We start from the raw sequence: 96415 nt of genomic DNA on the forward strand, positions 1-96415 counted from the left end.
GGGGTGTTTTGCGTGGCCGGGTAATTCTCTATAACCTGGTGTACGCCCCACCGGGGGGCGGGGGGGGGGGGGGGGGGGGGCCCCCCCCCCCCCCCCCCCCCCGGGGGGGTGCGGTGCTCTTCAGGGACACCAGCTCTGGGGAGATGAAGCGCACGACGAACGGCTCGTTGCGCGCCGCCGGGGATTCCACGCGGCGCACGAGCTGTCGCACCGCCATGGAACCGAGGCGGTCGGGCGCGCTCTCGATGAAGGAATAGGGCAGGGAGAAGGTCGCGGCGAACTCGGCCGAGTAGCGCCCGATGACCGACAGGTCTTCGGGCACACGCAGCCCGCGCTGGTAGGTGACCGAAGGCAGCGCGGCCGCGACCGCCTCGTTGTTGATCAGCAGGCCCGTCGCGGAGGGGTGAGCGTCGAGCACCCCGTTGAGCAGGCGCCCGACGGCGGGCTGGCGCGACTCGCCGTACACGGCGTGCAGGGTGACGCCGAGAAGCCGGGCCCGTTCGAGCGCGGCGTCGCGCAGCCGCCACACGTACGCGCCGCCGCGCTCGACCACGTGGTCGGGTTGCGAGATGAGGACCAGCTCGCGGTGGCCGAGCCGGTGCAGGTGGTCCACCATGACCCGGCCGGCCTCCTCGAAGTCGAGGTCGAACACGTCGAGCCCGGAGCAGTCGCCCGGCAGGCCGACCAGGGCACCCGGCTGCGGAGCGGCCCGCAGGATGGGCAGTCTCGGGTCCTCCTGTGCGATGTTCATGAGCACGACGCCGTCCACCATCCGCGAGTCGGTGATGCGCCGCAGCGCCCGCGCCCCGTCGGCCTCGGTGACCAGCAGCGTGTCATAGCCCAGGTCGCGTGCCGTGTCGGTGACGCCCAGGATGTACTGGAGCATCGCGGGCGCGAACTCGTCCTCGTGGAATTGCGCGAGCAGGCCGAGAACCATGGTCTCGGATGTGGCCAGCGCCCGGGCGCCCGCGTTCGGCGTGTACGCCAGCGCTTCGGCCGCCGCCAGAACGCGCCGGCGGACCTCATCTGAGATGGGCCGCTTGCCCGACAACGCGTATGACGCCGTGCTCCGGCTCACCCCTGCCTCCCGGGCCACGTCTCCGATCGTCGACACTCTCAGCTCCAATCATCGAACCGGTTCGATACATTGCCGCGAATTTTTACATAGCTGTTTTCAGGGGGGCACGTTGAACAGCCTCTATTCGGCCGCGGCTCGGCGCCGTCGCGGAATGGTGTCTTGGAAGAAGAGGCGAACCGGTTCAACGAAGTTGCTCGACTTTGGCCCGAGCGGGAGGTGCGTGTCAAGACGGAAAGTTACCGGCGATACCGAATCGTAACCTGCCGGAAAAGGGGCGTTGACGGGACGTGCGCGGCTACGTAACCTACGCGGAACTCACACCGCGGTGCGGGGTGACCCCGAAGCGTTGCCCGCGTTCACATGTATGAAGCGGGACCGGCGCCGCCCTCTCCAGCCCCCGAGGTGGCCGGGCATCGACGCTCCTTGCCGTCCACGATTCGCCGTGCCCTTCACCGATCGCTTCAGGATGGCTCCTGGGACGACGGACTGCTGGTCGGCGTCCCGCCGACGCCCTGGCGACGCCTCTGCCCTCCGGGCGGGGCGCCGTCGCTTCAGCGGTGTTGCCGTTTCCAGGAGCGGACGACCAGACCGGCCGCGGCGAGAAGCAGGAAGACCAGCAGGATGTCCAAGGGGTTCACCATGCGGGCCTCCCTGCCCCACGGTCGAGGGACTATCCGTCCCGGCGCGCAGATATCCGCTCACGGCGAGGAACGCCGTCCGGATCCGGCCGGCCGGGGTTGGGCCGCCCTTCGGGTTCGGCGCACGGCTCCCATCAGGTGGAGCCCGTCCCTTCGAGCGGGTGACGCGAGGACGGCCGACGTGACAGGCAAGTCAGTGCTTGCCTCTTGATAGGCAAGTCTTCACTTGCCTATGCTTGGGGTGTGGCGGAGGACGTCTTCAAGGCGCTGTCCGATCCCACCCGCCGGCGCATCCTCGATGAGCTGGTGGACCGGGACGGCCAGACCCTGTTCGAGATTTGCGCGCGGCTGGTGGCCAAGCACGGCCTGGGGCTGTCCCGCCAGGCGGTCAGTCAGCATCTGGCCGTCCTGGAATCCGCGGGTCTGGTCCGTTCGCGGCGCCAGGGCCGCTACAAGTTCCACGACCTGAACACCGAACCGCTTGAGCACATCGTGACCCGGTGGCTCAGGCCAGAAAAACCAGAGGGCACCCCATGAAGATCCACCTGTCCAGCGTCTTCGTCGATGATCAGGACAAGGCCCTGCGCTTCTACACCGACGTGCTGGGATTCGTGAAGAAGACCGAGGTCCCGCTGGGCGAGCACCGGTGGCTGACCGTCGTCTCGCCGGACGACCCCGACGGGACCGAGCTGCTGCTGGAGCCCGACGAGCATCCGGCGGTGAAGCCGTACAAGACGGCACTGGTGGAGGACGGCATCCCGGCCACCGCCTTCGCCGTGGACGACGTGCACGCGGAGTTCGGGCGGCTGCGCGAGCTCGGGGTGCGCTTCACCCAGGAGCCGCTGGAGATGGGCCCGGTCACCACCGCGGTCCTGGACGACACCTGCGGCAACCTGATCCAGATCGTGCACCACGGATAGGACCCGCTTCCGCGGCGCCCGCCGGACGGCGCCGGCGCCGTCCGGCGGGCGCCGCGGTCCGGCCGGGCCGGGGGAGGCGCATCTCGGTCGTGCTCGAACCGGGTGAGGTCCGCCGGTGCTCTCGGCCGGATTCGAACCGGCGCCCGCCGCCTCGAAAGGCGTGTGTCCTCGGCCGCTGGACGACGAGAGCGGTGCAGGGGGACGGAGTCGAACCGCCACAGCCGAAGCGCCCGGGTTACAACCGAGTGAGCTCACCATGTGCTCAGCCCCTGCGTGTCGAGATGAGACTACCGAGGGAGCCCCGGCGGTCTCACCTCGTTTTCGCGCGCGGGCCCGGTCCCGGAAGGCGAGCCTCATCCGCGCCGCCCATGAGATTTGTCATCGGCCGGCGAGGAGGGACACACCCGAGCCGGTGAGGACCGGCACTACTGCACGGCCGGGCGGCGCCGGAGGCTGGGATCATGACGATGCCCGATCGACTCTCCCCGATCCTCCGGCCCCGACCGGCCGACGCGGCTCCACGACCGGCCGATGCGGCTTCATGCCGGGGCGATGCGGATCCACGACCGGCCGACGCGGCTTCATACCGGGGCGATGCGGATCCACGACCGGCCGACGCGGCTTCATACCGGGGCGATGCGGATCCCCGGCAGGCCGGCTCGTCCCGGCGAGGAGTCGCGACGCTCCGCCGCGCCGCGCTGGCGTCGGCGCTGGGGGTGGCGCTCGTGGCCGGTCCCGCGTTCGCCGGCCCCGGCGTCACCCGCCCCGCACTCGCTGGAACGACGTCGGCCGGGGCCGGCCCCGGCCCCGGCCCCGGCGCCGGTCAGGTGGCACCCGTCCGGCTCACGCTGCCGCGGCCCACCGGCCCGCTGCGGGTCGGGACCGTGTCGCTCCACCTGGTCGACCGCTCACGGCCCGACCCGTGGGTGCCCGCCATGCGGTCCCGGGAGCTCATGGTCCAGCTGTGGTACCCGGCACGGAAGGCGGCGGCGTACCCCCGGGCGCCCTGGCTCACGCCCAGGCTCGCGGAGGCCGTCCTGGCGGGTGTTCCTGCGGGAACCGTACGCCTGCCGGTCACGCACGGGCGAGTGGGGGCGCCGGTGTACCGAGGGCGGGGGCCGCTGCCGGTGGTGCTCTTCTCGCACGGCTTCGGCGCCGACCGTGCCTCCGGCACCGCCCTGGTGGAGGATCTCGCCAGCCACGGTTACGTGGTCGCCGCCATCGACCACACCTACGACGCCGGAGCGGTGGAATTCCCGGACGGGCAGGTGAGGATCCACGCGGCGAGCTCACCGCCGCCGAACTTCGACGACCACGACGATCCCGTCGCCACCAAGGCGGTGGCCGCCCGCCTCGCCGACACCCGTTTCGTCGTGGACCGGTTGACCGCGCTCAATCGCGGGCGTGCCGTCGACGCCGAGCGCCGGTCCGTGCCCGAGGGGCTGCGCGGCGTGCTTGATCTGTCCCGTGTCGGGATGTTCGGGCATTCGCTGGGTGGCGCCACCGCCGCCGCGACCATGCACGCGGACTCGCGGGTCAGGGCCGGCGTCAACCTGGACGGCGCGATGTTCGGGCCGGTCCTGCGGGAAGGGCTGGATCGGCCGTTCATGCAGGTCGGAAGCTCGGAGCACGGCCGGGGCAACGACCCGAGCTGGGCGGCGCTGTGGGCCCGCCTGCGAGGCTGGCGGCTGGAGCTACGGCTGGACGGTACGGGCCACACCTCGTTCACCGACCTTCAGGTGCTGCTCCGGCAGCACCCGCTGGGACTGCCGCCGGACCAGGTCACCGGGATGATCGGCGAAATCGACGGCCCTCGTTCGGTGCTGATCCAGCGGGTCTACATTCGCGCGTTCTTCGACCGCCATCTGCTGGGGCGGCCCGGCGCGTTGCTCGCCGGTCCGTCCAGGCGCTGGCCGGAGATGCGGTTCGCGCCGTAGCGGGCCGTAGGAGCGTCCCGCGAGAACGGGTGCGATCATGAGGGGGTGGGTGGGATGGGAAGCGGACTCACGGAGCGGTCGCGGCGGTGGCGCCGGCGTGGCCAGGCGGAACGCTGGGACCTGTGGACCCGCGTTTCGCTCTCCGGGGCGTACGTCCTCGAACCGCTGTGGGCCTCCATCATGATCGGCCCGACGGTGGGGCCGGTCGCGCGGTGGGTGATGGCGGCCTGCATCGCCCTGCACGCCGTCATCTGCGCGCTGCTCGTTCACGCGGGCCTGGACCACTATCTGGGGCGTCGGTCCCGGCCGGTGCGGCTGATCGCCCTCGCCGCCGGGCTCACGGTCGCGGGCGTGGTGGCCGGGGCCGTGGCCTACCCCGACGCGCAGCCCGGTCACCCCGACGGCCCGGCCTCGGGCCTGGTGGTCGTCCTCGCGATCGCGTTCGTCGTCGCCGTGTCGTCGGCGGTGCCGCTCCCCGTCACCGCCGGCGTGCTGGCGGCGGCCGTGGCGACGAAGTTCGCGGTGTCCCGGATGGAGGGCGCTCCCGTGTCGGTCGCCGTCCCGGCCGCGCTCGGCCTGGGCAGCCTGGTGCTCGCCTGGCTGCTCACCTACCGCGTCTCGATGTGGGGGCTGAAGGGCGTCTGGGAGCTGGACCACTCCAGGAAGGCGCACGCTCGGCTGGCGGTGGCCGAGGAGCGGCTGCGCTTCGCCCGCGACCTGCACGACGTGATCGGCCGCAACCTGTCGGTGGTGGCACTCAAGAGTGAACTCGCGGCACGGCTGGTCGAGCGTGGCCGGTCCGGGGCGATGGACGAGATGCGCGAGGTGAGCAGGATCGCGCACGAATCGCTGGCCGAGATGCGCGCGGTGGTGCGCGGATACCGTACCGCCGACCTGGACACGGAACTGGCCGGTGCCAGGTCGGTGCTCGCCTCGGCCGGGGTGCGCTGCCAGGTGATCGGCGACGGGCGCGGCCTGTCCGCCGAGGTGCAGAGCACGCTCGGCTGGGTGGTGCGGGAAGGGACGACGAACGTGCTGCGGCACAGCGAGGCGCGGATGTGCACGGTCTCCCTGCGCCGGTCGACGACCGGCGGCACCGATCGGCTCACGCTGAGCATGGAGAACGACGGGGTGACGGGTCCGGAGTCTCCCGACGGCCGGCGGCCGATCGGCAACGGGTTTCCCGGCGTGGCGGAACGTCTCGCGGCGCTCGGCGGAAGTGTCGTCACCACGCGGGAGCCGCCCGACCGGTTCCGTCTCACCGCCGAGCTGCCCTTGCCCGTGGCCGTCCAGGAGGAGACCCCGTGACCACTGTGGCGCCGCCGCGCATGACCGCCGGGCGGTTCCCGGCTCGGTGGAAGGACGTCCGGTGAGCGGCGCGCCGATCCGGATCCTGCTCGCCGAGGACGAGCACCTCATCCGGGGTGCCCTGGTGGCACTGCTCGCCCTCGAGGAGGACCTGAGCGTGGTGGCCCAGGCGGCCACCGGCGCCGAGACGCTCGCCATGGCCCGCGTCTTCCGGCCGGACGTGGCGATGCTCGACCTGCAACTGCCCGACCTGGACGGCGTGACCGTGGCACGCATGATCCATGAGGAGGTGCCCGGGTGCCACACCATGATCGTTACAAGCCATGGCCGCCCCGGGCACCTGAAGCGGGCGCTCTCCGCCGGGGTACGGGGTTTCCTGCCGAAGACCGTCTCCGCCGCCGTGCTGGTCGACGTCGTGCGCACGATCCACGGCGGCGGCCGCTACGTCGATCCGCAACTCGCCGCCGAGGCGATCGGCGCGGGCGACAGCCCCCTCACCCCACGCGAGGCCGACGTGCTGGAACTGGCCGCCGAGGGAGCGCCGGTGGACGAGATAGCCCGCAGGGCGGCGCTGTCGCCCGGCACCGTACGGAACTATCTTTCCTCCGCGGCCGGGAAGATCGGTGCCGCGAACCGTCACGAGGCCGCGCGCATCGCCCGCCAGTACGGCTGGATCTGAGCACGGCCCCGGATGCTCGAGGCGGCCGCCGGCGCGGCAGGGCCTGCCGCGAGCAGGGGGCCGCGGCCGGAGCGGGCCGCGCGGCCGGGGCTCAGGGGCTCGTGCACCGGTAGCCGGACGGTGTCTGGGTGTCGCCGTTCGGACGGCTCGCCTGGAAGCCGAAGGTGGTGCTCTGGCCGGGGCCGAGCGCGCCGTTGTGCCCGGAGTTCCGCGCCGTGACGGTCTGCCCGCTGACGGCGAGCGTGGCGTTCCACGAGCCGGTGACGGCGTGGCCGCCCGGCAGCGTGAAGGTCACCGTCCAGCCGCTGGTCGCGGACGTGCCGGTGTTGGTGACCGTGACCGGCTGGGTCACGTACCCGGTTCCCCACTGCGTCTGGACGGTCGCCGTCACGGAGCATCCTCCGGTGCCACCGCCGCCCGGCAGGGTGGTGACCGTCGCCGTGTCCGACACCGGCGAGAGGTTGCCCGCCGCGTCGCGGGCCCGGACCTGGTAGCGGTACGTGGTGCTCGCGGTGAGCCCGGTCTCGGCGAAGGAGGTGGTGGCCGAGGTTCCCACCTGGGTGAAGGCGCCGCCGGACGCGCCCGGCGCGCGCAGGACGTCATAGCCGCTCACGCCCACGTCGTCGGTGGAGGCGGTCCAGGCCAGGGTGGTGCCGGTGGAGGTCGTCCCCGACGCGGCGAGGCCGGCCGGCGCGGTCGGCGGGGTGGTGTCGTCCCCGGTGGCGGCCGGCGGGACGCGGACGATGCGGTCGTCCTGCGCCACCGGGGTGCCGCGGCCGTCCCGGTTGCTGGTCGCCACCCAGAGCCAGCCGTCCGGCCCGACCGCGACCGTGCGGAGCCGCCCGTAGGCGGACTGGAACTCGGCCAGCGGCGTGCCGGGCGTGCCGGCGCCGGTCAGCGGCACCGTCCAGAGCCGCTGGCCGCGCAGCGCGGCGACGAAGAGCGTGTCGTTGGCCCAGGCCAGCCCGCTCGGCGACGCCTCGGCGGTGGTCCACGTGACGATCGGGTTGCGGAAGGAGGGGTTGGTGCAGGTGCCCTCGCACGTCGGCCAGCCGTAGTTGGCGCCCGCGACGATCTGGTTGATCTCGTCCCGGGTGTTCTGCCCCAGTTCGGCGGCGTACATCCTGCCCTGGGAGTCCCAGGCCAGGCCCTGGACGTTGCGGTGGCCGTAGGTCCAGACGCGGGAGCCCGCGATCGGATTGTCGGCGGGCACGCCGCCGGTGGGCGTCATGCGCAGGATCTTCCCGGCGAGGCTGTTGAGGTTCTGCGCGTTGGCGGTGTTGCCGGCGTCGCCGGTCGCCACGTAGAGCATGCCGTCCGGTCCGAAGGCGATGCGGCCGCCGTCGTGGAAGGTGTTGCCCGGCACCCCGGAGAAGATCACCGTCTGCGTCTGAGGTGCGGTCAGTTGCAGCCTGACCAGGCGGTTGTCCCCGGCGGTGCTGGTGAAGTACGCGTACACCCAGCCGTCCTGGGCGTAGGAGGGCGACACGGCGATGCCGAGCAGGCCGCTCTCACCCGAGGCGCTCACCCCGCTGACGGTGGCGACCGCGGTGGGCGTCTGGCCCGGCCGCACCCGCAGGATGCGTGCGGTGTTGCGTTCGGACACCAGCGCGCTGCCGTCCGGCAGGAACGCCAGGCCCCAGGGCACCTGAAGGCCCGTGACGGAGACCTGCGCCCGGGAGAAGTCGAAGCCGCCCACCACCTGGGCGCGGGCCTCGGGAGCGGTGACGACCAGCGCGAGCAGCGCCAGAATCAGGGCCGGGACGACGCGGGCGCGCATGCTGGACTCCTCGGGACTCCATGGCCGGATCACTGTGCGGGTGCCAGCACCGTAGGCACGCGGGCCGCGCAACCTCAAACACCGCGGTCGGCCCGTCCTGACGATCTGGGAGGACGACACCGCGAGGGTGAAACTTTCATGTCCAGGGCGAAAGTTGCGGATGGATTCCGCGGGACCGCAGGGGGCCGGGGCGCCCGCGGGTCAGCGGTGGACGGCGCCGGAGGTGTCCTCCTCGAGGAGGGCGGCGCCGGAGGTGTCCTCCTCGAGGAGGAAGCCGCCGGACTGGTGGTGCCACAGACGGGCGTACGGCCCCTGGGCCCGCAGGAGTTCGTGGTGATCGCCCTGTTCCACGACGCGGCCCTGGTCGAGCACCACCAGGTTGTCCATGCGGACGACGGTGCTCAGCCGGTGCGCGACCACGAGGGCGGTGCGGTCGCGCATCAGGCCCCACAGGGCCTCCTGGACGAGGGTCTCGCTTTCGGAGTCCAGCGCGCTCGTGGCCTCGTCCAGCAGCAGGATCGGCGCGTCGCGCAGGATCGCGCGGGCGAGGGCGACGCGCTGCCGCTGGCCGCCGGAGAGCTTGACGCCGCGCTCCCCGACGAGCGTGTCGAAGCCGTCCGGCAGGACCTCGGCGAACTCCGTGACGTGCGCCGCCCGCGCGACCCGGTGGATCTCGGCGTCGGTGGCACCCGGCCGGGCGAAGGCGATGTTGTCGCGCAACGACCGATGGAACAGGGCGGGCTCCTGGGGGACGTAGGCGATCAGGCTGCGCAGGTCCGCCTGGCGGAGCCTGGCGATGTCCTGGCCGCCGATCAGGATCCGGCCGCCCTCGATGTCCATGAGGCGCAGCAGCAGCCGGGTGAGGGTGGTCTTGCCGCCGCCGGACCGGCCGACCAGGCCCAGCTTGGTGCCGGTGGGGATGTGCAGGTCCAAGCCGTCGAACAGGGGTGGAGCGCCGGCGTGCGCGAACGTCACCCGCTCGAACCGCACGCCGGCGTCGGCGGGGCGCAGCGGTTGGGGGTCGTCCGGGTCGGTCACTCCCGGCGGCGTGAGGAGAAGCTCGGTGAACTGGGCGGACTCGGTGAGCACGCTCTCCATGCGGCGGTAGATCTGGTTGAACTCGAACATGATGCCGATCGAGGTCGAGTAGTAGCTGAACGTCACCACGATCGCCTCCACGCCCAGGCCGCCGCGGAGGGTGACGGCGAGCAGCAGGCCGACGGTGCTGGTGAGGATCGACAGCGGTGCGATGACGGTGTCCACCCGGAGGTTGCCGTAGTCCCAGGAGCGGAGCGTCAGCCTGCGCTGCTCGGCGACCTGGGCCCGGTGCTGCGCGGCCTCGCGGCCCTCGGCGGCGAACGCGCGGACCGTCTCCATGTTGGCCAGCACGTCGGCGACGTGCCCGGACACCCGTACCTTGGCGGCCTCACGCCGGTCCACCAGCCTCTGGCGGCGGCGGATGAGCGGGGCGACGAGGAAACAGGTGACGACGATGAGGCCCACGAGCACGAAGACCAGCAGCGGGTGGTATCGCCACAGCACCACCGAGGCGAACGCCAGCGGCACCAGCTTGGCGATGATCGAGAACGTGAGCGTGTCCACGAAGCTCTCGAACCCGCCGGAGAAGCTCAGCACCCGTTTGGTCAGCGAACCGGCGAAGTTGTCGTGAAAGAACGCGGCGTCCTTGGCGAGCAACTCGTCCATGCCCTTCACACCGAGATGCTCGATGCCCCGGGCGTCCGTACGGTTCAGGAAGTGGATGCCCACCCGCCACAGGATCTCGCCCGCGAGCAGCACCGCCCCGAAGCCGAGCACGTACGGCATGAGCGCGGCGACGGTGGCGTCCCCGCCGCCGGCCAGCCGCCCCACGATCGCGCCCACCGCCAGCGGCGCGAGATAGAACAGGCAGGTGTTGCCCAGCGCCGGCAGGATCAGCGCGGGCGCGGCGATCCGCCACTGAACCAGCAGCTCCTCGTTGTAATAGCGCAGCGCCAGCAGAACGGCCGACCTGCGGGGGGACGGTTTGTCTCCGGGGGAATCGAGTGATTCCGGCATGGTCATCCGCCCCTCTGAGCAACCGTGATTACGGCAATGGTCGCGCAGGGCGGGTGGAGGAGGCGAATGATTTTCCCGGGAGCGGGACGGGTGAGGCGCGCGGTTCCCGGGCTGGACACGGGGGAAATTCCCCGCCGGGTCACGCCGGGTATATCGCGGGTGGCCGATCGGCATTATCGCCAGGCCTGACGTCCCCCGAAGGGGGCATTTCATGTCATATCTGCATTTCCAGGTCTGACGTCACTCGAATAGCATGCGTTTCCCGTCATGCCGCCTCATGCGTACCTGGTGACGCGCTCCTCAGCGGCAGGCCGGGGCCTCGAGGTGGGGTGAGCGCGGCGTCCTCGTGAAGCGGGAGGCGGAGCACGAAACGCGCGCCGCGGGGGCTGTCCTCGACCCGCAGGGTGCCTCCGCTCGTCTCGGCGATCTGCCGGGCGATCGGCAGGCCCAGCCCGGTGCCTCCGGCGTCCCTGTTGCGGGCGGTGTCCAGCCGGGCGAACCGCTGGAAGACCAGCTCCCGCTTGTCCGGATCGATGCCCGGCCCGTCGTCGATCACCTCCAGCACCGCGATGCCGTGCGGAAATCGCCGGTCGTCGCCCGGCGCCCGCCGCACATTGATGACGATCTTGCTGTCGGCGTGCCGTTCGGCGTTGTCGATGAGGTTGGTGAGGAGGCGGCCCATCCGCAGCCGGTCACCGATCACCACCACGCCGGGCTCCAGGGAGAACTCACAGCTGTTTCTCATGTGGTGGCGCATCCGGCACTCCGCGGCGACGAGTTCGGCCAGGTCGATCTCGTCGTGGGCGCCCGGGCCCCCCGCGTCCAGCCGCGCGATGGTCAGCAGGTCGTGCACGATCGCCTGCAGCCGCTCCATGCTGCCCAGAACGGTGCGCCCGAGCTTGGTCACACTGGTCTCCTGGGGCGCGCGCAGGGCGTCCTCCACCTCGGCGCGGATGGCGGCGATGGGGCTGCGCAGGTCGTGGGAGGCGTCCGAGGCGAACTGGCGCTGCTGCTCCACCGCGGTTTGCAGGCGGTTCAGCGTGTGGTTGATGCTGACGGCCAGGTCATGGATCTCGTCGTCGCTGGGCGGCACGGGCGCCCGGCGGCTGAGGGAGGTCTCGTTGATCTCGTCGAGTTCCGCCCGGATGGCGGTCACCGGCTTGAGGGACGCGGCGGCGATCCGGCGGCCGAGGTAGGTGATGGCCGCGGTGAGCACCACCGCGGCCCCGCCGACCAGCCCGGCCAGCCGCGGATCGACCCACAGGGGAAGCGTGGGGGTGGCGCAGTAGACGATCCAGTTCCCGCCCTCCCGGTAGGCCCACTGCGCGACCACGATGTCGCATTCGCCAGGAGGAAAGGCCCCGCCGCACACGACGGAGCTGGCGGCGGCCCTGTTGCCGGGGGTGAACGTCGCCATGCGCGGCTTGCCGCGCATGTTCGGGGTCGAGACGACGACCCGGTTCTGCGAGTCGACGACCTGGATGTGGCGGAACGGGTTCCGGGCAAGGGGGTAGGCTACCTTGCCGCTCTCCACCTGCATGGCCACCCGGCCGCCATCCGCGACGATCTCCGCGGTGAGCGACTCCGTACTGAAACGATGGATGGCGATCATGAGCACTGTGGCCACCAGCGTGCACAGCAGGGCCGCCGTTGCAGCGGTGAACAGGGTGATACGCGTTATAAGTGAAATGGAGTGTTTGACGCTCATTTTTCACTCCCTGAAACGGGGAGCACTTGATTGATGAGCGCTCAGTGTCGCGGGTCCTGACGGCCCCGGGCCGTTTCTCGGGCGATCGCCGGGCCGGTACCGGCGCGGTCGCGCCGGCGGGCGGTGTCCGGCCGGATGAAACGTCCGAAACGGATGGACGGTCGTGAGAGGTCGGCATCGGGAGTACAGCGTCATCACCTCTGTCCACGGCAAGACCGGCATGTTGCCCAGGTAAATCGGCATCCTTGGTGAGCGCCAATAAGGGTCATCTTAAGTCGATCATCTGAAGAAACGGAAAAGTCATGACAATGTGGAGTGCGGGTTGGTGCAAAACCTTCAATGAATCTCCCTGTGGCCTACCGCTTTCAGGCGATCCGATTACTTCCCCCAGGCGGACCGGACCGGGAACGCCGGCTGGGCCACCGCGAGGCGGGCAGGATCTTCGTCCTGGTGGCCGCCGGTGGACTTCCCGCCCGGGCGGGCGATCCGTCATCCGGCCGGCCGGGCCCTCCGGGCGGCCTTCCGCGAGCGTGACACCGTGTTCGGGGCGAACGACGTTCTCGCGGCGGCCGAACCCGTCCGCCACGATCCGGGTGCCCGCGGCATGCCGGAGCCGATCGCCGCCCGGTTCCCGGACCTGATCACGCACCGGTTCGCCCGGCACGGGCCGAGCTGGAAGATCATGGTCGCCCGGCCTCGCCGGGCGCCCTCGCCCGCGGCCGCCGCCCTGCTGAGGCACATCATCTGACGTCAGCCAAAGGACGCGTCGCCCACAGTGGACCGTGCCACGGCGCGGGGCGACGAGGCCCGGGCCGTCCGCGTGTCCGCTCTCGGCGGGGGGAGATCAGGACGGAGTCAGGCCGGGGTCAGCGGCGTAGGGAAATATGAGGGCAAAGCGCACCAAAAGCAATCAGTAGGGGGTTGGTCACGGCACCAGGTCCGCTCACGGCGAACATCCATGTGGGGAACCGGGGTGTGGCCCTTTGTCTGGGGGAAGCGATGCGGTTTCACATGCTAGGCCCGTTGGAGGCCGTCGACGGCGATCAGCGGCTCGTGTTGGGGGGCATCAAGCAACGAGCGACTCTGGCGTTCCTGCTGTTTCACGCGAACAGGGCCGTGCCCGTCAGCCAGCTGATGGAGGCGCTGTGGTCGCTGGAGCCTCCGGCGACGGCGCGGAAGATCCTGCAGAACGCGGTGTGGAGCCTGCGCGGAGCACTCTGTTCGCGCGCCTACGCCGACGAGTCCGTGGAGTTGCTGACCCAGCCACCCGGATACATGCTCCGCGTGAACACCGACGAGATCGACCTCTACCTGTTCAACCGGTGGGTGTCGGAGGGGCGGGCCGAACTGGCCGCCGGCTCGGCCGCCGCGGCGGCCGTACGGCTGCGCGAGGCCCTCTCGCTGTGGCAGGGGTCCGTGCTGGCCGACCTGGTCGAGGCGGGCATCACCTGGCCCGAGATCACCGCCGCGCAGAACGCCAGGCTGGACGCGACGGAGGACTGCTTCGAGGCGGAGCTCGCCTGCGGCCGTCACCAGTCCGTGCTGGGCGCGTTGACGGCGATGGTCCGGACGGAGCCCCTGCGCGAGCGCCTGTGCGGCCAGCTCATGCTGGCCCTGTACCGGTGCGGTCGCCAGGCCGACGCGCTGAACGTCTACAGCCGCGTGCGCTCCGCCCTCGTCGAGGATCTCGGGCTCGAGCCCTGCCGGGAGCTGCAGGTGCTGCAGCAGGCCATCCTCGCCCAGGACGCCGGACTGGATCTTCCCGACACGCAACCGCAGGCGGAGCCGATCACGCTGACCACGGTGGACACCTCGCCCCCGGCTCCGCCCCCACCCCCGCCCGCGGGGCCGGCGACTGAGTGCCGCCAGGTGAGCGTCCTGCTGGTCCGCGCCCAGCCCGAGCTCGGTGACAGGCACCGGGTGCGCGAGGGCCTCACCGGCTTGATCAAGGACGTCGTCGCCTCGATGGACGGGACCACGGTCGCCTCCATCGGATCGGTGACGCTGGCGCTGTTCGGAGCCACCGGGGACCGTGCGGTGGACGTCCGGCACGCGGTGCGCGCCGCCGCGGCGATCCGCGGCGGTCTCGACGCGGTTTCCGGTGCGGACGACGGGAACGGCCCGTCCACGCCACGGGTCACCGTCCAGGCGGCGGTGACCACGGGGGAGGCGATCGTCCGCTACGACCCGAACGGAACCGGTGCCCTGCTCTCGGCCGACGGGCCCCTGCTGGACGAGTGCGACTCCCTGCTGTCCCTCGTCCCGCCCGGTGAGATCTGGGCGTGTGACGAGACCAGACGGGCCACCGCCGCGACGATGACCTACACGGCGGTCGGCGAGTCGCCCGCGCGATGGCGGCTCGAGGCGGCGGATCCGCGCCCCGTGGCGCCCATGACGCCCATGACGTCCGTCGCCGATCACGAGCTCGAGCTGAGCGTCCTGCTCGGCCTGCTCGAACGGGTACGGCACCGCCGGGCGCCGCACGTCGTGACGTTGCTGGGCGAGGCCAACATCGGCAAGAGCCACCTGATCATGGAGTTCGAGCGCCGGGTCATGGGGCAGCCGGAGCGGACGCAGTTCCTGATCGGCCACGCGCCGCTTTTCGCCAGGGACAACGTGCTGGCCATCCAGGAGGCGATACTGGCCTCGGTCGGCGGTCTCATGCGGGGAGATCCGGCGAGGACGGCGGGAGACAGGGTCGCCAGGGCGCCGTGGCACCTCACGGCGGGCGAGCAGAAGTCCAACAGGCTGCTTTCCCTGCTGGGCCCGCTCGTGGCGGCGGAGACGGAGCGGGAGCCACCCTGCGCCGTCGGCGAGTCACGGGCCGCCGCGCTGCGGTTCTTCGGGGAGATCGCCCGGAACTGCCCCCTGGTGATGATCGTGGAGGATCTGCACCGGGCCGACGACGTCGTGCTCGACTTCGTTCACGACCTCGCCGACCACATGGAGCCGGTGTCCCTGCTGGTGATAGCCACCGCCCGCCCCGACCTGTTCACCCGCCGCCCCGGATGGGGCGGCGGCAAGCGACGATTCACCACGATCACCATGGACCCCGCCGTGGAGACCGCCTCGTCGCGGGCGGAGGAGTTCCTGCAGTTCGCGACACGGAACGACGCGGTCGATTCGCGGAGCTGGCTGCGCGGCAGCCTGCTGCGCAGCGCGCCGTACAGCTGAAGCGCGACCCGCGCCCGGGGAGCGCCGCCCCCGCCCCGTGTCCGGAACGGCCCGGTCCCGATCACGGTCCTCGGCGACCGGTGGGACGGCCGGCCGATTCCGAATTCGATGCTGTTGACAATCGCGACCAACCTGGCCTCCACTTACCAAGGAGTGAACAAGGCGGGAAAGGCCGGGGTCCAGGGTAGTAGGGGAGTCGAATGAAGATCGCTGTGCTCGGCACGCTTTCGGCATGTGAGGCGGGGATATCCTTCATTCCGACGGCGGCAAAACCGCGCCAGGTTCTCGCCATGCTCGCCACGCGCGCCGATCGTGTCATTCCGGCCGCGACCCTGGTGAAAGAACTGTGGGGGGATGCGCCTCCGCCGAGCTTTCAGACAACGCTGCAGACGTATATCGCCCACATCCGCAGCCATGTCAGGGCCGCGCTGTTGCAGTCCGGCCAGCTTCACCGTCGCAGTCCCAAGGATGTGCTGATCACCCGGCCCGGGGGTTACCTGCTGGCCCCCGCGGGCGGGTCGGTGGACATGTGGGAGTTCGAGCGCCAGGCCTTCGCCGGTTACCGGGCCATGGACTCCGGGGACCACGTGGTGGCCTCGCGGAAGCTGCGGTCGGCGCTCGCCCTGTGGAGGGGGCCGGCGCTCGCCGACATCTGCGTCGGTTCGATCCTGCGACTGGAGATCGAGCGGCTGGAGGAGGCCAGGCTCTGCGCCCTGGTGCGGCGCATCGAGGCGGACCTGCATCTGGGCCGGCACCAGGAGGTGCTCAGCGAGCTCACCGTCCTCGTCCGGCAGCACCCGGACAACGAGAGCCTCTGCAGGCACTTCATGATCGCTTTGTACCGCTCGGGACGCTGCGGCGACGCGCTGGCGGCCTACCGCCGGCTGCGGACCACGCTCGTCCGCGAGCTCGGCATCGAGCCCTCCGCCACGGTACGCGAGCTGCACCAGGCGATGCTCGCCGGCCTGCCCGAGCTTGACGTCACGGAGGTCAGGGCCGCGAGGCCCGGACTGGCCCACACCGGCTGACGCCGGCGGCGTCCGCCGGAAGGCGGGGCGACACGGGAACACCCGGCCTGGCTCGCTCGCGGTTCGCCGGCGTCCCCGGATCGCGCGGGAGAGCCGGTGATCGCCACGTGGGGCCCCGCCGCCACAGGGTCCGGACCCTGACCGACCACCTCTGCGCGTGGTCCCGTCTTCGCCGGGCGTTCCCCGCCGGTGCGCGCGGTGACTCCCGCCGCCCCGTCTCGACGGAAGAACCTCGTGGACCGCGAGGTCACCGGCCCGAGTTGACGGGCGATGAATGGCCCGTGAATCACAAATGAGTGCCAGGTTATTGGCGGCCGATATTTTCGGAATCATCCACACAGGTGGAACTCGGATCCAATCCATAGGAGAAGCGGAAAATGGATCTGCGACTTTCCGGAAAAACGGCGGCGACCGGCGGGACCGGTCTCCGGGTCGCCGGCAACCCGATCGCCGAAGGCGGCGCCTTCCTCGGCGCCGACCCGGAGGTCGGCCACGCACCGGGGGAGAGCGGGCGATGAGCCGGGCGGCAGGCGCTCGCGAGCACGTCATCTCCTGGGAGGACCCCGGCGTCCTCGCCCGCGAAGGGCTCTCGATGAGCGGTCTGGACTGCATGAACGCGCTGATCGAGGGGAAACTGCCGCCGCCGCCCGCGTGCTCGTTGATGAACTTCCGCCTCACGGAGGTGGCGGAGGGGCACGCGATCGGCGTCATGAAACCCGCCGAGTACCACTACAACCCGTTCGGCGGCGTGCACGGGGGCGTGCTCGTCACGTTGATGGACACGGTCATGGGCTGCGCGGTCCACACGATGCTGGCGGCCGGAGTGCTCTACTCGACGCTCGAGGTCAAGAGCAACTTCGTCCGCCAGGTGAGCGTGCACTCCGGGACGCTCCGATGCCTCGCCTCGGTCATCCATCTGGGCGGCAGGACGGCCACCGCCGAATGCAGGGTCACCGACGCCTCCGGTGACCTGTGCGCGCACGCCACGACCACCTGCCTGATTCTGCGACCGCCGAACAGCGGCAACCAACGGTGAGAACCAACCAGGGGAGTTGAGTCACGATGAAGGGTCGCGCGGCGAAATCGGCCGGGCTTTTCCCCGGACAGGGCGCCTTCGACGGCAGGGCACTGCTCGCCGCCGCGGAGCGCTATCCGGCCATCGGTGCCGTCTTCGCGGAGATCGACACGGTGACCGCCCCGGAGGGCGGTCGCAAACTGTCGGAGATTGTCCTCGGCAGTGAACCGGCGACCATGGCGGGGCTGCTGGCCGATGACCACTGGGTCTCGCAACTGGCGGTCTACGGCGTGGACGTGGCGGTCTTCCGCGCCCTCTCCGAGCTGGGCTGGCGGCCCGACACGCTGGCCGGCCACAGCCTGGGCGAGATCGCGGCGCTGGCGTGCGCGGACGTCTACACGGTCGCCGACGGCGCCCGGGTGATCTGGCAGCGGGTGCGGGCGGTGGAGAGCCTCGACCTGCGCGGGGGTTACATGGCGGCGCTGTCCGCGGACCCCGCCCGCGCGCGGCTGCTCATCGACCTCATCGCCGACGGGTCGCTGGCGGTGGCGGCCGAGAACCATCCGGCGCAGAGCGTGGTGTCCGGGTCGGAGACGGCGATGGACCTCCTCCGGCAGGTCGCCGGGTCGCTGAACGTCTCGTTCGGCAGGCTGGACTCCGCGGTGCCGTTCCACTCCCCGCTCCTGCGGGGGGCGGTCGCTCCCTTCGCCGCCGCGGTCAGGAGGATCCCGGCGCGCGCACCGAGCCTGCCGGTCTACTCGGCGATCTCCGGACGCTACTACGGGCGGGACGAGGACCTGGGCGGCGTGCTGGCCGCCCACCTCGTGGAGCCGGTGCGTTTCGCCGACGCGGTGCGCGCCCTGCACGCCGACGGGGTGCGCACGTTCGTGGAGTGCGGCGCGCTCGGCGTACTCGGCAAGCTCGTCAGGCGCAACCTCGCCGAAACGGACCCCGTCGTGGTGCCCGGTGTGGGCGACGCGGACCAGTCGGTCGACAGCGCCGCCGCGCGGCTGCGCGGTCTGGGCCTGCTGGGCGCGGCTCCGGTCATGCCCGGCGGCCTGCTGCCCGACGCGGACCCCGAGCGGCTCACCGCGTTCTGGGCGGAGCGGGGCGGCGCCATCCTCGACCGGATCCGCCAGGAGTTCGCCCAGTACGGCCCGGCCGATCCCGCCCCGGAGTCGGACTCGACGGCCGACCTCGGCGACGAGCTCCGCGAGCTGTACGCCGAGGCCCTCGAATACCCGGTGGAGGTGTTCACCGACGACGTCCTTCTCGAGGCAGAGCTCGGCATCGACTCCGTCAAGCAGGTGGAGCTCCTCGCCCGGGTCTCGGAAAGGTACGGACTGCCCGCCAGGCCGGGAAACTTCCGGCTGGACGAGGTCGCCACCATGGGCAAGGTCATCGGCTACGTGCGCTCCATGCTGGACGAGCACGCCACGGCCGGGCGTTGAGCGGCCATGTCCATGGGAGAGCTGAACGGCAAGGTGGCGCTGGTCACCGGGGGCGCCAGGAACGTCGGCAAGGCCATCGTGACCGAGCTGGCCAGGCGTGGCGCGCACGTGATCGTGAACTACTTCCACGCCCGGGAGCAGGCCGAGGCGACGAGGGCGGAACTGACCGCCGCCGGGTACCCGGTTGACCTGGTCAGAGCCTCCGTGGCCAGGCCCGAGCAGGTCGAGCGCATGTTCGCCACGATCGGGGAACGTCACGGCGGCCTCGACATCCTGGTGAACAACGCGGCCTCCGGAGCACTGCTGCCGCTCGCCGAGGTGACGGCGGAGCACCTCGACAGGGGCTGGGACACCAACGTCAAGGGGGCGCTGGAGTGCGCCCGCCACGCGCTGCCGCTGATGGAACGGCGGGGCCGCGGGTCGATCGTGAACGTCTCGGCCCTCGGCGGTGCCCAGTTCGTCATGGCCAACTACTTCGCCTGCGCGCCGGCCAAGGCGGCGATGGAGGCGCTGACCCGGTATCTGGCGGCGGAGTACGCCCCGCGCAACATCCGCGTGAACACCGCCTCGGCCGCCATGCTGGTCAGCGAGGTGGCCGATCGGTTCCCCGACGCGGCACGGATGCAGGAGGCCGTCAGGCGCGCGACGCCGATGGGCCGCCTCGGCACGCCCGAGGAGTTCGCCGAGGTCGTGGCCTTCCTGGCGGGTGAGCAGTCCCGCTGGATGACCGGTCAGGTCGTCCTGGCCGACGGCGGTCTGTCCCTCGGGACGAGCATGCTCGCCGCGCCGCCGGTGGAACCGGTCGCGGAAGGCGAGCCGGGCGGTGCCGTGCGGGATGAGCTGGACGGTGCCGTGGGGGATGAGCTGGACGGTGCCGTGGGGGATGAGCTGGACGGTGCCGTGGGGGATGAGCCGGGCGGCGTCGTGCGGGACGAGCCGGACGGCGTCGCCATCGTCGGCATGGGCCTGGCGGTGGCGGGCGCCAACAGCCCCGAGGAGTACTGGCGGCTCCGGCTCGACGGTGAGGAGCTGTTCGTACCGGTGCCGGCCGACCGCTGGGCCAGTGAGGAGTTCCACTCCGACGACCTCGCGGCCGAGGACAAGTCGTACCAGGACCGCTGTGTCTTCATCACCGGCTTCCAGCCCGGCCCCGGCACCTTCGACGAGACCGGCGGCGCCGAGGAGCACGAGCTCACCACGGCGTGGCTGCGCCACTCGATGGTGCAGGCGATGCGGGAGGTCACCACCCGGCCGGGCGACCGGTTCTCGTGCAGCATCGGCTACACCCCCGACGGCAACCAGCACCTGGAGGAGGCGGGAGTCCTGGCCGCGGTGGCCGCCAGGGCCGAGCGGCTGCTCGCGGGCCTGGACCTGGCGGACGCGGAGCGCGAGAGCCTGCTCGAGGAGCTCGACGGCACGCTCGCCGGACGCTACCGCCGGGGCGCCGGAGCGGATCCGTCGCGCTTCCTGCCGTACCAGGTGGGGCGGCTGGCCGTGGAAGGGGTGCTCCCGCCGGAGACCAGGCTGCAGATGGTGGACACGGCCTGCTCCTCCTCCCTCTACGCGGTGGACATCGAGGCCAAGACGCTGCTCGCCGGCGACGCCGACGTGGCGGTGTGCGGGGGAGCCTTCGCGCTGGGGCCTCGCGGCACCGTTCTCTTCTCCAAGCTGCAGGGCCTTTCCAAGCGGGGAGAGGTGCGCGCGCTGGACGCCGACGCGGACGGCGTCATCTTCGCCGACGGCGCCGCCGTGGTCGTGCTGAAGCGCCTCAGCCGGGCCCGCGCGGACGGCGACCGGATTCACGGGATCATCAGGACGATCGGCACCTCCTCCGACGGCAAGGGCAAGGCGGTCTACGCGCCCAACCCCGACGGCCAGGCCCTGGCCATGGAGCGGGCGCGACCGGACGGCGTGGACTGGATCATCGCGCACGCGACCGGCACCCCGGCCGGGGATCTGGCCGAGTTCACCACGCTGCGCGGCTACCACGGCGACAGGACCTGCGCGGTCACCTCCAACAAGTCCCTGGTCGGGCACACGGGGTGGGCGGCCGGTCTGGTGTCGGTGATCGAGGGCGCGCTGGGCATGCGCCACGAGACGATCGCGCCGCAGTTCCGCTTCACCGCGCCCCCCGAGGACTTCAGGATCGAGGAGTCCGGCCTGTACATCCCCACCGAGGCGCGGCGCTGGCCCGCGCGCCCCGGCCGCAGGCGCGCGCTGGCGGTCTCCGGATTCGGTTTCGGCGGCACCAACGCCCACCTGGTCGTCGACGAGCCGCCCCCCGCCGCCGCGAGGACGGTTCCCGCCCCGCGCGCGGACCGCGATCGTCTCGCGATCGTGGGCTGGGCGGCACACCTGCCGGGACTGCCCGGCCGGGACGCGGTGACAGCCTGGCTGCGCGGTGACGGCGCGGGTCCCGACGCGAGCTTCGGCGACGTCTACCCCGTGCCGGGATTCGAGAAGGTGCGCCTGCCCCCGCGCACGGTGCGGACCATCGACCGCTGCCAGCTCATGGTCCTCGAATGCGGCCACCAGCTCCAGGCGCAGCTGGGCGGAGCCTGGACGGACCTGTCCGAGCGCACCGCGGTGTTCGTCGGGCACCTCGGGCCCACCCGCGCGGGCATGCTCTACGCCAACCGGTGCTATCTCGACAGCATCGGCCGCACCCTGTCGGCCAACCCCCGCCTGGTCTCCTCCGCGTTGCTCCCGGCGCTGGTCGACGGCCTGCGCGAGGACATGGGCCGGCTCATCCCGCCCGCCAACGAGGACTCCTTCCCGGGCATGATGCCCAACATCGTCTCCGCGCGCGTGGCGAACTACTTCGGCTTCCACGGCCCCAACCTGGTGATCGACTCCGGCCTGGCCTCCGCGCTGTCCTCCTTCGACGTCGCCTGCCGCTACCTGCGCACCGGGGACGTCGACCTGGCGCTGGTCGGCGGCATCAACGGCAACAACCTCCCGGAGCTGCTGCCCCTGCTGGCCCGCGAGTTCGCGGGCGCGGGGGAGCCGGTGGCCGCGGAAGGGGCCTTCCTGTTCGCGATCACCCGTGAGCGGGTGGCGGCCGAGGCGGGCCTGCCGGTCCTCGGCTGGATCGACACCTCGACCGGCGGCCCTGCCGAGGACCGGGCGGGCGCCGCGGCCGGCGGATCCGTGGACGGCCGGGCAGACGCCTCGGCCGGCGGGTCCGTCGACGGCCGGGCAGACGCCCGCACCGATGTGGACTGCGGTGCGGGCGCGCCGGACAACGCCCGCTACCTCGGCGCCTCCGGGGGCATGGCGATCCTGCGCGCGCTGCACTCCGCCGACGCCGCCGCCGTGCGCATCGCCTGCTCCGGCGAGCCGGGGGCACCCGCCGTCCACCTGACGCCCGCCGTACGGGACGCGGAACCTGTGCTCGCCGTACGGGACGCGGAGCCCGTGCTCGCCGCCGGGTTCTCCGACCCGGAGCGGTACGCCCCCGGCGCCGCCGTGGAGGTGCGACGGCACGTGCCGGAACTGGTGGCGGCGCCCGCGTCCGTGACGGGGGAGTGCGAGCCCTTCCTTCCCGACGGAGTCCTGGTGCTCGTCGACCGGCCGGAACTCGCCGAGAGCCTCTCCTTCCTGCCCGCCGGCGCGCGCGTGGTGTCCTGCGCCCCCCTCACGGCGCCCCGGCCGGGGTGGCACCATCTCGCCGAGGTCACCGCCGAGGCCGTCGACGCCGTCCTGGGCGAGCGGATCCCCTCGCACGTGCGGGTGCTGGCCGATCTGACGGCCTCCGCGCCGCCCGCCGAATGCGTCGCCGCCGGCGCGCCCGGCCTGGAGGCGCTCCACGAGCTCACCTTCCTGGTGTTGCGCCGCTGCCCGGCGGCCTCCGTCACGACGGTGCTGCTCGGCGCGGTGCCCGGCGGCGTGCCGCACCCCTACACCGGCCTGTTCTCCGGGCTGACGAAGGTCGCCCATCTGGAGTCGCCGGACTCGGCCCGCTTCATGCTCGCCACCGGCACCCGGGACGTCCGTACGGCGGTGCGGGCGGCGGAGCGAGAGTCGGGCACGGGGCGCGCGCTGCCCGTGGTCTTCGACGTCGACGGGGAACGCCGCGTGTTCACCCTGGTCGAGCGGCCGGCCGAGGTGGGCGACGGGACCGCCGTCCGGCTCACCGAGGATTCGGTCGTCCTGGCCGTCGGCGGCGCCAAGGGGATCACCGCCGAGCTGATGAAGGCGCTCGCCGAGCGGTTCAGGCCGAGGCTCTACCTGGTGGGGAGCAACCCGATCGACGACTACCCGCCCGAGGTGTTCGAGGCGAGCGAGGAGGAGTTCGCCGCGGGACGGAAGGCCTACCTGCGTGCCCAGCTCGGCGCCCGCCCCGGCACGCCCGTCGGGGTGCTCAGCCGGGAGTACGACCGGATGGCCGACGCCCGGGCCGCGCGCGGCAACCTCGACGTCATGATCGAGCACTGCGGGCCGGACCGGGTGCGCTACCTGACCTGCGACGTGACCGACCCGGACGCGGTCCGCGCGGCCGTCGGCACCGTCCTGGCGGACGGCGGGGACATCGACCTGCTCGTCAACGCCGCCGGGCGCAACGGGTCGGCGCTGATGCCCGACAAGGACTTCGGCACCTTCAAAGCCGTTCGTGACCTGAAGCTGGTCTCGCACCGCAACCTCAAGCGCGCCCTCGCCGGGCGGCCGCCCGGCCTGTGGTGCAGCTTCGGCTCGCTCCTGGGCTTCTTCGGCCAGCGCGGCGAGGCCGACTACGCCTCGGGGAACGACCACCTGGCCGCCGCGTCCGCCTACGCGGCGGCCGCCGAGGGCGCCGCCGAGGTCACGCTTGCCTGGACGCTGTGGGGCGGCGTCGGCATGGGCGCCTCACCCCTGGTCAGCGACTACTACGAGCGGCGCGGCTTCTACACGCCCATGACGGCGGCCGAGGGCGTCCACCACTTCGTCCGCGAGCTGCACACCGGCACGCCGGAGGCGCACGTCGTCTACCTGGGCGAGGCGGAGCGGCGCACGGTCGGGGAGTTCTACCCCGCGTTCTTCGCCGGGCCGGAGAGCTCCTCTCCCTTCTACCTGCGCCGGCTCGTGGCGCGGGAGAGCGACGCGGTGACCTACGAGTGCCGGTTCGACCTGTCGAGCGACGGCTATCTGCGGCACCACGCCGTCAACGGGCACCCCACCCTGCCCGGCACGTTCATCACCGAGATCGCCGCGGAGGCCGCGCGGTCCCTGCGGCCCGGCCTGCAGGTCATCGGCTTCACCGACCTCCGCTTCGAGAGGTTCCTGCGGATCTTCGAGAACGTGGACCCCGTCCCCAAACGGATCCACGCCCGTGTCGCGCACGCGACCGGGGACCTCGTCACGGTCGACGTGCGGCTGGTCACCGACGTCGTCGCCCCGGGCGGGGTCGTCCTGAGCACCGGCAGCGTCCACTTCAGCGCGCGCGTCCTGCTGGCGGCGACCTTCGGCGTGACGCCGCGGATCACCCCGTGGGCGCCCGACGCCGCGGAGGTGGCCGTTCCCGACCCGTACCACGTGCCGAACGCCCCCGTCCTGCTCACCGGGCCGTTCGTCACCACCGCCGGCACCCGGCTGCACCCGAGGGGCAAGCGCGCCAGGTTCGCGCCGTCCCTCCGGCGGGACGACCCGGTGTGGTCCCGCTTCGCGATGCCGAGCCTGCTCCTGGACGGCATGGCCCGCATGGGCGTGCTGAACCTGATCGGCGGGCACCTGGTGCCGGTGGCCGCTCCCCTGTCCATCCGCCGCATCGACCTCTACCAGCAGGCCAACGACCTGTCGCTGGCCGGCTCGGGGCCGATCGAGCTCTACGCGACGCCGGCCGGGTTCGCCCTGGAGACGGACGGCCCGGTGGAGAACCGCTTCGTGGCCGCCAGACCCGACGGGAGGGTGGTGGCGCAGATCAAGGACATCACCGCCACCGTCCTCGGCTACCTGAGCGTGGACACCGGAGAGTTCCACACCCCCGACTCGGCCCTCGCGGCCATTGCAGGAGATGGACGATGACCGCACCTCCCGCGCCAGGGCCGGAAGGTCGCCACCTGATGGGCGCGCTCAGCAGCTTCAAGCGCGACTCGCTGAGCCTGATCACCGAACTGCAGGGGTACGGGGGCATCGCCCGCGTGCGGCTCGGCCCGTACCTGGTCCACCAGCTGACCGGGCCGGAGTTCATCAAGCACGTCCTGCAGGACAACACGGACAACTACCGGCGTGGCCGCTTCTACCAGGGCTTCAACCTCTTCATGGGCCGCGGCATGCTGACCACGGACGGCGCCGAGTGGAGGGCGCGCCGCGACGTCAGCCAGCCGTTCTTCCAGCGGGCCTGGCTGCACGGCGCGTCGGGCGTGATCACCTCGTGCGCGGAGGAGCTGATCGCCCGCTGGGAGGGACCGGCCGAGCGCGGGGAGGAGATCGAACTCGTCGACGAGATGATGTGGCTGGCGATGGGCGTGCTCAGCCGGATGCTCTTCGGCGTCGACCTGCGTGACAGGTACGCCGAGCTGGCACCGGCGGTCCGCTTCTCGCTCAAGGCCATGATCCTCACCGGTGAGGTCAGCCAGATGCTGCCGCGGTGGGTGCCGACGAGGTACCGCCGTGACCTGAGGCGCCACCAGGCCGTGCTCAACGGGGTGATGGACGACGTGATCGCCCTGCACCGCGCCGGCGGCGGCGATCCGGACGACCTGGTCAGCGCGCTGCTCAAGGCCACCGACGCGGAGACGGGGCGGCCGTGGCCGGACCGGCAGATCAGGGCCGAGCTCAAGACCCTGTTCATGGCCGGGCACGAGACGACGGGCTGCGCCCTGGCGTGGACCCTCTACTCTGTCGCCCAGCACACCGACGTGCGCCGCAAGCTCGAGGCCGAGCTCGACTCGGTGCTCGGAGACCGGGCACCGACGCCCGGCGACCTGCCCGGCCTGCCGTACCTGCGCCAGGTGGTCGACGAGTCGCTGCGGCTGCACCCGCCGATCTGGGTGTTCCCGCGCGACGTGGTCGAGGACGACGTCATCGGCGGCCACCACATCCCCGCGGGGACGACCCTGCTCATCCCGCCCTACGCCGCCCACCGCGACCCCGGCGCCTGGGAGAACCCCGAGGCGTTCGACCCCGAGCGGTTCTGCCCGGCCGGCCGCGGCCCGGCCCGGTACACCTACCTTCCCTTCGGCGGCGGGGCGCGGCGCTGCGTCGGCTACTACATGGCGCTGCTGGAGATCCAGTTCACCGTCGCGATGCTCGTCCGCCGCTACCACCTGAGCCTCGTCCCCGCCCAGCAGGTGACGCCGGTCGGCCTGGTGTCCCTGAGACCGGCGCGCGGCATCCGCATACGGCTCGTCAAGAGGGAGGCGTGAGGCTCGTGACGCGGACCACGCCCGTCCACCGCTACGTCTGGGAACCGGCCCCCGCCCCGCCGCTTCCGCCGTGCGGGCCGCGGCACCTGGCGGGCCGCCGGATCGCGGTCGTCGGCGGCCTGGACGGCACGGCCGAGCGGGTCGCGGCCGGGCTCGCCGGGCTCGGCGCGATCCCCTGGCAGCCGGGCGACCCCGGCGTGCCGGACGCCGTCGTGGACCTGACGCTGGCCGGCCCGTTCGACCCCACCGACGCGGCGAGCTGGGAGAAACCGCTCACCCGCACGCTGGCGGTGCTCCGGCACTGCTACGACGACTGGGCCGCGGAGAGCGACAGCCACCGCCTGGGCTATCTGGCCGTGACCTACCAGGGCGGTCACATGGGGTACGGCGAGACGGCCGCCCACCAGCCGCTGGGCGGGATCTGGGCGGGCCTGGCCAAGACGCTCCACCGGGAGATCCCCAACGTCAACGCGCGGGTCGTCGACGTCGCCGACCCGAGGCAGTCCGACCTTCCGGACATCGTGGCCCGGGAGCTGTACCGGTGGGGGCTCTGCGAGGTCGGCTACGTCGACGGCGTGCGCCACACGCTCGCGCCGCGCGTCCGCGAGGCGCCGCCCGCCACCGCGGCACCGGGCCCGCGGGACGTCGTCCTGGTCTGCGGAGGCGGGGTCGGCATCGGCTACGCGCTGGCCACCGAGCTCGCCAGGCGGCACGGCTGCGAGGTCGTGGTCACCGGGCGCCGCGCCGCGCCCGAGGGAACGGAGGAGTGGCTGCGCCTCGATCCCGAGGGCTTCGAAGAGCACCGTCACGACCTGATGCGCCGGGCCGCGCGCGACGGCACGCTCCGCGAGACCAGGAAGCGGCTGTCCCGGCTGGCCCGGCTGCGGGAGCTGGCGCGGAACCTGCGGGCGGCCGCCGAGGAGGGACTGCGCGTCAGGTACGAGCCCTGCGACCTCGGCGACCCCGCCGCGGTGTCCGCCCTGGTGGACTCGCTGGGCCCGCGGCTGACGGGCGTGGTGTACATCGCGGGCGTGGACCGCCCCGCCAGGCTGCCGGCCAAGACCGACACGGACTTCCTCGCGGGAGTCTCGGTGAAGATCACCGGGTTCCTCCGCGTGTTCGACGCCGTCCGCGACCGTGACCTCGCCTTCTTCTGCAACGCCGGATCCCTCACGGGCCGGCTGGGCGGCATGGTGGGCGAGCTGGACTACGCGGCGGGCAACGAGGCGCTGGCGCGCCTGGGCCTGTGGGCCCGGCGGGCCGGCGGGTTCCGGGTGCTCACCACGTGCTGGCCCCTGTGGCAGGAACTGAGCGCCTCGACGAACGTGGACGCCGCGCTGCGGTACATGACGGCGCTGGATCCCGCCCAGGGCCTGGACCTGTGGTGCCGCGAGCTGCTGTCCTCCTCCGGCGAGGTGACGTTCCTGGGGCGGCTCGGCAGGGAGCTGCGCCCCGTCCAGGCCGGCCAGTTCATGATCGAGCAACCGCTCCCGGGGTTCGACCTCGCCTACGGGAGGATCTTCCATCTCGGGCGGCCGGTCGACTACCGCCCGCCCGCGCGGCTGGTCGCGCGGCTGCGGCTGGACGGCGAAGCGGTGCCCGCCCTCGGCGACTTCCTGGTCGACGGCAGGCCGGCGCTCCCGGTGAGCCTGCTGATGGAGAACGCGCTGCGCTCGGCGGAGTGGACGGTGCCCGAGCAGGGACCGGTGCTCGTCCCGTGCGAGCTGCGCGACGTCCGGATCGACCTGCGGGGCCTGGCGACGGACGGCGGCGAGCTGGTCCTGGACCGGGAGTGCGCCGGCGCGGAGACCGGGGGCCGCTGGAGCACCTCGGTGGTCTTCCGCAGGCCGGGGGACGGCGCGGTGGTGGCGCGGATGGCCGTGGGATACGACCCGGCGGGGTACGACACGCAAAGCGTGCCCGCCGTGCCCGTGACCGACGACGCGCAAAGCGTGCCCGTGACCGGCGACGCGACGGCCGCGACGGCGGGGCCCGTGCGGGGCGCGCGCCCGCAGGGCCTGGACTGGCGGGGCACGCTCATCGCGGCGGGCGGGTGGCGGCGCGACCGCGACGGCACGCTGAGCGCGGAGGTACCGCCCTGCCCGCCGGCCGACCTGTGGATCGCCGACCTGGTGCCGGGAAACCGGCTGCCCGTCGCCGCGGTGGAGAACATCGTCCGGGCCGTCGCGACGGGCCCGGGCCGGCGGCTGCGGATCGGCCGCGTCGCCCTGCACGCCGACGCCTCGTCGGCCGGCCTCGTCGTCGGCCTGCCCGGCGGGCGCGAGTGGCACGCCGTCGACAGCGGCACGGCACGGGTGGTTCTGACACTGCGCGAACCGGAACTCGGCGCCTGACGGGGAGAGAGGGCACGATCCCGATGAAGATCACGATGGCGGACATCTACCGCCAGGAGCACATAGACGACCCGTATCCGCTGTACCGGCGGGTGCGCGAGGCCGACCCGGTCTACTGGGACGACAAGATGGGCGACGACGGGGCCTGGATGGTCACCGGCTACGCCGCCGCCCAGACCGCGCTCATGGACCCCAGGCTGTCGGCCAGACGGCCGCACTGGGGCCCGGACCGGCTCCCCGCGGACCCGGAGCTCGCCTCGGCGCAGCGCGCGATCGACCAGCAGATCGTCGTCAGCGACGCGCCGGAGCACACCCGCCTGAGACAGCACCTCACCCGGCCCTTCCTGCGGCGCCGCGTCGACGAGATGCGCGAGGACGTGGTCAGGCTCACCCACCACCTGCTGAAGGCGGCCGTGGCCGGTGAGTCGGGCGAGCTGGACGCGATGGACCGCTTCGCCTTCGCGCTCCCGGCCGTCAGCCTCGCCGGCGTGCTGGGCATCCCCGCCTTCGACGAGCGCTACCTGTCCTGGATGCTGAGCCTGGGGCTGCTCATCGACGACGGGCCGCTGAGCCGTACGCACCACGAGAAACTGCTCGGCGGGGTCGTCGAATACCTCCGCTTCTTCGCCGGGCACGTCGCGGAACGGCCGGGAAAGGGGGCGGCGGGCAGGCGCCAGGACCTGCTGCAGACCCTGGCCGACCACTACACCGGCGGCGGATTCGCCGACGCGGAGGAGCTGAACGGCAACCTCGCCTTCCTGCTCACCGCAGGCCAGATCAGCACGGCGCACCAGATCGGCAACACCCTGCTCCACCTGCTGCGCCACCCCGACGTGTACGACCGGCTGCGGGCGGACCCCGGCGCGGTGCCCGCGGCCACCGCCGAGTTCATGCGCTACGACGCCTCCATCCAGCTCACCAAGCGGCGGGTGCGCGAACCCTTCGAGCTCGGCGGCCACGAGATGGGCCCGGGGCAGGAGATCTACGTCTGGATCGGCGCGGCCCACCGCGATCCTGAGCAGTTCGCCGACCCCGACCGGCTGGACCTGGACCGGGCGGGGGTCAGGCACATCGCCTTCGGTCACGGCGCCCACTACTGCCTCGGGGCGCGCCTGGGACAGCTCGTCCACGACGTGGCCGTCCAGGCGTTCGTCGAGCGCGTTCCCGCGCCCCGCCTGCGGACCGACAAGATCGAACGATCGGTCATGCCGACCTTCCGCGGGCCGTACAAGCTTCCTGTCGGTTTCGGCCGGTAGGCGCCTGCCCCAACCGCTCACCAGAAGGAGGACCCGGTATGTGTGGCATAACCGGATGGGTGGATTTCGACCGTGACCTCACGAGGGAACGAGACCTGCTGCGCGCGATGACCGAGACCATGGCCTGCCGGGGGCCGGACGACGCGGGCGTGTGGGCCGGCACCCACGCGGGCATCGGGCACCGCCGGCTCGCGGTCATCGACATCGAGGGCGGCGCCCAGCCCATGAAGGCCGAGCGGGACGGCCGCGTGGTGGCCGTCCTGACCTACTCGGGCGAGGTCTACAACTACCGCGAGCTGCGCGAGGAACTGAAGGCCAGAGGGCACCGCTTCCACACGGCGAGCGACACCGAGGTGGTGCTCGCCGCCTACCTGGAGTGGGGTGAGAACTGCGCCGACCGTCTCAACGGCATGTTCGCCTTCGGCGTGTGGGACGTGGAGCGCCAGGAACTGGTGCTCGTCCGCGACCGCCTGGGCGTCAAGCCGCTGTACTACTGTCCCACCCCGGCGGGCGTGCTCTTCGGCTCGGAGCCCAAGGCCCTGCTGGCCAACCCGCTCGTCCGGCGCGGCATGGACATCGACGGGCTGCGCGAGGTGCTGACCTTCACCAGGATCCCCGGCCGGACGGTCTACCAGGGCATGCTCGAGGTGCTCCCCGGCCAGGTGGTCAAGGTCGGCAGGAACGGCCTGACCTCCAGGCGCTACTGGAGGCTGGAGGCGCGCCCGCACACCGACGACCTCGAGACCACCGTGGAGACCGTACGAGGGCTGCTGGAGGACATCGTCGAACGCCAGCTCGTCTCCGACGTCCCGCTGTGCGTCCTGCTGTCGGGCGGTCTGGACTCCAGCGTGCTGACCGCCCTGGCGGCCAGGAAGCTCGGCGCCCGGGGGGAACTCGTACGCTCCTTCGCGGTCGACTTCGTCGGCCAGGGGGAGGACTTCACGGCGGACGACATGCGCGGCACGCTCGACGCGCCGTTCGTGGCCGAGGTCGCCCGCCACGTCGGCTCCGAGCACACCGACATCGAGCTGGACGCCGCGCGGCTCGCCGACCCGTCGGTACGGCGGGCCGTGCTGAACTCGCGCGACGTGCCGATCGGCCTGAGCGACATGGACGCCTCGCTGTACCTGCTGTTCAAGGCGATCAGCGCGCACTCCACGGTCGCGATCTCCGGGGAGTCGGCCGACGAGCTGTTCGGCGGATACATCTGGTTCCACGACCCGAACGTGATCAACGCCCCCGTCTTCCCGTGGGCCGCGTACGGGTCCATGGACCACACCGCGCTGTTCGACCTGGGGCTGCTCCAGAAGCTCGACCTGCAGAACTACCTCGCCGAGCGCTACCACGAGGCCCTCGCCGAGGTGCCCCGCCTGGAGGGTGAGACCGGCCTGGAGCGCCGGATGCGCGAGGTCAGCCACCTTCACCTGTCCCGCTTCCTCCAGCTCATGCTGGACCGCAAGGACCGCACCAGCATGGCCTGCGGCCTGGAGGTGCGCGTCCCGTTCTGCGACCACCGCCTCGTCGAGTACGTCTTCAACGTCCCCTGGGCGATGAAGACGCACGACGGGCGGGAGAAGAGCCTGCTGCGGGCCGCCACCGCGGACCTGCTGCCGCGGTCGGTCCTCGACCGCCGCAAGAGCCCGTACCCCTCCACCCAGAACCCCGCCTACGACCAGGCCGCCAACGAGGAGCTGGGCCGGGTGCTCGCCGACCCGAACTCGCCGCTGTATCCCCTGCTGAACCAGGAGAAGGCGCGGCTCAGGGCGGACGGCAGGGGCCCCGGCGGGCGCATGGAGCGCAACCTGCTGGACAACACGCTGCAGATGAACACCTGGCTCGACTCCTACGGCATCACCCTGGACGTGTAGGCCGGCGGGCCGATGCCGGTGTCGCCGGACGGCGTCCGCGAACGGCCGTCCCCGTCGACGAGTTTCCCGGTCCTTGTCAGGTGCGCGCGTTACGCGGGGAGCGTCCTGTGGAAAGGGAATCGCCCGGGTCCTCCGGTCCCTTCCGGGGCCGGCGGATCGCGATCGACGCCGGATCGACCCGGCGCGGGCCGTGAAAGACGGGGCGACCCGATTACTCCGGCCGCATAACGATCGCCTGACAGGTGAAGGTGGATTCTTGTCACCGAACACGTCGCAACCCCTGATCCGTCGCTCGTGGCGGGACCGCGCGAACTCGGGACGGGTCTGGGACTCGCCGGAGCCCCGCACGCCGGCACCCGGTCCGGCCCGGATGCCCCCAGGCCGAGGCCGAGTTTCCCGGAAACGCTCATGGCCGGCCTTTCCCGGTGATGGCAAGCGGTCATTCCTTCACGTATCTGAATCATTCACCGATGTGCGGAACGGAGAAAGGAGAATGTGCGAACAGTGATTTCCCGGGGCAAGTGGTCGTCTCAGAGTCCGGTATTGTCGTCGGCCTTCGGTAACGCCTTCCAGGGAATCGTTCTTACGGGCTGTCAAATCACGAGTAAGTTTTCTGCGGGTGAGGTGGCGCGCGCGCTCGTCTCATCGGGTGAGCGGGCGGCGGCACGGGCCCGCCGAACGTGAGCAGGCGTCGGAGATCGCGGTATCCGTCCAGCTCACGCCGATTTACCTGGAGCGAGGCTGGAGGAATGGTCATCGATCGAAGTCTCGGCGTGCAATTCAGGGCGGTGGTGACTACCGTCGTCACTGCAAGGAACGACGAAGAATCCTTCGTGCCGACCGGCGCGAAAACCAACGGGGAACGTCCGAACTCTTTCAGAGAGTGGCAAGAGATGCAGTTTCGCATTTTAGGCCCGGTAGAGATCTGTGACGACAAACGACATCGCCGCTTCGTTCCGCCGGGGCGGAAGCAGCGCGCATTGCTGGCGACGCTGGTCATCAGGGCGGGGCAGGTTCTGCCGGTGGACCGGCTCATCAACGAACTGTGGGGCGCGAACCCGCCGGCCACCGCGGTCAACTCGCTCCAGGCCACGATCGCCCGGCTCCGCCGCCTCATGGACATGCCGAAAACGGGGGACGACACCGACTGGGTGATCCTCACCCAGGATTCCGGATACGTGATGCGGCCGGGGCGGCAGGCCACCGACGCGGACCGGTTCGCCGAGCTCGCCGACGAGGGCAGGGCCGTCGTCGCGATGAACCCTCACCGCGCCGTGGCCCTGCTGCGCCAGTCACTGGCCCTGTGGCGCGGTCCCGCGCTCGAGGACGCCATCTGCGGCGACATCTGCGCCACCTTCGCGATCCAGCTCGAGGAGAAGCGGCTGGCCGTACTGGAGGCCCTGTACGACGCGGGCCTGCGCACCGCCCGGCACGCCGAGATCATCGGTGAGCTGGAGGCGCTCGTCGGGGAGCACCCCTTCCGGGAGCGGTTCCACGACCTGCTGATGGTCGCGCTGTACCGCAGCGGCCGGCAGCCGGAGGCTCTGGCGGTCTACGAGAGGCTGCGCGCGCGGCTGTCGCGTGAGCTCGGCCTGGAGCCCAGCCCGGCCCTCCAGCAGCGGGTGCAGGAGGTGCTGAACCGGGCGGCGGAACTCGACGGTGCCGCGCGCCCCGGCCGGCGGGCGACGCCGCACGGCACGCCGGAGACGGACCTGATCGTTTCCGGGCTCTTCCGGGAGGTCGGACATCTCCGGCACCGGCTGGAGCTGCTCACCCGCGAGTACAACGCGCTCCACGACCGGTTCGACGCCCTGGTCGCGCCACTCGCCAGGCCCAAGGCGGTGGGAGAGTGAAAGCCCTGCCCAGGCCCCGTGGCTACAAGTGGCTCGACCGGCACATCGACCGGCTGGACCCGGAGACCGACTACCACGAGATCGTGCGGCTGACGGCGGTCTTCCGGCTCAACGAGTTCCTGCTCAACATCGGGTACGTGGTCAACTTCATGGACGTGACCATGCCGACCCACGGTGGTGACGCGCTCATCTTCGGCGGCAAGGTCGTCCACCAGCCGCAGCGGCGCTTCGAGGACAGCGCGTACTTCCTGTGGACGTGGTACCTGTACCCGCCGGACAGCGAGCCGGTGAAACGGTCGATGGACCTGCTCAACCGGATCCACGGGGCGGTCGCGAAAGGGATACCGGGCGCGTTCGCCCACAACGAGGACTACGTGCAGGGCCTGTGCCTGCTGGCCGTCCTGCCCCATCGCCTGCAGCAGCTGTGCGGGCTGCCCGGATACCCCGAGCGCGTTCAGGTCGCCTACCACAACTGGGCCCGAGCCCTGTCCGAGCACGTCACGGTCGAGGGCGGCGCCGCGGTCAAGGACTTTCCCGAGGACTTCTACCAGATGGTGAACTTCGCCGACGAGTACGACGCCCGCCAGTGGCCCAGGACCAGGAACGGCCACACGGCGAGCGACGCCTTCATCCGGCAGTTCTGCGAGCGCTGGTTCCCCCGCCCCCTGCGGGGCGTGGGCCGCACCCTCATGCTCACCGTCATCCCCGAGAACATGCGCAGGGTGCAGCAGCTGGAGGACCCCCACCCGCTGGGGCAGCTGCTGGTCAAGCTCGGGATGCGCGCCATGTTCACCCTCCAGGGGCTGCTGCCCGACCCCCGCACCCCCGTCTACCGCCGCAAGGTCAGCAGGTCCGACAGCCCGAGCATGCGGCAGCTCAAGGAGACGGGGGAGATGCCCAGCGGACCGCCGAAGCGGCGGCCGGCGGCGACGGGAGGTCCCTAGCGCTCGGGACGGGCGAGGGGACCGGTTCCTGCCGTGCGGACCCGTGCGGACCCGTGCGGACCCGTGCGGACCCGTGCGGACCATCGGAGGGGACCGACTCCGGTGCCGTGCGGGCCACCGGGGGACCGGCGGCGGTCGAGGCGGGCCCGCACCCCGTCCCGATCCCTCAGCCGGAGCCCTTGGCCCGGGCCTGGCGGTAGCGGGCGGGGGAGAGGCCGAACTCGGTGACGAACGACTGCCGAAGGCTCTCGGTGGAGCCGAACCCGCAGCGGGTCGCGATGTCCGCCACCGAGAGCGACGACGAGACGAGGAGCCGCTCGGCCGCCTGCGTGCGCGCGTGCCTGACGAAACGGCCGGGCGTCCTGCCCAGGTACTCCAGGCTGAGCCGGGTCAGGTGGCGCTCGCTCACGTTCAGCTTGGCGGCCAGCGTCGCGGGGCTCAGATCACCGTCGAGGTTGCCGACGACGTGGTCGACCACCTGCCGGATCAGCGGATGCTCCGGCGGCGGCGCGCCCACGAACATGCTGATCTGAGCCTGGTCGCCCGGCCGCTGCAGGTAGGTCACCAGGGCGCGCGCCACGATGCGGGCCAGGCGGGGGCCGTGGTCCTCCTCGACGAAGGCGAGCGTCAGATCCAGGGCGCTGGTGACGCCTGCCGCGGTCGACACGTGCCCCTCGCGGATGTAGAGCGGGCCCGGGTCGACGGTGACGTTGGGGTGGTGGGCGGCGAGCGTTCCCGCGTACCTCCAGTGCGTGGTGGCGCGCCGCCCGTCCAGCAGCCCGGCGGCGGCCAGCAGGGTCGCGCCCGTGCACACCGACGCCACCCGCCGGCTGACCGCGGCCAGCCGGCGTATGTGCGCCAGGAGCACGGGATTGCCCGCGGCGGCCTCGTGGCCGACCCCGCCGGAGACGACCAGGGTGTCGAGCGGGCCGGTGACGCGTTCGAGGGCCACCTGGCTCTCCAGCGTCAGGCCCGAGTCGCAGGGCAACGGCCTGCCGCCCGAGGTGGCGAGACGTGTCCGGTAGGGGGGAGCCGCCCCCAGCTGGTTGGCCATGTGGAGCGGCGTGGTCACCGAGGCGATGTCCAGCAACTCCGACTGCGGATACCCGATCACGACGGTCAGCCGCTCGTTCATGGTGCCCATCCCGTCGGAGAGCCGACACGGACCCCAAGTTTACCGGCCGGGCCGCGACCGGCCATGACCGGCGCCCGGCGCCCGCCGTCACTCCACGGGAGGAGTCTCCACGGGAACGGGAAGAGTCTCCACGGGAGGAGTAAAGGGTCGATTTCTCGGTAGGTTCACGCCGTTGCGAACGTCACGGTTCACGCCGTTGCGAACGTCACGGTTCACGCCGTTGCGAACGTCACGGTTCACGCCGTGGCGTACGTCACGGGGTGATGATCGTCGAGCGCTACCGGGGAGACCGAGGCGATGTTCGAAGGTTTCGAGGCAGGACCGATCGAGGTCGAGGACGCGTCCATCTTCGTCCGCCGCGGAGGGGAGGGGCCGCCGGTGCTGTTGCTGCACGGCCATCCCCGTACCTCCGCGACATGGCATCGCGTCGCGCCGCGGCTGGTCGAGCGCGGGTTCACGGTCGTCTGCCCCGACCTGCGGGGATACGGCCGCTCGCGCGGCCCGGCGCCCACCGCCGACCACTCCGGGCACTCCAAGCGCGCCGTCGCGAACGACATGGTGGCGGTGATGCGCTCCTTGGGGCACGCCCGGTTCGCTCTCGCCGGACACGACCGGGGAGGCGCCGTGGCGTTCCGCCTCGCCCTGGATCACCCCGGCGCGGTGTCCCGGGCGGCGTTCGTCGACTGCCTGCCCATCAGCGAGCACCTGTCCCGCATCACCGCGAAGTTCGCGACGCAGTGGTGGCACTGGTTCTTCTTCGCGCAGCCGGACATCCCGGAGCGCGTCATCAACGCCGACCCCGGCAGCTGGTACCGCGGCGACCCGGAGAGCATGGGCCGGGAGAACCACGACGAGTTCCGTGCGGCCACCGGGAATCCCGACGTGGTGCGGGCCATGCTGGAGGACTACCGGGCCGGTCTCACCGTCGACCTGCGCCACGAGGAGGCCGACCGGGCCGCCGGCGTGCGGCTGCGGTGCCCCGTGCTGGCCCTGTGGTCCCTGCGCGACGACCTCGAGGATCTGTACGGTGACCCGCTGAGAATCTGGCGGAACTGGGCCGGCGACCTGCGCGGCCACGGGATCGACTCCGGCCACCACGTGGCAGAGGAGGCCCCGGACGCGCTCGCCGCGGCCCTGGGCGATTTCTTCGGTGGGCAGGAAGGAACCGAAGCCGGAACCGCGAAGGAGGAGGAGGAACCATGACGAGCCGGTTCGCGCAGTGGACGCTCGATGTGCGGGACAGCCGGAAGATGGCGGCGTTCTGGTCGGCGGCATTGGGCTACGAGATCGAGCACGACGGTGAGGGCCCGCACCTGTGGCCGCCCGCGGACGCGCCGCGGGGCTCGCTGACCGTCTGGCTCCAGCCGACGGACGTGCCCAAGCGTGACAAGAACCGCAACCATCCCGACCTTCACGTCCCCGACGGGGGCGACGTGGACGCCGAGGTCGAAAGGCTGGTCGGGCTGGGTGCCACGCGCGTCGACGTCGGCCAGAGAGGCGACGAGGGCTTCGTCGTGCTGGCCGATCCCGAGGGCAACGAGTTCTGCCTGCTCCACCGGCGCCATCCCCAGGGAGCTTAGGCGGCCCGCCGGGCAGGAGACGCGAGGGCCGGATCGACCGGGCGGAAAAGCGTCACGACGCCGCCTCGGCCTACGAGACCGGCCGGCCGCTCGCCCGAGGTGACACCGTCATCCCGTCCCTGGAATGTACAAGACTTTCTGAATTCAGGATTCTGTGTACTCTGAGGACATGCTGACGATCGCTTCCGAGATCGAGGTGCTCGCACGGTTCGGCCGGGCGCTGGCCGACCCGATCCGCTGCCGGATCCTGCTCGCGTTGCGCGAGGCCCCGGCCCACCCCGCCGACCTGGCGGAGCGGCTGGGCGTCTCCCGCACCCGGCTGTCCAACCACCTGGCCTGCCTGCGCGACTGCGGCCTGGTGGTCGCCGTGCCGGTCGGCCGCCGTACCCGTTACGAGCTGGCCGACGTGCGGCTCGGGCACGCGCTGGACGACCTGCGCACCGCGGTGGTCGCCGTCGCCGCCGACGGCACCTGCCCGGACGCGAGCGAGAAGGGCTGCTGCTGATGGTCACCGCCGCGCTCGGCCCGGGCCCGGCCCGTCGCGCCCTGCTGACCCGGCGGATCCGGCTGCTGGTGGCCGCGACCATCACCTACAACGTGATCGAGGCGGTCGTGGCCGTCGCGGCCGGGACCGCCGCCTCCTCGGCCGCGCTGATCGGGTTCGGGCTGGACTCCGTCGTCGAGGTCGCCTCGGCCGCCGCGGTCGCCTGGCAGTTCAGCGCCGCCGACCCCGAGCGGCGGGAGAGGAGCGCGCTGCGCGTGATCGCGGTCTCCTTCTTCGCGCTGGCCGCCTACGTCGGCTTCGACGCCGTACGCGCCCTGCTGGGCGAAGGCGAAGCCGAGCACTCCACCCCGGGTCTCGTTCTCGCCGCCCTGTCACTGCTGATCATGCCGTTCCTGTCCCACGCGCAGCGGCGCGCCGGCCGCGAGCTCGGCTCCGCCTCCGCGGTGGCCGACTCCAAGCAGACCCTGCTGTGCACCTACCTGTCGGCGGTGCTGCTGATCGGCCTGGGGCTCAACAGCGCCTTCGGCTGGTCCTGGGCCGACCCGATCGCCGCCCTGGTCATCGCCGCGGTGGCGGTCAGGGAAGGCCGCCAGACCTGGCGCGGCGACGCCTGCTGCACCCCCGCCCCGCCGGCCGCCGGCCCCGCGGCTTCCACTGGACCCGCCGTCTCCACCGGCCCCACCGGCTCGGCCGCGAAAGCCTGCCCTGACGGCTGCTGTCCCGCACCGCCGGGGTAGCGCGCAGCAGGACGACGGGGCCGATCGCGTTTCCCGCCGGTGACGCCGGGCGGCCACCCGGGACGCTCACCGGCCGAGGTAGGCCTCGGTGGAGGCGCGGAGGGCGGTGACGCACGCGGCCACGGCCGGATGGGCGGCCGCGCCCTTCCGGTAGGTGACGCGGGTTCGCCGGCGGGTGGCGAGCGGGACGAGGCGCACCCCGGCCGGTGGCCGGGCCGCGGCGAGCTGAGGTACGAGCGAGACGCCCTGGCCGGCCGCCACCAGCGCGAGCACCGCGTCGAAGTCGTCGGCGTGGTGCCGCACCAGCGGGCTGAAACCGGCGGTGCGGCAGACCTGCAGCGCGACGGCGTGGCAGGCGGTGCCGGGGCTGCCCACGATCCAGGCGGCGTGCCGGGCGTCGCCGACCGGATCGGCGCTGAGGTCGGCGCTGAGGTCGGCGCCGGGGTCCGTGCCGGCGGAGGGCATGGCGAGGAACACCGTCTCGTCCAGCAACGGCACCGCGTCGAGCGTGTGGCCGGGCTCGACCGGCATGACGTCGTAGTCGTTCACCAGGGCCACGTCCAGCCGCCGTTCGCGCAGCGCCTCGGGCATGGCGACAGGGTCGAGTTCGGTCACCATCAGCTCGAGGCCGGGGTGATCGAGACCCAGCGTGACCAGCGCGGCTGGCAGAAGGGTGCGCACGGCGGTGGGGAACGCGCCGATGCGCAGCGGACCGGCGGGCTCGCCGCGGGCCGCGGCCAGCGCGGCGCCGGCGTCTTCGAGGGCGGCCAGGACGGTCTCGGCGTGCCGCACGAGGACGACACCGGCCGGGGTCAGGACGACCCGGCGCCCGGTCCGCTCCAGCAGCGGCACGCCCGCCTCGCGTTCCAGCGCGGCCAGCTGCTGGGAGACGGCCGAAGGCGTGTACGTGTGCGACCTGGCCACGGCGGCGATCGTGCCCAGCTGCGCCAGGTCGCACAGCAGGCGCAGTCGGCGGACGTCGAGCATCAGCTCAGCTTACGGGTGTGCGTAGAAAGCTGAACTGGACCTTGCCGATCCGGGCGGCGCACCCTGGACGCATGACACTCACCGGCCTGTACGTGCCCTTGATCACCCCGTTCGACGACGCCGGAGCCGTGGCTCTCGACGCGCTGGAAGCCCTCGCTCACCGGATCCTGGACGCCGGGGCGACCGGTGTGGTCGCGCTGGGCACCACCGCGGAGCCGTCCGCGCTCAGCGGCCCGGAGCGGCGGGCCGTGGTGGACCTCGCCGCCCGGGTCTGCGCGGAACGCGGCGCGCGCCTCCTGGTGGGCGCCGCCACCCCGCAGGCGCTGGACGCGCTGCGGGACCGGCCGGAGGCGGTGGCGGCGCTGAGCCTGGTCCCGCCGTTCACGCGGCCGGGCGAGGCCGGGGTGCTGGCCCATTTCCGCCATCTCACCGAGATCAGCCCGGTACCGCTCGTCGTCTATCACGTCCCCTACCGGACCGGGCAGTGCCTGTCGGCGGACGCGTTGCGACGGCTGGCCGCCCTGCCCGGCGTGGTGGGCGTCAAGTACGCGGCCGGCGGGATCGACGAGGACACCCTCGCGCTCATGGCCGACCTCCCGGACGGCTTCGCGGTGCTGGGGGGCGACGACCTGTTCGTCTCGCCGCTGCTCGCCCTCGGCGCACACGGCGCGATCATGGCCTCGGCGCACGTGGCCACCGAGCGGTACGTGGAACTGGCCGAGGCGTGGCGGGCCGGAGACGTGGCCCGGGCGCGACCTCTCGGGCACCGCCTCGCGGCCCTGTCCGGAGCGCTGTTCGCCGAGCCCAACCCCGCCGTGATCAAGGCGGTCCTGCACGCCCGCGGCGTCATTCCCACCGCCGCGGTCCGGCTGCCGCTCCTGCCGGCCCGGCCGGACACCGCGCGGACCGCGCTGCGCCACGCCGACGCCCTGTGCCACGCCGACGCCCCGCACCACGCCCCGGCCTGACCGGCGGGCCGCGATCTCAGCCGTCGCGGGCCGGGGTGAACGCCGGGGCGTGGTCGCGGGCGAAGCCGGCGATGTCACGCGGGGGACGGCCGAGAAGGCCGGCGAGCGTGTCGGTGGTGAAGTCTCCCCAGCCGGAGGCATACGCCCGCGCGTACTCCTCGAGCATGTCGGCGATCCATTCCGGGACGCCGTGGCCGAGCAGCGTCTTGCGCTTGGCCTCGTCGCCGACCGGCAGGTACGTGACGGGCCTGCCGAGAGCGAGCCCCAGCTCGCGCGCGACCTCGTCGAACGTGAGCGAGCGCGGGCCGGTGAGGGTGTACGTCTCGCCGTGGTGGCGGTCGGGGTCGTCGAGAAGCACGCGGGCGGCGCACTCGGCGACGTCGCGTACGTCGATCATGCCGATCCGCGCCGAGGCCATGTTCAGCGAGAACGTGCCGGTGGTGGCGATGTCGCCCGCCTCGTTCAGCAGGTTCTGCATGAACCAGTGGGGACGCAGGATCGTCCAGCGCATGCCGCACCGTTCGATCTCCCGGTCCGACAGCGCGTGCAGCCTGCCGCTGCGGTTCGGCGCGTCGTGTGCCGCGCCGACGACGGACAGGCGCACGACACGCTCCACACCGGCCTGGCGTGCCGCCCACACGGCGTTCATGGCGTTCTCCGGGGCGCGGGGGCCGTTCGGGGTGAGCAGCCACAGGTCCCGCACGCCCTCGAAGGCGGGCGGCAGCGACCGGGCGTCGCCGAGGTCGCCGGTGAAGACCTCGGCGCCCCGCTCGCGCGGGCCGTCCGCCGCGGACCCGTCGCGGACGAGAGCTCGAAGGTCCACCTCGGCCCCTCGCAGCGCGTTCATCAGCGCGGTGGACACGGTTCCGGTGGCTCCGGTGATCAGTACGGTGCGCGACACGCTCGTTCTCCTTCGGTGACGGTGACGGTGACGGTGACGGTGACGGGGACGGTGACGGTGATGGGGACGGTGACGGTGATGGGGATCAGGTCGCGTACCGCGGCGGTGACCCGGTCACCGCGCGGCCTCCCGCGTCTCCCGCCGTCGCGAACACGGCGACGCGCGTGGCCCGGCTGTCCGGATCAGCCGGCCGAAGTGGCCGAAGCGGCCGGCGCGGCCGGTGCAGGGGTGCCGCCGTGGCGAACCGGGGACTCCGGGGGCCCGCCCGCCGCCCGGCCGGCGGTGACGCGCTCCAGGATCCAGAGCACGACGGTCCCGGCCGAGAGGGTGGCGCCCAGGACGCACACGCCGGTCCAGCCGCCGTGCGCCCAGAACACCGATGTCAGCGCGGAGCCCACCGCGCCCCCGAGGAACAAGGAGGTCATGAAGGCGGAGTTGATCCGGTTACGGGCCTCGGGCCGGATCGCGTAGAGGACGTTCTGGCTGCTGTTGAGCACCGCCTGGTGCGCCAGATCCAGCACGATCACGCCGACGAGCAGCCAGAGCAGCGAGTGCGCCCCCGCCGCGATCGCCGGCCAGGACGCCACCAGCAGGACCGCCCCGGCACCGGTCACGAACTGGACGCGCCCGCGGTCGGCCAGCCGCCCCGCCACCGTGGCGGTCAGCGCACCCGCGACACCGGCCAGGCCGAACAGGCCGACCGCCGACTCCGACCAGCCGTACGGCGACCGCACCAGCAGGAAGGTCAGCGCCGTCCACAGCACGCTGAACGAGGCGAGGCTCAGCGCGCCGACACCCGCCCGCCACCGCAGCAGCGGCTCGTGGCGGAACATCGCGGCCGTCGAGCGCAGCAGCCCGACGTAGGACAGGCGCCCGCCGTCCTCACCGAGCCGGGGCAGGAAGGTGCGCAGCAACACCGCCATCAGCGCCATCAGCGCCGCGTTCACCCAGTAGACCGTCCGCCAGCCGCCCAGCTCCGACAACGCTCCGGACGCGGTCCGCGCCAGCAACAGGCCGAGCATCAGCCCGGTCATCACCGTGCCGACCACCCGGCCGCGCTCGGCCGGATCCGCCAGCGTCGCCGCGAACGGCACCACCACCTGCGCTCCGACCGAGGTCAGCGCGGTCAGGGCCGTACCGGCCAGGAGCACCGTGCCGTTGGCCGCGGTGGCCGACACCAGCAGGAAAACCGCGGTCGCGGCGTAGAGCGACACCGCCAGCCGCCGCCGCTCCACCAGATCGCCGAGCGGCACCAGCAGGACCAGCCCCAGCGCGTACCCGCCCTGCGCGGCCGTCACCACCAGCGCCGCCGCAGACGGCCCGACCCCCAGCTCCCGGCCGATCAGGTCGAGCAGCGGCTGCGCGATGTAGTTCCCCGCGACCGCCAGCCCGGTCGCCGCCGACATGAGCAGCAGCAGCCCGTGCGGCAGGCCGCCGTCCGTACGAGGTCTCATCGTCATGCGCCCAGCTTCGGCAACGAACGATCAATGAGTCCAACACATGTTTGTCATCGGACCGATCGTGCATCACGATTGATCCGTGGAGCTCCAGCAAATGCGCTACGTCGTCGCCGTCGCGGAGACGAGCAACTTCACCCGCGCCGCCGAGCGGTGCCTGGTCGTCCAGTCCGCGCTGAGCCACCAGATCGCCCGCCTGGAACGCGAGCTGGGTGCCAAGCTGTTCGAGCGCACCAGCCGCCGCGTCCGGCTGACCCCCGCCGGCGAGGCGTTCCTGCCCGCCGCCCGCCAGGCTCTCGACGCCGCCGAACGGGCCCGCGCCGAGGTGGCGGCCGCCGCGGGCGAGATCCGGGGCCGGCTCGCCATCGGCGCCATTCCCACCGTCGCGGTGGTCGACCTCCCGACCGTGCTGAAGCGTTTCCACCTGCGGCACCGGCAGGTGCGGATCACCCTCCGCTCGGGCGCGAGCGAGGAACTGGTCGAACGGGTGCGGCAGGGCAGCCTGGACGCCGCGTTCCTGGGGCTGCCGGTGGGCGCACGCCCCAGCGGCGTCCGCGGCCGCGAGCTGGCGCGCGGCGACCTCGTCGCCGTGGTGGCGCCCGGCCACCCGCTGGCGGGCGGGGAACGCGTGGACCTGCGCCGGCTGTCGGACGAACCGTTCGTCGACTTCCCCCCGGGCACCGCCGCGCGGGCCCAGACGGACGAGGCGTTCGCGGCGGCCGGGGTCCGGCGCGAGGTCGCCTTCGAGGTGACGAACATGGACTTCATGGCCCGCCTGATCCGGCAGGGCCTGGGCATCGGGATGCTGCCCGCCGCCTTCGCGCCCGAACTTCCCGATCTGCCCGTCCTGCGGCTTCGCGACGCTCCCGCCCGCATGGAGCACCTCGTCTGGAGCCGCTTCCCGCCGTCCCCCGCCGCCGCGGCGTTCCTGTCCGCCCTCGGCATCCCGGCGGCGGAATCCTCGGGATCGCCGGACCCGTGACCTCGTCGCCTCCGCCGTGCGGGCGGTGCCGCCGCCCGCGGTGACCGTCACGTCGGCGCCGGGGCGAGGGCCCGGCCCGGGTCGCCGCGGCCGCGTGACCTCCCGCCCGCGTCGCCGCCGTGGGCGGCTCAGATCTCCCTGACGAAGATGATGGCGTCGGTCTGGCCGGTGGTGGCCGGGTCGAGGGGGAAGTAGGTGTGGTCGGCCGGGACGCGGGGCACCGGCTCGCGGTCGAGGGTCGCGGCGAGAAGGCCGGGATCGACGACGGCGCGGTCGTGGGGAAGGGACGACAGGAGCCCTTCGAGGGTGTCGGGCGGGGGGACGTCGGAGCCACGGGTGCCGAAGGTGGTGGCGGCGAAGGCGTACCGGTCGCCGAGGCGTGTGTCCACGATCGCCCCGGCGCTCCACCACTCCAGCGTCCGGCCCGCCAGGGGGCCCCAGCCCTCCGGCAGCAGCCAGCGGCTCCTGTCCCTCTGCAGGTGGCGGTTGTGGGCGAAGGCGAGGGTGGGGCCGCGACGGGCCTCGCGACCGACGATGGCGTCGAGGTTGTCGGCCATCATCGCGTCGCGCAGGCACATGAGCGAGCCGACGCGGTTGGGCGAGGTGTCGGCCACGCCGGCGTGGTAGCGCAGGAGCCCGGCGGCGGTGCGGGCGTGCAGGCCGGCGCGCCACCAGGCGTCGGGGGAGGTGGCGGCCGTCAGGTGGGGGGCGTGCGCGGTGAGCAGCGCGCGCAGGTCGTCGGTGATCAGGCGCAGTTCCCGGGCCTCGGGGGTGCGGCCGACGGACTGGGCGGGATCCGCCCAGAGGGCGGCCGGGTTGGTCCAGCGCTCGTCGGGACCGAGCAGCTCGTCGAGGCTCTCGCGGCTCCAGGCCAGGTCGAGGTGGGCGGCGAGGTAGTCGTGCAGCGCGGTCAGGGCCGCGCGGGGACCGGCGGGACCGGTCATCTCCAGGGGACCGTCGAAGCCGTAGAAGCGGAGCCGCTCGTGCGGGGGACGCCGCTCGTTGTAGGCGCGCATCCAGCGCAGGAGCTCGCGGTTGGCGGGTGAGGCGCCGAGGCCATGGCTGAGGCCGCGGCCCACCGCGTCGTCGAGGGTCCCTGTGCCGTCGGTGACGTACGCGTCGGCGGCCAGGGCCGTCAGGCAGTCGCTCTCGATGGTGATCGAGCGGTAGCCCTCGTGCTCGACGAGGTGGCGGAAGATCTCGTTGCGCAGCTCGGGGAAGGCTTCGACGCCGTGGGTGGGCTCGCCGAGGCCGAGCAGGCGGATGGCGGGGGACAGGAGCGCGGTGAGGGCGCCACCGGTGAGAGGGCGGGCGGCGTCCCGGATCGAGATCGTCATATCTTCGACTGTATCGTTGAACCTTCTGTGTAAACTTTGGCGATATTCACAGCTGTCGAAGAGGAAGAACCTTCAAAGTGCGGTTGCGGCCCATCGACCTGGCGCGCCGGCACGGCCTGTCCACGCAGGCGGTGCGCAACTACGAGGAGGCGGGGATCCTGCCGCCGTCCGAGCGTTCGGCGCACGGCTACCGCGCCTACGCTCCGCGCCACGCGGCGGCGTTGCGGACGTTCCTGGCGCTGATCCCCGCGCACGGCCACGCGACCGCGGCGGCGATCATGCGGGCCGTGAACGACGGCGCGGTCGAGGAGGCGCTGCGGCTGATCGACGAGAGCCACGCGCAGCTGGCCGAGGACCGGCGCACGCTGGAGGCCGTGGAACGGGCGCTGCGCGACCTGGCACCGCCGCATGAGCCGGCGCCGGGGACGACGTTCATCGGGCCGCTGGCGCGCAGGCTCGGCATCCGGCCTGCGACACTGCGCAAATGGGAGCGGGCCGGGCTGATCACGCCCCGGCGCGACCCGCGCACCGGCTACCGCGTCTACACCCCCGCCGACGTGCGCGACGTGCTGCTGGCCCACCAGCTGCGGCGGGGAGGGTACGGGCTGGAGCCGATCGCGCGGGTGCTGGAGCGGGTGCGGGCGGCGGGCGGGCCGGAGCCGCTGCAGGCGACGCTGCGGGAGTGGCACGACCGGTTGACGGCGCGGGGCCTGGCGATGCTGGCGGGCGCGGCCGCACTCGACATCTACCTGGGGACGCCGTAGCACCCGGCCGGTGCCGGTCGTGTTCGGCTCCTGCCCGGGGACGCCGTAGCGCCCGGCCGGTGCCGGTCGTGTTCGGCTCCTGCCCGGGGACGTCATGGCGCCCGGCCGGTCCCGGCCGCGTCCGGCCCTCGGCCACCCGGAAACGACCGTGGGCCCCCGGTCGTGAAGCTTCCGGGGACCCACGCGTGTGGCTGACTCCAGCCGGGCGTCACTACTTCGTGAGCGGGGCCAGCTTGGGGTCGTTGGCGTACGCCTCCACGACGTTCTCCTTGGTCACGATCAGCGGCTCAAGCAGGTACGACGGGACGACCTTCACCCCGTTGTCGTACGACTTGGTGTCGTTGACCTGGGGGGCCTTGCCGGCCTGCAGGTCCTTGGCCATCTGGATGGTCTGCTTGACCAGCTCGCGGGTGTCCTTGTTGATCGTCGAGTACTGCTCGCCGGCCACGATCGACTTGACCGACTCGACCTCGGAGTCCTGGCCGGTCACCACGGGCAGGTCCTTGCCGGCACCCTTGACCGAGGTGATGATGGCGCGGGCCAGCGTGTCGTTGGGGGAGAGCACACCGTCCAGAGTCTTGCTGCTGTAGGTGGAGGTCAGCAGCGAGTCCATGCGACGCTGGGCGTTCTCGGCCTTCCAGCCGTCGGTGGCGGTCTGCTTGACGTCGGTCTGGCCGGAGCCGACCACCACACTGCCGTCGTCGATCTTCGGCTTCAGCACGTCCATCGCGCCGTCGAAGAAGACTGCCGAGTTGTTGTCGTCCGACGAGCCGGAGAACAGCTCGATGGTGTAAGGGCCGTCGGCCTTCTTCGCCTTCATGCCGTCCAGCAGCGCCTGGCCCTGGAGCTGGCCGACCTTGAAGTTGTCGTAGGCGATGTAGTAGTCGACCGCGTCGGTGTTCTTGATGAGCCGGTCGTAGGCGATGACGGTCGCGCCGGCCGCCTTGGCGGCCTCCACCTGGGTGCTGAGCTGCGCGGCGTCGGTCGCGCCGATGACGATGACCTTGGCGCCCTTGGTGACCATGGCCGAGATCTGCGCCTGCTGGTCGGCGACGGTGGAGGAGGCGCCGGCGTACTGCACGTCGGACTTGAAGCCGGCCTCCTTCAGGCCGTCGGTGAACAGGCCACCGGCCAGGACCCAGTTCTCCGAGGTCTTCGACGGCAGCGCGACGCCGATCAGCGAGTCGGCGGGAAAGCCCTTCGCGGCCTCGCTGGAGCCGGCGGAGGCGCCCGTGCCGCCGGCGGGGGTCTGCGAACGCTCGGAGGCGCAGGCGGTGAGCGACAGAAGCGCGATGGCCCCGGCCGCCACACCCTTGACGAGGATATTGCGCATTTTCAGAGGTGCCCTTCTTCAATGGAGGACGGGGCGGAGGTCTCCCGCCCCGCCGAACGGCGGCCGGTCAGCCGGCCACCGGACTCTTGCCGCGGTCCTGGTCCGTCTCCGTGCCGGACGCCGGGCCGCTCGGTGTCTCCCGGCGGAACGGGCGCGTCAGCGATCCGATGACCGAGAAGCGCCCCTGCTTCTTGTTGTAGACGTCGAGCGCGACGGCGAGCAGCAGGACCAGGCCCTTGATGATCTGCACCCGGTCGGATCCCACGCCCATCAGCTGCAGGCCGTTGTTGAGCACGGCCATGACGAGGCCGCCGACGATGGATCCGCTGATCGTGCCCAGGCCGCCGGAGACCGCCGCGCCACCGATGAAGACGGCGGCGATCGCGTCCAGCTCCCAGCCGATGCCGTCCTGCGGCCCGGAGGCGGCCGAACGGGCAACGAAGATCATGCCGGCCAGGGCCGCCAGGACCGACATGTTCATCATCACCAGGAAGTTGACCCGCCTGAGCTTGACGCCGGACAGCTCGGCGGCCCGGGCGTTGCCGCCGACCGCGTAGATGTGACGGCCACCCGCCGTGTTGCGGGTGATGAACGCGTAGATCACGACCAGGACGCCGAGGATGATCCCGGAGATCGGGAAGCTGGTCCCGATCCGCCCACCGGCGAACTGCAGGGTCGCGAACACCACCACGACGATCGGGACGGCGACCCGGATCGCCGAGATCCACATCGGGGCGACGTCGGCCGCCATCTCCCGCCGGGTCTGGCGGGCCCTCCACTCCCGGACCACGATCGCCACGCAGATCACCAGGCCGAGCAGGAGCGTGGGGTTGTTGTAGCCGGTGTCCGGGCCGACCTCCGGCAGGAAGCCGGCGCCGATGACCCTGAACCCCTCGGGCACCGGGATGGTGTCGGCGTTGCCGATGTACTGGTTGCCGCCCCGGAACAGCATCATGCTGGCCAGGGTGACGATGAAGGCCGGCACCCCGACGTAGGCCACCCAGAAGCCCTGCCAGGTGCCGATGACGACACCGACCGCCAGGCCGATCAGGATGGCGAGGAACCACGGCACCGAGTAGTCCTGCATGACCTTCGCGACCACGATGCCGACGAACGCGGCGATCGAGCCGACGGAGAGGTCGATGTGCCCGGCGACGATGACCATCAGCATCCCGATGGCCAGGATCAGGATGTACGAGTACTGGCTCACCAGCGAGATGAGGTTGCCGGAGTTCAGCGTCAGGCCGTCGGTCAGGACCTGGAACAGCAGGACGATCGCCACCAGTGTGAAGATCATCCCGAACTGCCGGGCGTTGGAGGTCGTCCCTCCGAACAGGGACTTCTGGAGTTCTTTCACACGGCTCATGGTCGGCGTGCCTTCTTCGCTGAGGTCATCTGCTTCATCAGGAGTTCGGGGTCGGCGTCTCGCCGGTCGATGTTGCCGGTGATGGTCCCCTCGAACACCGTGTAGATCCGGTCACAGAGGCCGATCAGCTCGGGGAGCTCCGAGGAGATGACGATGACGCCCTTCCCCTGGTCGGCGAGTCGCTGGATGATGCCGTAGATCTCGTACTTGGCGCCCACGTCGATGCCCCGGGTCGGCTCGTCGAGGATGAGCAGGTCGGGATCGGTGAACATCCACTTCGCCAGCACCACCTTCTGCTGGTTGCCGCCGGAGAGCTTGGTGACCCCCTCGTCGACGGTGGGGGCCTTGACCCGCAGGCTCGTCCGGTAGCCCTCGGCCGCCCGATGCTCCCGCACCGGATCGACCACGCCGCGGGTGGAGACCTTGGACAGCTTGGCCGACACCATCGAGGTCTTGATGTCGTCGAGCAGGTTCAGGCCGATCGACTTGCGGTCCTCGCTGACGTACGCCAGGCCGTGCGCGATGGCGTCCGACACCGACTTCAGCACGATCTCCCGGCCGTCCTTGAAGATCTTCCCGGAGACGTAGGTGCCGTACGAGCGGCCGAAGACGCTCATCGCCAGCTCGGTGCGCCCGGCTCCCATCAGGCCGGCGAACCCGACGATCTCGCCGCGGCGCACGGTGAAGCTGGAGTTCTTGACCACCAGGCGCTCGGCGGAGATCGGGTGCCGGACCGTCCAGTCGCGCACCTCGAAGAAGACCTCGCCGATCTCGGGAGTGTGGTCGGGGAAGCGGCTGTGCAGCTCCCGGCCGACCATGCCCCGGACGATCCGGTCCTCGTCGACGCCGTCCGCCTTGACGTCGAGGGTCTCGATCGTCCGGCCGTCCCGCAGGATGGTGATGCTGTCGGCGATCTGCGCGATCTCGTTGAGCTTGTGGGAGATGATGATCGAGGTGATGCCCCGCCGCTTGAAGTCGCGCAGGAGGTCCAGCAGGTGCTGGGAGTCGGCCTCGTTCAGGGCGGCGGTGGGCTCGTCGAGGATGAGGAGCTTCACGTCCTTGGCGAACGCCTTCGCGATCTCCACGAGCTGCTGCTTGCCCACGCCGATGTCCTTGATCAGCGTGTCCGGGTCCTCTTCCAGGCCGACCCGGGCCATCAGCTCCAGGGCCTGGCGGTTGGCGGCCTTCCAGTTGATCACGCCGCCGCGGCCGGGTTCGTTGCCGAGGAAGATGTTCTCGGTGATGGACATGCCGGGTACCAGGGCGAGCTCCTGGTGGATGATCACGATGCCGGAGTTCTCGCTGGCCCGGATGTCGGAGAACCGGCTCTCCGCGCCCTGGTAGAGGATCTCGCCGGAGTAGGTGCCGTACGGATGGACCCCGCTGAGCACCTTCATCAGGGTGGACTTGCCGGCGCCGTTCTCCCCGGCGATCGCGTGGATCTCGCCGGCCCGCACCACCAGGTTGACGTCGGAGAGCGCCTTGACGCCGGGGAACTCCTTGGTGATCGAACGCATCTCCAGCAGGACGGGTGCGTCGCTCATGACCGGCCCGCCCGGGTCCGGACCCGTGCCGGGTACGGCCTCGGAACGGCGGCGTCGCCGTCTCTGGGCCGGCAGCGGGATCCGCGCGCGTCCGGCTGCAGGGGACCGCGCCAGGTCACCACCGACATGGTTGCCTCCGGGAGGTTCGTCATCAGTTCGTTTGCCGTGCTGTGGCCTGAGCCACGACTGGCGGACAGGGGGCTTTCCGCAAAATCTAAATTAATTCACTCTTCGAGTGATTCGCCTGGTGAGCGGTGGCTGTGCCGCCGCCCGGGTCGTGCGTGGTCGCGTGCCGCGGCCTGCCGCCGTCGAGGAGCGAGCCCGGCCGTCCGGTCGTGGGGGGCCGGTGGCGAAGTCCACCGGGGGCGTGGCCGTGCCCGAGCGTGGTTCCCGGCCGAACACGACGTCATGGGAGGCAGAAGTCAACGATCATAACGATTCCGGTTCCCTCCGATCGGCCGTGACATCGTTGTCAGGCAGGCAGCGGGTAGAGACTCCACCCGCGTTACAGGCGTGTCAATCGGCCCCCTCCCAATGTGGCCATTTTGTAACGTATCGTGACGCCTAGTGAGTTTTGTCGCACATGATCCTTTGAGTGGTCCCCGGGCGGCCGGCGCGACGCGCACCGGACCGCCGGCGACCGGCCGCGCCGGCGCGGCCGCTTCTCGCGATCGCCCGGTCCGGCCCGGCTCGGTGCGGCGTGGCTCAGCGAGGCGGCAGGCCCCGCTCGACCAGCTCGGTGGGAAGCACCACGGTGCGCGGCCACGACCGCTCCCCCCCGATCCGCCGGAACAGCAGCTCGGCGGCGGTCCTGGCCAGCTCACGGGTGTCGTAGGCGATCACCGTCAGCGGGTACGGCACCAGGCTGGACATGTCGAAGTCGTCGAACCCGAGCACCGCGGCGTCGCCGCCGCGCCGGTGCAGCTCCTCGATCACGCCCAGGGTGATCCGGTTGTTCAGGCTGAAGAAGGCGGTCGGCGGATCCGGCCGGTCGAGCAGTTCGGAGACGACCCGGGCGGCCGCCGCCGGATCGCGGACGCCGTCACGGACCAGCCGGGTGTCGTACGGCGCTCCGGCCGGGCCCAGCGCGTCCTGCGCGCCGTCGAGCCGCTCGCGCATCGTGTAGACGCCGATCGAGTCGAGCAGGATGGCGATCCGGCGGTGGCCCGCCTCGACGAGCCGGCGCACCCCGGCCCGCGCGCCCCCGCGGTTGTCGAGCAGCACCGTGTCGGCGAGCAGCCCGCCGGCCGGCCGGTCGAGGAAGACCACCGGAGTGCCGAGCTCGACCTCGGCGCGCATGAACGAGTGGTCGTCACCGGCCGGCACCACGAGCAGCCCGTCGACGCGGCGGGCGCACATGTCCCGCAGCAGCTGCTGCTCGCGTGCCGGATCCTCCTCGGAGCTGGCGATGATGAGCATCGTGCCGTGTTGCCGGGCGACCTCGGCGGCGGCCCCCGCGATCGTCGCGTAGAACGGGTTGGCGATCTCCTCGATCAACAGCCCGATCGTGGCGGTCGCCTGCCCCGAGCGCAGCGAGCTGGCCAGGTGGTTGCGGCGGAAGCCCAGCTCGGCCACGGCGGCGAGCACCCGCTCGACCAGCTCGGGCTGGACGTGCGGCGCGTTGTTCACGACCCGCGAGACGGTCTTCAGGCTCACTCCGGCCCGGGTCGCCACGTCCACCATGGTGGGCCGCCTTGTACGGCCGCCGTCGCTGGTCATGTCACGAACCATACCGACACGCCGTCCGTCGTGGTGACAACGTTGTCCGAATCGCCGCCCTGGTCACCGCCGGGCAGGCCCTGCCGGCCGGCCTCGGACACGACGGCGGCGGTGGCGACCGTCCAGGTGACCGACGACGGCCGGTGAGCGCGTGGTGCGCGGGGTTCGCGTCGAGCGACCTCGTCGTGTTCACCCGGATCCGTTTCGTTCCGGGGGAGGGGACTCGGCGAGGCGCGGCGAAAAGGCTCCGTGCCCGGCGGCCGGCCGGCGACGGCGAATGATGAGTGGGAGATTTCCGTCAGATCACCGCATGGTCGGTACAATTCAGTCATGAAGGCTGCGGTCCGCACCAGATATGGCCCACCGGAAGTGGTTCGTTTCGCGGAGGCGGAGAAGCCGGCGGTCAAGGACGGCGAGCTCCTCGTCAAGGTCCACGCGACAACGGTCAATCGCACTGACTGCGCGTTACGCGCGGCGAAGCCCTTCATCTGGAGATTCTTCACCGGGCTTGTCAGGCCGAAGGTGAGAATTCTCGGAAACGAGTTCGCGGGAGAAGTCGAGGCGGTGGGCGCCGGCGTCACCTCCTTCAAAATCGGCGACAGGGTGTTCGGATACAACGACCGCTCGTTCGGGGCCCACGCCCAGTACATGTCGATCCCCCAGGACGGCGCGCTGGCGATCATGCCGGAGGGTCTGACCTACGCGGAGGCCGCTCCCAGCACCGAGGGTTCGCACTACGCCCTCACGATCATCAGGACGGCGGGGATCCGGAGCGGGCAGGACGTCCTCGTCTACGGCGCGAGCGGGGCGATCGGCTCGGCGGCGGTGCAGCTCCTGAAGGGGCTCGGCGCCGGCGTGACCGCGGTCTGCGACACGAGGAACCTCGAGCTGGTCAGGGGGCTGGGGGCCGACCGGGTCGTCGACTACACGGCCGGGGACTTCACGAAGGACGAGCGGGAGTACGACGCCGTCATCGACGCGGTCGGCAAGAGCTCGTTCGGCCGGTGCAGGCGGCTGCTGAAACCGCGCGGGATCTATCTCGCGTCGGACCTGGGCACCCTGTCGCAGAATCTGGTTCTGGCGCTTGTCACCCCGCTGTTCGGCGGCAGGAAGGTCATGTTTCCCATCCCGAAGCAGGACGACCCGGAGACGGCACGCTATTTCAAGGGGCTGATCGAGTCCGGCGATTTCAAACCGGTCATCGACCGCCGATATCCACTGGACGAGATCGTCGAGGCGCACCGGTACGTCGAGACGGGCCAGAAAACGGGAAATGTTGTGATCATCGTCGAGCATTCCGGCTAGAGCCGGAATGCGCTCGATCGTCCTGGGCCACTGAACACGCGGGAACGGTGGCCGCCGCGTGTCGAGAGTATCGGGAGCAGGATTCGAACCTGCGACCTACGGATTATGAGCTCGCCGAGCTACCGCTGCTCCATCCCGACCTGATGAAATGAGAATACCGATCGGCTTCGGCGACCTCATCCCGTTTTCCGGGGCGGCCGGGACCGGCGACGCGGACGGGGCCGAGCCGGAAGCGGCAGGGAGGAAACCCCCCGGCGCGGGAAAAGACGGGCCGGGGCCGCGCCGCCGTACGGGCTGATGGTTCGCCGCACCTTTCGCTGGTTTGCCGCACCTTTCGCGGGGCAGGCGGCCGAAGCTGGGAAATGCCGTTTCCGCTCACCGTCGACGGCGAGGGAGGTGCGATCCCGATGAGCGTTCACACACTGTCGGTCGCGTTCAGCTGGGCCCTTCTGGCGGCCGGATGCGTGCTGGCCGCGCACGGCGTTCACGTGCTGGTGACGGGCCGGGCTCCGCGCGCGATCTCCGGACCGGGCAAGATCCTGCAGGTGAGGCCGTACGCGTGGTCGATGGTGTTCTTCGCGTTCTTCGCCGTCTCGACGGCGTCGCCCCGGCTGCTTGGCCGGACGGACCAGTTGTCGCTCACCGCCTTCACCCTGCTCGCGCTCGCCTTCGTGGTGGTGGCTCTCACGCTGATGGCGAGGGCGAAGAAGGTGCTGATCCCCACGACCTCGCGCGACCGGGAGATGTGACGGCGCCTCGCTGACCCCTTGCCGGCCTCCTCGGCTCGCCAGGCCTCCTGCCGGGCTCCTCGACGGGACGGGTCCCGCGACGGGACGGTTCCCGCGACGGGACGTACGCGACCGGCCGCGGGAACCGGCGGGCCACACCCCGTGGCACCTGGTTTTTCAGGGGTGTGGCACGCGTGGCGGCGAGAGCTCGCGGGGCACCGCAGGGCGCGGCCGTACGGCGAGAGCGCGCCGGCGACCACCGGCTCCGCCCGGGCGGTCACCGGTCCTGAGGGGGCGGTGACCTGCCGTGAACCCGGCGGGCGAGGATCAGGAGGCGGGAACCTCGGCGACGAGCTTGGAGCTCCAGGGGCAGAAGAAGCAACCCGGCAGGAAGGCGCCGCACGCCTCGTCGAGGTGGTCCTCGACGTAGGAGAGCGTCGCGTCGCAGACCTCGATGGCCATCTCGAAGAAGTCGATCGTGTTCGGGTCGAGGTGGAAGCCGTAGGAGGGGTTGTACGGGGCCGGCCTCTTGATGATCCGGCCCATGACGTGCGTCCTCGAGGTCTCCTGGCCGCTGAGGATCCGCCGGGCGTGCTCTATCTTCCCGGGGTCGGTGAGTTTGATGACGAACGGCAGACGGGAGCCGACGGTCGTCATCGTGAAGTAGGCCGGCTCGGTCGCGGCGGCCGGTGAGGGCGCGCCGGTCTCGGCGGGGCCGGCCTGGACGGAAAGGGGCGTCGCGCAGGCGCGCGCCGTGGGCGCGGCCTGAGCGGGCGCGGCCATCATGGTGGCGAGCATCGCCATGGCAGCCAGACAGCCGGTCCTGGTGAAGAAGCGTCGCACAGGTTCCTCCTGGGCCCTGGGGGCCGTGACCGTCACGGCTCCAACGCTCTTCTAGGACTCCTCTCCTGCCGATCACCCGGCCCCACACCGCGCTTGATCAATAAATCTCCGCCCCTTGCCGGGACTTTCCCCGCCGTCGCCGGCCCCGTTGACCTGGTGATCCACCGATCCCCGGCGCGAGCTCGTGACATCGGGGGCAGGAGGCGGAAAAGCCGCACGGTCGTGGCCGGCCGTCGTCCGCGGCGGCTCCGGCCGGCCGTCCCCGCAAGGAGGGAATGTTCTCTCACAGATCCACCACTCTCCGTGTCGGCGGCGGCGTTTCTCGTTACTCATGGCGATCACTGCTGGTAGTGGTGGCACATGCCGACACGACAATGGCGCCGCACGGCCGCCGCTCTCACCGTCCTGCCCGCCCTCCTCGTCACCCTCGCCGGGCCGGCGGCCGCCGCCGCGGTCAGGCTGCCCGAGCCGTCAGTCCCGCCGATCGCCCGCGCCGAGCTGAACCTGCTGACCGTCGCGGAGCCGCGGTCGACGGACGGCTACAGCCGGGACCGCTTCCCGCACTGGAGCACGCGCGCCGCGGCCTGTGACGCCCGCGAGACCGTGCTGGCGCGCGACGGCCAGAACGTGCAGCGCGACGACGCCTGCCGGGCGGTGTCGGGCTCCTGGTACTCGGCCTACGACGGGCGCACCCTCAGCTCGGCCGACGACGTCGACGTCAGCCACATCGTGCCCCTGGCCAACGCCTGGCGTTCCGGCGCCGACACCTGGACCGACGCCGAGCGCGAGAGTTTCGCCAACGATCTGGAACGGCCGCAGCTGCTCGCCGTCTCCGCCGCGTCGAACAGGAGCAGGGGCGACCAGGGACCCGAGTCGTGGAGGCCGCCGCTCGCCGCCTCCCGCTGCATGTACGCCCGAGCCTGGGCGGACGTGAAGTACCACTACCGCCTCACTGTCACCGCCGAGGAGAAGGCCGCCCTCGCCGAGATGCTCGACACCTGCCGGCCCCAGCCGGCCGGCGAGGGCCGTGGGTGAGCGACGTGACGAGCCGCGAACACTACGACAACCAGGTGCTCGCCGGGCCCGGCGGGGTGATGACCGACGAGGTGGGGGTCATCGCCGGTGATCTCGTCGTACGCACCGAGGTCCACGACGACCAGGCCCACGTCGCGGTGCAGTACCTCGGCGCGGAGGAGTGGTACACCCTGACCGGCAGTCCCGCCCCGCTGGCCGGCCACACCGGCGAGGAGGTGCACGAGGCGGTGCTGGCCGCTATCCAGGCGGGCCTGCCGGGCGGGCTCGGTTGAACGCCCCGGAGCTGCTCCGGGGCGGCCCAGGGGCTCAGGCCGGTCTGGCGAGCCGGGCGAAGGAGAGCACGACGACCGTCGACAGCAGCCAGCCCAGCAGGCCGGCCACGTTCAGCAGCGCCGAGGTCAGCGCCCCCGCCCGGCTGCGCGTCTCGGGGTACCACGTCGCGCGCTGGCCCAGCGAGATGAGCGGTACGACGGTGTCCACCGTGTAGAACAGCGGGTCGAAGCAGCGCACCTGCCCGTCCCCGCACGGCCCGGGACGGGCGCCGCGCCCCGCCGCGGTCGCCGTGCCGTCCGCCGGCGCCGCCACGTCGTCCACGGTGACCAGCCTGCCGTCCACCGCGTAGACGTTCCCGCGCGGATCGGTGGCCCGCAGGGTCTCCTGGACCGCGGGGCTCAGCATCATGACGCCGACCAGGGCGAGCAGGGCGCCCAGCAGCCACAGCACCCGGCCCGGCCGGTAGCCGTAGCCGACGGTGAGCCCGTAGAGCAGGTCGCGGGCGTTCCTGACCATCCGGCGCGGCGATCGGCCCTCCGGCGACGGCGCCCGCCTGGCCTGCCGGCGCTGCTCGATGAGCAGCCGTTCGGCCTCCGCGGGATGGCCGTGCTGGCGGAACACCCTGGCCGCCTGCTCGTACGGGCCGGCGTCGAAGGGGGCCATCCCGCGCAGCCAGTCGCGGCGGGCCCGCCAGTCCCAGGCGCCGTCGAAGCGGTCGTAGACGAATCCCGCGATCATCGAGTTTCGCGGCCACCCGGCCGGGTCGTCGGCGAGCAGCGTGGTGGACGCGCCGGTCAGGTCCACCAGCGGCGGGACCTCGGCCCAGCGCAGGCGCATGCCGCCGCGCGCCGTGGCCGACACCGCCTCGATCCCCCCGGCGAAGGTGCCGCGCTCGCAGTCGATCCGCCCCTCCACCGCGCACCGGTTCAGCAGCACCCGGCCCTCGGCGACGAAGCCCTCCTTGAGCAGGACCGACCCCCGTACCACCGCCTGCTGGAGCAGGAGCGCCTCGCCGCCCGGGTTGCGCAGCCGGGCGTGGTGGGCGTCCAGGGCGCCGCCGATCGTCGCGGAGCGGAACCGCAGCCTGCCGCCGACGGCCTCCATCTCCCGCAGGTCCACCATGCTGTCGACGACCACGCCCTGGGCCGCGATGAGCGAGTTCCTCTCCGGCAGGCTCCACCGGGTTCCCCGGAGAACGAGGCCGCCCCTGATGTGCGCCCCCGCCAGGCGCAGCGTGCCCTGGACCGCCGTCCCCTCCTCGACGAGGAGGCTGGAGCGCACCTCGGCGTTGGTCAGGTCGAGGGCGCGCCCTCCGCCGACCGTGAGCTCGCACCCCCGGTGGATCCGCACGGTGCTGAAGGAACCCATGGAAAGGTCCACGCCGCCGCCGATCCGGCACTCGCCCTCGACGCTGAGATCCCCGCCCACGAAAAGGCCGGGGGCGCTGATCGCGGTCCCGCCGTCGCGCCTGCTGGAGTATCCGGCGCCGCCGATCGCCCCGGTGGGCTCGAGGGTGGCGTCGCGGATCAGGAACTGGCCGGAGATCCGGGCGTTGCCCAGGTCGACGCGGCCGCGGATCAGCGGGCGGCGGCCCGTCTGGTCGTCGATGAGGAAGACGCTGCCGCCGATCTGCGCGTCGCCCAGGTCCAGGGCCAGCCCGCGGTCGGGACGGGTCAGCCGGGCGCCGGTCAGGTCGAGCGAGCCCGCCACCTGGACCCCCAGCAACCGCATCCCGCCGCGTGCCTCGAAGCCGTGCAGCAGCCGGATCGTCCCGCCGACCCGCATCCGGTCGGCCTGGACCGCCCGCATCGCGGAGTCGATGACCGTGTCCAGGCAGAGCAGGCGCCCGCCGATCTCCGACTCGCACAGCCAGACGGCCGCGCTGCGGGAGGTGCTGGCCGAGGTCCACAGGTCGCCGGTGACGCGCGACCTGGACAGGTCCAGGTCGCGGCGGACCCGCAGCCCGTTGGCCAGGACGCCCGGCACCGCGCAGCCGTCCAGCACCAGCAGGTGCAGGTCGGCCCCCTCCAGCAGAACCGGCCGGTCGAACACGCAGCCGGTGAAACGCAGGGGGAAGGGCACCTCCATCCCGCTCAGGTCGAGGTCGCCGCCGATTCTCGCGCCCTGGATCGCGAGCCCGCGCGGGTCTATCTCCTCGCGGCCGCGCCGGCACAGCTCACGGACCAGGCGGCCCTCGACGACGAGCTCCTCGCCGTCCCGCGCCCGCAGGACCCGGCCCTCCACACAGGCCCGCAACAGGGTCACCTCGTCGATCACGGTCACGCCGCGCGGCCTCCCGTCGGTCCAGGAGAAACAGGGGGAGCCGGCTCCTCGGCGGGAGCCGGCCCGGCCACCCTACCCAGGGGGCCCGGGTGTGGTCTCGGCGCGGCGACGGGGACGCCGGCCCCCTCGTCCGCCGTCGCGCCCGGTGCGGCCGGCGCCCGCTGTCGCGCCCGTCGCGCCCGTCGCGCCCGTCGCGCCCGGCGTCCCCGTCCCCGTGCGCGGTGGCCGCCGCCGCTGCCGTCCAGGCGGCGCCCAAGGCCGGTGCCTAGGCCGGTGGCGCGAGCCGTGTCACCTGGTCGCGGGCGTTCGCGTCGAGGTTCGCCTGGAGCAGCCCGTTGTCGACACCGGGGTCGCAGGCCGTCAGGACCCGGACGGCCGCGGGCGGTCCTTCCCGGTAGCCGAACAGGAGCAGGAGGGCGTCGCCCTGTGCGCCCTCGCCTGCGCGGCACACTTTCTCGATCGGCCGGGTGTCCAGGGAGTTCAGCGTCGCCGCCAGGGCCTCGGCCGTCGGCCCGCCGTGTTCCAGCCGGGGGGACCGCCCGTCGTACGGGGCCTGCCCGCAGACCAGGACCGAGACGGGTTCGCCGGGCACCATCCGCTCGTCCTGGCCCCGGCGCCCGGGGAACCCGTGGCAGGGGTCGTCCGGCCGCGCGGGGTTCCACACGCCGGTCCGGTAGGCGGCGGTGATGTCCGGCCCGACGTGCGAGCGGCTGCCGACGGTGCCGTTCGTCGTCGTCACGCAGGAGTTGACCTCCTCGGCGCTGCCCACCCACAGGGTTTCCCCGCGCGGATAGGCGAACCTGATGAGGTAGTTGGTCGTCGCCCCGCCCTTCTGCGCGCACGGGCCGCCGGGATCGGCCGTGGTCACCGGGAGGTAGCCCAGGTCGCGGGCCATGGCCCCGGCCTCGGCGGTCAGGATCCGGGAGCCGGCGAGCCGCTCGCCTCCCGGGCGCGCGTCGTCCCCCGGGTAGGCGCAGATCATCGCCGTGACCGGCTCTCCGGGGACGAGCGACTCCTCGACCCCGTCGAGGTCGGCGGCGGCGGGCACCCATCCGCCGGGCCCGTCGCCGCCCCAGCGTTCCGGGCACGACGCGGGCACGGACGACGGGGCGCGCACCGCCTGCGAGATCAGCGCGGCCGCCGCGCATACCGCGGTCACGGCCAGGGCGATGCGGACACTGCGGAGAAGTCTCACGATGCTGGAACGTCAATCCCCTGAGAAATGTTCGAACGGTGGTGGGAGGGAGCCGTGCGTCTCGCCGGCCCGGGGACCTCTCGCGAGATCTCCGCGCACGCGTCAGGTGCCGGGCGGCGTTCCGTCCTCCCGCCGGGAAGCGTCCTCCCACGGGAAGCGGACGGGAACGTCCTCCCACGGGAAGTGGACGGGAACGTCCTCCCGCGAGGAGTGGACGGGAACGCCGGGAGATCCCTCGTGTCCTGTCTCCCGGTCACTTCCTGGGAGCGAATCCGTGCCTGACCTCGCCCTTGTTGCAGCGCGGGCAGGGGCGGTACTGGCGAGGGAAGAAGGTGGCCTTCAGCGTGCCAGATCCGCTGCATTTGCGGCATTTTGATAGGTAGTTACGGATCCAATCGGAAATAACCCATATGGCGAGAACAGCGATGATGAGCAGCGCGGTTTCCACGGTGAACTCCACCTGGTGAGGGTTCCATGAGGCCTTCCCTCATAACACCCCGCGTTCGCGCCAACGCGTTACGTTTCGATGGACGGTATATCGCCTGCTCATATCGGTTGCGGCGACAGCCGAAATTGTGATTGCCCCTCTTGTGATGTTTTGGGGTGGGGCGGCGGGGGGTGCAGGCCGGTCGGCACCGGAGAAACCGGACGGCACCCCTTCATCCCCGCGCCCGCCCCCGGCTCCCCCCGTTGGAGCCGGGACCGGGACGCTCAGCCGGTCGCGAGGTGCTCGGCCTCGTGGTGCAGTACCTCGACCAGGATCAGTTCCAGACGGAGGTCCGGATCCGTGAGGTCGTCGGACGGTGTCATCGAATACCTCCAGCCTCGCCGGTGGGGACGCCCCGCCCGCCTCGGTGGTGTATCCGCCATACCAGGCCGGTATGAACCCGAGAGCCCCGCCCGGTGCTCCGCGCGGTCCCGCCCTCCGGTCCCCGGTGCCCTCAGGGGCGGCCGGGGAGCCTGTCAGTCGATTCCGGGTTCGGCCCAGAAGACCGTTCCCGAGCCGTGCAACCCGACGGGTCCGTGGGCGGCGGGGACGAAAACGGACTCGCCGGGCCGCAGGGTGTGCTCGCCGGTCTCGATCTCGCCCTCGGTGCACAGCAGGATGCGCGGCACCCCGCCCTCCAGGGTGAGGCCGGAACCCGGGACGGCCGTACCGAGACGGAACTCGGGGACGGGGGTCCGGTAGAGGTTGCCGACCGGCTCGACCCGCAGGGCCGGGGCCGAGGGGTCGGTGACCCGCAGCAGCTCCTCCACGTCCATCGGCTTGCCGGTCAGCCCGGCGCGCAGCACGTTGTCGGAGCCGCCCATGATCTCCACACCGAACCCGCTCAGGTAGCAGTGCAGGACCCCGGCGCCCAGGAAGAGCGCCTCGCCGGGCCGCAGCTCGTGGCGCCGCAGGAACAGCGGTGCCAGGCAGGCGGGGTCTTCCGGGTGGATCCCCGCCAGGCGTACGACCAGCTCGTTGTCGGGGCCCCCGGCGGCCGAGGCGGCCCGCGTGACGGCGGCCACGAGGTCCGCCCTGCCGTCCTTCGGCCACTCCACCAGCGCGCGCAGCGCGGCGGAGGCGTCCGCGGCGGCCAGCGGCGCGACGACGGGCTCCAGCTCCGCGACGCCCAGCCCGCCGATGAGGGCCGCCGCCTCCCGGGGAGGACGGAAACCGGCCAGCGCGGTGAACGGGGTCAGCGCGCAGATCAGCTCCGGCTTGGGGAACGGGTCGACGTAGGTGCCCCGGGCGAACCCCTCTCGCGCCTGCTCCTGCGAGGGGTGGACCTGGAGCGAGAGCGGCAGGTCCACGGCGATCAGCTTCAGCAGGTACGGCAACCGCGAGCCGAACCGCTCGACCGTCTCCTCGCCCAGCTCGGACACCGGGTCGGCGGCGACCGTCTCGGCGAGGGAGTGCCACGTCCCCCGGCGCAGCACCGACGAGGAGCCGGACGGGTGGGTGCCGAACCACATCTCCGCCTCGGGCAACTCCGCGGGGGAGGGGCGCCCGGCCAGCGTGGCGATCGCCGTGCGCGAACCCCAGTCGTAGTTCTTCACGGGGTTGCGAAGGAGGTCCGTCATGACGCCTCCACCGATGCGGGCGCGGCGGTGCCGGGCCGCCCGGGGCCGTTCTCCGGCCGTGAGGACAGCAGCGCGCGCGTGCCGCCGGGCCCGGCCTTGCCTGCCGCCGCGCGGGCGGCGGGGATGAAGGAGTCGTTCATGGTCCTCTGTGTCCGTGTGAGTCCGTGAGCGGGAACCGAAATGCCGCAGAACGCCGATGTTACGCGTCCTCGACGTCGTACGGCCGCCGGGGCGTGCCAAGACACCGTACGGCCGGCAGGGCGTGCGCCAAGATCTGGTGCCGGATCGCGGACCGGCACCCTGGAGCCCGTCCCGGCCTGCCGGCCGCGTCTGCGGCCCCCACTCTCACCCCGCTCCCGCCAAGCCCACCGCGTCTCCGGGTCCGACGTCCTCCGGGCCGCCGCCGCGGGCGCGGTACCGGGAGTTCGTGGCACCCTTCGCCGTCTCCGGTGGCCGGAAGTGGCCAGACCGGCCGGTCACCGGACTGACGGGTGCCCACCTGGGACAACCCGGCCACGGGGCCCCGGACGGTTCCGCGGAAGGCCGTGCGCGCCCTCACGGCGCACGGCGGCGGGTTCACAACGGGCCGGCGGTCCTGAAGACTCCGCTGGGGAGCACCCGCCACGCGTGCCGTTCCTCCGGGAGCCGCCCCAGGACGAGGCGGGGCCACGGAAGGGTGAGGTGAGCATGCGTTCGCTCGGCATCGAGGGTGCGTGGGTGTTCGAACCGAAGGTGTTCCTCGACGACCGGGGCGGTTTCCACGAGTGGTTCCGCCTGGAGGCCTTCCGCGAGACCACCGGCCAGGCCCTGGCCCTCTCGCAGGCGAACTACTCGGTCTCACGCCGGGGGACGCTGCGTGGCGTACATTTCGCCGACGTCCCACCCAGTCAGGCTAAATACATTAAATGTGTCAAAGGTGCGGTTTTTGATGTGGTCGTGGACATCCGCGTCGGGTCGCCCACCTTCGGGCGGTGGGAATCGGTGATCCTGGACGACGAGGACCACCGGGCCGTCTACGTCTCCGAGGGGCTCGGCCACGCCTTCATGGCGCTGACCGACGAGGCGATCGTGGTGTACCTCTGCTCCGAGGGATACGCGCCGGGACGCGAGCACGGGGTCGATCCGCTGGACCCGGAGCTGGGGATCGAGTGGCCCTCGGAGGTGGCGCCGCTGCTGTCGGACAAGGACGCGAAGGCCCCCACCCTCGCCGAGGCCCGGCGGCAGGGCCTGCTCCCCGCGTACGAGGAGTGCGGCCGGCTCTACGCCAGGCTCCGGGGCTGAGGAGGCGCCTCGCTGTCACGGGGGTTCGGCGGCCGAGGCCTCCGAACCCGTCCGGTGGCCCTCTATCAGGACGGCGAGACCGTCGAGGAGGCGCCGCAGCCCGAACTCGAACCACTCGTCGAGGTCGATCGCGTCGCCCCGCTCCCCGTGGAGCCTGGACAGCATCGGGAACCGGCCGGACTCCAGGATCTCCTGGAGCATCGGGGCCTGCAGGGCGCGCCACTGCCTCGTGGTGACACCGGTGCGCCGCTCGCTCTCCACCTCGTTGACGAGCAGCAGGGCCCAGCCCTGCACGTGGGCGCTCACCATGATGGCCACCCGGTGCATCGTCATCAGGTCCAGGCCGAGACCGTCGACGGCCCGCATCGACCGTTCGACGTCGGCCAGCACGTTCGGCCCGAGCGGCGGGTGGGGCGTGGCGATGACCCGCAGCACCCACGGGTGCCTGGAGTACATCGCCCACTCCCGCCTCGCGGCGAGCTCGAGTCCCGCACGCCAGTCTCCGGGGAGGGGGGCCGGGGGCGGGTTCTCGCCGAAGACGGCCTCGACCATCAGCTCGATCAGGGTGTCCTTGCCCGGTACGTAGCGGTACAGCGACATCGTGCCCGCCCCCAGTTCGGCCGCGACGCGGCGCATCGACAGCGCGTCCAGTCCCTCGGCGTCGGCGACGCGGATCGCGGTGCGGACGATCCGCCCGGTGCTCAGCCCGTCCCGCGGCTCACGACGCTCCGGCTCGGCCTCCGCCGTCGGTCCGGTTTCCGCCGCCCGGCCGTCTTCTTCGGCGGGCTTCGCCCGCCCGGCCCGTGCGAGCGTGCCGGAGGCGTCGCGGGCGGGCGCGGGGGAGGGCCCGGGCGGGGTGGCGGCCCGCCCGGCCGCCCTGGTCCGGTACGCCCGCGCCTGGCACGCCCGCGAGCAGTATCGGGGACGCCGCCCCCGGCGCGCCGCGTTCAGGGGTTCCCCGCACTGTACGCACGTCGGCATGCGTCGCCCTCGCTCTATTACGTCACTTCCGGCTGTTGGTGACGAAATTCTAGCACGCGTTTTTGTGACGTAATGGCCGTGGCCGGATGAGATTGATGTGACGAAATTTCCGGCGGGATGAAAAGAAAGCCCTATTTATGCCAGTTTGGAACGCGAATCTTGAGTGCCGATCGGATCATTGATGGATTCCGATAATCGTGCGTACGATGTATGCGTCCAGGTGCGTATGTTGTACTCGCGGAAGGTCGGGATTCATGCTGAAAGGTGCGGCCGGGAGGCGGGAGTGGCTCGGGCTCGCGGTGCTGGTGCTGCCCGTGCTGCTCGTCTCGGTGACGGTGACGGTGCTGTACTTCGCGCTGCCCTTCCTGAGCGCGGACCTCGCGCCCACCGGATCCCAGCTGCTGTGGATCGTCGACGTCTACGCGTTCCTGCTGGCGGGCCTGCTGGTCGCGATGGGCGCCCTGGGCGACAGGATCGGCCGCCGCAGGCTGCTGCTGATCGGCGCGGCCGTCTTCGGCGTCACGTCCGTCGCCGCCGCGTACGCTCCCAGCGCCGAGCTGCTCATCGCGGCCCGCGCCCTGCAGGGGGCCGCGGCGGCGAGCCTGATGCCGCCGACCCTGGCGCTGATCCGCGACATGTTCCGCGACCCGCGGCAGCGCCGGACGGCCGTCGCGCTGTGGGCCGCGAGCTTCGCGGGGGGAAGCGTGCTCGGGCCGATCGCGGGCGGGTGGCTGCTGGAGCGCTTCTGGTGGGGGTCGGTCTTCCTGATCAGCGTTCCGGTCATGGTCCTGCTGCTGATCCTGGGCCCCTTCCTGCTGCCCGAGCACCGGGCCCCGGCCTCGGGAGGGTTCGACCTGCCCGGTGCCGCGCTGTCGCTGGCCGCGGTGCTGCCGGTGGTGTACGGCATCAAGCAGCTCGCCACCGGCGGCCCGGCTCCGGTGGCGGTGCTCGCGGTCGCCGCGGGGCTGGCGCTCGGCGCCGCGTTCCTGCGCAGGCAGCGCGGCCTGGCCGACCCCATGCTCGACACGCGGCTGTTCGCCGACCGGGGCTTCACCCTGCCGCTGGTCACGAGCACGCTCGCCGTCTTCGCGCTGGTGGGCCTGTTCTACTTCGTCGCGCAGTACCTGCAGCTGGTGCTCGGGCTGCGGCCGCTGGTGGCCGGGCTGCTGACGCTGCCCGCGGCCGGCATGGCACTGGTCGGCTCGCTCCTGGCCGCGGGGATCTCGCGCTGGATCCGCCCCGGGTACATCCTGGGCGCGGGCATGGCGCTCGCCGCCGCGGGGTTCCTGGTGACGAGCACGCTCGACGCGGACTCCGGCCGGTGGCTGCTCGTCACCGGACTGCTCCTGCCGGGAGCGGGGATCGGCGCGGTGCAGGCCCTGGCCTCCGGGATGATCGTCGACGCCGCCCCGCCGGAGCGCGCGGGCTCGGCCTCGGCGGTCCTGGAGGCCGCCACCGAGCTCGGCGGGGCGCTCGGCGTCGCGATCCTGGGCAGCGTGGGCCTGGCCGTCTACCGGGACCGGTTCGCCGCCACGGCCCCAGGGGACCTGCGCCCCGGCGACTCGGGGGCGGCCGGGGAGGGACTGGGCGGGGCGGCCGGGGTCGCCGCCCGGCTGCCGGAACAGGCCGCGGCGGAACTGCTCGACGTCGCCCGCACCGCCTTCACCGCAGGGATGCAGGTCGCCGCGCTCCTGTGCGCCGCCCTCATGGTGACGGCGGCGGCGTCGGCCGCGATCCTGCTCCGGACGGTGCGGGCGGATCCCGGAGAACCGACGCCTCGACGCCTTCGACAGCGGTGATCGCGCCGTACGCGAGCAGCCGTACCAGGTCGGCGTCGTCCGGATGACCGGCGCGCCAGGCCGCGACGTCGGCGTCGGTGACGCGGTACGGCGCCAGCGCGGCGAGCAGGGCGAGCCGCGCCCCCGGCCGGTCGGCGGCGGGCAGGTCCGCCGGCGGCCCGGCCGGCCACCCGCCGCCCATCGCGGGATGCTCGCCGTCCCACCCGCCGACGGTCTCCAGCACGGCCGCGCGGGCCCGCTCGCCGAGCAGCGCCCGGCCCGCGCCCGCCGCCTCCCGCAGCGCGGCGAAGGCGGTGCCCACCGGCGTGCCCGCCGCCCAGGCGGGCTCCGGGGTCGTGGCCGGCCCCGCCAGCAGGGGAAGGCTCTCACCGGCCGGCCGCCGCCTGCGCACGGTCCGGGCCAGCACCCTGCCGCCCAGGCTGCGGACCAGCCGGGAGTCCTGCAGCCTGCCGGGCAGCATGCTGTCGGCCAGCAGGGCCGAGGCGATGCGGTTGATGAAGTGGAAGGTCAGGGCGGTGCCGACGTACTCGGCGGTGTGCTCCTCAGGAAACGGCCACCCGCGGGGCGGCCGCGCAGTGCCCGCCGTGCGGGTGGCCGTGGCCCAGCCGAGGAGCGCGGCGTGCCCGGGGTCGGCGGGCGTGCCGCCGCGCGCGATGACCTCGGCCAGTTCGTGGTCGCCGGTGGCGTGCAGGAGGGTGGTGTGCGCGGCCACGCAGTACGGGCACCGGTTGGCCACGGACACGCCGAGCGCGACCACCTCCCTGCCCGTCCTGGAGGCGGGCCCGGCCACGAGCGACTCGCGCAGCAGCGCCCAGGTGGCGGCGAGCAGGTCGGGCGCGGGGGAGAGCGTCATGAGGACGGGCATCCTCGCGAGGCCGAAGTCGGTGGCCGCCTGGCCGTAGACATCGGCGATCCGGCCGGTCGCGGCCTCGGGCGTGACGGGAGTCACGTATCGGAAGGTGTTCGCCATCTGCCGTCGTTCCCATCGTGGTGGGTGGCCGGAATTCCGCCGGCCGGTCCGGTGAGCCGATGGTCGCCGACCCGCCCGTCGCCGGGCGTCGCACCGGCGGATGCTCCCGGGCCCGGCACCGGGGGCGTAGCGGCCCCGGGACTACTTCACCGGGAGTAGCCCCGGCCCCCTCTCCACGGAGGAGGCGGCGAACGCGGCGCCCGGTCTACTGTTCGAACATGAGTCGCATGCGCGGATGGCGCCGTCACGTGCGCGGGTGGCGGGGGCGCGCGCACGGATGGCGCGACCGGGTGCGCGGACGAGGTGATCGCGGGCCGGTGCCGGACGCGGCGCTCGCCGGGGGGATCGCCCTGCTGCTGGTGGCGGGCACGCTCGCCGGGCCCGCGCAGGGCGCCCCGCACGGGCCGGCCGAGTACGCGCTGCTGCTCGCCGGCGCCCTGTCGCTCGCGGTCCGGCGCCGCTTCCCCGCCGTGGTCGCGCTGGTCACCGCGGTGTGCATGACCGCCTACTCCGTGCGGGCCGGCACCGGGCCCCCGGCGGCCTTCCCGGTGCTGGTGGCCGTCTACACCGCGGTCCTGACGGGCCGCCGCGCCGCCGCGGTGGCCGCGAGTGCCGTGTTCCTGGGCGGCGACCTGGCGGCCGGCCTGTCGTCCGGATCCGGAGGGGTCTCGCAGGACTCCACCGGCCTGCTGGTCGGCTGGTTCGTCGCCGCGGGCGTCATGGGCGTGGTCTCCCGCCACCGCGGGGACGACCTGAGACGGGCGGAGGACCGCGCCGCCGAGGCGGAACGCACCCGCGAGGAGACGGCCCGCCGCCGCGCGGACGAGGAACGGCTGCGGATCGCCAGGGAACTGCACGACTCGCTCACCCACAGCATCTCCGTGATCAAGGTGCAGGCCGGGGTCGCGGTCCACCTCGCCCGCAAGCGGGGTGAGGAGGTGCCCGGGCCGCTGCTCGCCATCCAGGAGGCCAGCGGGGAGGCCATGCGGGAACTGCGCGCCACCCTGGAGGTGCTGCGGGACGACGGGCCGCCCGGCAGCGGGCTCGACCGCCTCGCCGAACTGGTCGAGCGGTCCCGGGCGACGGGCCTGCCCGCGACCGTGGTCGTGGACGGGGAGCGGCGGGCGCTCTCGGCGGACGTCGACCGCACCGCGTACCGGATCGTCCAGGAGGCGCTCACCAACGCCGCCAGGCACGCCGGTCCCGCGGTGGCGTCGGTGCGCATCACCTACGGGACGAAGGAGCTGACCGTGCAGATCGACGACGACGGCAGGGCGGCGCCCGGCACCGACCCGGTGCCCGGGGTCGGGCTGAGCGGCATGCGCGAGAGGGTCACCGCGCTCGGCGGGCGGCTGCGCGCGGGCCCCCGCTCCGAGGGCGGCTTCCGCGTCCGCGCCGAGCTCCCCGTGGACGGTCCCGCGTGACGCGCGCCCGCGCCGGGCTCTCGCCGGAGGTCGCCCCGTGATCCGCATGCTGCTCGTCGACGACCAGGCGCTCATCCGCGCGGGATTTCGCGCCCTGCTCGACGCCGAGGACGACATCGAGGTGGTGGCCGAGGCGGCCGACGGGCTGCGGGGCGTCGCGCTGGCCGTCCGGCACGTCCCCGACGTCGTGCTCCTCGACATCCAGATGCCCGTGCTCGACGGCATCGAGGCGACCCGGCGGATCGCCGCCGACCCGGGCCTGGCCGGGGTGCACGTCGTGATCCTGACCAACTACGGGCTCGACGAGTACGTCTTCGACGCCCTGCGCGCGGGCGCGGCCGGTTTCCTGGTCAAGGACACCGAACCCGAGGACCTGCTGCACGGTGTCCGGGTGGCCGCGCGGGGGGACGCCCTGCTCTCGCCCGCCATCACCCGCAAGCTGATCGGCCAGTACGTCTCCCGGCCCCCCGGCGTGGACGCGGACGACGCGCTGAAGGTCCTCACCAGGCGCGAGCGGGAGGTCGTGGCACTGGTCGCCCGGGGCCTCAGCAACGACGAGATCGCCGCGCACATGGTGATCAGCCCGTTCACCGCCAAGACCCACGTCAGCCGCGCCATGGTCAAAACCGGTGCCCGCGACCGTGCCCAGCTCGTCGTCCTCGCCTACGAGTCGGGCCTGGTCGCGCCCCGGTCCGCGGGCGGCCCGCAGCCGGCCTGACCCGGGCGGCCGCGGGTGTTCAGCGGGTGAAGTCGGCGGCCCGTCCCGCGACGAACTCCTCCACCGTCGTCGCGGGCCTTCCGGTGATCGCCTCGACGTCCCCGGTCGCCCGGTCGTAACGGTTCAGGCGGTGCAGGCGCGCCATGGTGATGATGTGCTCCTCGGTGTGCGCGGGGAGCCCGGCGGGGGAGAGGACCTCCTCGACCCAGGTGTCGAGCGGGACGTCCACGTAAGTGATCTTCCTCCCCAGCGCCCGGGAGTACTCCTCGGCGACACCGGTCATCTCCTGGGACCGGGGCCCGGTCAGCTCGTAGACGTTCCCGAGGTGCGGCCGCGGGTTCTCCAGGATCGTGGCGACGACGGCCGAGACGTCGCCGGCCGCGACCGGTGACGTGCGGCCGGTGCCGAAGGGAAGCCGGATGGTCCCGCTGCCGGCGATGGAGCGCGCGGCCAGCGTCGTGAACATCGGGTTCTCGAGGAAGGAGGTGGGCCGGACGTGCACGACCGGAAGCCCGGACCAGTCGAGCACCCGCTCCGACAGCCAGTGCAGCCGCTGCTGGTGGGACTCCTCGGTGCTCAGCGCGTTCATCTGGGACACGGTCATCTGCGAGATGCCGACCAGGGCCTCCAGGGCGCCCACCGCGCGGGCGACCGTCGCGACGGTCGCGGCGGCCTCCAGGTACGACGGCGACACGCTCATGCTGAAGAACATCCGGGAACAGCCGTCGAGGGCGGCCGCCACGTCGCCGGGCCGGGTGAGGTCACCGATCACGACCTGGGCCCCGAGGGCGCGCAGGGTGTCCGCGCGCTCGTCGTCGCGGTGCGCCATCGCCCGGACGGGCAGGCCGTGTCCGCGCAGCAGCCCGACCACGGTGCGGCCGACGCCGCCGATGGCCCCGCCGGCGCCGGTGACGAGGATGGGATCGCCGTCGGCCATCGCCGTGCCCCCTTCGCTACGAAGCGGTGGCGCCAGGCGCCCCGGCCGTGGATCACGAAGTGCCCGGCGTCCTGACGTACCGTGCCTGAGACGTTACTCCAGGACACGGTGTCGCCCCGTCACCGGGTCGCCGGACCTGGCGCCGGGGGGGCGACGCGGCGGGCGACGCCGGTGGAGGTGATCCGGGGGCGTCCGCCCCGGCGGATCCGGAGGCCGGGCGCACCTCCCGGCCGGTCCGAACCGCGGCGGGCGGAGGGAAACGACCTTCCAAAAGATCAAAAGGGTCCCGGAGGAACTCCGGAACCCTCTTGCGCCAGTCGAAACGTGGTGGACGATACAGGGATTGAACCTGTGACCTCTTCCGTGTCAGGGAAGCGCTCTCCCGCTGAGCTAATCGTCCTCGCCGAAAACCAGAGGTGGAGACGGGATTTGAACCCGTGTAGACGGCTTTGCAGGCCGTTGCCTCGCCTCTCGGCCACTCCACCGAGTGGGGGGCGCATGCCCCTTTTCCGAGCGGAAGACGGGATTCGAACCCGCGACCCTCACCTTGGCAAGGTGATGCTCTACCACTGAGCCACTTCCGCGTGTCTCCGGGACCGGCCCGGACTCACGGTGAGAACTCTAGCGAATACCCGGCGACTCCCCAAACCGAATACGACCGGTATCTTGAGATGTAAGGAGCCAGCAAGGGTTTCACCAGTTACCAGTGCTCCCCCCTACGCGAGAGAGTTGGCAGCATGCGCGACGACGAGGTCGTGAACATCGGGCCGGAGCCGCTGAGCTTCGAGGAGGTCGTCAGGGTCGCCAGGCACGGTGCCCCCGTACGCCTCGGCGACGACGCCGTGGCCGCCATGGCGGCGGCCCGCACCCGGGTGGACGAGCTGGCCGAGAGCCCCACCCCCGCCTACGGCGTCTCCACCGGGTTCGGCGCCCTCGCCACCCGGCACATCGACCCCTCGCTCCGCGCCCAGCTGCAGCGGTCCCTCGTACGCTCGCACGCCGCCGGGTCGGGACCCGAGGTCGAGACCGAGGTCACCCGGGCGATGATGTTGCTGCGCCTGCACACCCTGGCCACCGGCCACACCGGCGTGCGCCCGAAGACGGCCAAGGTGCTGGAGAGCCTGCTCAACGCGCGGATCACCCCCGTCGTGCACGAGTACGGAAGCCTCGGCTGCTCCGGCGACCTCGCGCCGCTCTCCCACGTGGCCCTCACGATCATGGGCGAGGGCGTCGTCCGCGACGCCGCGGGGGAGCGGGCCGACGCCGCGGAGGCGCTCAAGCGGGCGGGCATCGAACCCGTGGAACTGGTGGCCAAGGAGGGGCTCGCGCTCATCAACGGCACCGACGGCATGCTCGGCATGCTCATCCTGGCCATGGACGACCTCGCCCGCCTGTTCAAAACCGCCGACGTGAGCGCGGCCATGAGCGTGGAGGCGCTCCTGGGCACCGACCGCGTCTTCGCCGCCGACCTGCAGGCCCTGCGCCCGCACCCCGGGCAGGCCGCCAGCGCCGCCAACCTCAGGGCCCTGCTCGGCGGCTCGCAGATCATGGAGTCCCACCGGGACGGCACCTGCACCCGCGTCCAGGACGCGTACTCCCTCAGGTGCGCCCCGCAGGTCGCCGGGGCCGCCCGAGACACCCTGGCGCACGCCGCCGTGGTCGCCGGGCGGGAGCTTGCCTCCGCGATCGACAACCCGGTGGTCCTGGCCGACGGCCGGGTGGAGTCCAACGGCAACTTCCACGGAGCCCCCGTCGGCTACGTGCTCGACTTCCTGGCCATCGCGGTCGCCGACATGGCGAGCATCTCCGAGCGCCGCACCGACCGCATGCTGGACGTGGCCCGCAGCCACGGCCTGCCCGCCTTCCTCGCGGACGACCCCGGCGTCGACTCCGGCCACATGATCGCCCAGTACACCCAGGCGGCGGTGGTCTCCGAGCTCAAGCGCCTGGCCGCGCCCGCCAGCGTCGACTCCATCCCGAGCTCCGCCATGCAGGAGGACCACGTCTCCATGGGCTGGTCGGCCGCGCGCAAGCTGCGCCGCTCGGTGGACGGCCTCACCCGGGTGCTCGCGGTGGAGGTTCTCACCGCCGCGCGGGCCCTGGACCTGCGCGCTCCGCTGCGGCCCGCCCCGGCGACCGGGGCCGTGGTGGACGCGCTGCGCCAGTCCGTCCCCGGTCCCGGCCCCGACCGCTTCCTCGCGCCGGAGATCGAGACGGTGGTCCAGCTCGTCGCGGCCAACGCGGTCGTCGCCGCCGCCGAGAAGGTCACCGGCCCCCTGTCGTAGGCCTCCGGCACCCGGCGGGCCCGGTACGGCGGCACGGTGGCCCCGCCGTCACGGCCCGTCGCCGTCACCGGCCCGCGGGGAGGGCGGCGATCACCTCCACCTCGATGAGCAGCCCCGGCCGGAACAGCCGCGAGACCTCCACGGTCGTGCTGGCCGGGGGTTCGCCGGTGATGAAACGCTCGCGCACGGCCCCGTACTCCCGCAGCAGCGACATGTCGGTGAGGTGACTCCGGATGTGGGTCACGTCGTCGAACGTGCAGCCCTGGTCGGCGAGGACGCGTGACAGCAGGTCCATCACGTATTCGGACTGGCGCGTCATGTCCCCCTCGCCGACCACCCGCCCCTCCTCGTCCAGCGCCACCTGCCCCGAGACGAACAGCAGGCCCGCGGCCCTGGTGGCGTGGGAGTAGAGCCCGTTGGTGGCGGGCACCGCGGCCGGGTTCAGTTTCTCCACGCCGGTACGGCCCCCCGGCCGGTCCGCCCCGGTGGGACCGGCCGCGGCGACGTGCGTGAAGATCGCTGTCAGGTCCGCCCCGCCGAGCCCGGCCGCCACCGCGCCCGCCAGCCTGGCCCCTGCCGCGGCGGCGAGCGTCTGGGTCCCGTGCGCGGCCAGCTCCATGTCCTTGGCCGCCAGGCCGAGGGCGTAGCGCGTCCCGTACGGGCCGCTCTCGACGGCCGGGCGGACCCGTTCGACGAGCGGCCCCAGCGGCGTGCCACCGAGCACGTCCAGCAGGATCGCGGTGTCCACCCCGGTCGCCTCCGCGTACGCGACGGTCTCGGCGAGCAGCACCTGGGCGGGCACCAGCGCGCTCATCACGGCGAGCTTCATCGCCGCCCCCGCCCCGGGGCCGCCGGCCTCGATCACCCGGCCGAACACCTCCAGCGCCTCCCGGCAGCGGGCCAGGTCCCCGGGCAGGCCCCCGGCCAGCACCACCAAGGTGCCGTCCGCGGCCGGCCCCACGCTGCCCAGGACCGGCGCGTCGACCAGACCCACCCCCGGGGGAAGCAGGCCGCGCAGCCCGGCCACCGCCTCGGGCCCGATCGTCGACATCTCCGCGACCACCGTCCCGGGCCGCAGTCCCGGTGCCGCGTCCGCGATCACCCGCCTGGCCGCCGCGGGGTCGGCGAGCATCGTGACGACCAGCTCCGCGCCCGCCACGGCCTCGGCGGGCGACGCCGCCGTGGCGGCCCCCTCGACCGCGCGGGGGGTGCGGTTCCAGGTCGTCACCGCGTGCCCGGCGGCCACGAGCCGCCGGGCCATCGGGGCGCCCATGCGCCCCAGACCGAGAAAGGAGATCATGCGCTCCACGCTATGGACCCGGAAGGCATTCCACCAGCGACTAGATTGCATACGAGCCATGCGAGGGAGGAATGTGTTCGACGTCGAAGGTCTGCGCCTGCTGGACGCCGTGGCCCGAACCGGGTCGTTCACCGCGGCCGCCGCCAGGCTCAACTACACCCAGTCGGCCGTGTCCCGCCGCATCGCCACCCTCGAACACCGCGCGGGCGGCCCGCTGTTCGAGCGGCTGCCGCGCGGGGTGCGGCTCACGCCCGCCGGTGAGGCGCTGCACCACCACGCCCAGGTCGTCCTGAACCGGCTGACCAGGGCGGAGGAGGAGCTGGCCGGGATCCACGGCGGCTACCGGGGGCGGCTGCGGGTGGGGGCGTTCGCCACCGCCAACGTCGCGCTCGTGCCCGGCGCCCTGCGCGCGTTCCGCGAGGACTTCCCCGAGGTCGAGCTCGTCCCGATCGAGGGGCCCAGCGGGAGCCTGCTGCGCCGCATGCGCGAGGGCGGCCTGGACGTCGCGGTGGTCAGCGACTACCCGTCCGAGCTGCCCCGCGAGGAGGAGGTCGAGCTGGTCGAGCTGGCCGACGACGAGCTGCTCGTCGCGCTGCCCCGCGATCACCGGCTGGCGGCGGAGGAGGTCGTCGACCTGCGCGAGCTGCGGGAGGCGACCTGGATCGAGGCGCCCCCGCCCGGCCGGGCCACCGCGCTCGCCGCGGCCTGCGCCCGCGCCGGGTTCGCGCCCCGCGCCACGGTCAGGATCGCCGAGTGGACGGGCAAGTTCGGGTTCGTCGCGGCCGGGCTCGGCGTCACGCTCGTGCCCGCCATCGCCGCCTACGCCGTACCGGCGGATCTGGTGCTCCGCTCCCTCGGCGACCTCGCCCCGCGCCGGACCGTCCACGCGGCGCTGCCGCCCACCCCGCTGCCCGCAGCCCGCACCCTGGTGCGGCTGCTCGCCGAGCGGGCGGGACAATGGGGCGGTGCATGACTCTTTCGCGCACGTCACCGGATATCTGGCCACCGGCCTCCGGGACCTCACCACCGATCTCTCCGCGCTGGACGGCGAGGGATGGTGGGCCGTCGTGGTCGACTACGAGGGCAAGGTGACGTGCGCCAGGTTCGGGGACGTCCGCAGGGCCCCGCTGCCCGCCCCGCGCGGCCCCTGGCGCGGACCGCACCCGTCGTCGTGGCGCACCTCCCTCGACCGGGCCGCGTACGAGGACGGCGTGCGGCGCATCCGCGCCTACATCGAGCAAGGTGAGGTCTACCAGGCCAACCTGTGCCGGGTGCTGAGCGCGCCGCTCCCCCCGGGGCGGGATCCGGACCCGCTCGCCCTGGCCGTGCGGCTGGCGGAGGGCAACCCCGCCCCCTACGCCGCCACGGTGAGCCTGCCGGGGCTGAGCGTCGTGTCGGCCTCCCCGGAGCTCTTCCTGTCCAGGGACGGCGACGTGATCGAGTCCAGGCCGATCAAGGGGACCGGGGTCACCGCGGCGAACCTGCTGGAGAAGGACTACGCGGAGAACGTGATGATCGTCGATCTCGTCCGCAACGACCTGGGCAGGGTCGCCGCGGTCGGTTCGGTGAGCGTGCCCGCCCTGTGCGAGGTGGAGGAGCACCCCGGTCTCGTGCACCTGGTCTCCACGGTCCGGGCACGCCTGGCGCCCGAGTACGGGTGGCCGGAGCTGTTCTCCGCGACCTTCCCGCCGGGATCGGTGACCGGCGCCCCGAAATCCTCGGCCCTGCGAATCATCGATGAACTCGAACCCGAGCCGCGCGGGCCCTACTGTGGAACCGTGGGCTGGGTCGACGCCGACCGCAGGCGGGCGTCCCTGGCCGTGGGGATCCGCACGTTCTGGCTGTCCTCCGACGAGATCCGCTTCGGTACGGGCGCGGGCATAACCTGGGGTAGCGATCCGCGACGCGAGTGGGACGAGACCGAGCTGAAGGCCTCCCGGCTCATCGCGCTGGCATCAACATCAGGTTCAGAAGGAGTCGCATGAACGTACCCATATGGCTTAACGGGGCACTGGTCTCTCCGGATCAGGCCGTCGTCTCGGTGTTCGACCACGGCCTGATGGTCGGTGACGGGGTGTTCGAGACGATCAAGTGCATGGACGGCGCCACGTTCGCGCTCACCCGCCACCTCGACCGGCTCACGCTCTCGGCACGGCGGATGGACCTGCCCGACCCCGACGTGGCCGCGATCGCCGACGGGATCCGCGCCTGCCTGGCCGAGGCCCCGCCGTGGCGGCTCGGCCGCGTCCGTGTCACCTACACCAGCGGCCCGGGGCCGCTCGGTTCCGACCGGGGTGACCAGGGCTGCACGACCGTGGTGATCGCCGACGAGCAGAAGGCGTTCCCGGCCACCGCCGACGTCACCGTCGTGCCCTGGCCGCGCAACGAGCGCGGCGCGCTCGCCGGGGTGAAGAGCACCTCCTACGGCGACAACGCCAAGGCCCTCTTCTACGCCAAGGCGAGGGGCGGCGGCGAGGCGATCTTCGAGAACCTCGCGGGAAACCTCTGCGAGGGCACCGGCAGCAACATCTTCGTCGTACGCGACGGGCGGCTGCTCACCCCCACGCTCGCCTCGGGCTGCCTGGCCGGGGTCACCCGCGCGCTCGCCCTGGAGTGGTGCGGGGGCATCGAGGAGGACGTCCCGCTCTCGGCCCTGTACGAGGCCGAGGAGGCGTTCCTGACCTCCACCACCCGTGACATCCAGCCGATCCGCGCGGTCGACCGGACCGTGCTGCCCGCCGCGCCCGGCCCGATCACCGCCAAGGCCATGCAGGTCTTCGCCGAGCGCTCCGCCGCCGACCTCGATCCCTGAGCCCGGCTCCCCGCGCTCCGTTCCCGGTTCCGCGTTCCCGGCTCCGGTGAGGGCGTGCCCCACCGGAACCGGGAGCCGGCCGTCGGGCCGGTCACGGACCGGCGGGCTAGTAGGACACCTGGGTCTGCGCGTTCAGCTCCTTGATCCTGACCTTGGCGGCCGGGTCGGTCAGCGGGTCGTCGATACGGAGCACGTCCAGGCCCTTGGTGATGTCACTCGAGTAGATGTGGCCGTTGTAGTAGTACGCCGACCAGGAGCCGCCGAGCCCCTGCACCGGGCCCCGCTCGAAGAAGCCGATCTCCCGGGGCTTGGTCGCGTCGGTGAAGTCCCAGACCGACACCCCGCCCTGGTACCACGACTGGACCATGATGTCCTTGCCCGGCACCGGCAGCAGCGATCCGTTGTGCGCGACGCAGTTCTCCTCGGGCGACTGCTCCCTGGGGATCTTGAAGTAGCCGCGGAGCGTGAGCCTGCGGTCCTTGCCGAGGTCGTACACGGCGTTGGCCCCCTTGGTCTTCGGGGTGTTGGCGTCGCAGGTCGCGCTCACGCCGCCGCCCAGCTCGTCCCCGAAGACGATCTTGGTGGCGTCGTTGTTGAACGTCGCCGAGTGCCAGATGGCGAAGTTCTCCTTGTCGCTCACGTGCTGGAGGACCTTGGGGTTGACCCGGTCGGAGATGTCCATCAGGATCCCGTCGCCGAAGCAGGCGGCGGCGGCGAGGTCCTTCTCCGGGTAGACCGTGAGGTCGTGGCAGCCGCCGATGGCCCCCTCGACGGCCTCGTCGGAGAGGGCCGGCTGCGAGACCACCTTCGCGGTCTTCGGGGCCTTGACCGGCACCTCGACCACGGAGATCTTGTTGTGCGGGGGCGGGCAGGTCGCCGTGCCGGGCTCGGGGCCGGGGGAGGAGATGTAGAGGTAGACCTTGTCCGGGCTCTTGCCGGGGACGAGCGTGTGGGTGTGCGAGCCGCAGTCGGTCTGGACCGCCGAGACGAACTTGGGGTTGGCCTTGTCCTCGATGTCGAAGATCCGGATGCCCTCCCAGGCGTCCGACTCCGGCTCGCCGCGCTGGGCGTCGCACTCCGGGCCGACCCGGGCGGAGTCGATCGACAGGAACAGCAGGTTCCCGCTCACCGAGATGTCGTTCTGCTCCCCGGGACAGAGGACCTGGCTGGCGATCGAGGGCTTCGACGGGTCGGAGATGTCGAAGACGCTGAAGCCGTCGAAGTTGCCGACGAACGCGTAGTCGCCCTGGAAGGCCAGGTCGGTGCCCCACGCCTGGGGCCCGTCGAGCGGGGCGCTGGGAGGCACGTTGGCCAGGTGCGTGATGTTGTCGCTGTGCGTCCCGTCCCCCGAGATCCCGGCGGCGGGGGTCTCCGCCACCTGCTCCGAGGGGCTCGGGCTCGCCGGGGTGGACGCGGCCGCCGCGGACGGTGGTGAGGCCGAGGGGGTCGGATCCGCCCCGCACCCTGCCACGAGAAGTAGCGCCGCCAGGACGAATGCCACGATCGGTCGCACGTTGCCCCCATTACGTCGGTCCACTTGCCCCATTATTGGAGCTATGCGGAGGATGCGTGTGCCGAGTCAGGGTATCGCGGTGATCATGGTGGCAGCGGTCCTCGGCGGATGCGCGGAGGCCGGATCGGAGCGGTCCACCCCGCTCGTCGCCGAGTCCGGCGCGCCTGTGATCATCCCGGGTGGCCCGGGGGAGGCCGGTCGCACGGCGAGGCCCGGCGAACGTCTCGGGGAGTCCGAGGCGCGCGTCACCGCGGCCGACGTCAGGTTCGCCGAGGGCATGATCCCGCACCACCGGCAGGCGCTGGAGATGGCGGCACTGGTGCCGGCCCGGTCGTCCTCGCCGGTCCTGCGGAAGCTCGCCGAGCGGATCACCGCGGCGCAGCGGCCGGAGATCGCGGCCATGACCTCGTGGTTGAAGGCGGCCGGACGCCCCCCGGGCGAGCACGGCGGTCACGACGACCACGCTCTCCCGCTGGAGGAGATGAACCGGCTCAGGGCGGCCAGGGGGGCGGCCTTCGACACCCTTTTCTTGACCCTCATGATCACCCATCACGAGGCGGCGGTGACGATGGCGGGGCTCCAGTTGCGCGAGGGCACCGACCGGGTCATGCTGGCCACCGCCAAGGACGTCGTCTCCGGGCAGGGCATCGAGATCGCCCGGATGCGGGCCCTGCTCAAGCCCGGGACGTAGCCCCGAACCCGGGAGGCGGCCTCAAGCCGGGACGGGGCCTTCGACCCCGGACGACCCGGGGTGGGGCCCAACAGGCCGGGAACGGGGCCGGCGGCCCCGCCGGGAGGCCGTCACCGCGCGACCCGGCCGCCGGGGACCCGTCACGAGCTCCAGAGCATGTTGCTGAGCTCGGCGTCCAGATCCATGAAGTCGGTCTCGCGACCGGCGGGGACCAGCTCGTACGTCCGGTGCAGGAACTCCGTGAGCGGGGCCAGGGGCACCTCGAACAGGGCCTGCCCGAACGGCGACGTGAGGCTTATGTGCAGCGTGCGCTCGCCGTCGGCGCGCGCCGGCCACACCTGCACGTCCCCGTCGCCGACCCGCCGCACGATGCCGACCGTCAGCAACTCGCGAGCGAAGATCCACTCGACCGGTTCGTCGTTGCCCACGTGGAAGGCCATCCTGATCGCGTACGGATCACCGGCCGTGTAGCTGAGCCCGGCGAGCAAGGGGACGGTGGTACGGTCGGGGACCACAAGCCGAAGGCCTAGCTCGGCAGAGACGGTGGCGCTGTTCATCGTCAGCCAAACCTTTTTCGTCGTCGGTCCCCTCTGCGGGGCTTTCACTGCTCTCACTGCTTCGAAACGGCCTCGTTCCTCGCGAGCTACCACGCGGAACAAAGAAACCTGTAGGAAAGATTCCGCCTCCACGCCCTTCTGTAACACACATCACAGCGCGACATTTGGGCATCTACCTGGCTAAACATCACCAACAGGGCCGTATTTGCAAGGGTTTTGCGTCTCGTTTTGGTCACCGTCGACTCCCTGGCAGGGCGTCTCGGGTGATTCGGGTCGAGCGCGGGTCGTTCGGTGCTTCTACGGATCAGGACGATGCTATGACACCGTAGCCCCCCGCCGGATGCATCCTCGGACCTTTGCCTCCCGACCGTGTCGTCTTCCAAGATCATTTCGTTGGCGGATACCGCTTCGCGAGCACTCCCGGATTGCTGTATGGTTTTCCACGTCGGCACCGTGAGGGGCCGCACAGGGCGGGCGATTAGCTCAGCGGGAGAGCGCTTCGTTCACACCGAAGAGGTCACTGGTTCGATCCCAGTATCGCCCACACTAGCAAGTCGCAGGTCAGAGCCTCTTGGTTGACGTCAACCGGGGGGCTTTTTCCATGATCGGGCATCTCGCGCGGCGGGAGTCGCCGGGACGGGCCCGGGGCGGGGCGCGTCCCGCTTCCGGCGCGAGGCCCTCGAAGGCACGGGCGGAGGCGCCCTGATGCCCACAGGACGCCGGAACGGAGCCCCGCCCCCGTACGGGCTCCGTGAGAGCGCGTTCAGGACGCTGCGGCGCCCTCAGGGCCGAGCCGGGCCGGCCGGTGACGTCGCCCCCCTGGCGCGGGGCGACGGGCCCTCCCAGGAAGGGGCCCTCTCAGGAAGACCGCGGAAAGCTCCAGGCTTCCGCGACTTCGCGACTCCGGGGCGGCCGGATACGGCCAGGAGGCCTCGGGCTCCGCGATTCCAATGACGGCCGGGAGCGGCGGGGAGGGGCCTCGGGCTTCGCGACTCCGGTGACGGCCGGGAGCGGCCGGGAGGCATGCCGAGTGAGACGCCCGACTGTCGGTGGCCGGTGGCATCCTGGGGGACGTGAGAGCCCACGCGGTAAGCCCCCTGTTCGTCGGCCGCGCCGACGAGCTCGCCGTCCTGGAAGGCGCGCTCGCCAGGGCCCGCTCCGGATCGGCGTCGACCGTGTTCGTGGGAGGCGAGGCCGGGGTCGGCAAGACCCGCCTCGTCCGCGAGTTCACCGAGCGCACCGACGACACCCTGGTGCTGGTCGGCGGGTGCCTGGAGCTGGGCACCGACGGCCTCCCCTTCGCCCCCTTCACCGCGGTGCTGCGCAAACTCGCCCGTGACCTGGGCCACGACGGCGTCGCCGCGCTGCTGCCCGGCGGGGCGACGCGAGGGCTCGCCCGGTTGCTGCCGGAGTTCGGCGAGCCGGAGAGGGAGGGCGCCGAGGCGCGGGCCCGGCTCTTCGAGCAGATCCTGGGTCTGCTGGAGCGGCTCGCCGAGACCCGGCCGACGATCCTGGTCGTCGAGGACGCCCACTGGGCCGACCGCTCCACCCGCGACCTGCTGTCGTTCCTCGTCCGCTACCAGCGTCCCGACGTGCCCCTGCTGACCCTGGTCACCTACCGGGCCGACGAGCTGCACCGCACGCACCCCCTGCGCCCGCTGCTGGCCGAGCTGGGCCGGGTCGACTGGGTCACCCGGCTCGACCTGCGCAGGCTGAGCCGCCGGGAGGTGGGCCAGCAGGCCGCGAGCATCCTCGACGGCGGGCCGATCGCCGACATCGATCTGGTCTACGCGCGCAGCGAGGGAAACCCGCTGTTCGTCGAGGCGCTGCTCAGCGAGGGCGGGGGCGAGACACTGCCCGACTCGCTGCGCGACCTGCTGCTGGCCAGCGTCGAGCGCCTGCCGGAGGAGACCCAGGAGCTGATGCGGCTGGCCGCCGCCGGCGGGGCGAGGATCGAGCACGCGATGCTCTCGGCCGTCGCCGGGGCCGACGACGGCGAGCTCTCCCGCCTGCTGCGCCCGGCGGTGGCGGGCAACGTGCTCGTGGTCGACGGCGAGACGTACGCCTTCCGGCACGCCCTGATCCGCGAGGCCGTCCACGACGACCTGCTGCCCGGTGAGCGCACCCGCCTGCACACCCGTTTCGCCGAGGCCCTGGAGGGCGACCCCGGCATCCTGCCCGCACCCAGGTCGGCCATCGAGCTCGCCCACCACTGGCACGCCGCGCACAACCCCCTCTGGGCGCTGATCAGCGCGTGGCACGCGGCCGCGGCCGCCAGGAAGGCGGCGGCCTACGACGAGCAGCTGCGCATGCTGACCCGGGTGCTCGAGCTGTGGGAGGCGGTGCCCGACGCCGCGGAGCGGATCGCCGCCGACCACGTCGACGTGCTCCGGCAGGCCGTCACCGTGGCGCACCTGGCGGGGGAGTTCGAGCGGGGCATCTCCCTCGCCAAGGCGGCCCTGCGGGAGATCGACACCGCCACCGACCCGATCCGCGCGGCCCGGCTGCTGCGCCAGCGCGGGCTCGTCAGGTACGACCTCGGCAGGGACGGGTTCGTCGAAGATCTCCGCGCCGCCGCCGAGATCGTCCCGGCCGAGCCGCCGACCTCCCTGCGCGCCCAGGTCCTGGAGAATCTGTCGCGCGTGCTCAGCCACCCCGCCGACCGGGCCGAGAAGGAGGCGCTGGCCGAGGAGGCGATGCGCATCGCCCAGGAGGTCGGCGACGCCGACACCGAGGCCCACGCGCTCGTCACCCTCACCTGGGCCGGTTGCCATTGCGCCCGGACGGAGGAGCAGGTCGTCGCGTTCGCCCGGGCGCGGGAGATCGCGGGCCGGGCCCGCACCTACCACGCGCTGATGCGGGCCGTCATCTCCGAGTCCGACGCCCTGGAGGGGGCCGGATGGCACGAGCGGGCCGCCGAGGTCGCCCGCGGCGGCATCGCCGACGCCGAAGCGTACGGCCTGGCCCGCACGTCCGGCGCCTTCCTGGCGATCAACCTGGTCGAGCCCCTGGTCTCGCTGGGCCGCTGGGACGAGGCGTCCGAGGTGGTCGAGCGCGGCCTCGAGGTCACCCCGCCGGCCCCCTACCGCGCGAGCCTGCAGGCACTGGCCACCGACATCGCGCTGGCCCGCGGAGACCTCGACCGGGCCGAATCGCTCTTCCGGGCCTCGCGAGCCGTGTTCTCCAGGGGCATCTACCGGGACCAGACGACCCTGCCCCAGCTGCGCAGGGAGATCGAGCTGCTGGTGGCGCGCGGCAGACATGACGAGGCGTCCGCGCTCGTCGAGCGGACCCTGGACGAGCAGGACCTGGAGGCCACCCCCCGCTACGTCTGGCCGCTCCTCCTCGCCTGCCTGCGAGTGGGTGCGCCCTCGCCGCCCTCGCCGCCCCCGCTGCCCCGGCTACGCGCCGTGGCCGAGGGGATCGGCGTGGAAGGGGAGCTCCAGAGGGCGCACAGCCTCACCTTCACGGCCGAGGCCGCCCAGGCGGAAGGGGTGCTCGACCGGAGGGCGTGGGACGCGGCGGCCGCCGCCTGGGCCGCGCTCCGCCAGCCCTACGCCGAGGCCCGCGCCCTGCTCGGCGCGGCACGGGCCGCCGTCGCGGCGGGGGAGCGCGACGAGGCCGCGCTGAGCCTGCCCCGGGCGGCGGAGCTCGCGGCGCGCGTCGGGGCCCGGCCGCTCGCCGCCGAGATCGGCTCCCTGGCCAGGCGGGCTCGGATCCCGCTCTCCGGGGAACCCGCCTCCGCCGAACCGGTCCCCGAAGAGGCCGGGCTCGGGCTCACCGCGCGCGAGCACGAGGTGCTGGGCCTGGTGGCGACCGGCCGCAGCAACCGCGAGATAGCGGGGGAGCTGTTCATCTCGGCGAAGACCGTCAGCGTGCACGTCTCCAACATCCTCGCCAAGCTGGGCGCCGCCTCGCGCGGCGAGGCCGCGGCGACGGCACACCGGCTGCGCCTGTTCGAACGGTGAGCTTCGGAGGGTGAGACGTCGTCACGTCTCACAGTGCTATCCGTTAAGCCACATATTTCAGGCTAAATAGCCCAAAACGGCTCCTGCTTGGCGTCCTCCGTGTTCGCGGCCGAGCCGCACTTCCCCTGCCTCGGCGGGGTGCCCTCCGGCCCGGCCGGCCGCCACGAGGACGGTGTCGTGCGGGCCATGTCGTGCGGGCCGCGTCGCACGGACCGCTACGTGCGGACCGGGAGGTGCGGGTTCGCGAGTTTCGCCGGCCCGCTTCCACCACGCAAGCCGTTTCGCGCGGCGGCGTTTCCCGGACGTGTCGCCGGCCCCCGCCGCGTCGCCGGCATCCCCTCCGCCCCGCCGCGCGGGACCTCCCTGAAGGGGTTCGCGCCCCCCCGCGCACCGGCCCGGAACGGGGCCGGAAGGCCCCCGTGGCAGGCAGATCGGCCGGATCGCACGCGGGACCGTACGGCGAAGTAAGCCGCCTTTCTCGACCCGTTGACGCGGCCGTAGCACGTATGTAACATTTGGCCAGCGCAATGCAAAAATATTGCAAAGTCCTGTTAAATTCTCTCTGTTCTCCGCAACTTACGGCAGTGATGTGCTGCACCGGCACGTCCCTCCCACCCCTCCGGAGAGGCCCCAGGTGATGTCGTTCTCGGCATTGCGCGGCCGGTCGCCGCCACGGCGGCCCCGGTTGCGACCTTCATCGCCCCCGCGCCGACGCTGACCCGTAGCCGGCGGCAGGGCCGCCACGGCCCGCGCCCGGCAGAGCGTCCCGCGCCGCCGCCGCAGCCGGTCAGGGGCCCGCGATCCCGGACGCCTTCCATCCGGGGCCCTATCAACAAATCCGACAGATCAGACCAGATCCGACGTTCACCCATCGCTCGTCCCGCCGGTCGTCCCCACAGGAGGAACACCGGCGCACACGGCGACCAGCACCCCCCAGCGACGAACGAGGCACGGCCCGCGGATCGGCCCGCACAGGCCGTCCGGCCGGCCCGCCCGCCGGATTCCGGGGACCCGGAAGAAGCGGACATTCCGGGGACCCGGAAGAAGCGGACCGGGGATCCGCACCTCGTGGGCGAGGCACCCCCGGTGCCGAGCGCGTCGCGTGACGGAGGCCACGGCCTCCCTCCCGACCCTGTCGTTCCAGACGAGAGATAGAGGAACGCAATGAGAAAGCAGTACCTGGCGTTACGGCTGATGGCGGCGATGGCCGCGACCAGCCTGCTCGCCCTGGCCGGGGCGGTCGTCGCACCGGCCTCTGCGGCCGCCGGCCCCAACCTGGCGGCGGGCAAGCCGGCCTCGTCCAGCAGCGTCAACGCCCCCTACGGCGCGGGCAACGTCACCGACGGCAACGCCACCACCTACTGGGAGAGCAACAACAACGCCTTCCCGCAGTGGGTCCAGGTGGACCTCGGAGCCGCGGCCAGCGTCAACCAGGTCGTCCTGAAACTGCCGCCCGCGACGGCCTGGGAGACCAGGACGCAGACCCTGTCGGTGCTGGCGGGCACGAGCGCCACGCCCACCACGACGGTCGTGGGCTCGGCCGGCTACACCTTCAACCCGGCGACCGGCAACACGGTGACGATCAACTTCACCGCGACCAGCGCCCGCTACCTGCGGCTGAACCTCACCGCCAACACGGGCTGGCCCGCCGGTCAGATCTCCGAGTTCGAGGTGTACGGCCCCGTCAGCGGCGGTGACACGACGCCGCCGAGCACGCCGTCGAACCTGGCCTACACCGAGCCCGGCTCGGGCCAGATCAGGCTGACCTGGAACGCCTCGACCGACACCGTCGGCGTGACCGGTTACGACGTCTACGCCAACAACGCCCTGCGCGGCAGCGTGGCGGGCAACGTCCTGACCTACACCGACACCCAGCCGGCCACCGCGACGGTGTCCTACTACGTCAAGGCCAAGGACGCCGCGGGCAACCAGTCGGGCAACAGCAACACCGTCACCCGCCAGGGCAGCACGCCGACCGGGACGAACCTGGCCGTCGGCAAGGCGATCACCGCCTCCTCCTCGGTCTTCACGTTCGTGGCCACCAACGCCAACGACAACAACACGGCGACCTACTGGGAGGGCAACGGCGGCAGCTACCCCAACACGCTGACCGTCAGCCTCGGCGCGAACGCCTCCCTCAGCTCGGTCGTGCTGAAGCTGAACCCCGACAGCGCCTGGGGAACGCGCACGCAGAACATCCAGGTCCTCGGCCGCGCGCAGAGCTCGTCCACCTTCACCAGCCTTGTGGCGGCGGCGAACCACACCTTCAACCCCGCCTCCGGCAACACGGTGACGATCCCGGTCAGCGGCGCCTACGCCGACGTCCAGCTCAGGATCACCTCCAACACCGGCGCCCCCGCGGGCCAGGTCGCCGAGTTCCAGGTCATCGGCACCCCGGCGCCGAACCCGGACCTGACGATCACCGCTTTGACCGCGTCCCCCGCCTCCCCCGTCGAGACCGCCTCCGTCACGCTCTCGGCCACGGTGCGCAACGCCGGCTCGGCGGCCTCCGGCGCGACGAACGTCGACTTCTACCTGGGCACCACCAAGGTCGGCACCGCCGCGGTCGGCGCGCTGGCGGCCGGGGCGTCCACCACGGTGTCGGCCGTCGCCGGTCCGCGTGACGCGGGCAGCTACGCGCTGAGCGCCAAGGTCGACGAGGCCAACAGCGTCATCGAGCAGAACGAGTCGAACAACACCTTCGCGAGCTCCTCCCCGCTCGTGGTCACGCCGGTCAGCACCTCCGACCTGGTCGCCACGACCAGCTGGACCCCCGGCAACCCGTCCAACGGCGCCGTCGTCACCTTCTCCGTGGCGATCAGGAACCAGGGCACCCTGGCCTCCGCGAGCGGCGCCCACGGCATCACGCTGACCGTTCTCAACGAGTCGGGCACCGTCGTCCGTACCCTGACCGGCTCCCACACCGGCGTGATCGCGGCGGGCGCCACCACCGGTCCGGTGAACCTGGGCACCTGGACGGCGACCAACGGCAAGTTCACCGTCAGGACGGTCCTCGCCGACGACGCCAACGAGCTTCCGGTCAAGCGGGCCAACAACACCAGCACCCAGCCGTTCTTCGTCGGCCGCGGCGCCAACATGCCGTACGACATGTACGAGGCCGAGGACGCCGTCGTCGGCGGCGGGGCGGCCGTGGTCGGCCCCAACCGCGAGATCGGCCACGTGGCGGGCGAGGCGTCCGGCCGCAGGGCCGTGACGCTGAACAGCACGGGCAGCTACGTCGAGTTCACCACCAAGGCCAGCACCAACACCCTGGTCACCCGCTTCTCCATCCCCGACGCCCCGGGCGGCGGCGGCATCGACTCGACGCTGAACGTCTACGTCAACGGCACCTTCCTCAAGCCCATCAACCTGACGTCCAGGTATGCCTGGCTGTACGGCCCCGAGGCCGGTCCCAACAACTCGCCCGGCTCCGGCGGCCCGCGTCACATCTACGACGAGGCCAACGTCATGCTCGGGACCACCGTCCCGGCCGGCAGCAAGATCAGGCTCCAGAAGGACCCCGCCAACAGCACGACGTACGCGATCGACTTCATCAACACCGAGCAGGTCTCGCCGATCGCGAACCCCGACCCCGCCAGGTACACCACCCCCACCGGCTTCACCCACCAGGACGTGCAGAACGCCCTCGACCGGGTGCGGATGGACAACACCGGCAACCTGGTCGGCGTCTACCTGCCGGCGGGCACCTACCAGACGTCCAGCAAGTTCCAGGTCTACGGCAAGGCCGTCAAGGTGGTCGGCGCCGGCCCCTGGTACACCCAGTTCCGGGCGCCCGACAGCCAGGACAACACCGACGTCGGCTTCCGCGCCGAGGCCAGCGCGAACGGCTCGTCCTTCGCGAACTTCGCCTACTTCGGCAACTACACCTCGCGCATCGACGGCCCGGGCAAGGTGTTCGACTTCGCCAACGTCGCCGACGTGGTGATCGACAACATCTGGAACGAGCACATGGTCTGCCTCTACTGGGGCGCCAACACCGACCGGGTGACGATCAAGAACTCCCGCATCCGCAACATGTTCGCCGACGGCATCAACATGACCAACGGCAGCACGGACAACCTCGTCAGCAACAACGAGGCCCGCGCCACCGGTGACGACAGCTTCGCGCTGTTCTCGGCCATCGACGCCGGCGGCGCCGACATGAAGGGCAACGTCTACGAGAACCTGACGTCCATCCTGACCTGGCGGGCCGCGGGCGTTGCGGTCTACGGCGGGTACGACAACGTCTTCAGGAACATCTACATCGCCGACACGCTGGTCTACTCCGGCATCACGATCAGCTCGCTGGACTTCGGCTACCCGATGAACGGCTTCGGCGCCAGCCCGCCCACCAGGTTCGAGAACATCTCGATCGTCCGGGCCGGCGGTCACTTCTGGGGCCAGCAGGTCTTCCCGGCGATCTGGGTCTTCTCCGCCTCCAAGGTCTTCCAGGGCATCCGCGTCAGCAACGTGGACATCGTGGACCCGACCTACGGCGGCATCATGTTCCAGACCAACTACTCCGGAGGCCAGCCGCAGAACCCGGTCACCGACACGATCTTCACGAACGTCTCGATCACCGGTGCGAGGAAGAGCGGCGACGCCTTCGACGCCAAGTCCGGTTGGGCCATCTGGGCCAACGAGATGCCCGAGCCCGGTCAGGGCCCGGCGGTCGGCTCGGCCACGTTCAACAATCTCCAGATGAGCAACAACTTCCAGAACATCAAGAACACGACGTCGACCTTCACGATCAACGTCAACCCGTGATCCCGTGATCCCGTAAGAAGATCCCGTGATCCCGTAAGAAGAGCGCGGGAGAACCGCGGTGCCGGTGCCGCCGGGAGGTCCGACCCTCCCGGCGGCACCTTTCCCGTTCGGTTCCCCGCCGGGCGCGGGTGCCCGGGTCCCGCACGGTCCCGGCGGGCGCCGGTGTCCGGGTTCCGCACCGCCCCGAACAGCCCTGGGCGGCCTCGGGCGGCGTCCGTCCTTCCGGCCCGTTCGCCGCCGACCAGCAAGAAGATCCTCGTACAATGTCCCGATGGCTTCCCCCGAGAACGGCCCCGAGGTGAGCGACGCGTCGCGGGTCCTGCAGCGCGTCTTCGGCTACGACTCGTTCCGGGCGGGCCAGCAGGAGATCATCGAGCACGTCGTGTCCGGCGGCGACGCCCTCGTGCTCATGCCGACCGGCGGCGGCAAGTCGCTGTGCTACCAGATCCCCGCCCTCGTGCGGAAGGGCACCGGAGTGGTGATCTCGCCGCTCATCGCGCTCATGCAGGACCAGGTCGACGCCCTGACCGCGCTCGGCGTGCGGGCCGGGTTCCTCAACTCCACCCAGGACTTCGAGGAGCGCCGCGCCGTCGAGTCGGCCTTCCTGTCCGGCGAGCTGGACCTGCTCTACCTGGCGCCGGAGCGCCTGCGGGTCGACGCCACGCTGCGCCTGCTCGACAGCGGGGTGATCTCGCTGTTCGCCATCGACGAGGCGCACTGCGTGGCCCAGTGGGGGCACGACTTCCGGCCCGACTACCTCGCCCTGTCCGCGCTGCACGAGCGCTGGCCGGACGTGCCGCGCATCGCGCTGACCGCGACGGCCACCGAGGCCACCCACGCCGAGATCGCCTCCCGCCTGAACCTGGAGGGGGCCCGCCACTTCGTGGCGAGCTTCGACCGCCCCAACATCCAGTACCGCATCGCCCCCAAGAACGAGCCCAAGCGGCAGCTGCTGGAGCTGCTGCGCACCGAGCACGCCGGGGACGCGGGCATCGTCTACTGCCTGTCGCGCAACTCGGTCGAGAAGATCGCCGAGTTCCTGGTGCAGAACGGCATCGAGGCGCTGCCCTACCACGCGGGGCTCGACGCCCGGGTCCGCGCGGCCAACCAGGCGCGCTTCCTGCGCGAGGACGGCCTCGTCATGGTCGCCACCATCGCGTTCGGCATGGGGATCGACAAGCCCGACGTGCGCTTCGTCGCCCACCTCGACCTGCCCAAGTCCGTCGAGGGCTATTACCAGGAGACCGGCAGGGCCGGGCGTGACGGCCTGCCCTCCACCGCGTGGCTCGCCTACGGTCTCCAGGACGTCGTGCAGCAGCGCAAGATGATCGACACCTCCGAGGGTGACGACGCCCACCGCCGCCGCCTCGCCGCCCACCTGGACGCCATGCTCGCCCTGTGCGAGGCGGTCGAGTGCCGCCGCGCGCGGCTGCTCGCCTACTTCGGCCAGCAGGGCACCGCCTGCGGCAACTGCGACACCTGCCTGTCGCCGCCTGAGTCGTGGGACGGCACGGTCGCCGCGCAGAAGGTCCTGTCGACCGTGTTCCGGCTCATGCGCGAGCGCCGCCAGAAGTTCGGCGCCGGCCAGATCATCGACATCCTCCTCGGCAGGAAGACGGCCAAGGTCATCCAGCACGACCACGACGGCCTGACGGTGTTCGGCATCGGCACGGAGCTGAGCGAGGCCGAGTGGCGCGGAGTGGTGCGCCAGCTGCTGGCCCAGGGGCTGCTCGCCGTCGAGGGCGACTACGGCACGCTGGTGCTGACCGAGGCGAGCGCGGAGGTCCTGGGCCGCAAACGCCAGGTCCCGCTGCGGCGCGAGCCGGAGAAGGCGCCCAGGGCCGCCAGGGCCTCCACGTCGTCCAAATCCTCCACCTCGCGCCGGGCCGAGCCCGTCGAGATGCCGGAGGAGGCGATGCCGGTGTTCGAGCTGCTGCGTGCCTGGCGTGGAGCCACCGCGAAGGAGCAGGGCGTGCCCGCGTACGTGATCTTCCACGACGCGACCCTGCGCGAGATCGCGACCAGGGTCCCCTCGTCGCTGGCCGAGCTGGGCACGATCAGCGGGATCGGGGAGAACAAGCTGGCCAAGTACGGTCAGCAGGTCCTCGACACCCTCGCGGGATCCGGCCGGGAATCCGGTGGCGGCGAGGAAGCCCTTCTGGAGTTCCCCTGAGGTAGAATCAGGCGAATTCGGGCCTGATGGCCCGCGCAGTGAGACGCATATAGGAGCCTGGAGGCTGTCGTCCGCCTCCGGGCTTCTCGCGTTGGCGGATCCCCCCGTGGCTGCGAACTCCCGAAAGAGGACGATCGTTGGCTGACAGAAGGAACGATCCGGTGGTGGTCGTCGGCCTCGGCCGCTTCGGCAGCTCCCTCGCGGTCGAGCTGTTCCGCAGGGGCACCGAGGTGCTGGCCATCGACAGCCGCCCCAAGGTGGTGCAGAGCCTGGCGGGAAAGCTCACCCACGTCGTCGTCGCCGACTCCACCGACATCGAGGCGCTGCGGCAGATGGGGGTGCCCGATTTCTACCGGGCGGTGGTCGCCATCGGCACCGACCTGGAGGCCAGCATCCTCACCACCTCCCTGCTCGTCGAGCTGGAGATCGATGACGTCTGGGCCAAGGCGGTCAGCCGCGAGCACGGCCGCATCCTGGAGCGGGTCGGCGCCCACCACGTGATCCTCCCCGAGCACGACATGGGGGAGCGGCTCGCCCACCTGCTCAACGGGCGGATGCTCGACTACATGGAGGTGGACGGCGACTACGCGGTGGTCAAGACCCGCCCGCCCCGCGAGTACGTCGGCGTGCCCCTGGGCGAGTCCAACCTGCGTCGCAAGTACGGCGTGACCGTGGTCTGCGTGAAGGGCCAGTACGACGAGTTCACCTACGCCGACGCCGGAACGGTGCTGGGGTACGGGGACGTGATCGTCATCGCGGGCAAGATCGAGCAGGTGGAGCGGTTCACCGAGCTGCCCTGAGCCTCCCGGGCCCCGTCCGGTCCCGCCGTGCTCTCGTGCCCTCCCGTCGTGTCCTCCCGTGAGGTCGACGGTCGCCACCCCGCCGGCGAGGCAGCCCAGCCCGGTCCAGCCCAAGGCCATCGCCAGGATCAATCCGGCGCGCGAGCCCGGGCGGAGGCGGCGGCTTCCGCCGGCCGATCACCGAACTCGGCTGATCGCGATCTGTCGCTCGGGTAATAGACTGGGCGAACATTACTAGAATGGAGTTCGGTAGCGATGCGATTCGGACTTTTCCTCAGCGGCTCCCAGAAACCGGACGCGTTCGGCGACCTGCGGGAGCGGATCGCCCGCGGGGCCGATGACGGCTTCTCCTCCGTGTGGATGTCCCACACGTTCGACCTCGACACTCTGACCGCGCTCGCCGTGGTCGGAAGCCAGGTGCCCGGAATCGAACTCGGCACCGCCGTCGTCCCGACCTACCCGCGCCACCCGGCGGCCCTCGCCCAGCAGGCGCTCACCGTCAACGCCGCCCTCGACGGGCGGCTCGCCCTCGGCATCGGGCTCTCGCACCAGATCGTGATCGAGGGCATGTACGGCATGAGCTTCGAGCGGCCCGCCCGCCACATGCGCGAGTACCTGTCGATCCTGATGCCGCTCGTGCGCGGGGAGAACGCGTCCTTCGAGGGGGAGACCCTCACGGGACGGCTGGGACTGAACACGCCGGGGCCGAGGGACATGCCCGTGCTCATCGCCGCCCTGGCCCCGAGGATGCTCAAGCTGGCCGGGGAGGTGGCCGACGGCACCGTGCTGTGGATGACCGGCGCCAGGACGGTGGCCGAGCACGTGGCGCCCGCCGTCACCGAGGCCGCCCGGGCCGCCGGGCGGCCCGCGCCGAGGATCGTGTGCGCGCTGCCCGTCTGCGTCACCGACGACGCCGAGGCGGCCAGGGCGCTGGCCGCCGAGCGGTTCGAGATCTACGGTCAGTTGCCGTCGTACCGGGCCGTGCTCGACAGGGAGGGCGCCGAGGGACCGGCGGACGTGGCGATCATCGGCGACGAGGACGAGGTGTCGGCGCGGATCGAGACGCTCGCCAAGGCCGGGGTCACCGACTTCGTCGCCGCGGAGTTCTCCCGGGGCACCCGGACGAGGGAGTTCCTCAAGAGCCTCCTCTGAGGGTCCTGCCTTCTCTGAGGGCTCGGCCGCTCCTGAGAGCTCTGCCGCTCCTGAGAGTTCTGCCGCTCCTGAGAGCTCTGCCGCCGCGTCCGCGAATTTTTGCCGCGCGACGGCCCCCCGGGTGGACGGCACTCCCCTCCGGGTGAGGGCCCGCTCCTCGGCGGGAGGGCCCGCCCCGCTCAGACGCCGAAGGCGCTCAGGGCCGCCCAGGCCGTTCCCGCGCCGGTGACGGCCCCGGCGGCGACCTGGGCGGGCGTGTGATGGGTGAGCCTGACCCGCGCCCAGCACACCATCGCCACGACCAGCGCGCCCGCGACCAGCGTGGGCACGGCGGGCAGCACGTGGGCCAGCACCACCACGGTGCCCGCCGACACGGCCGCGTGGAAGGAGATCTTCCACCAGAGGGTGATCGGGACCGTCACCGCGAGCGCGGCCAGCATCGCGGTCACGGTGGCCACCAGAAGCCGGGGAGCGCCCAGCAGGATCAGCAGCGTCAGCGCGACGACCACCGAGGCGACCGCCACCAGCAGCGGGACCGTACGACTCGCCCGGTCGACCAGATGATGGGAGTCGAGGCGCCCGGAACGGACCCCGTTCAGGATCACCAGGGCCGGGATCCCGCCGCACAGGGCCGAGGCCACCAGGCCCCAGACCGCGCCAGGCCAGCCGTCGGCCATCAGCCCGACGAGCGGGGGCAGCCCGATGACCAGCACCTGCGGCGCGAACAGCCCGGTCACCCACCGGGCCGCCGCCCCCGCCGTGCTCTCACCGTCGCCCGCCATCTCCTGACCGGTCATCTCAATCCTTCCAGCGCGGAGACCCCGCTCCCGAGCTTGCCGGTGAGGGGGCCGGCCCGCCCGCGTCGACATGAGGCCTGCGGGACCTGTGGGGCCCGTGAGGCCACCCTGTCAGCTGAGGGGCCCGGGGACGAACATCCACGGGCCCCTGCGGCCCCAGGGTCACGCGGGCTGGTCGCGACGGCGCCCCCGGCGCCCCGGACAGCGACCGGCAGCGCCCCGGGCAGGCGCCCCGGAGAGTGACCCGGCGCACCCGCGAGGGCGGCGGTCAGTCGTTGGCGTGCAGGGTGCTGTTGAGCTCCACACCCGTCCCCCGGCGGGGCACGGCCTCGACCGCGCCCGAGGTGGAGTTGCGGCGGAACAGCAGGCCGGAGGCGCCGGAGAGCTCGGCCGCCTTGACCACCCGCCCCTCGGGCAGGGCCACCTTGGTCCCGGCGGTGACGTACAGGCCCGCCTCCACGACGCAGTCGTCGCCCAGGGAGATGCCGACGCCGCTGTTGGCGCCCAGCAGGCAGCGCCGCCCGATGGAGATGACCTGCTTGCCGCCGCCGGACAGGGTGCCCATGATCGAGGCGCCGCCGCCGACGTCAGAGCCGTCGCCCACGACGACGCCCGCCGAGATACGGCCCTCGACCATGGAGGTGCCGAGCGTCCCGGCGTTGAAGTTGACGAAGCCCTCGTGCATCACGGTCGTGCCGCTCGCCAGGTGCGCGCCGAGACGGACCCGGTCGGCCTCGGCGATCCGGACGCCGGTGGGCACCACGTAGTCGACCATCCGGGGGAACTTGTCCACGCCGTAGACGGTCACCTGCCCCCGGGCGCGCAGGCGGAGCCGCACCTCCTCGAAGCCCTCGACGGCGCACGGGCCGTGGTTGGTCCACACCACGTTGCTGAGCAGGCCGAACAGCCCGTCCAGGTTCTGGCCGTGCGGCTGGACGAGACGCGCCGACAGCAGGTGCAGGCGCAGGTAGGCGTCGTGGGCGTCGGCCGGTGCCTCCGACAGCTTGGTGATGCCGGTGCGTACCGCGACCACCTCCACGCCGCGGTCCTCGTCGGGACCGAGCAGCGCGGCGACCCCGGAACCGAGCTCCTCGGCCGCCTCCTGTTCGGTCAGCCGCCTGGTGCCCGGCGAGGAGGGCTCGCCCAGCTGTGGGGACGGGAACCACGTGTCGAGCACGGTTCCGCCGGAGGTGATGGTCGCGATGCCGGCCGCGTGCGCGCCGGAGATCTGGGCTGCTGCGTTCACGCCGACCAAGCCTAGCCAAAGTGGCCGCAATGGCAGTACGCCCAGGGAGCGTCGGACGTGTGCTGGCGGTGCCCGCCGGTTAGCGTGGCCGCCATGTTGCAGGGGATCGACGTGTCGAACTGGCAGGGCGCCGTGAACTGGGGCGCGTACGCGAGGGGCGGGGTCTCCTTCGCCTTCGCCAAGGCGAGCGAGGGGAGCACCTTCACCGACAAGTGGTTCGGCACCAACTGGAACGGCATGCGCGAGAGCTGGATCGTCTGCGGCGCCTACCACTTCGCCCGTCCCGCGGGGGACCCCGAGGCGCAGGCGGTGCACTTCCTGCGGATCGTGCAGCGGGCCGGCGGGCTGCGCCGGGGGGACCTGCTCGCGCTCGACCTGGAGACCAACGACCACCTCCCGGCGCCCCGGGTGGCGCGGTTCGCCCGCAGCTGGTGCCAGGCGATCGTCGCGCTCTCGGGGGTCAGGCCGGTGATCTACACGTTCCTGTCGTTCGCGCGCAACGGCAACTGCGCCGGGCTGGAGCCCTACCCGCTGTGGATCGCCGCTCCCGACCACCCCCGGGGCAGACCGGAGGTGCCGAGGCCGTGGGACAAATGGACGATCCACCAGCACTCGAACAAACCCGTTGATCGCAACGTCTTCCGCGGCACCCGGGCCGAGCTGACCTCCCTGGGCTACCGCCGGAGCCGCAAGGCCTGAGAAATCGCGTTGCCGACACCGGTAGCATCGATTCCAGACCATCCATCGACGTCTCCCAGGGAGCAACCGTGTCCGCCGTGCCAGAACTGCGTATCACCCTCGCCGGAGCCGCGCGTGTGGTGGCGGGAGGCACGACGTACGGGGAGGCGCTGGAGGCGGACGGCCGCTCGGTGGTCGCCGCCCGCGCCAACGGCGAGCTGAAGGACCTCGCGGCCCCGGTGGCCGAGGGTGACGTGATCGAGCCGGTCCCCGCGGGCAGCCCCGACGGGCGCGCCATCGTCCGCCACTCCACCGCGCACGTCATGGCCCAGGCCGTCCAGGAGATCTTCCCCGACGCCAGGCTGGGCATCGGCCCGCCGGTCGAGAACGGCTTCTACTACGACTTCGACGTCAAGGAGCCGTTCACCCCCGACGACCTCAAGCGCGTCGAGAAGCGCATGCGCGAGATCGTCAAGCAGGGGCAGCTCTTCTCCCGCAGGCCCGTCTCCGACGAGCAGGCCGCCGAGGAGCTCGCCTCGGAGCCGTACAAGCTGGAGCTGATCGGCCTCAAGGGCGGCGCGGCCGACGAGGAGAGCGTCGAGGTGGGCGGGGGCGAGCTGACCATCTACGACAACCTCGACGCCAAGACCGGCGAGCTGCGCTGGAAGGACCTGTGCCGCGGCCCCCACGTGCCGACCACCCGGTCCATCCCGGCGTTCAAGCTGATGCGCTCGGGCGGCGCCTACTGGCGGGGCAGCGAGAAGAACCCGCAGCTGCAGCGGATCTACGGCACCGCGTGGGAGTCGCGCGAGAAGCAGGACGAATACCTCCACCTGCTGGAGGAGGCCGAGAAGCGCGACCACCGCAAGCTGGGCGCCGAGCTCGACCTGTTCTCCTTCCCCGACGAGCTGGGCTCGGGCCTGCCGGTCTTCCATCCCAAGGGCGGCGTGATCCGCCGCGTGATGGAGGACTACTCGCGCAAGCGGCACGAGGAGGCGGGATACTCCTTCGTCAACACCCCGCACATCACCAAGGAGGGGCTCTACAAGCTCTCCGGCCACCTCGACTGGTACGCCGACGGCATGTTCCCCCCCATGGAGCTGGAGGGGGCCAAGTACTACCTCAAGCCGATGAACTGCCCGATGCACAACCTGATCTTCCGGTCGCGCGGGCGCTCCTACCGCGAGCTGCCGCTGCGGTTGTTCGAATTCGGGACGGTCTACCGCTACGAGAAGTCCGGCGTGGTGCACGGCCTGACCCGGGTGCGCGGCCTCACCCAGGACGACGCGCACATCTACTGCACCCGCGAGCAGATGCGCGACGAGCTGAAGTCGCTGCTGCGCTTCGTGCTCGACCTGCTGCGCGACTACGGTCTCGAGGACTTCTACCTGGAGCTGTCGACCAAGGACCCGGTCAAGTTCGTCGGCAGCGACGAGGACTGGGAGGAGGCGACCGAGACCCTGCGTGAGGTCGCCGAGTCGGAGAAGCTGGAGCTGGTGCTCGACCCGGGCGGCGCGGCGTTCTACGGGCCGAAGATCTCCGTCCAGGCCCGCGACGCGATCGGCAGGACCTGGCAGATGTCGACGATCCAGCTCGACTTCAACCTGCCGCAGCTCTTCGATCTGGAGTATCAGGCGACCGGCGGCTCCCGGCAGCAGCCCGTCATGATCCACCGGGCGCTGTTCGGCTCGATCGAGCGCTTCTTCGGCGTCCTGGTCGAGCACTACGCGGGCGCGTTCCCCCCCTGGCTCGCGCCGGTCCAGGTGGTCGGCATCCCGATCGCCGAGGCCCACGCGCCCTACCTCCAGGACCTGGCCAAGAAGGCCCGCGAGCGGGGCATCAGGATCGAGGTCGACGCCTCCGACGACCGCATGCAGAAGAAGATCCGCAACGCGCAGCGGTCCAAGGTGCCCTTCATGCTCCTGGCGGGCGACGACGACATCGCGGGCGGCGCGGTCTCCTTCCGCTTCCGCAACGGCGAGCAGAAGAACGGGGTGCCGGTCGACGAGGCGATCGCCGAGATCGCCGACGCGATCGAGCGCCGGGTCCAGGTCTGAACCTCCCCGTGGGGGGGGGGGGGGGGCCCCCCGGGGGGGGGTGGGGGGGGTGCGGCCCCCCGCCGGCGGTACGGGG

At 72.1% G+C, this 96415-nt stretch carries 72 protein-coding genes and 7 tRNA genes; 46 read left to right on the forward strand and 33 right to left on the reverse strand.

The window, feature by feature from the left end:
- Positions 1 to 28: 28 nt before the first annotated feature.
- On the reverse strand, positions 29 to 1114 hold the full coding sequence (locus AB0G15_RS25895) for a LacI family DNA-binding transcriptional regulator (RefSeq protein ID WP_362844527.1): 1086 nt from the start codon (positions 1112 to 1114) through the stop codon (positions 29 to 31).
- An 845-nt stretch (positions 1115 to 1959) separates the two neighbouring features.
- Here AB0G15_RS25895 and AB0G15_RS25900 point away from each other — a divergent pair.
- Together AB0G15_RS25900 and AB0G15_RS25905 are read left to right on the forward strand one after the other, a co-directional pair.
- Positions 1960 to 2253, forward strand: a complete 294-nt coding sequence (locus tag AB0G15_RS25900; RefSeq protein WP_362844530.1) for a metalloregulator ArsR/SmtB family transcription factor — start codon at positions 1960 to 1962, stop codon at positions 2251 to 2253.
- Positions 2250 to 2636 (forward strand): VOC family protein, encoded by a 387-nt coding sequence (locus AB0G15_RS25905; protein ID WP_362844533.1) that lies wholly within the window; start codon positions 2250 to 2252, stop codon positions 2634 to 2636. Before AB0G15_RS25900 ends, AB0G15_RS25905 begins: the two co-directional genes overlap by 4 nt.
- Before the next feature lie 116 nt (positions 2637 to 2752).
- Here AB0G15_RS25905 and AB0G15_RS25910 read toward each other — a convergent pair.
- Positions 2753 to 2826 (reverse strand) — tRNA-Glu (locus AB0G15_RS25910).
- 2 nt (positions 2827 to 2828) lie between these two features.
- Positions 2829 to 2909 (reverse strand) — tRNA-Tyr (locus AB0G15_RS25915).
- A 452-nt stretch (positions 2910 to 3361) separates the two neighbouring features.
- Between AB0G15_RS25915 and AB0G15_RS25920 the strand changes: the two genes are divergently transcribed.
- The 3 genes from AB0G15_RS25920 to AB0G15_RS25930 all read left to right on the forward strand — a co-directional run bounded on the left by AB0G15_RS25920 (position 3362) and on the right by AB0G15_RS25930 (position 6560).
- Positions 3362 to 4573 carry a lipase gene (locus AB0G15_RS25920; RefSeq protein WP_362844535.1) on the forward strand — a complete coding sequence of 404 codons (1212 nt, stop codon included), beginning with the start codon at positions 3362 to 3364 and terminating at the stop codon, positions 4571 to 4573.
- Positions 4574 to 4627: 54 nt separating this feature from the next.
- Positions 4628 to 5881 (forward strand): histidine kinase, encoded by a 1254-nt coding sequence (locus tag AB0G15_RS25925; RefSeq protein ID WP_362844538.1) that lies wholly within the window; start codon positions 4628 to 4630, stop codon positions 5879 to 5881.
- A gap of 61 nt (positions 5882 to 5942) precedes the next feature.
- Complete coding sequence (locus AB0G15_RS25930) at positions 5943 to 6560, forward strand: response regulator transcription factor (RefSeq protein WP_362675822.1); 618 nt, start codon at positions 5943 to 5945, stop codon at positions 6558 to 6560.
- A 91-nt stretch (positions 6561 to 6651) separates the two neighbouring features.
- Here AB0G15_RS25930 and AB0G15_RS25935 read toward each other — a convergent pair whose 3' ends face one another.
- From AB0G15_RS25935 to AB0G15_RS25945, 3 genes are all read right to left on the reverse strand, one after another.
- Positions 6652 to 8340: a PQQ-dependent sugar dehydrogenase gene (locus AB0G15_RS25935; RefSeq protein WP_362844540.1), complete on the reverse strand. Its 1689-nt coding sequence runs from the start codon at positions 8338 to 8340 to the stop codon at positions 6652 to 6654.
- Positions 8341 to 8541: 201 nt separating this feature from the next.
- The gene (locus AB0G15_RS25940) at positions 8542 to 10395 is read right to left on the reverse strand and encodes an ABC transporter ATP-binding protein (RefSeq protein ID WP_362844543.1); all 1854 of its coding nucleotides are present in this window, start codon (positions 10393 to 10395) and stop codon (positions 8542 to 8544) included.
- A 265-nt stretch (positions 10396 to 10660) separates the two neighbouring features.
- The gene (locus AB0G15_RS25945) at positions 10661 to 12103 is read right to left on the reverse strand and encodes a HAMP domain-containing sensor histidine kinase (RefSeq protein ID WP_362844545.1); all 1443 of its coding nucleotides are present in this window, start codon (positions 12101 to 12103) and stop codon (positions 10661 to 10663) included.
- Between the two features lie 460 nt (positions 12104 to 12563).
- On the opposite strand from AB0G15_RS25945, the gene AB0G15_RS25950 reads away from it, so the two are divergent.
- The 13 genes from AB0G15_RS25950 (at position 12564) to AB0G15_RS26010 (ending at position 34389) form a co-directional block, all read left to right on the forward strand.
- Positions 12564 to 12851: a hypothetical protein gene (locus tag AB0G15_RS25950; RefSeq protein WP_362844547.1), complete on the forward strand. Its 288-nt coding sequence runs from the start codon at positions 12564 to 12566 to the stop codon at positions 12849 to 12851.
- Positions 12852 to 13126: 275 nt separating this feature from the next.
- Positions 13127 to 15277 carry a BTAD domain-containing putative transcriptional regulator gene (locus AB0G15_RS25955; protein ID WP_362844550.1) on the forward strand — a complete coding sequence of 717 codons (2151 nt, stop codon included), beginning with the start codon at positions 13127 to 13129 and terminating at the stop codon, positions 15275 to 15277.
- Positions 15278 to 15477: 200 nt separating this feature from the next.
- Entirely contained in the window at positions 15478 to 16305 is an 828-nt protein-coding gene (locus tag AB0G15_RS25960) for an AfsR/SARP family transcriptional regulator (RefSeq protein ID WP_362844553.1), read from the forward strand.
- Between the two features lie 377 nt (positions 16306 to 16682).
- A complete protein-coding gene (locus AB0G15_RS25965) occupies positions 16683 to 16823 on the forward strand; it encodes a hypothetical protein (RefSeq protein ID WP_362844555.1) in 141 nt (46 codons plus the stop codon).
- On the forward strand, positions 16820 to 17341 hold the full coding sequence (locus tag AB0G15_RS25970; protein ID WP_362844558.1) for a PaaI family thioesterase: 522 nt from the start codon (positions 16820 to 16822) through the stop codon (positions 17339 to 17341). The genes AB0G15_RS25965 and AB0G15_RS25970 overlap by 4 nt, the downstream gene beginning before the upstream one ends.
- 26 nt (positions 17342 to 17367) lie before the next feature.
- Positions 17368 to 18771, forward strand: a complete 1404-nt coding sequence (locus AB0G15_RS25975; protein WP_362844560.1) for an acyltransferase domain-containing protein — start codon at positions 17368 to 17370, stop codon at positions 18769 to 18771.
- 6 nt (positions 18772 to 18777) lie between these two features.
- The gene (locus AB0G15_RS25980) at positions 18778 to 24771 is read left to right on the forward strand and encodes an SDR family oxidoreductase (protein WP_362844563.1); all 5994 of its coding nucleotides are present in this window, start codon (positions 18778 to 18780) and stop codon (positions 24769 to 24771) included.
- Positions 24768 to 26114, forward strand: coding sequence for a cytochrome P450 (locus AB0G15_RS25985; protein WP_362844565.1), 1347 nt, complete (start codon positions 24768 to 24770; stop codon positions 26112 to 26114). The genes AB0G15_RS25980 and AB0G15_RS25985 overlap by 4 nt, the downstream gene beginning before the upstream one ends.
- A 5-nt stretch (positions 26115 to 26119) precedes the next feature.
- A complete protein-coding gene (locus AB0G15_RS25990) occupies positions 26120 to 28468 on the forward strand; it encodes a KR domain-containing protein (protein WP_362844568.1) in 2349 nt (782 codons plus the stop codon).
- Between the two features lie 23 nt (positions 28469 to 28491).
- Entirely contained in the window at positions 28492 to 29724 is a 1233-nt protein-coding gene (locus AB0G15_RS25995) for a cytochrome P450 (RefSeq protein ID WP_362844571.1), read from the forward strand.
- Between the two features lie 38 nt (positions 29725 to 29762).
- Positions 29763 to 31592 (forward strand): asparagine synthase (glutamine-hydrolyzing), encoded by a 1830-nt coding sequence (gene asnB, locus AB0G15_RS26000; RefSeq protein ID WP_362844574.1) that lies wholly within the window; start codon positions 29763 to 29765, stop codon positions 31590 to 31592.
- An 893-nt stretch (positions 31593 to 32485) separates the two neighbouring features.
- The gene (locus AB0G15_RS26005) at positions 32486 to 33445 is read left to right on the forward strand and encodes an AfsR/SARP family transcriptional regulator (RefSeq protein WP_362844576.1); all 960 of its coding nucleotides are present in this window, start codon (positions 32486 to 32488) and stop codon (positions 33443 to 33445) included.
- Complete coding sequence (locus AB0G15_RS26010) at positions 33442 to 34389, forward strand: hypothetical protein (RefSeq protein WP_362844579.1); 948 nt, start codon at positions 33442 to 33444, stop codon at positions 34387 to 34389. Before AB0G15_RS26005 ends, AB0G15_RS26010 begins: the two co-directional genes overlap by 4 nt.
- Before the next feature lie 166 nt (positions 34390 to 34555).
- Here AB0G15_RS26010 and AB0G15_RS26015 read toward each other — a convergent pair whose 3' ends face one another.
- Positions 34556 to 35524: a helix-turn-helix domain-containing protein gene (locus AB0G15_RS26015; RefSeq protein ID WP_362844581.1), complete on the reverse strand. Its 969-nt coding sequence runs from the start codon at positions 35522 to 35524 to the stop codon at positions 34556 to 34558.
- Positions 35525 to 35821: 297 nt separating this feature from the next.
- On the opposite strand from AB0G15_RS26015, the gene AB0G15_RS26020 reads away from it, so the two are divergent.
- The 4 genes from AB0G15_RS26020 to AB0G15_RS26035 all read left to right on the forward strand — a co-directional run bounded on the left by AB0G15_RS26020 (position 35822) and on the right by AB0G15_RS26035 (position 38346).
- Positions 35822 to 36727: an alpha/beta hydrolase gene (locus AB0G15_RS26020; RefSeq protein ID WP_362844584.1), complete on the forward strand. Its 906-nt coding sequence runs from the start codon at positions 35822 to 35824 to the stop codon at positions 36725 to 36727.
- Positions 36724 to 37104, forward strand: coding sequence for a VOC family protein (locus AB0G15_RS26025; RefSeq protein WP_362844587.1), 381 nt, complete (start codon positions 36724 to 36726; stop codon positions 37102 to 37104). Before AB0G15_RS26020 ends, AB0G15_RS26025 begins: the two co-directional genes overlap by 4 nt.
- Positions 37105 to 37273: 169 nt before the next feature.
- Positions 37274 to 37609, forward strand: a complete 336-nt coding sequence (locus AB0G15_RS26030) for a metalloregulator ArsR/SmtB family transcription factor (RefSeq protein WP_362675777.1) — start codon at positions 37274 to 37276, stop codon at positions 37607 to 37609.
- A complete protein-coding gene (locus AB0G15_RS26035; RefSeq protein WP_362844590.1) occupies positions 37609 to 38346 on the forward strand; it encodes a cation transporter in 738 nt (245 codons plus the stop codon). The genes AB0G15_RS26030 and AB0G15_RS26035 overlap by 1 nt, the downstream gene beginning before the upstream one ends.
- 66 nt (positions 38347 to 38412) lie before the next feature.
- Here the strand turns inward: AB0G15_RS26035 and AB0G15_RS26040 are convergent, their stop codons facing one another.
- Positions 38413 to 39333, reverse strand: a complete 921-nt coding sequence (locus AB0G15_RS26040; RefSeq protein WP_362844593.1) for a LysR family transcriptional regulator — start codon at positions 39331 to 39333, stop codon at positions 38413 to 38415.
- A gap of 71 nt (positions 39334 to 39404) precedes the next feature.
- On the opposite strand from AB0G15_RS26040, the gene AB0G15_RS26045 reads away from it, so the two are divergent.
- A complete protein-coding gene (locus AB0G15_RS26045; RefSeq protein WP_362844596.1) occupies positions 39405 to 40301 on the forward strand; it encodes a dihydrodipicolinate synthase family protein in 897 nt (298 codons plus the stop codon).
- Between the two features lie 16 nt (positions 40302 to 40317).
- Here the strand turns inward: AB0G15_RS26045 and AB0G15_RS26050 are convergent, their stop codons facing one another.
- The gene (locus tag AB0G15_RS26050; protein WP_362844599.1) at positions 40318 to 41202 is read right to left on the reverse strand and encodes an SDR family oxidoreductase; all 885 of its coding nucleotides are present in this window, start codon (positions 41200 to 41202) and stop codon (positions 40318 to 40320) included.
- A gap of 182 nt (positions 41203 to 41384) precedes the next feature.
- Positions 41385 to 42662 carry an MFS transporter gene (locus AB0G15_RS26055; protein ID WP_362844602.1) on the reverse strand — a complete coding sequence of 426 codons (1278 nt, stop codon included), beginning with the start codon at positions 42660 to 42662 and terminating at the stop codon, positions 41385 to 41387.
- 79 nt (positions 42663 to 42741) lie between these two features.
- On the opposite strand from AB0G15_RS26055, the gene AB0G15_RS26060 reads away from it, so the two are divergent.
- Positions 42742 to 43641 carry a LysR family transcriptional regulator gene (locus tag AB0G15_RS26060; RefSeq protein WP_362844605.1) on the forward strand — a complete coding sequence of 300 codons (900 nt, stop codon included), beginning with the start codon at positions 42742 to 42744 and terminating at the stop codon, positions 43639 to 43641.
- A gap of 128 nt (positions 43642 to 43769) precedes the next feature.
- On the opposite strand, the gene AB0G15_RS26065 is transcribed toward AB0G15_RS26060, so the two are convergent.
- Positions 43770 to 44978, reverse strand: coding sequence for an erythromycin esterase family protein (locus tag AB0G15_RS26065; RefSeq protein ID WP_362844608.1), 1209 nt, complete (start codon positions 44976 to 44978; stop codon positions 43770 to 43772).
- A gap of 83 nt (positions 44979 to 45061) precedes the next feature.
- On the opposite strand from AB0G15_RS26065, the gene AB0G15_RS26070 reads away from it, so the two are divergent.
- Positions 45062 to 45742: a MerR family transcriptional regulator gene (locus tag AB0G15_RS26070; protein WP_362844697.1), complete on the forward strand. Its 681-nt coding sequence runs from the start codon at positions 45062 to 45064 to the stop codon at positions 45740 to 45742.
- Between the two features lie 211 nt (positions 45743 to 45953).
- On the opposite strand, the gene AB0G15_RS26075 is transcribed toward AB0G15_RS26070, so the two are convergent.
- From AB0G15_RS26075 to AB0G15_RS26090, 4 genes are all read right to left on the reverse strand, one after another.
- Positions 45954 to 47075, reverse strand: a complete 1122-nt coding sequence (locus AB0G15_RS26075; protein ID WP_362844610.1) for a sugar-binding protein — start codon at positions 47073 to 47075, stop codon at positions 45954 to 45956.
- A gap of 67 nt (positions 47076 to 47142) precedes the next feature.
- On the reverse strand, positions 47143 to 48441 hold the full coding sequence (mmsB, locus tag AB0G15_RS26080; protein WP_362844613.1) for a multiple monosaccharide ABC transporter permease: 1299 nt from the start codon (positions 48439 to 48441) through the stop codon (positions 47143 to 47145).
- A complete protein-coding gene (gene mmsA / locus AB0G15_RS26085; RefSeq protein WP_362844616.1) occupies positions 48438 to 49985 on the reverse strand; it encodes a multiple monosaccharide ABC transporter ATP-binding protein in 1548 nt (515 codons plus the stop codon). Before mmsA ends, mmsB begins: the two co-directional genes overlap by 4 nt.
- Before the next feature lie 705 nt (positions 49986 to 50690).
- On the reverse strand, positions 50691 to 51704 hold the full coding sequence (locus AB0G15_RS26090) for a LacI family DNA-binding transcriptional regulator (protein ID WP_362844619.1): 1014 nt from the start codon (positions 51702 to 51704) through the stop codon (positions 50691 to 50693).
- 330 nt (positions 51705 to 52034) lie between these two features.
- Between AB0G15_RS26090 and AB0G15_RS26095 the strand changes: the two genes are divergently transcribed.
- Positions 52035 to 53009: an NAD(P)-dependent alcohol dehydrogenase gene (locus tag AB0G15_RS26095; protein ID WP_362844622.1), complete on the forward strand. Its 975-nt coding sequence runs from the start codon at positions 52035 to 52037 to the stop codon at positions 53007 to 53009.
- 68 nt (positions 53010 to 53077) lie between these two features.
- On the opposite strand, the gene AB0G15_RS26100 is transcribed toward AB0G15_RS26095, so the two are convergent.
- Positions 53078 to 53149, reverse strand: a tRNA-Met gene (locus AB0G15_RS26100).
- Positions 53150 to 53416: 267 nt separating this feature from the next.
- Between AB0G15_RS26100 and AB0G15_RS26105 the strand changes: the two genes are divergently transcribed.
- On the forward strand, positions 53417 to 53758 hold the full coding sequence (locus tag AB0G15_RS26105; protein ID WP_362844625.1) for a hypothetical protein: 342 nt from the start codon (positions 53417 to 53419) through the stop codon (positions 53756 to 53758).
- A gap of 306 nt (positions 53759 to 54064) precedes the next feature.
- Here the strand turns inward: AB0G15_RS26105 and AB0G15_RS26110 are convergent, their stop codons facing one another.
- On the reverse strand, positions 54065 to 54580 hold the full coding sequence (locus tag AB0G15_RS26110; protein WP_362844628.1) for a calmodulin-binding protein: 516 nt from the start codon (positions 54578 to 54580) through the stop codon (positions 54065 to 54067).
- Positions 54581 to 54940: 360 nt separating this feature from the next.
- On the opposite strand from AB0G15_RS26110, the gene AB0G15_RS26115 reads away from it, so the two are divergent.
- Together AB0G15_RS26115 and AB0G15_RS26120 are read left to right on the forward strand one after the other, a co-directional pair.
- Positions 54941 to 55615 (forward strand): HNH endonuclease family protein, encoded by a 675-nt coding sequence (locus AB0G15_RS26115; protein WP_362844630.1) that lies wholly within the window; start codon positions 54941 to 54943, stop codon positions 55613 to 55615.
- A gap of 5 nt (positions 55616 to 55620) precedes the next feature.
- Positions 55621 to 55887 carry a hypothetical protein gene (locus AB0G15_RS26120; protein ID WP_362844633.1) on the forward strand — a complete coding sequence of 89 codons (267 nt, stop codon included), beginning with the start codon at positions 55621 to 55623 and terminating at the stop codon, positions 55885 to 55887.
- Positions 55888 to 55921: 34 nt separating this feature from the next.
- Here the strand turns inward: AB0G15_RS26120 and AB0G15_RS26125 are convergent, their stop codons facing one another.
- From AB0G15_RS26125 to AB0G15_RS26145, 5 genes are all read right to left on the reverse strand, one after another.
- Positions 55922 to 58171, reverse strand: a complete 2250-nt coding sequence (locus AB0G15_RS26125; RefSeq protein WP_362844636.1) for a hypothetical protein — start codon at positions 58169 to 58171, stop codon at positions 55922 to 55924.
- Positions 58172 to 58436: 265 nt separating this feature from the next.
- Positions 58437 to 59366, reverse strand: a complete 930-nt coding sequence (locus AB0G15_RS26130) for a hypothetical protein (RefSeq protein WP_362844639.1) — start codon at positions 59364 to 59366, stop codon at positions 58437 to 58439.
- 253 nt (positions 59367 to 59619) lie between these two features.
- Positions 59620 to 59826 (reverse strand): hypothetical protein, encoded by a 207-nt coding sequence (locus tag AB0G15_RS26135; protein WP_362675714.1) that lies wholly within the window; start codon positions 59824 to 59826, stop codon positions 59620 to 59622.
- A gap of 503 nt (positions 59827 to 60329) precedes the next feature.
- Positions 60330 to 61433 carry a mannose-6-phosphate isomerase, class I gene (manA, locus tag AB0G15_RS26140; protein WP_362844642.1) on the reverse strand — a complete coding sequence of 368 codons (1104 nt, stop codon included), beginning with the start codon at positions 61431 to 61433 and terminating at the stop codon, positions 60330 to 60332.
- Complete coding sequence (locus AB0G15_RS26145) at positions 61430 to 61573, reverse strand: hypothetical protein (RefSeq protein ID WP_362844644.1); 144 nt, start codon at positions 61571 to 61573, stop codon at positions 61430 to 61432. The genes manA and AB0G15_RS26145 overlap by 4 nt, the downstream gene beginning before the upstream one ends.
- A gap of 547 nt (positions 61574 to 62120) precedes the next feature.
- Here AB0G15_RS26145 and rfbC point away from each other — a divergent pair.
- On the forward strand, positions 62121 to 62714 hold the full coding sequence (gene rfbC, locus AB0G15_RS26150; RefSeq protein WP_362844699.1) for a dTDP-4-dehydrorhamnose 3,5-epimerase: 594 nt from the start codon (positions 62121 to 62123) through the stop codon (positions 62712 to 62714).
- 15 nt (positions 62715 to 62729) lie between these two features.
- Here rfbC and AB0G15_RS26155 read toward each other — a convergent pair whose 3' ends face one another.
- On the reverse strand, positions 62730 to 63695 hold the full coding sequence (locus AB0G15_RS26155) for a TetR/AcrR family transcriptional regulator (RefSeq protein ID WP_362844647.1): 966 nt from the start codon (positions 63693 to 63695) through the stop codon (positions 62730 to 62732).
- Between the two features lie 254 nt (positions 63696 to 63949).
- Here AB0G15_RS26155 and AB0G15_RS26160 point away from each other — a divergent pair, with 254 nt between their 5' ends.
- Positions 63950 to 65494 carry an MFS transporter gene (locus tag AB0G15_RS26160; protein WP_362844650.1) on the forward strand — a complete coding sequence of 515 codons (1545 nt, stop codon included), beginning with the start codon at positions 63950 to 63952 and terminating at the stop codon, positions 65492 to 65494.
- Here AB0G15_RS26160 and AB0G15_RS26165 read toward each other — a convergent pair.
- The gene (locus AB0G15_RS26165; protein WP_362844653.1) at positions 65400 to 66443 is read right to left on the reverse strand and encodes a carboxymuconolactone decarboxylase family protein; all 1044 of its coding nucleotides are present in this window, start codon (positions 66441 to 66443) and stop codon (positions 65400 to 65402) included. The two genes, AB0G15_RS26160 and AB0G15_RS26165, sit on opposite strands and share 95 nt — an antisense overlap.
- 239 nt (positions 66444 to 66682) lie before the next feature.
- Here AB0G15_RS26165 and AB0G15_RS26170 point away from each other — a divergent pair, with 239 nt between their 5' ends.
- Together AB0G15_RS26170 and AB0G15_RS26175 are read left to right on the forward strand one after the other, a co-directional pair.
- Positions 66683 to 67888: a sensor histidine kinase gene (locus AB0G15_RS26170; RefSeq protein WP_362844656.1), complete on the forward strand. Its 1206-nt coding sequence runs from the start codon at positions 66683 to 66685 to the stop codon at positions 67886 to 67888.
- A 37-nt stretch (positions 67889 to 67925) separates the two neighbouring features.
- Positions 67926 to 68606: a response regulator transcription factor gene (locus tag AB0G15_RS26175; protein ID WP_362844659.1), complete on the forward strand. Its 681-nt coding sequence runs from the start codon at positions 67926 to 67928 to the stop codon at positions 68604 to 68606.
- 19 nt (positions 68607 to 68625) lie between these two features.
- Here the strand turns inward: AB0G15_RS26175 and AB0G15_RS26180 are convergent, their stop codons facing one another.
- The 4 genes from AB0G15_RS26180 to AB0G15_RS26195 form a co-directional block, all read right to left on the reverse strand.
- Positions 68626 to 69543 (reverse strand): NAD(P)H-binding protein, encoded by a 918-nt coding sequence (locus AB0G15_RS26180; RefSeq protein WP_362844662.1) that lies wholly within the window; start codon positions 69541 to 69543, stop codon positions 68626 to 68628.
- A gap of 325 nt (positions 69544 to 69868) precedes the next feature.
- Positions 69869 to 69943: transfer RNA gene (locus AB0G15_RS26185), tRNA-Val, on the reverse strand.
- A gap of 14 nt (positions 69944 to 69957) precedes the next feature.
- Positions 69958 to 70028: transfer RNA gene (locus AB0G15_RS26190), tRNA-Cys, on the reverse strand.
- A gap of 27 nt (positions 70029 to 70055) precedes the next feature.
- A tRNA-Gly gene (locus AB0G15_RS26195) sits at positions 70056 to 70127 on the reverse strand.
- 153 nt (positions 70128 to 70280) lie between these two features.
- On the opposite strand from AB0G15_RS26195, the gene hutH reads away from it, so the two are divergent.
- The gene (gene hutH / locus AB0G15_RS26200) at positions 70281 to 71828 is read left to right on the forward strand and encodes a histidine ammonia-lyase (RefSeq protein ID WP_362844664.1); all 1548 of its coding nucleotides are present in this window, start codon (positions 70281 to 70283) and stop codon (positions 71826 to 71828) included.
- A gap of 64 nt (positions 71829 to 71892) precedes the next feature.
- Here the strand turns inward: hutH and AB0G15_RS26205 are convergent, their stop codons facing one another.
- The gene (locus AB0G15_RS26205) at positions 71893 to 73128 is read right to left on the reverse strand and encodes an NAD(P)-binding domain-containing protein (RefSeq protein ID WP_362844666.1); all 1236 of its coding nucleotides are present in this window, start codon (positions 73126 to 73128) and stop codon (positions 71893 to 71895) included.
- Between the two features lie 73 nt (positions 73129 to 73201).
- Here AB0G15_RS26205 and AB0G15_RS26210 point away from each other — a divergent pair, with 73 nt between their 5' ends.
- Genes AB0G15_RS26210 through AB0G15_RS26220 form a run of 3 tightly spaced genes read left to right on the forward strand, consistent with a single transcriptional unit; the run spans position 73202 to position 75940 of the window.
- The gene (locus tag AB0G15_RS26210; RefSeq protein ID WP_362844668.1) at positions 73202 to 74101 is read left to right on the forward strand and encodes a LysR family transcriptional regulator; all 900 of its coding nucleotides are present in this window, start codon (positions 73202 to 73204) and stop codon (positions 74099 to 74101) included.
- Positions 74094 to 75113 (forward strand): chorismate-binding protein, encoded by a 1020-nt coding sequence (locus tag AB0G15_RS26215; protein ID WP_362844670.1) that lies wholly within the window; start codon positions 74094 to 74096, stop codon positions 75111 to 75113. The genes AB0G15_RS26210 and AB0G15_RS26215 overlap by 8 nt, the downstream gene beginning before the upstream one ends.
- On the forward strand, positions 75110 to 75940 hold the full coding sequence (locus tag AB0G15_RS26220; RefSeq protein WP_362844672.1) for an aminotransferase class IV: 831 nt from the start codon (positions 75110 to 75112) through the stop codon (positions 75938 to 75940). The genes AB0G15_RS26215 and AB0G15_RS26220 overlap by 4 nt, the downstream gene beginning before the upstream one ends.
- A 106-nt stretch (positions 75941 to 76046) precedes the next feature.
- On the opposite strand, the gene AB0G15_RS26225 is transcribed toward AB0G15_RS26220, so the two are convergent.
- Entirely contained in the window at positions 76047 to 77477 is a 1431-nt protein-coding gene (locus AB0G15_RS26225; RefSeq protein WP_362844675.1) for a hypothetical protein, read from the reverse strand.
- Between the two features lie 34 nt (positions 77478 to 77511).
- Here AB0G15_RS26225 and AB0G15_RS26230 point away from each other — a divergent pair, with 34 nt between their 5' ends.
- Positions 77512 to 78144 (forward strand): DUF305 domain-containing protein, encoded by a 633-nt coding sequence (locus AB0G15_RS26230; protein WP_362844677.1) that lies wholly within the window; start codon positions 77512 to 77514, stop codon positions 78142 to 78144.
- Positions 78145 to 78284: 140 nt separating this feature from the next.
- On the opposite strand, the gene AB0G15_RS26235 is transcribed toward AB0G15_RS26230, so the two are convergent.
- Positions 78285 to 78701 (reverse strand): SsgA family sporulation/cell division regulator, encoded by a 417-nt coding sequence (locus tag AB0G15_RS26235; protein ID WP_184547867.1) that lies wholly within the window; start codon positions 78699 to 78701, stop codon positions 78285 to 78287.
- Positions 78702 to 79173: 472 nt separating this feature from the next.
- Between AB0G15_RS26235 and AB0G15_RS26240 the strand changes: the two genes are divergently transcribed.
- The 6 genes from AB0G15_RS26240 (at position 79174) to AB0G15_RS26265 (ending at position 91561) form a co-directional block, all read left to right on the forward strand.
- Positions 79174 to 79245: transfer RNA gene (locus AB0G15_RS26240), tRNA-Val, on the forward strand.
- Positions 79246 to 79774: 529 nt separating this feature from the next.
- Positions 79775 to 82669, forward strand: coding sequence for an AAA family ATPase (locus AB0G15_RS26245; protein ID WP_362844679.1), 2895 nt, complete (start codon positions 79775 to 79777; stop codon positions 82667 to 82669).
- A gap of 1164 nt (positions 82670 to 83833) precedes the next feature.
- Complete coding sequence (locus tag AB0G15_RS26250; RefSeq protein ID WP_362844681.1) at positions 83834 to 87436, forward strand: CARDB domain-containing protein; 3603 nt, start codon at positions 83834 to 83836, stop codon at positions 87434 to 87436.
- A 271-nt stretch (positions 87437 to 87707) separates the two neighbouring features.
- Positions 87708 to 89609, forward strand: coding sequence for a DNA helicase RecQ (recQ, locus tag AB0G15_RS26255; protein ID WP_362844683.1), 1902 nt, complete (start codon positions 87708 to 87710; stop codon positions 89607 to 89609).
- 137 nt (positions 89610 to 89746) lie between these two features.
- Positions 89747 to 90409, forward strand: a complete 663-nt coding sequence (locus tag AB0G15_RS26260) for a TrkA family potassium uptake protein (protein ID WP_362844685.1) — start codon at positions 89747 to 89749, stop codon at positions 90407 to 90409.
- 255 nt (positions 90410 to 90664) lie between these two features.
- Entirely contained in the window at positions 90665 to 91561 is an 897-nt protein-coding gene (locus tag AB0G15_RS26265) for a TIGR03564 family F420-dependent LLM class oxidoreductase (RefSeq protein WP_362844687.1), read from the forward strand.
- A gap of 179 nt (positions 91562 to 91740) precedes the next feature.
- On the opposite strand, the gene AB0G15_RS26270 is transcribed toward AB0G15_RS26265, so the two are convergent.
- On the reverse strand, positions 91741 to 92358 hold the full coding sequence (locus tag AB0G15_RS26270) for a hypothetical protein (protein ID WP_362844689.1): 618 nt from the start codon (positions 92356 to 92358) through the stop codon (positions 91741 to 91743).
- 268 nt (positions 92359 to 92626) lie between these two features.
- On the reverse strand, positions 92627 to 93604 hold the full coding sequence (gene dapD, locus AB0G15_RS26275) for a 2,3,4,5-tetrahydropyridine-2,6-dicarboxylate N-succinyltransferase (RefSeq protein WP_362844691.1): 978 nt from the start codon (positions 93602 to 93604) through the stop codon (positions 92627 to 92629).
- A 93-nt stretch (positions 93605 to 93697) separates the two neighbouring features.
- Between dapD and AB0G15_RS26280 the strand changes: the two genes are divergently transcribed.
- Both AB0G15_RS26280 and thrS read left to right on the forward strand, forming a co-directional pair.
- Complete coding sequence (locus tag AB0G15_RS26280; protein WP_362844693.1) at positions 93698 to 94303, forward strand: glycoside hydrolase family 25 protein; 606 nt, start codon at positions 93698 to 93700, stop codon at positions 94301 to 94303.
- Positions 94304 to 94371: 68 nt separating this feature from the next.
- Positions 94372 to 96339 carry a threonine--tRNA ligase gene (thrS, locus tag AB0G15_RS26285; RefSeq protein WP_362844695.1) on the forward strand — a complete coding sequence of 656 codons (1968 nt, stop codon included), beginning with the start codon at positions 94372 to 94374 and terminating at the stop codon, positions 96337 to 96339.
- Positions 96340 to 96415: the final 76 nt, after the last annotated feature.

It is taken from the genome of Streptosporangium sp. NPDC023825, assembly GCF_040639575.1.
In the GTDB taxonomy this organism is placed as follows: Bacteria; Actinomycetota; Actinomycetes; order Streptosporangiales; family Streptosporangiaceae; genus Streptosporangium.

Coding starts and splice junctions, on each gene's coding strand:
- AB0G15_RS25905 (WP_362844533.1), top strand. CDS start 2,250: ATGAAGATCCACCTGTCCAGCGTCTTCGTCGATGATCAGGACAAGGCC.
- AB0G15_RS25925 (WP_362844538.1), top strand. CDS start 4,628: ATGGGAAGCGGACTCACGGAGCGGTCGCGGCGGTGGCGCCGGCGTGGC.
- AB0G15_RS25935 (WP_362844540.1), bottom strand. CDS start 8,340: ATGCGCGCCCGCGTCGTCCCGGCCCTGATTCTGGCGCTGCTCGCGCTG.
- AB0G15_RS25940 (WP_362844543.1), bottom strand. CDS start 10,395: ATGCCGGAATCACTCGATTCCCCCGGAGACAAACCGTCCCCCCGCAGG.
- AB0G15_RS25945 (WP_362844545.1), bottom strand. CDS start 12,103: ATGAGCGTCAAACACTCCATTTCACTTATAACGCGTATCACCCTGTTC.
- AB0G15_RS25960 (WP_362844553.1), top strand. CDS start 15,478: ATGAAGATCGCTGTGCTCGGCACGCTTTCGGCATGTGAGGCGGGGATA.
- AB0G15_RS25965 (WP_362844555.1), top strand. CDS start 16,683: ATGGATCTGCGACTTTCCGGAAAAACGGCGGCGACCGGCGGGACCGGT.
- AB0G15_RS25970 (WP_362844558.1), top strand. CDS start 16,820: ATGAGCCGGGCGGCAGGCGCTCGCGAGCACGTCATCTCCTGGGAGGAC.
- AB0G15_RS25975 (WP_362844560.1), top strand. CDS start 17,368: ATGAAGGGTCGCGCGGCGAAATCGGCCGGGCTTTTCCCCGGACAGGGC.
- AB0G15_RS25980 (WP_362844563.1), top strand. CDS start 18,778: ATGTCCATGGGAGAGCTGAACGGCAAGGTGGCGCTGGTCACCGGGGGC.
- AB0G15_RS25985 (WP_362844565.1), top strand. CDS start 24,768: ATGACCGCACCTCCCGCGCCAGGGCCGGAAGGTCGCCACCTGATGGGC.
- AB0G15_RS25995 (WP_362844571.1), top strand. CDS start 28,492: ATGAAGATCACGATGGCGGACATCTACCGCCAGGAGCACATAGACGAC.
- asnB (WP_362844574.1), top strand. CDS start 29,763: ATGTGTGGCATAACCGGATGGGTGGATTTCGACCGTGACCTCACGAGG.
- AB0G15_RS26005 (WP_362844576.1), top strand. CDS start 32,486: ATGCAGTTTCGCATTTTAGGCCCGGTAGAGATCTGTGACGACAAACGA.
- AB0G15_RS26015 (WP_362844581.1), bottom strand. CDS start 35,524: ATGAACGAGCGGCTGACCGTCGTGATCGGGTATCCGCAGTCGGAGTTG.
- AB0G15_RS26020 (WP_362844584.1), top strand. CDS start 35,822: ATGTTCGAAGGTTTCGAGGCAGGACCGATCGAGGTCGAGGACGCGTCC.
- AB0G15_RS26025 (WP_362844587.1), top strand. CDS start 36,724: ATGACGAGCCGGTTCGCGCAGTGGACGCTCGATGTGCGGGACAGCCGG.
- AB0G15_RS26030 (WP_362675777.1), top strand. CDS start 37,274: ATGCTGACGATCGCTTCCGAGATCGAGGTGCTCGCACGGTTCGGCCGG.
- AB0G15_RS26035 (WP_362844590.1), top strand. CDS start 37,609: ATGGTCACCGCCGCGCTCGGCCCGGGCCCGGCCCGTCGCGCCCTGCTG.
- AB0G15_RS26040 (WP_362844593.1), bottom strand. CDS start 39,333: ATGCTCGACGTCCGCCGACTGCGCCTGCTGTGCGACCTGGCGCAGCTG.
- AB0G15_RS26045 (WP_362844596.1), top strand. CDS start 39,405: ATGACACTCACCGGCCTGTACGTGCCCTTGATCACCCCGTTCGACGAC.
- AB0G15_RS26055 (WP_362844602.1), bottom strand. CDS start 42,662: ATGACGATGAGACCTCGTACGGACGGCGGCCTGCCGCACGGGCTGCTG.
- AB0G15_RS26065 (WP_362844608.1), bottom strand. CDS start 44,978: ATGACGATCTCGATCCGGGACGCCGCCCGCCCTCTCACCGGTGGCGCC.
- AB0G15_RS26075 (WP_362844610.1), bottom strand. CDS start 47,075: ATGCGCAATATCCTCGTCAAGGGTGTGGCGGCCGGGGCCATCGCGCTT.
- mmsB (WP_362844613.1), bottom strand. CDS start 48,441: ATGAGCCGTGTGAAAGAACTCCAGAAGTCCCTGTTCGGAGGGACGACC.
- mmsA (WP_362844616.1), bottom strand. CDS start 49,985: ATGAGCGACGCACCCGTCCTGCTGGAGATGCGTTCGATCACCAAGGAG.
- AB0G15_RS26090 (WP_362844619.1), bottom strand. CDS start 51,704: ATGACCAGCGACGGCGGCCGTACAAGGCGGCCCACCATGGTGGACGTG.
- AB0G15_RS26095 (WP_362844622.1), top strand. CDS start 52,035: ATGAAGGCTGCGGTCCGCACCAGATATGGCCCACCGGAAGTGGTTCGT.
- AB0G15_RS26105 (WP_362844625.1), top strand. CDS start 53,417: ATGAGCGTTCACACACTGTCGGTCGCGTTCAGCTGGGCCCTTCTGGCG.
- AB0G15_RS26115 (WP_362844630.1), top strand. CDS start 54,941: ATGCCGACACGACAATGGCGCCGCACGGCCGCCGCTCTCACCGTCCTG.
- manA (WP_362844642.1), bottom strand. CDS start 61,433: ATGACGGACCTCCTTCGCAACCCCGTGAAGAACTACGACTGGGGTTCG.
- AB0G15_RS26145 (WP_362844644.1), bottom strand. CDS start 61,573: ATGAACGACTCCTTCATCCCCGCCGCCCGCGCGGCGGCAGGCAAGGCC.
- rfbC (WP_362844699.1), top strand. CDS start 62,121: ATGCGTTCGCTCGGCATCGAGGGTGCGTGGGTGTTCGAACCGAAGGTG.
- AB0G15_RS26155 (WP_362844647.1), bottom strand. CDS start 63,695: ATGCCGACGTGCGTACAGTGCGGGGAACCCCTGAACGCGGCGCGCCGG.
- AB0G15_RS26160 (WP_362844650.1), top strand. CDS start 63,950: ATGCTGAAAGGTGCGGCCGGGAGGCGGGAGTGGCTCGGGCTCGCGGTG.
- AB0G15_RS26170 (WP_362844656.1), top strand. CDS start 66,683: ATGAGTCGCATGCGCGGATGGCGCCGTCACGTGCGCGGGTGGCGGGGG.
- AB0G15_RS26180 (WP_362844662.1), bottom strand. CDS start 69,543: ATGGCCGACGGCGATCCCATCCTCGTCACCGGCGCCGGCGGGGCCATC.
- hutH (WP_362844664.1), top strand. CDS start 70,281: ATGCGCGACGACGAGGTCGTGAACATCGGGCCGGAGCCGCTGAGCTTC.
- AB0G15_RS26205 (WP_362844666.1), bottom strand. CDS start 73,128: ATGATCTCCTTTCTCGGTCTGGGGCGCATGGGCGCCCCGATGGCCCGG.
- AB0G15_RS26220 (WP_362844672.1), top strand. CDS start 75,110: ATGAACGTACCCATATGGCTTAACGGGGCACTGGTCTCTCCGGATCAG.
- AB0G15_RS26235 (WP_184547867.1), bottom strand. CDS start 78,701: ATGAACAGCGCCACCGTCTCTGCCGAGCTAGGCCTTCGGCTTGTGGTC.
- AB0G15_RS26250 (WP_362844681.1), top strand. CDS start 83,834: ATGAGAAAGCAGTACCTGGCGTTACGGCTGATGGCGGCGATGGCCGCG.
- recQ (WP_362844683.1), top strand. CDS start 87,708: ATGGCTTCCCCCGAGAACGGCCCCGAGGTGAGCGACGCGTCGCGGGTC.
- AB0G15_RS26265 (WP_362844687.1), top strand. CDS start 90,665: ATGCGATTCGGACTTTTCCTCAGCGGCTCCCAGAAACCGGACGCGTTC.
- AB0G15_RS26270 (WP_362844689.1), bottom strand. CDS start 92,358: ATGACCGGTCAGGAGATGGCGGGCGACGGTGAGAGCACGGCGGGGGCG.
- AB0G15_RS26280 (WP_362844693.1), top strand. CDS start 93,698: ATGTTGCAGGGGATCGACGTGTCGAACTGGCAGGGCGCCGTGAACTGG.